118 protein-coding genes and 1 riboswitch (2 of these 119 running past the window's edge) are annotated in these 112457 nt (G+C 44.3%); of the genes, 35 read left to right on the top strand and 83 right to left on the bottom strand.

Annotated elements, in window-relative coordinates:
- Window positions 1-26 carry the final stretch of a zinc-dependent alcohol dehydrogenase gene (locus tag ACTSEZ_RS01355; RefSeq protein ID WP_369732375.1) on the top strand. Its footprint begins 1114 nt before the window's first position, so the window shows 26 of its 1140 coding nt (coding positions 1115-1140); the start codon falls outside the window, past its left edge; the stop codon is at window positions 24-26.
- 509 nt (window positions 27-535) lie between these two features.
- Here ACTSEZ_RS01355 and ACTSEZ_RS01350 read toward each other — a convergent pair.
- The 6 genes from ACTSEZ_RS01350 to ACTSEZ_RS01325 all read right to left on the bottom strand — a co-directional run bounded on the left by ACTSEZ_RS01350 (window position 536) and on the right by ACTSEZ_RS01325 (window position 6733).
- Entirely contained in the window at window positions 536-1153 is a 618-nt protein-coding gene (locus tag ACTSEZ_RS01350) for a spore coat protein (protein WP_369732374.1), read from the bottom strand.
- Window positions 1154-1210: 57 nt separating this feature from the next.
- Window positions 1211-2281 carry a Ger(x)C family spore germination protein gene (locus ACTSEZ_RS01345; protein WP_369732373.1) on the bottom strand — a complete coding sequence of 357 codons (1071 nt, stop codon included), beginning with the start codon at window positions 2279-2281 and terminating at the stop codon, window positions 1211-1213.
- Window positions 2278-3369 (bottom strand): GerAB/ArcD/ProY family transporter, encoded by a 1092-nt coding sequence (locus ACTSEZ_RS01340; RefSeq protein ID WP_369732372.1) that lies wholly within the window; start codon window positions 3367-3369, stop codon window positions 2278-2280. Before ACTSEZ_RS01340 ends, ACTSEZ_RS01345 begins: the two co-directional genes overlap by 4 nt.
- Window positions 3370-3381: 12 nt before the next feature.
- Window positions 3382-4893, bottom strand: a complete 1512-nt coding sequence (locus ACTSEZ_RS01335; protein ID WP_369732371.1) for a spore germination protein — start codon at window positions 4891-4893, stop codon at window positions 3382-3384.
- Window positions 4894-4977: 84 nt separating this feature from the next.
- Window positions 4978-5727, bottom strand: a complete 750-nt coding sequence (locus ACTSEZ_RS01330; protein ID WP_369732369.1) for a hypothetical protein — start codon at window positions 5725-5727, stop codon at window positions 4978-4980.
- 154 nt (window positions 5728-5881) lie between these two features.
- Entirely contained in the window at window positions 5882-6733 is an 852-nt protein-coding gene (locus tag ACTSEZ_RS01325) for a DUF1206 domain-containing protein (protein WP_369732368.1), read from the bottom strand.
- Between the two features lie 166 nt (window positions 6734-6899).
- Between ACTSEZ_RS01325 and brfA the strand changes: the two genes are divergently transcribed.
- Window positions 6900-7103 (top strand): ribosome rescue factor BrfA, encoded by a 204-nt coding sequence (gene brfA, locus ACTSEZ_RS01320; RefSeq protein WP_369732367.1) that lies wholly within the window; start codon window positions 6900-6902, stop codon window positions 7101-7103.
- Here the strand turns inward: brfA and ACTSEZ_RS01315 are convergent.
- From ACTSEZ_RS01315 to ACTSEZ_RS01300, 4 genes are all read right to left on the bottom strand, one after another.
- The gene (locus ACTSEZ_RS01315) at window positions 7088-7672 is read right to left on the bottom strand and encodes a YdcF family protein (RefSeq protein WP_369732366.1); all 585 of its coding nucleotides are present in this window, start codon (window positions 7670-7672) and stop codon (window positions 7088-7090) included. The two genes, brfA and ACTSEZ_RS01315, sit on opposite strands and share 16 nt — an antisense overlap.
- A 123-nt stretch (window positions 7673-7795) precedes the next feature.
- A complete protein-coding gene (locus ACTSEZ_RS01310) occupies window positions 7796-8569 on the bottom strand; it encodes a TerC family protein (protein ID WP_369732365.1) in 774 nt (257 codons plus the stop codon).
- A 3-nt stretch (window positions 8570-8572) separates the two neighbouring features.
- Window positions 8573-8968 (bottom strand): sporulation protein, encoded by a 396-nt coding sequence (locus tag ACTSEZ_RS01305; protein ID WP_369732363.1) that lies wholly within the window; start codon window positions 8966-8968, stop codon window positions 8573-8575.
- A gap of 11 nt (window positions 8969-8979) precedes the next feature.
- The gene (locus ACTSEZ_RS01300; RefSeq protein WP_369732362.1) at window positions 8980-9114 is read right to left on the bottom strand and encodes an FbpB family small basic protein; all 135 of its coding nucleotides are present in this window, start codon (window positions 9112-9114) and stop codon (window positions 8980-8982) included.
- Window positions 9115-9466: 352 nt separating this feature from the next.
- Between ACTSEZ_RS01300 and ACTSEZ_RS01295 the strand changes: the two genes are divergently transcribed.
- Entirely contained in the window at window positions 9467-9859 is a 393-nt protein-coding gene (locus ACTSEZ_RS01295; protein ID WP_369732361.1) for a DUF948 domain-containing protein, read from the top strand.
- Window positions 9860-9979: 120 nt separating this feature from the next.
- A complete protein-coding gene (locus tag ACTSEZ_RS01290) occupies window positions 9980-10246 on the top strand; it encodes a YiaA/YiaB family inner membrane protein (protein ID WP_369732360.1) in 267 nt (88 codons plus the stop codon).
- Between the two features lie 293 nt (window positions 10247-10539).
- Here the strand turns inward: ACTSEZ_RS01290 and ACTSEZ_RS01285 are convergent, their stop codons facing one another.
- From ACTSEZ_RS01285 to ACTSEZ_RS01270, 4 genes are all read right to left on the bottom strand, one after another.
- A complete protein-coding gene (locus ACTSEZ_RS01285; protein WP_369732358.1) occupies window positions 10540-12006 on the bottom strand; it encodes a phospholipase D family protein in 1467 nt (488 codons plus the stop codon).
- 156 nt (window positions 12007-12162) lie between these two features.
- On the bottom strand, window positions 12163-13140 hold the full coding sequence (locus tag ACTSEZ_RS01280; RefSeq protein ID WP_369732357.1) for a class F sortase: 978 nt from the start codon (window positions 13138-13140) through the stop codon (window positions 12163-12165).
- Window positions 13141-13278: 138 nt separating this feature from the next.
- Window positions 13279-14625, bottom strand: a complete 1347-nt coding sequence (locus ACTSEZ_RS01275; protein ID WP_369732356.1) for a copper amine oxidase — start codon at window positions 14623-14625, stop codon at window positions 13279-13281.
- A gap of 143 nt (window positions 14626-14768) precedes the next feature.
- Complete coding sequence (locus tag ACTSEZ_RS01270; RefSeq protein WP_369732355.1) at window positions 14769-15485, bottom strand: YebC/PmpR family DNA-binding transcriptional regulator; 717 nt, start codon at window positions 15483-15485, stop codon at window positions 14769-14771.
- Between the two features lie 168 nt (window positions 15486-15653).
- Between ACTSEZ_RS01270 and ACTSEZ_RS01265 the strand changes: the two genes are divergently transcribed.
- Window positions 15654-15995 carry a YflT domain-containing protein gene (locus tag ACTSEZ_RS01265; RefSeq protein ID WP_369732353.1) on the top strand — a complete coding sequence of 114 codons (342 nt, stop codon included), beginning with the start codon at window positions 15654-15656 and terminating at the stop codon, window positions 15993-15995.
- Window positions 15996-16051: 56 nt separating this feature from the next.
- Here the strand turns inward: ACTSEZ_RS01265 and ACTSEZ_RS01260 are convergent, their stop codons facing one another.
- The 5 genes from ACTSEZ_RS01260 to ACTSEZ_RS01240 form a co-directional block, all read right to left on the bottom strand.
- Window positions 16052-19207 carry an MMPL family transporter gene (locus ACTSEZ_RS01260; protein ID WP_369732352.1) on the bottom strand — a complete coding sequence of 1052 codons (3156 nt, stop codon included), beginning with the start codon at window positions 19205-19207 and terminating at the stop codon, window positions 16052-16054.
- A complete protein-coding gene (locus ACTSEZ_RS01255) occupies window positions 19204-19671 on the bottom strand; it encodes a MarR family winged helix-turn-helix transcriptional regulator (RefSeq protein WP_369732351.1) in 468 nt (155 codons plus the stop codon). The genes ACTSEZ_RS01260 and ACTSEZ_RS01255 overlap by 4 nt, the downstream gene beginning before the upstream one ends.
- Window positions 19672-19815: 144 nt before the next feature.
- Entirely contained in the window at window positions 19816-20358 is a 543-nt protein-coding gene (locus tag ACTSEZ_RS01250; protein WP_369732349.1) for a GNAT family N-acetyltransferase, read from the bottom strand.
- Window positions 20359-20368: 10 nt separating this feature from the next.
- Complete coding sequence (locus ACTSEZ_RS01245; protein ID WP_203289803.1) at window positions 20369-20878, bottom strand: acyl-CoA thioesterase; 510 nt, start codon at window positions 20876-20878, stop codon at window positions 20369-20371.
- Window positions 20879-20881: 3 nt separating this feature from the next.
- Complete coding sequence (locus ACTSEZ_RS01240; protein WP_369732347.1) at window positions 20882-21232, bottom strand: VOC family protein; 351 nt, start codon at window positions 21230-21232, stop codon at window positions 20882-20884.
- Window positions 21233-21436: 204 nt separating this feature from the next.
- On the opposite strand from ACTSEZ_RS01240, the gene ACTSEZ_RS01235 reads away from it, so the two are divergent.
- Window positions 21437-22204: a SurA N-terminal domain-containing protein gene (locus tag ACTSEZ_RS01235; RefSeq protein WP_369732346.1), complete on the top strand. Its 768-nt coding sequence runs from the start codon at window positions 21437-21439 to the stop codon at window positions 22202-22204.
- Window positions 22205-22306: 102 nt separating this feature from the next.
- On the opposite strand, the gene ACTSEZ_RS01230 is transcribed toward ACTSEZ_RS01235, so the two are convergent.
- From ACTSEZ_RS01230 to ACTSEZ_RS01210, 5 genes are all read right to left on the bottom strand, one after another.
- Window positions 22307-22870, bottom strand: a complete 564-nt coding sequence (locus ACTSEZ_RS01230) for a cysteine hydrolase family protein (protein WP_369732345.1) — start codon at window positions 22868-22870, stop codon at window positions 22307-22309.
- A gap of 908 nt (window positions 22871-23778) precedes the next feature.
- Window positions 23779-24606, bottom strand: a complete 828-nt coding sequence (locus ACTSEZ_RS01225) for an ABC transporter permease subunit (RefSeq protein ID WP_369732344.1) — start codon at window positions 24604-24606, stop codon at window positions 23779-23781.
- Window positions 24575-25498: an ABC transporter ATP-binding protein gene (locus ACTSEZ_RS01220; protein ID WP_369732342.1), complete on the bottom strand. Its 924-nt coding sequence runs from the start codon at window positions 25496-25498 to the stop codon at window positions 24575-24577. The genes ACTSEZ_RS01225 and ACTSEZ_RS01220 overlap by 32 nt, the downstream gene beginning before the upstream one ends.
- 24 nt (window positions 25499-25522) lie before the next feature.
- The gene (locus ACTSEZ_RS01215) at window positions 25523-26302 is read right to left on the bottom strand and encodes a CPBP family glutamic-type intramembrane protease (protein ID WP_369732341.1); all 780 of its coding nucleotides are present in this window, start codon (window positions 26300-26302) and stop codon (window positions 25523-25525) included.
- 21 nt (window positions 26303-26323) lie between these two features.
- Window positions 26324-26845, bottom strand: a complete 522-nt coding sequence (locus ACTSEZ_RS01210) for a helix-turn-helix domain-containing protein (RefSeq protein WP_369732340.1) — start codon at window positions 26843-26845, stop codon at window positions 26324-26326.
- A gap of 134 nt (window positions 26846-26979) precedes the next feature.
- Between ACTSEZ_RS01210 and ACTSEZ_RS01205 the strand changes: the two genes are divergently transcribed.
- Window positions 26980-27726, top strand: coding sequence for a YwaF family protein (locus ACTSEZ_RS01205; RefSeq protein WP_369732339.1), 747 nt, complete (start codon window positions 26980-26982; stop codon window positions 27724-27726).
- A gap of 200 nt (window positions 27727-27926) precedes the next feature.
- Here the strand turns inward: ACTSEZ_RS01205 and ACTSEZ_RS01200 are convergent, their stop codons facing one another.
- Window positions 27927-28475, bottom strand: a complete 549-nt coding sequence (locus ACTSEZ_RS01200) for a hypothetical protein (RefSeq protein ID WP_369732338.1) — start codon at window positions 28473-28475, stop codon at window positions 27927-27929.
- A 66-nt stretch (window positions 28476-28541) separates the two neighbouring features.
- Window positions 28542-29774, bottom strand: a complete 1233-nt coding sequence (locus ACTSEZ_RS01195) for an MDR family MFS transporter (protein ID WP_369732337.1) — start codon at window positions 29772-29774, stop codon at window positions 28542-28544.
- 158 nt (window positions 29775-29932) lie between these two features.
- Between ACTSEZ_RS01195 and ACTSEZ_RS01190 the strand changes: the two genes are divergently transcribed.
- From ACTSEZ_RS01190 to ACTSEZ_RS01180, 3 genes are all read left to right on the top strand, one after another.
- Complete coding sequence (locus tag ACTSEZ_RS01190) at window positions 29933-30688, top strand: alpha/beta hydrolase (protein WP_369732336.1); 756 nt, start codon at window positions 29933-29935, stop codon at window positions 30686-30688.
- Window positions 30689-31272: 584 nt separating this feature from the next.
- A complete protein-coding gene (locus tag ACTSEZ_RS01185; RefSeq protein WP_369732335.1) occupies window positions 31273-31491 on the top strand; it encodes a hypothetical protein in 219 nt (72 codons plus the stop codon).
- A gap of 36 nt (window positions 31492-31527) precedes the next feature.
- The gene (locus ACTSEZ_RS01180) at window positions 31528-31788 is read left to right on the top strand and encodes a hypothetical protein (RefSeq protein ID WP_369732333.1); all 261 of its coding nucleotides are present in this window, start codon (window positions 31528-31530) and stop codon (window positions 31786-31788) included.
- A gap of 16 nt (window positions 31789-31804) precedes the next feature.
- On the opposite strand, the gene ACTSEZ_RS01175 is transcribed toward ACTSEZ_RS01180, so the two are convergent.
- From ACTSEZ_RS01175 to ACTSEZ_RS01130, 10 genes are all read right to left on the bottom strand, one after another.
- On the bottom strand, window positions 31805-32311 hold the full coding sequence (locus tag ACTSEZ_RS01175) for a GNAT family N-acetyltransferase (protein WP_369732332.1): 507 nt from the start codon (window positions 32309-32311) through the stop codon (window positions 31805-31807).
- Between the two features lie 143 nt (window positions 32312-32454).
- Window positions 32455-35457 carry a glycoside hydrolase family 2 TIM barrel-domain containing protein gene (locus ACTSEZ_RS01170; protein ID WP_369732330.1) on the bottom strand — a complete coding sequence of 1001 codons (3003 nt, stop codon included), beginning with the start codon at window positions 35455-35457 and terminating at the stop codon, window positions 32455-32457.
- A 112-nt stretch (window positions 35458-35569) separates the two neighbouring features.
- Window positions 35570-36670 (bottom strand): Gfo/Idh/MocA family protein, encoded by a 1101-nt coding sequence (locus ACTSEZ_RS01165; RefSeq protein ID WP_369732329.1) that lies wholly within the window; start codon window positions 36668-36670, stop codon window positions 35570-35572.
- A gap of 37 nt (window positions 36671-36707) precedes the next feature.
- Window positions 36708-38027, bottom strand: coding sequence for a carbohydrate ABC transporter permease (locus ACTSEZ_RS01160; RefSeq protein ID WP_369732328.1), 1320 nt, complete (start codon window positions 38025-38027; stop codon window positions 36708-36710).
- 12 nt (window positions 38028-38039) lie between these two features.
- A complete protein-coding gene (locus tag ACTSEZ_RS01155) occupies window positions 38040-39038 on the bottom strand; it encodes a carbohydrate ABC transporter permease (protein ID WP_369732327.1) in 999 nt (332 codons plus the stop codon).
- A 177-nt stretch (window positions 39039-39215) separates the two neighbouring features.
- Window positions 39216-40568 carry an extracellular solute-binding protein gene (locus ACTSEZ_RS01150; RefSeq protein ID WP_369732326.1) on the bottom strand — a complete coding sequence of 451 codons (1353 nt, stop codon included), beginning with the start codon at window positions 40566-40568 and terminating at the stop codon, window positions 39216-39218.
- A gap of 120 nt (window positions 40569-40688) precedes the next feature.
- Window positions 40689-42230, bottom strand: coding sequence for a response regulator (locus tag ACTSEZ_RS01145; protein WP_369732325.1), 1542 nt, complete (start codon window positions 42228-42230; stop codon window positions 40689-40691).
- A 16-nt stretch (window positions 42231-42246) separates the two neighbouring features.
- Complete coding sequence (locus ACTSEZ_RS01140; RefSeq protein WP_369732324.1) at window positions 42247-44106, bottom strand: sensor histidine kinase; 1860 nt, start codon at window positions 44104-44106, stop codon at window positions 42247-42249.
- A 98-nt stretch (window positions 44107-44204) separates the two neighbouring features.
- Complete coding sequence (locus ACTSEZ_RS01135) at window positions 44205-44744, bottom strand: DinB family protein (RefSeq protein ID WP_369732322.1); 540 nt, start codon at window positions 44742-44744, stop codon at window positions 44205-44207.
- Between the two features lie 21 nt (window positions 44745-44765).
- On the bottom strand, window positions 44766-45578 hold the full coding sequence (locus ACTSEZ_RS01130; protein WP_369732321.1) for a GNAT family N-acetyltransferase: 813 nt from the start codon (window positions 45576-45578) through the stop codon (window positions 44766-44768).
- 127 nt (window positions 45579-45705) lie between these two features.
- Here ACTSEZ_RS01130 and ACTSEZ_RS01125 point away from each other — a divergent pair, with 127 nt between their 5' ends.
- On the top strand, window positions 45706-46191 hold the full coding sequence (locus ACTSEZ_RS01125) for a DinB family protein (protein WP_369732320.1): 486 nt from the start codon (window positions 45706-45708) through the stop codon (window positions 46189-46191).
- A gap of 346 nt (window positions 46192-46537) precedes the next feature.
- Here the strand turns inward: ACTSEZ_RS01125 and ACTSEZ_RS01120 are convergent, their stop codons facing one another.
- The 3 genes from ACTSEZ_RS01120 to desA form a co-directional block, all read right to left on the bottom strand.
- Window positions 46538-47137 (bottom strand): response regulator transcription factor, encoded by a 600-nt coding sequence (locus ACTSEZ_RS01120; RefSeq protein WP_203289788.1) that lies wholly within the window; start codon window positions 47135-47137, stop codon window positions 46538-46540.
- Window positions 47134-48258, bottom strand: coding sequence for a sensor histidine kinase (locus ACTSEZ_RS01115; protein WP_369732319.1), 1125 nt, complete (start codon window positions 48256-48258; stop codon window positions 47134-47136). The genes ACTSEZ_RS01120 and ACTSEZ_RS01115 overlap by 4 nt, the downstream gene beginning before the upstream one ends.
- 119 nt (window positions 48259-48377) lie before the next feature.
- Window positions 48378-49397, bottom strand: a complete 1020-nt coding sequence (gene desA / locus ACTSEZ_RS01110) for a Delta(5) desaturase DesA (protein WP_369732318.1) — start codon at window positions 49395-49397, stop codon at window positions 48378-48380.
- Window positions 49398-49624: 227 nt separating this feature from the next.
- On the opposite strand from desA, the gene ACTSEZ_RS01105 reads away from it, so the two are divergent.
- On the top strand, window positions 49625-50113 hold the full coding sequence (locus ACTSEZ_RS01105) for a DinB family protein (RefSeq protein WP_369732317.1): 489 nt from the start codon (window positions 49625-49627) through the stop codon (window positions 50111-50113).
- A 406-nt stretch (window positions 50114-50519) separates the two neighbouring features.
- Here the strand turns inward: ACTSEZ_RS01105 and ACTSEZ_RS01100 are convergent, their stop codons facing one another.
- From ACTSEZ_RS01100 to ACTSEZ_RS01060, 9 genes are all read right to left on the bottom strand, one after another.
- Window positions 50520-51020, bottom strand: a complete 501-nt coding sequence (locus ACTSEZ_RS01100) for a DoxX family protein (RefSeq protein WP_369732316.1) — start codon at window positions 51018-51020, stop codon at window positions 50520-50522.
- Window positions 51021-51289: 269 nt separating this feature from the next.
- Entirely contained in the window at window positions 51290-52138 is an 849-nt protein-coding gene (locus ACTSEZ_RS01095; protein WP_369732315.1) for a VOC family protein, read from the bottom strand.
- 226 nt (window positions 52139-52364) lie between these two features.
- Entirely contained in the window at window positions 52365-53015 is a 651-nt protein-coding gene (sigH, locus tag ACTSEZ_RS01090) for an RNA polymerase sporulation sigma factor SigH (protein ID WP_029282458.1), read from the bottom strand.
- Between the two features lie 256 nt (window positions 53016-53271).
- Complete coding sequence (locus ACTSEZ_RS01085) at window positions 53272-53667, bottom strand: hypothetical protein (protein ID WP_369732314.1); 396 nt, start codon at window positions 53665-53667, stop codon at window positions 53272-53274.
- A 20-nt stretch (window positions 53668-53687) separates the two neighbouring features.
- The gene (locus tag ACTSEZ_RS01080; RefSeq protein WP_369732313.1) at window positions 53688-54842 is read right to left on the bottom strand and encodes an FtsW/RodA/SpoVE family cell cycle protein; all 1155 of its coding nucleotides are present in this window, start codon (window positions 54840-54842) and stop codon (window positions 53688-53690) included.
- A 41-nt stretch (window positions 54843-54883) separates the two neighbouring features.
- Complete coding sequence (locus ACTSEZ_RS01075; RefSeq protein WP_369732312.1) at window positions 54884-55084, bottom strand: hypothetical protein; 201 nt, start codon at window positions 55082-55084, stop codon at window positions 54884-54886.
- Window positions 55085-55133: 49 nt separating this feature from the next.
- The gene (locus ACTSEZ_RS01070) at window positions 55134-55766 is read right to left on the bottom strand and encodes an NUDIX hydrolase (RefSeq protein WP_369732311.1); all 633 of its coding nucleotides are present in this window, start codon (window positions 55764-55766) and stop codon (window positions 55134-55136) included.
- Window positions 55766-56515, bottom strand: coding sequence for a hypothetical protein (locus ACTSEZ_RS01065; RefSeq protein WP_369732310.1), 750 nt, complete (start codon window positions 56513-56515; stop codon window positions 55766-55768). Before ACTSEZ_RS01065 ends, ACTSEZ_RS01070 begins: the two co-directional genes overlap by 1 nt.
- Window positions 56516-56561: 46 nt before the next feature.
- On the bottom strand, window positions 56562-58151 hold the full coding sequence (locus ACTSEZ_RS01060) for a long-chain-fatty-acid--CoA ligase (RefSeq protein WP_369732309.1): 1590 nt from the start codon (window positions 58149-58151) through the stop codon (window positions 56562-56564).
- Between the two features lie 295 nt (window positions 58152-58446).
- Here ACTSEZ_RS01060 and ftsW point away from each other — a divergent pair, with 295 nt between their 5' ends.
- On the top strand, window positions 58447-59619 hold the full coding sequence (ftsW, locus tag ACTSEZ_RS01055; RefSeq protein ID WP_369732308.1) for a putative lipid II flippase FtsW: 1173 nt from the start codon (window positions 58447-58449) through the stop codon (window positions 59617-59619).
- A gap of 71 nt (window positions 59620-59690) precedes the next feature.
- On the opposite strand, the gene ACTSEZ_RS01050 is transcribed toward ftsW, so the two are convergent.
- The 4 genes from ACTSEZ_RS01050 to ACTSEZ_RS01035 all read right to left on the bottom strand — a co-directional run bounded on the left by ACTSEZ_RS01050 (window position 59691) and on the right by ACTSEZ_RS01035 (window position 62963).
- The gene (locus tag ACTSEZ_RS01050) at window positions 59691-60308 is read right to left on the bottom strand and encodes a DedA family protein (protein ID WP_369732307.1); all 618 of its coding nucleotides are present in this window, start codon (window positions 60306-60308) and stop codon (window positions 59691-59693) included.
- Window positions 60309-60414: 106 nt separating this feature from the next.
- Complete coding sequence (locus ACTSEZ_RS01045) at window positions 60415-61263, bottom strand: STAS domain-containing protein (protein ID WP_369732306.1); 849 nt, start codon at window positions 61261-61263, stop codon at window positions 60415-60417.
- A 194-nt stretch (window positions 61264-61457) separates the two neighbouring features.
- On the bottom strand, window positions 61458-62315 hold the full coding sequence (locus ACTSEZ_RS01040) for an AraC family transcriptional regulator (protein ID WP_369732305.1): 858 nt from the start codon (window positions 62313-62315) through the stop codon (window positions 61458-61460).
- Window positions 62316-62390: 75 nt separating this feature from the next.
- Complete coding sequence (locus ACTSEZ_RS01035) at window positions 62391-62963, bottom strand: histidine phosphatase family protein (RefSeq protein ID WP_369732304.1); 573 nt, start codon at window positions 62961-62963, stop codon at window positions 62391-62393.
- A 95-nt stretch (window positions 62964-63058) separates the two neighbouring features.
- On the opposite strand from ACTSEZ_RS01035, the gene ACTSEZ_RS01030 reads away from it, so the two are divergent.
- From ACTSEZ_RS01030 to ACTSEZ_RS01020, 3 genes are read left to right on the top strand one after another with little or no spacing between them, the layout of a single operon-like run.
- Window positions 63059-63964 carry a DoxX-like family protein gene (locus tag ACTSEZ_RS01030; RefSeq protein WP_369732302.1) on the top strand — a complete coding sequence of 302 codons (906 nt, stop codon included), beginning with the start codon at window positions 63059-63061 and terminating at the stop codon, window positions 63962-63964.
- Window positions 63965-63974: 10 nt separating this feature from the next.
- The gene (locus ACTSEZ_RS01025) at window positions 63975-64577 is read left to right on the top strand and encodes a DUF4166 domain-containing protein (RefSeq protein ID WP_369732301.1); all 603 of its coding nucleotides are present in this window, start codon (window positions 63975-63977) and stop codon (window positions 64575-64577) included.
- Window positions 64564-66177, top strand: a complete 1614-nt coding sequence (locus tag ACTSEZ_RS01020) for a YndJ family protein (protein ID WP_369732299.1) — start codon at window positions 64564-64566, stop codon at window positions 66175-66177. The genes ACTSEZ_RS01025 and ACTSEZ_RS01020 overlap by 14 nt, the downstream gene beginning before the upstream one ends.
- A gap of 16 nt (window positions 66178-66193) precedes the next feature.
- Here the strand turns inward: ACTSEZ_RS01020 and ACTSEZ_RS01015 are convergent, their stop codons facing one another.
- The 3 genes from ACTSEZ_RS01015 to ACTSEZ_RS01005 all read right to left on the bottom strand — a co-directional run bounded on the left by ACTSEZ_RS01015 (window position 66194) and on the right by ACTSEZ_RS01005 (window position 69714).
- Window positions 66194-67585 (bottom strand): M28 family peptidase, encoded by a 1392-nt coding sequence (locus ACTSEZ_RS01015; RefSeq protein ID WP_369732298.1) that lies wholly within the window; start codon window positions 67583-67585, stop codon window positions 66194-66196.
- 198 nt (window positions 67586-67783) lie between these two features.
- Window positions 67784-69352: a sodium/solute symporter gene (locus ACTSEZ_RS01010; protein WP_369733055.1), complete on the bottom strand. Its 1569-nt coding sequence runs from the start codon at window positions 69350-69352 to the stop codon at window positions 67784-67786.
- Window positions 69349-69714, bottom strand: coding sequence for a DUF485 domain-containing protein (locus ACTSEZ_RS01005; RefSeq protein WP_369732297.1), 366 nt, complete (start codon window positions 69712-69714; stop codon window positions 69349-69351). The genes ACTSEZ_RS01010 and ACTSEZ_RS01005 overlap by 4 nt, the downstream gene beginning before the upstream one ends.
- 168 nt (window positions 69715-69882) lie before the next feature.
- Between ACTSEZ_RS01005 and ACTSEZ_RS01000 the strand changes: the two genes are divergently transcribed.
- Window positions 69883-71112: a helix-turn-helix transcriptional regulator gene (locus tag ACTSEZ_RS01000; protein WP_369732296.1), complete on the top strand. Its 1230-nt coding sequence runs from the start codon at window positions 69883-69885 to the stop codon at window positions 71110-71112.
- Between the two features lie 437 nt (window positions 71113-71549).
- On the opposite strand, the gene ACTSEZ_RS00995 is transcribed toward ACTSEZ_RS01000, so the two are convergent.
- From ACTSEZ_RS00995 to ACTSEZ_RS00980, 4 genes are all read right to left on the bottom strand, one after another.
- Entirely contained in the window at window positions 71550-72812 is a 1263-nt protein-coding gene (locus tag ACTSEZ_RS00995) for an MFS transporter (protein WP_369732295.1), read from the bottom strand.
- Window positions 72813-72815: 3 nt separating this feature from the next.
- Complete coding sequence (locus tag ACTSEZ_RS00990) at window positions 72816-73460, bottom strand: TetR/AcrR family transcriptional regulator (protein WP_369732294.1); 645 nt, start codon at window positions 73458-73460, stop codon at window positions 72816-72818.
- Window positions 73461-73480: 20 nt separating this feature from the next.
- Window positions 73481-74746: a glycosyltransferase gene (locus ACTSEZ_RS00985; RefSeq protein WP_369732292.1), complete on the bottom strand. Its 1266-nt coding sequence runs from the start codon at window positions 74744-74746 to the stop codon at window positions 73481-73483.
- A gap of 283 nt (window positions 74747-75029) precedes the next feature.
- Window positions 75030-75551 carry a dihydrofolate reductase family protein gene (locus ACTSEZ_RS00980; protein ID WP_369732291.1) on the bottom strand — a complete coding sequence of 174 codons (522 nt, stop codon included), beginning with the start codon at window positions 75549-75551 and terminating at the stop codon, window positions 75030-75032.
- 88 nt (window positions 75552-75639) lie between these two features.
- Between ACTSEZ_RS00980 and ACTSEZ_RS00975 the strand changes: the two genes are divergently transcribed.
- Complete coding sequence (locus ACTSEZ_RS00975) at window positions 75640-76581, top strand: helix-turn-helix transcriptional regulator (protein WP_369732290.1); 942 nt, start codon at window positions 75640-75642, stop codon at window positions 76579-76581.
- Window positions 76582-76691: 110 nt separating this feature from the next.
- Here ACTSEZ_RS00975 and ACTSEZ_RS00970 read toward each other — a convergent pair whose 3' ends face one another.
- The gene (locus ACTSEZ_RS00970; protein WP_369732289.1) at window positions 76692-77111 is read right to left on the bottom strand and encodes an Lrp/AsnC family transcriptional regulator; all 420 of its coding nucleotides are present in this window, start codon (window positions 77109-77111) and stop codon (window positions 76692-76694) included.
- A 146-nt stretch (window positions 77112-77257) separates the two neighbouring features.
- On the opposite strand from ACTSEZ_RS00970, the gene ACTSEZ_RS00965 reads away from it, so the two are divergent.
- From ACTSEZ_RS00965 to ACTSEZ_RS00955, 3 genes are all read left to right on the top strand, one after another.
- A complete protein-coding gene (locus ACTSEZ_RS00965; protein WP_369732288.1) occupies window positions 77258-77461 on the top strand; it encodes a DUF1272 domain-containing protein in 204 nt (67 codons plus the stop codon).
- 67 nt (window positions 77462-77528) lie between these two features.
- Complete coding sequence (locus ACTSEZ_RS00960; RefSeq protein WP_369732287.1) at window positions 77529-78491, top strand: helix-turn-helix transcriptional regulator; 963 nt, start codon at window positions 77529-77531, stop codon at window positions 78489-78491.
- A gap of 74 nt (window positions 78492-78565) precedes the next feature.
- On the top strand, window positions 78566-79198 hold the full coding sequence (locus ACTSEZ_RS00955; RefSeq protein WP_369732285.1) for a type 1 glutamine amidotransferase family protein: 633 nt from the start codon (window positions 78566-78568) through the stop codon (window positions 79196-79198).
- A gap of 189 nt (window positions 79199-79387) precedes the next feature.
- Here ACTSEZ_RS00955 and ACTSEZ_RS00950 read toward each other — a convergent pair whose 3' ends face one another.
- From ACTSEZ_RS00950 to ACTSEZ_RS00900, 11 genes are all read right to left on the bottom strand, one after another.
- Window positions 79388-80050 carry a Type 1 glutamine amidotransferase-like domain-containing protein gene (locus tag ACTSEZ_RS00950; protein WP_369732284.1) on the bottom strand — a complete coding sequence of 221 codons (663 nt, stop codon included), beginning with the start codon at window positions 80048-80050 and terminating at the stop codon, window positions 79388-79390.
- Window positions 80051-80242: 192 nt separating this feature from the next.
- Complete coding sequence (locus ACTSEZ_RS00945; RefSeq protein WP_369732283.1) at window positions 80243-80617, bottom strand: DUF948 domain-containing protein; 375 nt, start codon at window positions 80615-80617, stop codon at window positions 80243-80245.
- An 80-nt stretch (window positions 80618-80697) separates the two neighbouring features.
- On the bottom strand, window positions 80698-81912 hold the full coding sequence (locus tag ACTSEZ_RS00940; protein ID WP_369732282.1) for a threonine synthase: 1215 nt from the start codon (window positions 81910-81912) through the stop codon (window positions 80698-80700).
- A gap of 92 nt (window positions 81913-82004) precedes the next feature.
- Entirely contained in the window at window positions 82005-82283 is a 279-nt protein-coding gene (locus ACTSEZ_RS00935) for a hypothetical protein (protein ID WP_369732280.1), read from the bottom strand.
- Between the two features lie 198 nt (window positions 82284-82481).
- Window positions 82482-83669, bottom strand: a complete 1188-nt coding sequence (gene metC / locus ACTSEZ_RS00930) for a cystathionine beta-lyase (protein ID WP_369732279.1) — start codon at window positions 83667-83669, stop codon at window positions 82482-82484.
- Window positions 83656-84780 carry a methionine biosynthesis PLP-dependent protein gene (locus tag ACTSEZ_RS00925; protein ID WP_369732278.1) on the bottom strand — a complete coding sequence of 375 codons (1125 nt, stop codon included), beginning with the start codon at window positions 84778-84780 and terminating at the stop codon, window positions 83656-83658. The genes metC and ACTSEZ_RS00925 overlap by 14 nt, the downstream gene beginning before the upstream one ends.
- 131 nt (window positions 84781-84911) lie before the next feature.
- A riboswitch (SAM riboswitch) is annotated at window positions 84912-85035 on the bottom strand.
- 79 nt (window positions 85036-85114) lie between these two features.
- Window positions 85115-85924, bottom strand: coding sequence for a carbohydrate ABC transporter permease (locus tag ACTSEZ_RS00920; RefSeq protein ID WP_369732277.1), 810 nt, complete (start codon window positions 85922-85924; stop codon window positions 85115-85117).
- Window positions 85925-85941: 17 nt separating this feature from the next.
- Window positions 85942-86817, bottom strand: coding sequence for a carbohydrate ABC transporter permease (locus tag ACTSEZ_RS00915; RefSeq protein WP_029282502.1), 876 nt, complete (start codon window positions 86815-86817; stop codon window positions 85942-85944).
- Window positions 86818-86876: 59 nt separating this feature from the next.
- The gene (locus ACTSEZ_RS00910; RefSeq protein ID WP_369732276.1) at window positions 86877-88130 is read right to left on the bottom strand and encodes an ABC transporter substrate-binding protein; all 1254 of its coding nucleotides are present in this window, start codon (window positions 88128-88130) and stop codon (window positions 86877-86879) included.
- 1 nt (window position 88131) lies between these two features.
- Window positions 88132-89208, bottom strand: coding sequence for an FMNH2-dependent alkanesulfonate monooxygenase (gene ssuD, locus ACTSEZ_RS00905; RefSeq protein WP_369732275.1), 1077 nt, complete (start codon window positions 89206-89208; stop codon window positions 88132-88134).
- A gap of 295 nt (window positions 89209-89503) precedes the next feature.
- Entirely contained in the window at window positions 89504-90394 is an 891-nt protein-coding gene (locus ACTSEZ_RS00900) for a DMT family transporter (protein ID WP_369732274.1), read from the bottom strand.
- Between the two features lie 156 nt (window positions 90395-90550).
- On the opposite strand from ACTSEZ_RS00900, the gene ACTSEZ_RS00895 reads away from it, so the two are divergent.
- From ACTSEZ_RS00895 to ACTSEZ_RS00875, 5 genes are all read left to right on the top strand, one after another.
- The gene (locus ACTSEZ_RS00895) at window positions 90551-91606 is read left to right on the top strand and encodes a hypothetical protein (RefSeq protein ID WP_369732273.1); all 1056 of its coding nucleotides are present in this window, start codon (window positions 90551-90553) and stop codon (window positions 91604-91606) included.
- Between the two features lie 99 nt (window positions 91607-91705).
- The gene (locus ACTSEZ_RS00890; RefSeq protein ID WP_369732272.1) at window positions 91706-92428 is read left to right on the top strand and encodes an alpha/beta hydrolase; all 723 of its coding nucleotides are present in this window, start codon (window positions 91706-91708) and stop codon (window positions 92426-92428) included.
- A 72-nt stretch (window positions 92429-92500) separates the two neighbouring features.
- Complete coding sequence (locus ACTSEZ_RS00885) at window positions 92501-93022, top strand: YjcG family protein (RefSeq protein WP_029282509.1); 522 nt, start codon at window positions 92501-92503, stop codon at window positions 93020-93022.
- On the top strand, window positions 93023-93451 hold the full coding sequence (locus tag ACTSEZ_RS00880) for a GNAT family N-acetyltransferase (protein ID WP_369732271.1): 429 nt from the start codon (window positions 93023-93025) through the stop codon (window positions 93449-93451). It abuts the gene before it with no gap.
- 755 nt (window positions 93452-94206) lie between these two features.
- Complete coding sequence (locus tag ACTSEZ_RS00875) at window positions 94207-94893, top strand: DUF421 domain-containing protein (protein ID WP_369733054.1); 687 nt, start codon at window positions 94207-94209, stop codon at window positions 94891-94893.
- On the opposite strand, the gene ACTSEZ_RS00870 is transcribed toward ACTSEZ_RS00875, so the two are convergent.
- The gene (locus ACTSEZ_RS00870; protein ID WP_369733053.1) at window positions 94890-95783 is read right to left on the bottom strand and encodes an MBL fold metallo-hydrolase; all 894 of its coding nucleotides are present in this window, start codon (window positions 95781-95783) and stop codon (window positions 94890-94892) included. The two genes, ACTSEZ_RS00875 and ACTSEZ_RS00870, sit on opposite strands and share 4 nt — an antisense overlap.
- A gap of 24 nt (window positions 95784-95807) precedes the next feature.
- Window positions 95808-96035, bottom strand: coding sequence for a hypothetical protein (locus tag ACTSEZ_RS00865; protein ID WP_369732270.1), 228 nt, complete (start codon window positions 96033-96035; stop codon window positions 95808-95810).
- Window positions 96036-96189: 154 nt separating this feature from the next.
- On the opposite strand from ACTSEZ_RS00865, the gene ACTSEZ_RS00860 reads away from it, so the two are divergent.
- The gene (locus tag ACTSEZ_RS00860) at window positions 96190-98448 is read left to right on the top strand and encodes an ATP-dependent helicase (RefSeq protein ID WP_369732269.1); all 2259 of its coding nucleotides are present in this window, start codon (window positions 96190-96192) and stop codon (window positions 98446-98448) included.
- A 117-nt stretch (window positions 98449-98565) separates the two neighbouring features.
- Here ACTSEZ_RS00860 and spoVIF read toward each other — a convergent pair whose 3' ends face one another.
- The 5 genes from spoVIF to ACTSEZ_RS00835 form a co-directional block, all read right to left on the bottom strand.
- Window positions 98566-98820, bottom strand: a complete 255-nt coding sequence (gene spoVIF, locus ACTSEZ_RS00855; RefSeq protein WP_029282521.1) for a sporulation-specific transcription regulator SpoVIF — start codon at window positions 98818-98820, stop codon at window positions 98566-98568.
- 141 nt (window positions 98821-98961) lie between these two features.
- Window positions 98962-99096 carry a YjcZ family sporulation protein gene (locus ACTSEZ_RS00850; RefSeq protein WP_081414023.1) on the bottom strand — a complete coding sequence of 45 codons (135 nt, stop codon included), beginning with the start codon at window positions 99094-99096 and terminating at the stop codon, window positions 98962-98964.
- Window positions 99097-99188: 92 nt separating this feature from the next.
- Window positions 99189-99464 carry a protein YjzK gene (gene yjzK, locus ACTSEZ_RS00845; RefSeq protein ID WP_503129011.1) on the bottom strand — a complete coding sequence of 92 codons (276 nt, stop codon included), beginning with the start codon at window positions 99462-99464 and terminating at the stop codon, window positions 99189-99191.
- A 51-nt stretch (window positions 99465-99515) separates the two neighbouring features.
- Window positions 99516-99659 (bottom strand): hypothetical protein, encoded by a 144-nt coding sequence (locus tag ACTSEZ_RS00840; protein ID WP_158001587.1) that lies wholly within the window; start codon window positions 99657-99659, stop codon window positions 99516-99518.
- 88 nt (window positions 99660-99747) lie between these two features.
- Complete coding sequence (locus ACTSEZ_RS00835) at window positions 99748-100071, bottom strand: MreC domain-containing protein (protein ID WP_369732267.1); 324 nt, start codon at window positions 100069-100071, stop codon at window positions 99748-99750.
- 212 nt (window positions 100072-100283) lie between these two features.
- Between ACTSEZ_RS00835 and ACTSEZ_RS00830 the strand changes: the two genes are divergently transcribed.
- The gene (locus ACTSEZ_RS00830) at window positions 100284-100997 is read left to right on the top strand and encodes a BMQ_0737 family morphogenetic spore coat protein (RefSeq protein WP_369732266.1); all 714 of its coding nucleotides are present in this window, start codon (window positions 100284-100286) and stop codon (window positions 100995-100997) included.
- Window positions 100998-101102: 105 nt separating this feature from the next.
- On the top strand, window positions 101103-101900 hold the full coding sequence (locus tag ACTSEZ_RS00825; protein WP_369732265.1) for a hypothetical protein: 798 nt from the start codon (window positions 101103-101105) through the stop codon (window positions 101898-101900).
- Window positions 101901-101992: 92 nt separating this feature from the next.
- On the opposite strand, the gene ACTSEZ_RS00820 is transcribed toward ACTSEZ_RS00825, so the two are convergent.
- Window positions 101993-102343 (bottom strand): DUF1360 domain-containing protein, encoded by a 351-nt coding sequence (locus tag ACTSEZ_RS00820; RefSeq protein ID WP_369732264.1) that lies wholly within the window; start codon window positions 102341-102343, stop codon window positions 101993-101995.
- Window positions 102344-102495: 152 nt separating this feature from the next.
- Here ACTSEZ_RS00820 and ACTSEZ_RS00815 point away from each other — a divergent pair, with 152 nt between their 5' ends.
- Window positions 102496-102771, top strand: a complete 276-nt coding sequence (locus ACTSEZ_RS00815) for a hypothetical protein (protein WP_369732263.1) — start codon at window positions 102496-102498, stop codon at window positions 102769-102771.
- A 20-nt stretch (window positions 102772-102791) separates the two neighbouring features.
- On the top strand, window positions 102792-103568 hold the full coding sequence (locus ACTSEZ_RS00810) for a HipA family kinase (RefSeq protein WP_369732262.1): 777 nt from the start codon (window positions 102792-102794) through the stop codon (window positions 103566-103568).
- A 42-nt stretch (window positions 103569-103610) separates the two neighbouring features.
- Here ACTSEZ_RS00810 and ACTSEZ_RS00805 read toward each other — a convergent pair whose 3' ends face one another.
- Window positions 103611-104693, bottom strand: a complete 1083-nt coding sequence (locus tag ACTSEZ_RS00805) for a glycosyltransferase (RefSeq protein WP_369732261.1) — start codon at window positions 104691-104693, stop codon at window positions 103611-103613.
- A gap of 205 nt (window positions 104694-104898) precedes the next feature.
- Between ACTSEZ_RS00805 and ACTSEZ_RS00800 the strand changes: the two genes are divergently transcribed.
- From ACTSEZ_RS00800 to ACTSEZ_RS00790, 3 genes are read left to right on the top strand one after another with little or no spacing between them, the layout of a single operon-like run.
- Window positions 104899-106185, top strand: coding sequence for a UDP-glucose dehydrogenase family protein (locus tag ACTSEZ_RS00800; protein ID WP_503129010.1), 1287 nt, complete (start codon window positions 104899-104901; stop codon window positions 106183-106185).
- A complete protein-coding gene (locus ACTSEZ_RS00795) occupies window positions 106182-107138 on the top strand; it encodes an NAD-dependent epimerase/dehydratase family protein (protein WP_369732260.1) in 957 nt (318 codons plus the stop codon). Before ACTSEZ_RS00800 ends, ACTSEZ_RS00795 begins: the two co-directional genes overlap by 4 nt.
- Window positions 107135-108277: a glycosyltransferase family 4 protein gene (locus ACTSEZ_RS00790; RefSeq protein ID WP_369732259.1), complete on the top strand. Its 1143-nt coding sequence runs from the start codon at window positions 107135-107137 to the stop codon at window positions 108275-108277. The genes ACTSEZ_RS00795 and ACTSEZ_RS00790 overlap by 4 nt, the downstream gene beginning before the upstream one ends.
- A 106-nt stretch (window positions 108278-108383) precedes the next feature.
- On the opposite strand, the gene ACTSEZ_RS00785 is transcribed toward ACTSEZ_RS00790, so the two are convergent.
- The 3 genes from ACTSEZ_RS00785 to ACTSEZ_RS00775 are packed head-to-tail and all read right to left on the bottom strand — an operon-like array spanning window position 108384 to window position 111354.
- Window positions 108384-109091 carry a hypothetical protein gene (locus ACTSEZ_RS00785; RefSeq protein ID WP_369732258.1) on the bottom strand — a complete coding sequence of 236 codons (708 nt, stop codon included), beginning with the start codon at window positions 109089-109091 and terminating at the stop codon, window positions 108384-108386.
- A 4-nt stretch (window positions 109092-109095) separates the two neighbouring features.
- Window positions 109096-110172, bottom strand: coding sequence for a CotS family spore coat protein (locus ACTSEZ_RS00780; RefSeq protein ID WP_369733052.1), 1077 nt, complete (start codon window positions 110170-110172; stop codon window positions 109096-109098).
- Between the two features lie 48 nt (window positions 110173-110220).
- Window positions 110221-111354, bottom strand: coding sequence for a glycosyltransferase family 4 protein (locus ACTSEZ_RS00775; RefSeq protein WP_369732257.1), 1134 nt, complete (start codon window positions 111352-111354; stop codon window positions 110221-110223).
- A gap of 631 nt (window positions 111355-111985) precedes the next feature.
- On the opposite strand from ACTSEZ_RS00775, the gene cotI reads away from it, so the two are divergent.
- On the top strand, window positions 111986-112457 hold the start of the coding sequence (gene cotI, locus ACTSEZ_RS00770) for a spore coat kinase CotI (protein ID WP_369733051.1). Its footprint extends 599 nt past the window's final position; only the first 472 of its 1071 coding nucleotides appear in the window; its start codon is at window positions 111986-111988; its stop codon lies beyond the right edge, outside the window.

Here is a 112457-nt window from a genome sequence, read left to right as displayed (position 1 = left end):
GTGTGAAGGTTGTATTGAAGCCTTAATCATATAGTAAAAAGGGTGAATTTGAGTACGGTCAAATTCACCCTTTTTTATCGTAGATTCAGCTCCTGATGGATAAGTGCCTTCAAGCAGGCTTCTCCCTCTCTTGATGATTCTATTCAAGCAGACAAGTTCCCTCAAGCAGGCTCCCACTGTCCCTTGATGGTTCTAATCAAGCCTATAAGTTCCCTCAAGCTAGCTGTTCCTGACTCTTGATGGTTCTAATCAAGCGGATAAGTGCCTTCAAGCAGGCTTTTCCGTTCCTTGATGGTTCTAATCAAGCGGATAAGTTCCTTCAAGCAGGCTTTTCCGTTCCTTGGTGGTTCTAATCAAGCGGATAAGTTCCCTCAAGCTAGCTGCTCCTGCCCCTTGACGGTTCTAATCAAGCCTATAAGTATCTTCAAACAGGCTCCCACTGTCCCTTGATGGTTCTAATCAATCCTATAAGTTCCCTCAAGCTAGCTGCTCCTGCCCCTTGATGGTTCTAAACAATGTTTACATACATCTGTTTTTAATGCTGCTTCTTTTGAACAGGAGAATACGCATTTACCATCTGCTGCATGTCCCCTTCGGGAAGCTGCGGCACCTGATAATAGTGATGCTTGTTCTGATAAATCGAGATCTCATAGGCCATCTCAATACAGTTTGGAATGGTATCTGCCAGCACACGCCTGACTGTCGGGTTGGTGACCTCCGTAGTCGCCATTCCTTTAAGGGATGCATTAGATTTCACCATGTTCAGCATCAGGCTTGAAATAACCTGATCCGTTATCTCACCCGGCATCCCGATTGGCTTCACTGGCGGAGTTTGTTTCAGGCCGTATACAAAATCATTTTTCTGTTTCATGTTGTAGACTTCTGTAGAGACAGAGGGTTTTACTCCTGTCTGAAAGCATTCTACAATCGTGTTGTATTCCGTCATCATAAATTGCTCCTGCCTGTTCATTAAATCAAGCAGTTCAGGGTCTTTAACATGCGGTTTTAAAAGGACATAAAGATTTAAAGCATTGACCGCTCCCGACAAAATTTCTGATACATCGAACATTTCATGCCCGCCGTGGTTTTGCTGCGGCGGAACCATGCCTGTCTGCATATTTTCGTTTGCGTCTCCATTGATTTGCTGAGTCATGTTTCATCCTCCTTTTTTTACCTTTTTATTTTCTATCAGGAAACCAATTCTATTCGCTCATTCCATGATTCCGGCCTGGATCAGACGTACATCTGCGTGCACGTTAAATTGCACTTTTTGACCAAGCTTTTTCCAGTCCTTGTATCCCTCCTGACGGAACTGTTCTTTTATTCCAAGAGGGTCAACATCAAGCTCCTGAAGTTTTTTGAGCAGAGAAAGCATTTCCTCCTCGAGCATTTTTTCTGTTTTCTTTTCAAGTTTTTTTATGTTTGTCTGTTTTGTTAAATCAAGCCCTCCGGCTTCCATCACCCGCCCGTCCATTTTGACTGAGACTGACATCGTGTATCCAGTCATCTCTTTTCGCGGACGGAACCAAGCTTTTGAGGAGAGATTTTGAATGCTGACCGGGTTCTTTTTTTTCGAATCCACTTCGATAATGCCTTTATTTGTTTTTTCATAAAGGACTTTCATCATGTAGCTTTCCTGCAGATCCAGCTTGCCCGCAAGCTTATCCCCCTTTAATAGGGCAACACCCAGAACCTCGACTGCCTGATTTTTATTTTCAATTAATGGAAGGAACGGATCGAAGCCATCTCCCCTGTATTGAAAAAGGAAATGATGCAGGTTCATGCTTGGAATTGTGCGGTCCATATTCTGCGAGACAATATCTGTCACATACCGAGACACAGATTCTTCCTGCTTAATATCTGAAGAAAGAATCTCAAAGGCCTTTCCTTCAGAAACACAAAGGCTGATGTCTCTCCCGATATTCGGATCCCGCTGGAGGTTATCGACAATTGGCCCGATACCGTATTTCGCTATTTCCTGATCAAAAATAATGATGCCCACCCGTCCGACTTCTACCGGCCTTGTGGACTGTGCCTGGATTTTCTGCCTGATGCTTTTGCTTGTTTTACCAACGGCGGTAAGCACAACATTTTCCGGCTCTGACTGAACTCCCGGCGGTGTATAGGTTGCGCCGTCTGTTACCTGGAATTCATCTTCTCCGATATAATCGTATCCGACCGCCTGAATAAGCTGCACGTCTTCGAGAACTTTTGAAGTAGGCACGCATCCCCCCGTAATCAGCATGAGAGAAACAAGTACGGCCGCTTTAAATGCATTCAAATTTGCTTCCTCACTTTCATAATGATCATCTGCAGGATAAAAAGGAGCGGTATGTATCCGTATATCGTATAAAATCCAATCTCGGACATTTTATTATTCAGCCAGTCGATCTGGCCCCTGTCTTTTAGAAAATAGCAGGAAACAAACACCGCCGCACTAATTATAATCAGGGCCGTCCTTTGTTTTACAGGCATTATTCGGTTCACCCCTCTGCTCGCGCTCCATAGTCCGATGCAGATATTCGGAAGAACAATAAAGAACCAAATGGAAATTCCAACGTATTCAAAACGTTCAATAACAGTCAGATCGACAATTTTCCAAAGGGTTAATGTAGCCCAAATCGTCGTTTTAAGCTGGTCCTGGTCAAAATAGGCGAACGAAACAAGTGCAGTGATTAAATAAATAAAAATGCTGAACAGTACACCATAATGTGCCCACTTCTGAGACTTTGGAGGATCTTTTAAAAAGGGATAGAACATAAACAGGACTTCAAATCCAAGGTAATTGAGTGTCATTGTTTTCGTGGCGCTCAAGAGTTCCTTAAACGATAAATCAATGACCGGCAGCAGGCTGCCCCAATAAGCTTCCCGAATAGGAAAATATTTTATAAACAGCAATGGAATTCCGTAAATGACACCGAGAAAGGCAATGCCTGTAACGATTCGAAATCCTCCTGTCACGTAAGAGTAGGCTATTAAAATGATAATTCCCGCAAATACCCAGTGATAGACGTCCGGAAATACCCAGACTTGAATGACTTCGACATAAGTACGGATGAGCACAATGACAAACATCGTATAATAGGCAACAAAATAGAGGCTGAACAGCCCGCCGATCCATTTACCGAAGAGGTCATGATGGATGGCGGTTATATCATTTTTCCCCCTGTTCAAAATCTGATAGGAAATCCAGATCAGTGCGAGAATTGTCACACCCGACAAGATAATAGCAAGCCAGGAGCTGTGACCCGCTGACTTCGCAATATACCGTTCAAAGCCTAATATTCCAACTCCCACCTGCATCGCATGAATCAAGTAAAACACAAAATAGTTTGAGACCTTTTTATCCTCTTTTGGCAGCGGAAACATCACAGCACCTCCTTATTCTTCAATGTCCGGCTTTCTTTCCTTATGTTTTTTCGTTTCAAACCGAACAGGTGAAGCAGTTCTCATCTGCAGCGGCCTTGTATTCTGCATATAAATCGGCAGCCGGAAGAGAGAATCTTTCAGATCCTTCATTCTGAGCGGATAAACAGGTGCAAGATAAGGACGTCCGAGGGAAGAAAGCTTTAATAGATGACCAAGAAAATAGGCAAAGCAAAACGCGATTCCCATCAGACCGAACAGCTGTGCAGAAAAGATGAAAGGAAAACGGATCAAACGGATGACGTTGCCCATTTGATAAACGGGAGTGGTAAAGGAGGCAAGCGCTGCAAGGGCAACGATAATAAGCAGTACATTGCTCGTAAGACCTGCCTGTACAGCAGCCGTACCAATTACAATCCCGCCTACGATACCGATGGTCTGGCCGATTTTTGTCGGCAGTCTTGCTCCCGCTTCTCTCAGGAGTTCAATGGTCAGTTCCAGAATAATTGCTTCCCATATAGGGGGAAACGGCACACCGCTTCTTGAAGCAACAAGAGGATTCAGCAGATTCTGCGGAATCATTTCATAGTGATACGTCAGTACGCCTACATACATGGCTGTTGAAATGACTGAGAAAAAGACGGCAAACAGCCGCACAAGCCTGAAGGCAGAAGCTATCGGATAGGATAGGAAGTAATCTTCAAATGCCGAGAAAAACTCAATCAGCGTAGTCGGCCCGGTCAATGCATGCGGGGATCCGTCAACCAAAATCGTAATTTTCCCTTCAGTAAGAACACCGGCCACCCGGTCAGGCCTTTCAGTATCGATCAGCTGCGGAAAGACGGAGTGATGGTTATCTGCAATAATCTGGGCAATGACCGAGCTGTCGAGGACATTGTCATAGTCGATATCACTGATTCTCTGGACAATCGTCTGAACATTTGCATCATCCGCAATATCTTTTATGTAAAGAACAGCCACTCTCGTTTTTGAAAGTCTGCCTACCTTTATTTCCTCAGAAATAAGCTCAGGGACTGGAAGCCGTTTTCGTATCAAATTTAAATTCGCATCCAGCGATTCTACAAACGCTTCTTTCGGACCGACAACACTGTACTCCACTTCAGGCAGACTGACCGCCCTTTTCTCCAGTGTAATCGCAGGTATCAAAAGCAGTTCATTCCTGTTTGATGTACACTGAATGCCGATGTTTCCCGCTAAAAGCTTCCCCTGTGCTTCTTCAGCATTTGAAATGATCTCAGAGTCATCTATTGGAACCGTTTTTTGAAGATCAAACAGCGTTGCCCCTTTTTCTCCGCCGATAATATGAGGCAGCACATGATCATGCAGGACTTTTCCATCCACCAGCGTCTTATAATAATGAATATAATAAGGACATTCCTCTGAATAACGGTACGAGGTGAAATCTGAAGAAAGCTTGCATTTCTTCAGCAGGCCTTCCATGCTGCTGTCCTGCTTTTGGTCATCAGACGGTCTTTGCGGCGGTTTCTTTTTGGAAAAAGTGAACATGTGATGGCCTCCTCCCGATCTTTTCAGGAAACATAAAAAAACAAGACATTCTTAAGGTGCCTTGTTTTAGGAAAAATATGATGGTTAATCCTTCATAAGAAGTTTGACGGTGAGGGAAGAATTCATATAACGGATGTCAGGGAACTCATATCCTGTGTCCGGTGTATTAGTGAAGATTGTTCGAACAGAAATTTCATCCCCTTTTTCAAGTTCAAGCTGTACAACTTTTCCTACCGTTGTCTGCAGCAGATCACCTGATTTAACCGAAAATTTAGCTTCATTGATAAGAGTATTATTTCTGAAGATCCCAAAATCCGCTTCTCCATTTAAAGTCATGACATCGGTTAAGAAAATGATTTCATAAACGCCGTCTTTTTTAATTCTAATCGTATCATCTGAAACACTGGATCTCGTTTTATATTCCGGTCCCTCAGAGGTGAAATTCAGTTTTACCCCCGGAACAGCAAAACCCCCAATATCAGCATTGTACAGCGAACCGAAAGCAATAGGCGGCTTTACTTTCTTTACCACTTTTTTGATAATCGGACGCATTTTTGGTGTTTGTTCACTTGTTTCTGCAACTGCTTCTTCCACTTCTTCAATCGTATCTGCAACTGTTTCTGCGATTGCTTCGATCGTATCTGCAACTGCTTCCGACACTTCTTCAAGTGCATCTGCGACTGTTTCCGACACTTCTTCAAGTGTCTCAGCAACTGCTTCTGCTGCCGCTTTTCCAGCTTCCAAGACGCTTTCCAATCCGGATCCAGCCTCGATCTCATTCAAAAAGACAACCTTTACTCTGTCCCTCAATTTCCGATTTGATTTTTTAGACACCTGCATCACTCCCTTATCATAACCTATGCAGGCTGAGGCAGGAGTGACTGTGCGTTTATCCTAAGCGGACATTACAGTGAATTCCAGAAAAAAAAACCACCCGCCCATGCAGATGGTTTCCATTTCATGTATTGTGTTCAAAAAAAGAGCAGGTTTATTTTCCGCCAAAGCTCATATGTTCATAGCGGCCGCGGATCATTTCATAAATGCCGTAAAGCATAAGGCCGGCAGCTGCAAGACCGAGCATCCAGCCTCCGTAAGGTTTAGAGGCGAGCTCAGCCAGAGCCCCGTCAATTCCTTTTGATTGTTCAGGGTTAGCTGTAATAGCTGTTTGAATAAAGAAATAGCCAATCATGGCAAGTACAATTCCTCTTGCAATCAAGCCCGATTTTCCTGACTTTCTCGCAATCTTTCGCTCATGTTCATTCATTTCGCTGACTCTGAACTTATTCATAAATCGTTCCGTATAGCCGTTATAGAGTTCATACAGGCCATATCCGACAATGATGGCCCCGATCAGTCCAATGATCCACTGGCCAAAAGGCTGCTGGAGCAGCTTCGCTGAAATCGTTTTTTCAGATCCGCCTCCTCCTGAGCTTGCGTTCATAGCGATCGATATGGCTTTGTACGCGATGGCTCCATAGATGACTGCACTGACGGCATAGCCTGTTCTCACCAGTATGCCTTTTGTCTTTTTTCCTTTCCTCTCAGGATCAAGAAAAGCTTTTATGAGTTCCCATAAGACATAACCAATCAGGCCGATGCCGATTACCCACAGTAAAATTTCTCCGAATGGCTTTCCAGCCACGGTTTCAAACATGCCGCTCGTTCCGGTCATTTTTCCTCCCAGTCCAAGAGCCGCAAGCAGCGCAAGAACGCCGATTAAAAAATAGACAAGTCCTTTTGCCATATAGCCAAAACGCCCGAACCGCCTGATCCAGGGCTTTGTTTCTTCTCCTGCATCATTCGCCTTTGCCTTGGCTTCCGCCTTTGCAGAATACTCCATATTTATCTCTCCCTCACGTCAGTCATTGTTATCTGACTATACATTTCCCATTGGCAGGCGAAAAGAAACCTGCTGGAAAAAGATACATAACAGCGTTCACTCCATCTGTACAAAATGTCTTGTTTCCGCGTATACTGATAGAAATAATAGCAGGAGTGTGAATGCCATGAGTTTATCTAAAGCAAAAAAACAGCGCCTGAAAATGACGCGCGAAGGAAAACGTAATCCCGAAAGCAGCAGAAGTCCATTTGCTCTGCAGGATTTGAGCACGAAACGGACGAAAACGAAAAAAGAACAGCTTTATAGAGAAAAACATAAGAACCATTCCCGGGACGGCGGACAAGATGGTTCTTTTTATTTTGCCTCATAGCGTCCTCTTACGTAGTAATTTGTTATCGCTAAGTACTCTCTTGAAAAAGATTTCAAAACGGCGACACGGGGAGTTTTTGCCGGCAGCCCCCCCACATTAAGGCCAAGCTGTTCTGCCGCAAGCAATGAGCGGTAAATATGAAAGTCATTTGTGGCAATCAGTCCCTGTTTGGCGTTTTTTGGCAGTACTTTCTTTGAATATGAGAGGTTCTCAATTGTACTTGTTGATGCCGATTCCTTTAAAATTCTCTTTTCATCAATCCCATGCCCAAGCAAGATCCTGCTGATTGCCTCAGCTTCCGTGATCTCTTCACCCGGCCCCTGTCCGCCAGATGCGACGGCAATTGTCTCCGGATTTCTCTTCATATACTCTGCTGCTGCATCAGCCCGGTACTGCAGTGCGAGAGAAGGCACCGTTCCATTGACTTTTGCACCCAGAATAATGATGTAATCCGCTCCATCTTCCGGCTGCCCGGAAGCTGCTGTATGAATGCTGTAATGAAGAAATCCTGTGTAGATGAAGCCTAAAAGAAGCAAGCCGCCCAAACTGTATTTGATTAATTTTTTCATCACGACCATCCGTTTCTCTTGTGTAATCTACCTCTACTATACATGATAAATTTTGGAAAAAGGTAAAGATTTTCTAAAGAAAACGCAAAAAAGCATCCATGATGAAATGGATGCTCTTCAAAACTATTGACTGACTTCTGCCGATTCTTCTTTTTTCTCTTTTGACAAGAACCATCCCGCTGCTGCAATTCCAACGAGTACAACATAGAATGTGATTTTCCACTCGGGGGATTTTGCAAATCCTTCAGGCAGCACAGCGAGTTCAGGATGGGACAGGGTGTAGATGGAAAGCTTTACTCCAACCCATCCGACAATTCCGAATGCTGCAATTTCAAGGCCCGGACGTTTATGAAGCAAGTCGACAAAGAAGTTTGCGGCAAATCTCATAATCACAAGCCCGATAATGCCCCCTGCGAAAATGACAAGGAATTTTCCGCCGTCAAGACCGCCGATTGGCGGCAGGCTGGTATTTGGAAGCGTGACGGCGAGAGCCACAGCAGCCAAAATGGAATCTACAGCAAATGCGATATCTGCAAGCTCGATCTTCAGTACAGTTGCCCAGAATCCTGATTTTTTCTTATCCGGCTTCTCTTCTTCTTCCTTCTTTTTAAACACAAGTTTTCTTAAGATATGGTTCGCTGCAATAAACAGCAAGTAGAGAGCCCCGATCGCCTGAACCTGCCAGACATCCACCAGGAAGGAGATTGCAAACAAGGAGCCAAACCTGAAAACAAAGGCACCTGCAAGACCATAAAATAAAGCTTTCTTCCGCTGATCCTCCGGCAGGTGTTTGACCATAATGGCAAGCACAAGCGCGTTATCTGCGGCAAGCAGTCCTTCAATCGCAATCAAAAGCAGCAATACCCATCCATATTCCATCAGCATTGATAATTCCATCTGTTAGTCCCCCTTTACAACTGTGATAAAGTCCTGATCTTTGCTGATAACCCCTTCATCGAACACTAGCCTCGTGTTAAAGAAATACGACCTCTCATCGTTTGATTCCGTAAGGTTTTGAGGAAGCCTGAATACGAAATCAATCCGGTTTTGTTCCTCAGCAGCAATTTGTTTTGAGGTTAAAATATTAGACGTTTCAAGCACATTCTCACTCCCGGCAGACAGATCGGCCGCAACCAAATCACAGTCAATCCGCTTCAGCTGCTGCTCAATCACACCGCCTTTTATTAAAAAGTAACCTTTCACACACTCACCGGGACTGAACTCTTCCTTATTCAGGATTAAATCAATTTGAGCAGAACCAATACCTAGAATAGACATATATTTTCTTAGAATCATCTTCATTCCTCCTATTTAAATCCTATTTTTTTCGTGTACTTGTCATCAATGCGCTGTTCAATTTTTTCAAGCTGCGTTTTATCCTTCAGCAGCTCCTCTTTGTTTTCACGAATTAATTTTTCAATGGACCATCGGATTTTTTTCATATACTCTCACACCTCATTTAGGAAATTTCGAATAAAAAAACCTTTGCCTGCATTCGGCAAAGGTTTTTTGTTCTGAAAAACAATAAAGACCTTTACCGGTAATAGGTAAAGGTCTTGCTAACAACGCAATGGTTGCCAATAGAGCCGGAAGCAATTGCTTCGAAGTGACGACGCTATTGTAAAAGCTACTCCCCTTTAGGAGGTTCATTTATTCGATTTGTATACTGCTATTCTATAAGAAACCGGCAATGATGTCAACAACTAATCTAAATTTTATAATAATTAGGCGGTTGTCCTTTGAGGCATTTCCGCAAAAAAGAAAACATAGATTGATATAAAAAGGAGGGAAAACATGTTAATCAAATTAAGTGTTGCAGGCGCTTCGGGTGCGTTCATCTGTCTTGCTGTCCATTTGATCGGAACATTAAAAAAAGGGATGGTTACGCTGGATGAAACCAACAAGACGCTTGCAGAAGTCAGAAATGCCGTAAACGGGCTTTCAGAAGAAGCCGAGCAGCTGATTCATACAGCCAATCAGCTAACATCAGATGTCAAAGGCAAAATCCGCACTGTCGATCCTCTCCTTGAATCTGCCCATGACGTCGGTGAAATGCTCCACAATGTCACATCCTCCATCAAGCAGGTCGGAGCTGTCTTCGGAGCTAAACGCCAGCAGCGGACAGAGATTTCGGTCAATGAACCTCCCGTGCGGATCAAAGGACCTCTCAATATAAATGTAAAATAGGTGCACCTCCTCACAATGAAACTGTAAATATGACAAATAACACGTTTCACTTTAGGGAAATTATGGTATGATATCAGAGTCATTACTGCCATATTACCTATTAAAAGGGAGCGATCTGCTATGCAAAAATACCGAAGAAGAAATACACCGGCCTTTACATTCCTCGCTTACTTTACGTTCTTTGCCGGAGTCGCGCTGTTTTGTATCGGACTGTACAATGCCGATAACCTTCAGCTGAATGAAAAAGGCTACTACATCGCTGTCATGATGCTTGTTGCCGTTGGAGCAATTCTAACGCAGAAAGTTACACGCGACAATGCCGAAGACGATGAAATGATTGCTGAGCAGGAGCGCAAACAAAGTCTTGGAAAATCAATGGATTCATAGAATGAAAACCGGACTAGTGCTATAGCTCGTCCGGTTTTTTTATGTTAAAGTGCTAAAAATGAATCCCAACTTGCTGGCGCCATTCGGCTTAGTGCTGCCACTTTTACCAGAATTGGATACTCGTTTGTGGCGCCATTCGGCTTAGTGCCGCCACTTTTACCCGAATTGGATGCTCGTTTGTGGCGTCATTTTCCGGATTTTTATTGAACCCCGATTTATTGTAATAACATGTTTTGTTGAAGCTTCTTTTATAGGTGCAAATAAAAAACGGCAGCAACAAGCTGCCGTCCCCCTCAAAAACTTGAAATCCCGCTCCACTCCTGAAAGCGGTACATGAATGTCAAAAAGAGCGAATCATCTGCAAATACTTCATAATCCTCTGTGTATGTTCCTGACTGATTTGACCAGAGCTCATCAAAATAGGCTTCCATTTCCTCCATCATCCCTGTATTGGAAGGGCCGGTAATTTTCAGATCTGTCTCAAGGTTAAAATCTCCGAGATTGCGCTTCGTAAAATTGGCTGATCCGCCAATGACCGTATCCTCTTCCTCACCCTCGAAAAACATCAGCTTCGTATGATACTGTTCGCCGTTTGTTTTATACCACCGCACCTGGATGTTTCCATCAGATTTTGAAACAAGTTCATGAGCAGCAGGCCTGTTTGGAACACCGTTCTTCTCCCGTCCAAAGGCATCTTTGTTTGCATCAAGTATCAGTCTGACCTCTGCTCCTCTTTCTGAAGCTGCCAGCAGCTCCTTAATGATATCGCGGTCAGATAAATAAAATGCCCCAATTTTAATCTTTTCACCTTTTCCGGTCTGCTTCAATTCGTTTACTAAGTGTTTCTTGATTTTCCCTTCGGTTAAAAGCTGAACATCATAATCGCCGGATTCCGCCTGTGCAAATACAACAGCGCTCTCATCCATTTCCACATCCGTTCCTGACAAGGAAGCGACCGCTTTTTCCGTTTCAACAAGTTCCCTCAGGATTTCTCCTTTTACAGCAAACGCAATATTAGAGTGGAGCGAACTGCCGTCGTGGGGATTGGCGGACGTCACGATTCCTTCTTTTTCAGATACAATGACTTTCCTGTGATTTGCTTTAAAATTTAATAAGTCCAGATAGGACCTGAGTGTGACATCAGGAGAATCAGAACTGAACGCATTCGGTATCCAGCCGCTTCCTCCGGTTCCAAACCACTGCAGAAACGTCCTGTGGCCCCCGGAGAAAAAGGGATTCGAATCCCTGAGAGGCTTTAAATCCGTAAAGACAACTTCAATGCCGTTTTCTTTCAGCTCTTTTGCAATCCGTGACGGGTATGATCCATAAAAGGTATTAATGCGGTCTGTAATCACCGTTATCTGGATTTCTTTATCCTTCTGTTTCTTTTCAATTAAAGCGTCTTTAAGACGATTGGACAGGGCTGGATAGCTTGCAGACCGGTCGTATTCGTCGTTAAACAAGAACATATCCATCATGATAAACTGGTCAGCCTCTTCAATGGTATCTTCAATCCTGTCAAAAATGACCTGATTATGTGTCACTTCTTCCCCATTTTCAAACGTCAGATCGTAGAGAAATTCCACCTGCCCGGCATGAATATCACCTTCGTGGGAGATGCCTGCCGGAAGAGGTTTTGTATAATGATAGACGGCTGTTCCCGCAGAAAGCAGAAAGAAAAACAAAATCGCACCAAAAAAAACATTTCTCTTCTGTTTCCTTTTCAAACCGGTTTTTTCATTTATGACTGTATTGGCCATAATCAAACGCTCCTTAAATAAGTCGATTGGAATTGCAGAATAGTAAATAAACAGACCTATTATATCTAACGTTTTATTAGGTGAAAAGTTTCATTTTTTCAAAAAATACACATTTAAAAACCAGTCTGATCAAATGACAGACTGGTTTTCTGAAGTTTAATTGACCGCGGCTATTTCAGAAGGCTCTGATTCTTGCCCAAAGGCATCGACAGTTGTTACATAATAAGTATGCTCTGCAGCTTTTTCATCCATAAAACTCTTTCTTTCAAGAGCTGATATGCTCGCAATTTGCTCGAAGTTCTCGCCATTTTTGTCTCCTCTGTATACTCTGTAGCCTGCAACCGTATCTTCGCGGACAGCATGCCACGTTACAAATGTTCCATTCACTTCTACAGTATCAGGGGGAGGGGGAGGAACATCCTTTGCCGGTTTCTTTTCCTTTTTTAATTCTGCAAATACGACAAGTCTTTCCTCATGCGTTCCTGCAGACCGGTCAAACGTTCCTGTACAAGTAATCAGGTTTAAATACTGACCTTCTGACGTCTGGAAGATTTCATCGATCGGAGCTGATGAACGTTCATAGCTTTCCTGCTTTTTTACGATAAACGTAAGAGCTGTTCCGTTTTGATCCTTTACGATGATTTCGTCGCCCTCTTTTACTTTTTTCAGATCAAAGAAGATGGCAGGACCCGTTTTGCTGTCAACATGTCCTGCAAGAACCGCGCTTCCCCTGCTTCCGGGCTTCACTCCAGGTTCAAACCAGCCGACATTGTTAATGTCCTCTGGGACCCCCATCTGACCGTTGTCAAGAATCCCTACCTGTTCAATTGAGGCATTCACATTTATCGATGGGATTTCAACGGTTGCAGGGATGATGCCTTTCATTTGGGCAGTCTCTCTTTTTTGGGCTTCAATCAGCTTTTTCACTTCTGCTTTTAATAAGGTAAATTCATTCAGCGGACGTTCAGACCCATCTGCCCCGGCGGCAGCATTTTCCGTCTGCACAGTCGTTTGCTCTGCTTTTTTGGGGGAGGTATCGGTAGAGGATAATTGAGTTGGGAAAAGCCCGTAACTGTAGCCCGCGAGGATAAAACAGATAACGCTGCTTATGCCGAGTAAGATGATTTTTTTCATTTTCCAATGCACCCCGTTTATAAATCACATAGTTTTGTTCTAATAAGGAAAAAAGAGGGAAAGGATCAGTGCGCTTGCAGCTGATCCGATCTCATGTGTTCTAAAACAGAGCATCCCTCTCATCTCTCTTTTCAGCAATTACTTCTGTTGAGCCGTTTTTCTTCTGAAAAGAACAAGAGCTGCTGCAGCTAAGAGCGAGCCTAGGCCTGCAAATACAGCTGCTGATGCCGGAAGTGCTTCACTTGTTCCGCCGAGTCCTGTTTTTGGCATGTCTTCAGGCATTGCTGAAGCTTCAAATTTATCAGGCATTTGCGTCACAATCGCATTTCCCAATGTCTGGCCGACACCATACATGAACTTGTACCCTTCCCGGAATGACTGGTAAGCTGCATCGTAGTCGCCGGCAACATATTGGTCAAACGTTTGTGTGACAAGTGCTTCGTGCTGCTTAATGGCAGCTTGTGCGTCTTTGGCAGGAAGCTTTTCACCCGTTGCCGCACCAAGGAATGCACCGAAGTCCATTGCAAATTGATCAAGCTTTGCTTTAGATTCTGTGATTTTCGCATCATCGCCTTCAAGCGTAGCTGCTACAATTTCAGCTTGTGCATTGATGTGGTTGCCCTGCCAAACTTTTTCAAATTGTGCCGCACCCTCTTCTCCATATACAGAGCCGATTGCTGCTTTAAAGTCTGCTGTGTTGGCATCTTCTGACCAGCTGACAAAGTCATAATCTTCTTTCTGGTCAAATCCTTTTTGCATGCCTGTTGCTGCCAGTGCAAAGTGTTCGGCTGCCAGGCTGTTCAATGCAGAACGAAGATCCGCAGCAGGTGTATCGGATTTAGTATTTTCGAATTTTTCAGGCATTTGAGTCGTGATAGCTCCTGCTAATGCATCACTGATCACATACATATGTTTATATCCTTCTCGGAATGTTTCATTTGCTTCCTTGTAGTCGCCTTCTACGTAGTTATCAAAAACTTCAAGCACCTGAGCTTCATGAACTTTTACTGCTTCTTCAGCTGCCTCTTTTGGAAGCTTTCCTTCTGTTGCAGTACCAAGGAAGGTTGAAAATTCTTCAACGAATGCCGCAACTTCTTTTTCGGCTTCTGCACGGGCATTTTCGTCATTTCCTTTTGCCGCATTTACAAGATCGGCCGTGTAATCATTATGTTCACGGAAGATTCGCTCGAATTCCGCTGCGCCTTCTTCCCCGTATACTGAAGCAATGGCAGGAGTCATGTCAGCTGCATTTTGATCTAAAGCTTTGTTTGCTGCCTCTGCATCTTTTGCTCCATCATAGGACTTTGTCATGGCTGTTATCGCTAAAACAAAATGCTCTGACAATAGGTAGTCAAGGTCTGCTCTGAGCTGCGCTGCAGGTGTGTTGACTGTCGGCTTCATTTCCTCTGCCTGGACGGCCGTTCCGAAAGTTGGTACAAGTAAGGATAATCCAAGTGCAGGTGCTAACAATTTTTTGATTTTCATGATTACACGCTCCCTGTCGTTTTTTAAGTTCGTTTTGAACTTCTTGTACAGGAAACGACAGGATTTTTTAAATGGATCACTTTTTTATTAATTTTTTATCTGGGTATAAAAAAACAGACGGATTTTCCGCCTGTTTTCATCTATTATCCCAGGTCCACGTTGTGGTATACCTGCTGAACATCCTCTAAATCTTCCAACGCATCAATCATTTTTTCAAATTGTGCCTGTGCATCTTCAGGGAGCTCAACATCATTTTGCGCAAGCATCGTAAGCTCTGCCACGGTAAATTCAGTAATGCCCGCCTGTTTGAATGCTTCCTGAACAGCATGAAATTGGTCTGGTTCAGCATAGACAATCACAGAATCTTCCTCTTCAAGGATATCCCGCACATCAAGATCTGCTTCCATTAAAAGCTCCAGCACATCCTCTTCATTCTTTCCTTCTACGCCTATAACGGCAGTTGCATCAAACATGTACGCAACCGAACCGTTAACCCCCATGTTGCCGCCATTTTTTCCAAACGCAGCCCGGACATCCGATGCTGTGCGGTTCACGTTGTTTGTCAGTGCATCCACGATGACCATTGAACCATTCGGCCCGAAGCCTTCATAACGAAGTTCGTCGTAGCTTTCCTCTGAACCGCCTTTTGCTTTTTCAATCGCACGGTCAACGATGTTTTTTGGGACGCTGTATGTTTTTGCACGTTCAAGAACCATGCGGAGTGCCTGGTTTGATTCAGGATTCGGCTCACCCTGCTTGGCAGCTACATAAATCTCCCGGCCGAATTTTGCGTAAATCCGGCTTGTATTTGCATCTTTAGACGCCTTTTTCTCTTTAATATTGTTCCATTTACGGCCCATAATTTTTTCACTCTCTTTCCATTCTTATAAAAATGCCTGTTTAAACAAGCACGTGTATGATTGACATTCAATCTATTATAGCAAATTCCTCCCGTTTTTTTCGAGTACTTGTTTCCTTGTTTCAATCTTTCATAGAGCGGGTACCTTTTTACCATGGAGGCGATAAAGATGAAACCGAAATTCAAAGTTTTTCACGATGATGAACAGCTGAAGGAATCGATTGACAGATTGCGCCATGACGGCATCAGGGACGAGGATATTTACATACTCTCACACGATAATGATCACGTCAGACGCGACCGTAAAGAGACAGATGCCAATAAAATCGGTGTTGGCGTAACAGGTGTCGGAACGGCCATCAAAAACGTATTCAGAAGCAAGGATGACAAGCTCGTTGTTAAAATGGAAGAAATCGGATTCGACACTGAAATGGCCGAAAAGCTTGAGGAAGAACTTGATAAAGGTAAAACACTTCTCATTGTAAGAAACCAGGATGAAGTTACTTTCTGACATCCAGATATGATAAAAGCTCCGGGATAACTCCCGGAGCTTTTTTGTGTCAATTGTTATTCATTTGATACTCTCTTAAACGGCCACCAATTTGCTGATCCGAATGTTTTTACCATAACCGGTATAAACAGCGGCAGGATCACAAGTGCGTATAAGAACAATCCGATTAAAATAATGGAGGCAATCTGCAGCAGAGAAAGCATTCCGGAAGGCATCATTGCTGCAAAAGTTCCTCCAAGGATAACGGCTGCTGAAATAATAACTGTCCCCATCTTTTTCATAGACATCAGCATAGCTTCGCCTACTGACAGATCGCGGTATTCATTGAAACGGTCCATCAGGAAAATACTGTAGTCGACGCCAAGCGCGACAAGAATAACAAATCCAAAAAACGGAACAGCCCAGCTTATGCCAGTGTACTGAAGAATATCTACAAAAATCACTTCATTGATCGCCATGGATGTAAAGTAGGCCAGTACGAGTGAACCGATAATATAGATTGGCATAATCAGAGAGCGGAACATAAAGATGAGAATAATAGAGATTCCCACAAGCATTAAAATAACTGTACGCGAGTAATCCTGTGCAGAAACAGTACTCAAATCTGCGTTTGTGCTTGTAATGCCGCCTACGGCCACATCTGCATTTTCAAGCTTTGTATCCTTTACAGCGCGGCTTACTGCTTCTTTAATCTCCGGCACTTGTTCCATCGCTTCATTGGAATACGGGCTTGCTTCAAACACCACATCAAGCGTCATCGTTTTCCGGTCCTCTGACATGTAGGCATCAAGCGCCTGAGCAAATTCCTTGCTGTCAAGAACCTCCTCAGGCAGATAGAATCCATTTTGGTCTGAAGACTTGGAAAGACCTGTCAAGTAATCCTGAGCAGAACCAATTCCATCTGATACTTGGTTAAGCCCATCGGCACTCTGATTTAAGCCGTCCGTCAGCTGACCAAGCTGGCCGCCAAGATCACCAAATCCGTCAAGCAGCTGCTTTTGGCCGGAATTGACTTCTCCAAGCCCGTTTGAAAATTTCGGCATATTTCCGGCAATCTGCCCTTGGCCGTCAGCTAGCTGATTAAGTCCCGCAAGCTGCTGATCAATGCCTTTAATAAGAGCGTCGATGCCGCCAGGGAATTGTGCAAGACCATTGTTTGCCTGGGTCAAGCCTGTGTTTGCCTGGGTCATGCCGGCTGAGACCGCGGATAGCTTTCCGTTCAGCTCACTAAGACCGGGAGACAGTAAGTTGAGAGATTCTTTTGCTGTCGCAACTGTTCCTACAAGCGTTTGGTATCTAGTGTCGCTTTCCAAACTTTTCTTGGAATTACCTTCTTGCTTTGTATACTCCTGACCCAATGCAGCAAAATCATTACTATTAAGCTTGTTGAAGGCTTGATTCAATGATGAAAGACCAGCTTCCAATTCTTTATAACCTGCAGTAAGTTCTCCGAGTCCAGTTCCTAATAACTTATAATTAGCCTCAAGCTCTTCATACCCGGCTGAAAGCTCCTCAAGCTTTGCCTTTGTATTCAAAAGCCCCTCTTTAATTTTCGCCGAGCCGGTGCTGCCCTGACGAATGCCGTCTTCAATCTTGACAAGATTTGACTGGACCTCATTAATGCCCGCCTGGAGTTCAGACGTTCCAGAGATCAGCCCGTTAATTCCTTTTGTTGCATCATTCAGCTGCGGCTGCGATTTTGACAGCTCGCTGCCCGCTTCGTTCAATCCTTTGCTGATCTCGTCAATTCCTTCTTTTCCGTCACCAAGTCCATCACTTAGGTTTTCCGCCTGTTTGGCAACGAAGAAGTCTTCAATCGGCTCTCCCGCTGGACGGGTAACGGACCGGATATTATCAACAAGGTCGACTTTTTCGACCTCTTGGCTGATTTTTTCGGCCAATGCTGCATATTCTGCAGAGTCCATTTCTTCATCATTTTGCATTACAATCTGTGTGGGCATGGATTCACCCGGTCCAAAGCTGTCGGCAATGGCATTAAATGCCTTGATCGAGGAAACATCCCCGCTGATTTCTTCAAGAGAATCGAATGACAGTTCGCCGTCATAAACGGCCAGAAACGGCACGCAAATGGCTGCAACAATCAGCAGGGAGAGCAGCGGGCGGGCAAGCGAGAATCTGCCGAGGATGCTCCAAAGTCTGCTTTCCCCGTGTTCTGCTTTGCTTTTGGACGGCCAGAAAATCTTCCCGCCAAGCACGGCCATGAAAAACGGCACAATCGTAAATAATGCGACAAGCAGCACAGCCACACCGACTGCAACCGCTGAGGCAGACTGGTAGAGTTTGAACTGCGAAAATCCAATCGCAGCAAATCCGATCATGACGGCAACGCCGCTGAAAAAGACTGTCCGGCCCGCGTTTTTATACGTTGCCACGATGGCATCAGTCACCGTTTCACTTACGGCCAATTCTTCTTTAAACCGGCTCAGAATCAAAATACAGTAGTCCGTTCCAATTCCAAATAGAACGGCTACAAGGAAAATCTGAGTGTAGTTTGAGATAGGAAAATCCAATGAATCTACTAAAAACGAAACGATAGACTGTGAAGCAAGATACGTGAAGCCCACCGCAAGAAGCGGGATAATAGGCGCCACGATGGATCTAAAAACGAGAAGAAGCACTGCGAGTATAAAAATAACCGTGATGCCCTCTGTCTTTTTCAATCCTTCTTCAGAGCTCTTTATCAAGTCTTCATTGATCATCCAGTTGCCTGTGTAGTCATATTCAACGTCAGCATCGCTGATTGCTTCATAGAGGGCATCTCTCACTTCTTCCGGTTCGCGGTCGTTCCATGCGACATTGACAGATGCAAGAATCGCTTTGCCGTCTTTTGAGACAAGCTGTTCTTTAAGGCTTTCTTCGTTAAAATGGGTGAGAATTTCGGTTATACCGAGTTTATCTTCTTCTTTTTCAAGCGTGCGGATTGCCTTTTCCGCTTCGGAAATCTCTGATTTCGTCAGCTTTTCATCACTGTAAAAGACAAGAGCAACCGAACTTGAATCTTCCCCGCCTTCTTCTTTTTGCACCTCATCAAGAATTTCAGATGCGTAGGAAGAGGAATAGCCCTCCGGAACATCAATCTGCCCCTTCTCCCTGACCAGGTCCGCCATGTTCGGAGCTGTAAACAGCAATCCGGCAACAACAGCAATCCATAGAATCAGGACAAGCCATTTTTGTTTAATAATCGTATTCACTCAGATTCCCCCGTATGCGTTTCTTTGTTTTCAATCAGAAGTCTGTTCAGCTTTTCATAGGTTTCAATAAACCGCGTGATCTCTTCGGGATCAAATTTATTGATAAATGATTCTACGAGCGTATGTATGCGGTTTTCCGCTTTTTCAAACAGCTCATGTCCCTTATCAGACAGCGTTAAGTAAACAACGCGGCGGTCATTTTCATCGCGGTCGCGTTCAATCAGTCCCTTTTCATGCAGACGTGTAATGATGGCCGTAATGGCACTTTTTTTTACATTAAAAGCAGCTGCCAGTTCAGTCGATGTGCAGGTCTTTGCCTGACTCATATATCTCAGCATATAGTGCTGATCATTCGTCAGATCACTGCCGATCTGTTCTTTCACAAGTGTTTCCGCGATATTCGTCACAGAATAGGAAACCGCTATGTATCGGTCGACGAGCTCGGTAATTTTGCTGCATGACATGCCCAATCCCTCCTTAAGTGTCAGGTTCTGCATCTATCAAAATTATTAGTTCAACAATTTAACTTTTAACGTATTTAACTATATGGCCCAGTGGTGAAAAAGTCAATGTAGATTCTGTTAAGAATGTAAACAAAAAAAAGATCCTTAAAAAGGATCAAGCGACACTTCAAGCTGAAGATCCAGCGGCTCGCGGCTGTATATCTCCCCATTGATTTCTTTAGCAGGGACGCAGCCTGCTTTCCGGTAAAAATGCTGCGTTTCCGCGGAAGGATGTGCGCCAATATACATTTTTTCAGCACCCATTTGTTTGGCATATATACAGGCAAGTTTAAAAAGCTCTAGACCTGTCCCTCTGCCCCGCGCTTCATGTGAGACATGGATATAGGACAGTTCAAGATAGTGCCGGCGTCTGCCGAATTTCTTTCCTTCAACCGCTGCAAAACCAATCATTCGCTCTGCCAGGAAGGCGCCAATGACAGTTCCTCCAGCCTGCACGCATTGCTTCAGGGATTGAATGACTTCTTTCTTTTTTTCGAGGTCCCAATCATCGGTAAAAGAATCTTCCTTTACCCTGAATTGTCCATTTTCCTCGTACCATACCCGGTCGGTTTTCTGATACCGGACAAATTGATCGAGCAGGCCTGGTTTAATCTCTTCTTCAATAAAGCTTCTGTACAGGATGGACATGAATGATTCCTCAATATTGTTTAATTTGTTCAGAGAAGGCAATGCTTGCTTTTCTTCTTGATTTTCTGATCTGCGAGCGCTCATCACCGGAGGCGAACAAGTATTTTTCCTCATCAGATTCCGGGAAGACAGCCGGGACTTCTTTTGGCCGGCCATTTTCGTCAAGTGAGACGAACGTGATAAAGCTTGTCGCTGCGACCTTTGACTTCCCGCTTTTTAAATCTTCTGCCGTTACTTTTACAAACACTTCCATCGATGATCTTCCAGTAAACGTCACAAATGATTCAAGATGCACCGCATCTGCCGGACGGATCGGGTGCAGAAAATCAACCGAATCCATGGAGGCCGTGACGCATTCTGTTCTGCAGTGCTTGGATGCTGAAATGGATGCTACAACATCGATATAGGCCATCAGCTTTCCTCCAAACAAGGTCTGATGATTGTTTGTATCCGGAGGCAGCACGCGGTTTGTCTGAAAAACGCGTGACTCTGAACATGGTTTTGGAGGCAGTTTAGCCATTGATTAATCTCCTTTATGTAAAGAATTCTTTCTTTCTACTAGACCGAACCCGATGCCTGCAGGGTCTGTTGCATACGCAAGATAAAAGTCATCAAATTCCATCTTTTCTCTGACGATTACAGCACCATTCCTTTTAGCAGCGGCAAGTGTCTGATCAATTGAATCTACTTCTATCTGAATTCTTGTTCCATGAGGAAAATCCTCCGGTCCTTTGCTGATTGAACCCCGTTCTGTCTTTACCTGTCTGTAATCCCAGACTGGCTCGCCAACATCCCATCCGAACACCGACTCGTAAAATGCTGCCGCTTTTTCCGGATGTTTGCTGCTTAATTCAAAACCGACCACACTTCCCATATGATTAATTCCCCCTTTTCCAACACCCATATTCTAACATATCTTAAGGCGTTTTTTAGCTCGTAAAAAAGGTTTCAATCGTATTACATCTCGTTACAACTGCCCCATAAGGTTTCTTTTTCAATTCATTTCCTTTATAATGCGCACTAGATGATTTTTTTTTAGAAAAAATTATACTTCTAGCTTAAAGGAAGGAGATCGATGATGAAAAAATTAATGTTTTCACTCATAACAGGTCTGATGGCCGTTGTTTTAGCCGCATGCGGAGGCAACGAAGAAAGCAAAGAGGCTAAAACGGAAGATAAAGCAAAAACAGCCGAAACCGATCAGCAGAAGGAACAGCAAAAGCAAATGGAAGAAATGCAGAAAAAATTAGAAAAACAGCAAGTGGATGAAAAGAAGACGGTCGCTCTCGTTAACGACGAAAAGATTCTTGGAAAAGACTACAACAGCGTTCTTCAGGCAACTCAAGGACAAATGCAGCAAATGGGACAGGATCCAACGTCCAAAGAAGCTGCCGAACAAGTAAAAAAGCAGACGCTTGACAGCTTAGTCGGACAAACCCTTCTTATGCAGGAAGCCGACAAAAAAGGCTACAAAGCATCTGATGAAGACGTAAAAAAACAGCTTGATGAAACGAAAAAACAATTCAAAACAGAAAAAGAATTTGAAGCAGCACTCAAAAAATCAGGCATGGACATGAAAACCCTTGAGTCTCAGATTGCTGATGACATCAAATTCAGACAGTATATCGAAAAAGAAGTGCCTGCCGGCGAAATCTCTGATGAAGAGATCCAAAAAACGTACGACCAGTACGCAGAGCAAGGAAAAGCAGCTAAGCAGGAAGTACCTAAGCTTGAAGAAGTAAAACCTCAAATCGAGCAATCTCTCAAACAGCAAAAACAACAGGAACTTCTGGCTCAAAAAGTAGAAGAACTGAAGAAAAACGCTAAAATTGATCTTAAGATTTAATGAAGAGACCCCCGCTGATATGTAAGCGGGGGTTGTTTTGTGATTAGACAGTCTGAGGACCAGTTAGCCCGGTACGATTTGATTGACGGAAACTTTAAAGCACTATCCCAAGTTTTCCATGAAGGAATTCTGGAATAACTGAGAGGATTCAACGATCGCAACCCCTTTTGAACACATGTACTTTAAAGACTTCTCTTTCCTTGCATCACTCATGCTTGCTATTGCATCTTTTACAACTGCTGCAGTGAATTGCCTGTGGATGGAATCGAGTGCAGTTGCAGCTACACATGCTTCTGCAAACAAACCAACAATCACTAAGTGTTTAATTCTGTTAGCCGTTAAATAGGCAACAAGCTCCGGATTGCTTAACGCACTTGATTTGCTTTTCGAAAAATAACAATCCTTCACCCTCAGAAGCCTCTCATCCAGCTCAGCACCCTCGCTCCCTTTTAATGCTGATTTTTTCGTTAAAAAATTGGCCATGAATTGTTTTGGTTCATATTCATTGCCAATATACACTACAGGTATTTTTTTATGATCAGCTTTCTCCACAATGTCATTTACATTCTCCAACATCGGTTCTATTTGATGTGCTGCTGCGGGCATTCGAGCTTTTTGGCCGATAAAGCCCTTTTGAATATCAAGTACTAGAATAGCTGTATTCATTCATTCGCTCTCCCTTGTTTGATTAGTGGCATTAGCTTTGAGATTTCTCTGCTTGGGGGTTCCCTTCTGGTGAATAAGTGCCATCAACTCTGAGATCTCTCTGCTTGAGGGTTCTACTCTTCTGGATAAGTGTCATCAACTCTGTGATTTCTCCGCTTGAGGGTTCCTTTCTGCTGGATAAGTACCATCAACTCTAAGATTTCTCTGCTTGGGGGTTCCCTTCTGGTGAATAAGTGCCATCAACTCTGAGATCTCTCTGCTTGAGGGTTCTACTCTTCTGGATAAGTGTCATCAACTCTGTGATTTCTCCGCTTGAGGGTTCCATTCTCCCGGATAAGTGCCATCAACTCTGTGATTGCACTGCTTGAGGGTTCCATTCTCCCGGATAAGTGCCATCAACTCTGTGATTGCAATGCTTGAGGGTTCCATTCTCCCGGGTAAGTGCCATCAACTCTGTGATTGCTCTGCTTGAGGGTTCTATTCTCCCGGATAAGTGCCATCAACTCTGAGATCTCTCCGCCTGATGGCACTACTCTTCCTGATTTGTGACCTTCACGCCATGGAATACTTCACGAAGGACACAATCATTCCTGTTCTGTGACCTTCACGCCTTGGAACACTTCACCAAGGGCACAATCCTTCCTGATTTGTGACCTTCACGCCTTGGAACACTTCACCAAGGGCACATTCCTTCCTGATTTGTGACCTTCACGCCTTGCTACACTTCACGAAGGGCACAATCCTTCCTGTTCTGTGACCTTCACGCCAAGGAATACTTCACGAAGGGCACAATCCGGCCGTTTTTTTGACCTTCACGCCCTGAAACACTTCACGAAGGACACAATTCTACCGGACAAGTGCCATCAACTCTCAAGTCAGAAAGTGCTCCGTTTAAAATTTCAGCAACATCAATGAATCTGCTTTTCAAACAGCATATACCGGTCGCTGAACTTTGCCATTCTGCTTATCAGCAGCAAATTCACAAGGAGCAGGCCTAGTCCGATTAAAAACGTGACTCCAGACCCTACTAAAAAGAGCCCGCTTGCCTGACCGGCCATCATTGCGACTACAGGCAGGACAATGATCCCGCCGATGTTCTGCGCTTCCTGATACGTCTTCACCCGTGAAGAGATTAGCACGTTCAGCAGGACTGTCAGCAGGGAAACCATCGGAGACAGCCAGAAAATAAGAACGAGCCAGTTGGCGGACGGGAAAATCATTTGTCTGTACAGCTGATAGCCGAGACTGTTGATAATGATCCCGCTTAGAACAAAACTTGCAAACGATACAAGCAGCGAAGGCAAGAATGATCCAATGATCTTGCTCACAAACAGCGTTTTGACAGACACTGGCGAAAACAGGAGACTTTCAAGTGTTCTGCGCTCTTTCTCTCCAACAAAACTGTTCGCTGCGACAACGCTTGCTGTGATAATTGGAACGAGAAGAAAAAGAGACGGCAGCATGTAATTTAAAAATAAAAAGACAAACTGCTGTTCAACTGTTTCAAAAGCAATGCTTTCCCGGTTCAGCTGGGTCATGAAGCTCGTAATCATCCTCTCCGCGTCACTGCCGGCAAGTTCCTCAAGATCTAAAAAGAGAGCGGCAGAGAGAATGGCTGCAGGGATGACGCTTGAGAAAAGAACAGGGATAATGATCAGTACGGCAAACAGGTTCTTGCTGCGGATAATGTCTCTCAGGTCTTTTTTAATGATGGCCTTCATGATTGTGCTGTTCATTGTGCATCTCCCTTACTTTAAAATAGATGGCCTCAAGTCCGCTGTTTACCATCTCAGCTGAATAAATGGAATGCTTTTTTAAAAGTTCCCTCAGCAGCCCTGAAATGTGTTCTTTAGAAGGAAGAGTGAATACCGCTTCTCCCGGTTTCAGCTGGTCAAAAGGAAAACTTGCTGCATCCCTTTGAATCATGACCGGCTCCGTTACCACTTTTACTTTGATCTCATTCAGGTATTTACCTGCTAGCTCTAATGCCGTGCCCTGTTCAACAATCGTCCGGTTTTCAAGGAACGCAAAAGAGTCGCAGACAGGTTCAAGCTGATGAAGAACATGGGAACAGATGATGATGGTTGTTCCTGTTTCTTTGTTGTACTTTTTCAAATAGGAAAGGACCATTTTGATGCCGTCCGGATCCAAACCATTTGTTGGTTCATCTAAATAAAGAAGCTTTGGTTTATGCAGGAGTGCTTTCGCCAGCGCCAGACGTTTTTTCATGCCTGTGCTGTAGGTACCTGCCGGTTTGTCTTTATGTTCTGCAAGATCAAAAAGCTCAAGCAGCTCTCCTGTTCTTGCTTTTTCTTTTACACCGTATAAGTCAGCAAAGAACGAGAGATTCTCCTGTCCGCTTAGCTGGTGATAAAGGCCGGCACTTTCTGTCACAACACCTGACAGCTTCCTGATTTCATCTCCGCTTGAGGCAGGATCATGGCCAAAAATGGAGATTTCACCGCTGTCAGGCTTGATGACTCCATTCAGTATCCGGATAAACGTCGTCTTTCCCGCTCCGTTAGGACCGAGCAGTCCGATAATCCGTCCTTCTTCCGCTTTAAAATTCACACCATTCAGCACTGAGTGACTGCCAAATGATTTTGATACATCCGTGACCTTAATCATATCTGTCAATCTCCTTTTCTTCCCTTAGTAGAACAGCGGAATGAACAGCAGCTGCATGGAAATATGGGCAAACATATGAGAAATAATTGCGTATTCGAATCCATTTTTCCAATACAGATAGCCGAAAAAAATTCCCCCGATGCCATTAAGCAAAAAGCTTCTGAACACGATTAACCCTGTAAGCTCGCCGAACAGAACGAATGTAAAGGGCAAATGCAGCGCAGCAAATCCCAAAGCAGCAATGAGGATCGCTGCCCAGTATACGGTCTTACCTGATGTTCTGAAAATCTTGCCGAATCCCCATACAAGAAAGGAGACAAAAAACAGGCGGAGAAGAGTTTCTTCAAAAACGCCTCCCCCTGCTATACCCGCAGCCAAACCGAGCCATGAAAATTCAGGACTGAACTCATTTAATTGCAGAATGCGATTTTCAAAATAAAAACGATCCGAAGCAACAATAAGAAACCCTGTTATTCCACCAAAGATGACAGCAAGCACAAAAGGTTTACCCGCAAACGATTTCTTTTGCCCTTTTTCAAAAAAAGACTGCAGAATGTCAAACGAAAAACCCGTTTTGCGCGCAAGGTTAAACCCGGCCCAGGCTAACAGGAAACTCATTAAAAACAGCTGCGCGGAAAAAGCCAGAGACATAATCCCCACCTGCATATCCGCTGTCATTTTTTCAAATTCGCTTTGCGGCAGCGCTGATTTTAAGGACTCTAATTGGTACGGCAGCAGTAAAAAACCTGCTCCAAAACATATGACTCCGATAAACAATGCTAGCTTTACGTCCAATTTTCTCATGTGATCCCCCCCCAATGGCTGCTATTCAGGTATGACAATTGTCGCGATGTTTCTGCTTTTTCGTTCAGGTGAAGGCTCGTTTTTCATTGCCTTCAAAACGATCTTCCCGATTTCCTGGGCTGTTTCCATAAACTCCTCGTCGGAGAGGTGAACATTTGCCACCCTGTAGGTCACACCATCCTTTACTAAATCAGGGTTTTCCTTCTCCAAATAAGCTTCATACATCCCCATTAAATGAGTGGTAAAATGCATAAACATTTCAAGATGCTCCTCTTTTGTCAGATTAAGCAAATCCTCATGGGACTGAATAGCAGGTTCATTCAGTGCATACACTTTCTCAACTGTTCCTCTAATCTGATTTTCCTGGACCACTGAAAGAATGTTTGCTTCGAGAAGCTTCTTCAGATGTCTGTATAACGTAGCCTGCGGAACATCTTCCACCCTCTCAGCGAGCTGCTGTACCGTCATTGTCTTTCCATTCAAAAGGGACTGAACAATTTTTAACCGGACAGGATGAAGGATCAGGTCCATTTTTTTCTTCATTTTTATAACCCTCCAACTTTTATTATCACTTTTAATAATAATATACATAATGATAATAATCAACTGATGTTTCTTCCATTTTTATCTTTTTAATCAATAATGAAACCATTATAATGATAGAAAAATGAAGAGAGTTGAATCCTTTGATTTCATTTTTCAGCACATCCTATGAACAAAATCCCTTCACTTTATTTTCTCCCGCTCATCTAGGAGGACTCTGTTTTCTGCTCTTCCTGCTTGCTTGCATGTATGGTATACGGAAAACCTTTCTTCATAAGGGATGGAACTTAGGATTTAGACTTTTGCTTGCAGGAACCGGAGTGCTGTTTGAAGCAGCCTACCACATCTGGCTCCTATGGAATGGAAGGTGGAACGCCGCCTATACCCTGCCGCTTGAACTGTGCAGCATGAGTCTGTTTTTGTGCATCATCCTGCTGATCACCAAAAACAGAAGTATTTTTGAAATCGTTTACTTTATCGGAATTGCAGGCGCAGGACTTGCCCTCCTGACTCCTGAACTCAATTACAGTTTCCCTCATCTGCGTTATTTTCATTTTTTCCTGACCCACTCGGTTATCATGATGACCTGTTTCTTTTTTGTATGGACGGAGGGATATCGGGTCACGTTTACGTCCGTTTTCAAAACGATGGGCTTTCTGAATTTGGCCGCTGTCTGTATCTTTTTCATCAATCGCGCACTTGGCGGAAATTATATGTTCCTTTCGCAAAAGCCGGTGAATCCTACTTTGATTGATTTCCTTGGTCCGTATCCGTGGTATATTCTGTCGCTGGAGGCTGTTGCGTTTTGCCTGTTTATGCTTCTTGCCCTCCCGTTTTACACTGCCAAAATGAAAGACAGCAAGGCAGAAAGATCTATATAAGAACAAAAGCGCAAGCGCCTTGGTCAGATCCGATAGGCAGATAAGAATCTGTCAGAAAAGTCCGGGTTTGACTTTTTTGACAGATTTGTTCTGACAGAGGATCTTGGCGGTTACGCTTGCCGATGATAACTTTGTTATATGATCCACAACCCTCTACTCTTTATAATTTCCTTAATGATAAAAAAGAGAAGTGACCGAAATCACTTCTCTTCTGTATGCTTAAGCACATCCTCTATTACATCAAGCGCATCCTCTTCTGAAAAATCACTGCTCAGTAAAAATTCAAAACTGTAGGATCCTCCCTCTGCATTGAAGGATACTAAAAGAAATTTATCTTCAAGTTTGTTGTATTGAACGTTTTCACCATCCACAACCCTGCTCTCATCTTCATCTATATCAAGCTTATAAGAGCTGTAGGTAAGTCTGAATTTTGGTTCACCGCTGTAAGGACCGTAAAAAAGCTTGGAATCTGCCGAATCAGGCGACTTTTTCTCCTCTTTTTCCAGCTCCCCAATCTCAGATGCATAGGTCAGTTCCAGATCCTTCTTTCCGTTCTTTATTTCCGCCGGCGGGTAAAAAACTTCGGCATATACCACCGGATACTCATCAAATTCCGGGACATAAATGTCTCTTCCGAATTCTTTTTGAATATCACTCTTTACGTCTTTCGGCACGGCATTTGCCTCAAGCGAACATCCTCCCGAAAGCAGTGCAGCGGCAACAACAAACAATGCGCTAAGTTTTTTCATGTTTCGTCCCCCTTTTTTAAGTAATACGATCAGTGGATCCATAAGTTTCAATTTTTTAACATTTATTTACAAGGATGCCTGTTGGTTAAGAACACTCGCTTCGACTTTTCTTTCCATTTCTTTTTTCACCAGAAAAAGAACCGGAATTCCTGATAGGGTCACAAGCATGAGACAGCTGAAGACGGCCGCAGGGCTGCTCAACCCGTACGCATCAAGCAGGATTCCGCCGATCCAGGGGCCGATGACATTTCCAAGCTGGGTAAAGCCCATAGCTCCAAAATACGTTCCCTTCATCTCAGGGTTTGACAGTTCATCGATGAGGACGTCCATCATGGAGAAGAGAAGAACCTCTCCTACAGTAAACAAGATGACTACAAGTGCAATCAGCCAGATGCTGTGGGCGAATGCAAAACTGAAAAGACTGATGCCGACCAGCATATTCCCAAGAATAATAGAAAAAATGGGAGGATGTTTTTTTGCAACTCTTACAATCGGATACTGGATCACCAGCACTGTCACGGCATTTAGCGACAGCAGGATTGAAAATGTTTTAGCCCCGTCTTTAATGTCAGGCGACATGGCAAAGAATTGAGGCAGTGTCGAGGTCAGCTGTGAAAATCCGGTGATGCACAGGATGATGCCGACCAGGGATAAAAGCAGCAAGTTATCCTTTCTAGTCACCTGCACAGCTTCTTTAAATGAGATCCGCACAGCTTTCTTCGTTTCCGTTTTATGTGATGTTTTCATGAACGTAATCAGAAGGGATAATCCGTATAGGGCATAAATAATGGCGGCTATAAAAAAAGGCGACGTTGTTTTTGACGAACCCAAATAAATACCGAGCAGCGGTCCGAAGACGACCCCCACATTGATTGCGGCGTATCTTAAATTAAAAATAAGAAGCCTGTTTTTCTGTTCTGTCAGATCGGATAAAAGGGCTCTTGAGGTTGGTTCAAATACGGAACGGCATACTCCGTTCAGCGCATTCATGATGAAAAAAGCAAGAACTGTGTCCGCAGCGCCAAAGCCGATAAAAACGAAGACCCAGCCGAAAATAGATGTGATCAGCACTTTTTTCCTGCCCAGTTTGTCTGACAAATATCCGCCATAGAAGCTTGATAAAATACCTGCCAGCGAGCTTACGGCAATAATGGTTCCGGTCATAGCGGCCGATACGCCCTTCACCTGCGTTAAATAGATTGCTAAAAATGGAAGACTCATAGATGTTGCCATGCGCCCGAAAATGGTTCCGATCAGGATGTTCCAGCCAAGCGGATGGACGTGTTTAAGCTGATTCATTTTGGTTCCTCCGTCCTGTAATAAGAGAAAGTTTACCACAATTTCACAGTTTTTGAATCCTTAAATGGAACGAAGATTCTCATTCTTAAGTAGGAGATTGTATGTCCGGTATCGAATCGTTCTGAGAAAGGGTTTTCATTTTTAAAGGAGGAATGAGGATGTCAGAACGTTATCCCGTATTAGAAGGCGCAGAACCATTTTACTTTGAAGGAAATTCAATAGGTATTCTCGTATCACACGGATTTACCGGCTCCACCCAAAGCATGCGTCCGCTCGGCGAGGCTTATGCAAAAGCAGGATACACGGTTTGCGGTCCGAGGCTGAAAGGCCATGGCACGCACTATGAGGAAATGGAAGGAACCACTTATGAGGATTGGACTGCTTCTGTAGAAGAAGGCTACCAGTGGCTTAAAGACCGCTGCAACACTATTTTCGTCACCGGCCTGTCCATGGGCGGCACCCTGACACTCTATCTTGCCCAAAAACATCCGGAAATTAAAGCGATTATCCCGATCAATGCAGCAGTTGACATCCCGACAATGGCAGGCGCCCAGCAGATTCAGGCCCGTTTTCTTGATGCCATCGGATCGGATATCAAAAATCCTGCTGTTACCGAGCTTGCGTACGATAAAACACCGGTTCAATCAATAAAAGAAATTAATAAGCTTATGGCGCTGGTAAGACAAAACTTACATGAAATCAAATGCCCGGCACTCGTTTTTGTATCAACAGAGGACCATGTTGTTCCGCCGGATAACTCCAGACTCATCATGGATGAAATCTTGTCCGAGCATAAAAAAATGATTGTACTTGAAAACAGCTACCATGTGGCAACACTTGACCATGATCAGCAGATCATTATTGATCAGACGCTTGAGTTTATCGAGCATGTACTGAATCAGACGGCTGTATAATCTGGCCGGCTTTGCCGGCAGAAGTTGGCATCTTGTTTTTTTATGCCCCTTCGCTTCGCTCCGGCTGCGCTGAAGGGTTATTTCCTGCTGCATTATAGCCCTTCAGTTCACTTCGGTTTAGCTGAAGGGCTATTTGTCGCTGTCTTATTGACCTTCGGTTCACTTCGGTTTAGCTGAAGGGCTATTTCCTGCTGTTTTATTGCCCTTCCCATCTCTCCCGCTCGGCTGAAAGGACATTTCCTGCTGTCTTATTGCCCTTCCCATCTCTCCGGCCGGGCTGAAGGGTTATTTCCTGCTGCCTTATTGCCCTTCAGTTCACTCCGGTTTGGCTGAAGGGCTATTTGTTGCTGTCTTATTGACCTTCAGTTCACTTCGGTTTAGCTGAAGGGCTATTTCCTGCTGTTTTATTGCCCTTCCCATCTCTCCCGCTCGGCTGAAAGGACATTTCCTGCTGTCTTATTGCCCTTCCCATCTCTCCGGCCGGGCTGAAGGGACATTTCCTCCAGATCCATTTCAGATACGCATTTTCATTTCCGTTTTCAGGAAGCCGGAGGTACAATATCTTTAGAAGGAGTGATACAAACATGGAAATCATTATAGGTATTATCTGTTTTCTCATTTATCTCAAGATCGGCAGTCTGATTCCATTTGAAGGGGAATTGCCGCTGTTGACCAAAATCCTTTTATTGATTTTCTGGCTTCCGCTTTTTATCTACATGACGATCGGCATCAACGTCAAAAAAGACTTTAAAGGAATTCAGTTTGATCAAAAGGGGCGGATACGATTTTTTCAGAAGAAATAAAGATTCATAACAAAACAGAAATAGAGGTTTTAATCTATGGAATGGCTGTACAATTTTCTTTTTAGTGCTGTTTTTGCGGTTTACTTATTCATAAAAGCTCCGAAATACAATAAAAACAGGTGGCTGTGGGCGGTACTTGGTTATTTCTTAACCATTTTCGCTCTATGTATTTTCTTTATCCAGACCGGCAGAAAAAGTCTTGGATGGATTCTCTTCAGCATCATTGCGCTGCTGCTGATTGTTGGAGCACTTCTTGTCTTTGGGATCCTGTATTTTTTCGGATCACTTAAAGGGTAAAAACCAGCAAGCTCAATCATACCTGAGCTTGCCGGATCCTCTTAAACCCACGCTCTTCCAGCACCATAACTTTGAACGTGACCCCCTCTTTCTCAAACCTTACCGCTTCTTTAAATCCCGCTTTCTCATAAATGCGCGAAGCACGCTCATTAAAGCAGGCCACCGTCAGCCGGAGCGGGGTATTAGGAAAGCCTGCTCTTGCCTGATTGAGAATAAAGGCAAAAAATGCAGATCCCTGCCCTTTTCCGGTTAAGCGGGGATTCATGCCAAGGCCGATATCGATCATGTTTGCTGAATAGATTTGAGACATGTATCTGCTTGGAACCTGAGCCGTGATGCCGAAACAGAAAAAGCCTGCTGTCTCCCCCGCTCTGTTCTTCATTGCATAGTAGGGATGTGTCAGCATTCCATGAATGTTCTCTTCGCTTACTTCCATGTTATAAAAGTCGTACGGTGCCTCATAGCGCCACCCCAGAATGTCAACAGCCGTTTGGCGGTCCACTTTTTCAATTAAAACATCCATATTACGCTTCCCCCGTCCGAACTCTTGGTTTTAATGAAGTTCTTATACCATCAGTCTATTTTACTGCTTTACAGAGAATGACGGACTCTGTATAAAAAGCGAAAAGACCAGCCGTCTTCCCGGTTGGTCTTTTCGCCTCACCCTCAATACTCTTTAAATATCGGCTCCATTTCAAATGAAAAGCTGATTTCCTTCTCGTTCACCTGATAGTTTTCAGCAAGCGCCGGTCCGCATGCTCCTGAGCCGACACCGCTCATTTTGTAATCAATATAAACCCATGTTCTGCTGTCGTCCAGCTTCAATTTATGATCATGTGACGCCTTGGTCAAATTATCAAGAGCATAGCCGGAGACATTAAAGGAAAAGCTCTTGTTTGAAGAAAACTTCAGACCCATTCCGAGTTCATTGGACACAATTGCCCAGTCTGTCCCGTACCGTGAGCCGTTCTCCTGCGGATAAATGTAATGCTCGTGCATGCTTTGAACGGTTGTGAGATACCTGCCTTTTCGTACGGATGACTTCATATCGATATAGCTTTCGTGAGGACCGTATCCAAAATACTCTACTTCATCGTTTTCTTTTGGCATCGGGATTTCAAGGCCAAATCTCGGAAGATAAGGACTATCCCCGTTTACATCAGCCTCACAGGTAACGGCAATGGCTCCGCTGCTGTGCACCTTCCAGGTTGCTGTTCCTTTTACTACCGGAAAACGGCTGAATGCGCTTAATGAAAAATGGACCTGGAGTTCAATCAATCTTTCATCTTTCTGCACAATTTCCGCCTTGTAGATGTGCGTAGTCAGCTTGTCAAAGCCATGCTTCTTCCACTCTTCTATAATAGGTGCGTCATTATCAATCGGCGCCCTCCAAACCGTAAAGGACGGAATTCCCGCAAGGCATTCATAGTCATTGAGCGACAACTTTTCAAATTGTCCCGATTCCAGGTTGAAGACATAGGTAAAATCAAGACCTGTAATTACAAGTTTATTGCCGTTTCTTTCAGTTTTTAGAGGATGCTTTCTTTTTCGTTTTTCCGAAACCTGCCTGATGACCGGCAGCTGAAACTGTTCAAACCCAAGTTCATGGCCTTTTCCAGCCCAAAGGGTCGTCTTTTTCTGAAGGAGGGAAACGGTCAGGTAATAGCTGCTGACTGATGTTTCCGGAATGTCGTAAGGAATCTGAATGACTTTTGACGCTTTCGGGTCAAGGTCCAGATCATAAATGACATCCTGCTGAACCACTTCACCGTCCCGTTCCACCATCCATTGAATTTCATAGTCTGAGAGATTAGTAAAGTCGAACAGGTTCGTTACTTCAACCAATCCCTCTTCGGCGCTCTTCATTGTAAAACGGACCGGTTTATACACGGCCTTTATTTCCTTCAGGCCGGTTGAAGGGGTTCTGTCCGGCTTAACGAGTCCATCTATGCAGAAATTTCCATCGTGAATACTCTCGCCGAAATCCCCGCCATAGGCATATGACACATTTCCTCTGGCGTCTGTCCTGCTGATTCCATGGTCATTCCATTCCCAGATGCATCCTCCCATGAGCTTTGGATACTTGTAAATCAGCTCCCAATAGTCCGCCGCATCTCCAGGACCGTTTCCCATGGCATGCGAGTATTCGCATAGGAACATCGGCTTTGTCTTGCTTTCATTTTTGGCATATTCCTCTACATACTGAAGTGTCGGGTACATTCTGCTTTCCATATCAAGAGCTTCTGTATTTTCATGCCCTTGGTATCCTTCTGCCGCACTTTCGTAATGTGTGAGCCTTGTTGTATCTCTTTTCTTTGCCCATTCCGCCATTTTAATATGATTGATTCCGTATCCTGCCTCATTTCCGAGTGACCAAATGATGACAGAAGGATTGTTTTTGTCTCTCTCGACAAGCCTTTCCATGCGGTCCAAAAAGGCAGCCTGCCAGTTCTCCTGTTTACTGAGCCAGTGAATATCACCCGCTTCTCCTGCACCGTGGCATTCAAGATCAGCTTCATCAATGACATAAAAACCAAGCTGATCGCAAAGGGTCAAAAATCTTGGATCATTCGGATAGTGCGAAGCCCTGACGGTGTTCATATTATGTTTTTTCATGAGCAGCAAATCTTTTTTCATATGATTCAGAGGGATTGTATGGCCTAGTTTCGGATGAGAATCATGGCGGTTCACACCCTTTAATTTGACTGCTTCATTATTAATCTTAAAGACTCCGTCTTCGATTGTGATCCGCCTGAACCCGACGTGAAAGTGAAGGACTTCCTCCCCGCTTTTTACATACAGATCATACAGTTCAGGGTTTTCGGCATTCCAGAGAACCGGACTGTCCACAGTCATGCTTAATGATTCAGTTCCATTTATTTCCCTGGCTATATGACAGACCGTTTCTCCTCTTTCATCTTTCAGCAGAACCTCTGCATGGCAGCGTCCCTTCGCCGTTAGATCGATTTGAAGCTCTCCCTGAGTGAGGTCTTCTAACAAGACAGCCCTGCTGAACACATCCTGTATGCGGGATACATCCCGGCTGAGCAAGTATACGTCTCTGAAGATTCCGGTATATCTCCACATGTCCTGGTCTTCAAGGTAACTTCCGTCGCACCACTTCAGGACCACGGCTGTCAGTCTGTTTTTTCCATCTTTCAGATAAGGGGTGATGTTGAATTCGGCAGGCATTCTGCTTCCCTGGCTGTATCCGGCAAATGTCCCGTTTACATATAAATAAAAGCAAGAGCTGACTCCTTCAAAAACGATGAACTGTTCCTTGCTTTCCCTGAGTTCCGATATCTGAATATCCTTTACATAAACCCCCGCCGGATTCTCATTCGGAACGTGCGGCGGATCAAATGGAAAGGGGTATCTGACGTTCACATACTGCATCTGATCATAGCCGTTTGTCTGACAGCATGATGGAACCAGGAGGCGGTCCCAGTCCGAAACATCTGTATCACTGGAAACATGCTCATCCTTAATGCCGTTAACATTGGAAAAAAGCCTGAATTTCCATTCCCCATTTAAAAGGCGGAAGTGATTTGAAAGCTGGCGATTTCTTCTTTTCGCGCGCTCATCATGGTAGGGTATGTAATATGCTCTAGGCTTTTCACGGTTTATCTGAAGAATTTGAGGGTTTTCCCATACTTTTTCAAGGGTCATATCAGATACCTCTTTCTGCTAAAATTTGATTGACTGAAAAGAGCTATCCCCGTTATCAGCAGCGGATAGCTCTTTTCCTATTTCTTTAGAACGTGCCGGTTTCCTTTTTTCTTCAGGCAAATGCTTCTTCTTTTTTTAAATAAACAGGTTTTCCCGTTTTAGCTGATTCGTAAATGGCTTCAAGAATTTCACTCACACGGAGAGCTTCTTCCGGTTTTACAAGAGGCTCCCGGTCTTCCAAAATGGCCTCAATCCATATTCTTGCTTCTCTGTCCTGAGGTTCTTCTGTCTCCCCTTCAAAGAAAGCGACCGATCCGTCATTCAGCTCAGGTTTTTTCATGAAGAACTTTCCGAATTCTTCTCCGTTGATTCTGAGGCCGTCCTTCATATCGGCACCGCCCTCTGTCCCGCAAAGCGTTGTCTGTCCTTCGCCAATATCAAGTGTGTTTAAAGCCCAGCTTGATTCAAGTACTATGGTTGCGCCGTTTTCCATCGTGATAAAACCGAAGGCCGAGTCTTCCACTTCATACTCTTCCTGTTTCCAGGCTCCGAATATATTCGCTTCACTTGTTCGGCCGTCCCACGCTTTGTATGTATTGCCGACCACATATTTCACGTCGTAATTATTCAGCAGCCATAGAGTCAGGTCCAGTGCATGTGTACCGATATCAATGAGAGGCCCGCCGCCTTGTTCTTCTTTGTTCAAAAAGATTCCCCAGGTCGGCACTGCCCGCCTTCTGACCGCATGTGCTTTTGCGTAATAAACGTTTCCAAGCTGGCCCGATTCGCAGATTTTCTTTAAATGCATGCTGTCATCCCGGTATCTGTTCTGATAGCCGACCGTCAGTTTTTTTCCGGTTCTTTTTGCTGCCTCTACCATCGCTCTTGCCTCATCAGCCGTTTTTGCCATTGGCTTTTCGCACATCACATGTTTACCGGACTCAAGGGCATCAATCGTGATATAAGAATGCGATTTATTTGGCGTGCAGACATGCACAACATCCAGCTCTTCTTTTAAAAGCTCTTGATAATCCGTAAACACTTTCGCCCCGGCTGTTCCGAACGTTTCAGCAGCGTCTTGCGCACGGCTTTCAACCAGATCGCAAAAAGCAGTGAGTTCCACATTTTTTTGTTTTGAAAGAGCAGGGAGGTGCTTTTGAGTTCCAATCCCCCCGCATCCAATGATTCCAACCTTAAGAATTTTGTTTGACATCGTTTTTTCCTCCAGTTCAATTATGATTCCAGCGTTTTCAGCCTTTTACAGAAGAGCCAAGCGCTCCCTCTTTCAGCTGCCTTGCAAAAATAAAGGTGAAGATAATAATCGGAATAACGGAAGCGATCGAAATGCCCATCAGGAAATTCTGTTTGATTGCCTGGGATTCGCTCATGTTGAAGATCGCCACATTCAAGGTCCAGAGTGAAGCCTGCTTTGTTGAAATAAAATACCAGAAGAAATCGGACCAGCCTGCAATAAACGCCTGAATGGCAATAAGCGAAATGATTGGTTTTGAGATCGGCATGCAGATTTTTGTAAAGATATAGAATTCTCCTGCACCGTCCATTCTTGCCGCCTCAAACAGGCTGTGCGGGATTCTCTGGAAAAAGGCCTTGTACAGGAGAATATAAAACGGTGACGGCACGAGCCATGGAACGAGCATCGCCCAATAGTTGTCATACATTCCCGCATTCTTCATGAGAATGAGCTGGGGCACCATAATACTGACGAACGGAATCATCATCGTGATCAGGAAAAACATCGTCACGGCGTCTGATGTTCTTTTCTTCAGAAGTCTCGCAAGCGGGTAGGCTGTCAGGGCCGGCAGGAATACCTGGCACAAAATCGCCCATACCGTTGTCAGAAACGTATTGAAGGCGAAGGCGAACAGTCCGTATTTCGCGACGGCTTCTGAATCACTGAACATGTATTTAGGCAGAGCAAAGTAGTAGGCATATTTTTCAATGACCTGCACCCACGAATACGTCACCCCTACATTCGCAAGCTCGCCTTTCAGGGGATATTTCTCTTTAAAATTTTCACTCACCGCCTTGACCAGAGCGGAGTCGTTTTGACTTTTCTCTATGTTTTTCCCCTGTATGCCTCCAGGGTCAAATTCATAGCCTATATTTTTCATAAACTGCTTGTAGCGGTCTTTTCCAAGGAGAACTTTTGGCGTCGGGTTTGTTCGTTTGTAAACTCCATAATCATTTTCAAGTGCTAACTTAGACGTATGGGCCTCGGAAAGGAAGATGACTTTACCATCCATTTTCCCGATAAAATCAATCTCTGTAATTCCTTCTTTTCTCTGTTCGATAAAGGTTGAGAAAATTGCCAGAGTCGCATCCTGAAGAATGGCATCTTCTAAATTGCTTTCATTTTTAAGGGACGCAAGGTCCACTTCCAGCACTACATTTTTCCCCTTCTCAGGTAGGAACTGCGGCTTTGGTTTATAGATTGAAAATTCATCCTGCAGTGAAATGCTGAGCGCATAAAACAATGGAAAAAGAAGAGCCGCTATCATGATGACCGTTGCACTTACCGTTGCATAGTGTGTCCATTTTCGCTTTTTCATTTGGCCCTCCTTTTAGTCCGCATCCGTTTTGCTGACTTTCAGCTGAATGAGTGTAATGATGGCAATGATGAGAAGCAAGACAGTTGATAATGCGCTGCCCTGTCCGTACTGGAATTGTTCATTGAACAGCTTGTAGATGTTCAGACCCAGTGAGTTCGATGCCCCTGCAGGGCCGCCGTTTGTAAACTGGAAAATGACATCCATAATCTGAAATGTTCCGATGACAGTCATGATCAGCTGAACAAGTATGATAAATTTGATATTTGGCAGAATGATATATCTGACTTTTTTCCATCCTGAACAGCCGTCAAGCTCCGCTGCTTCATAAATATCTTTCGGGACTCCAAGAATAGCCGCATAATACAGAAGCACGGATAACCCTCCGCCAAGTATTCCCGGAATCACGATGCACAGTTTGACAAGTTCAGGGTCGCTGAGCCACGCCTGGTTTTCAAGCCCGAACAAGCCGAATATGTAGTTTGCCACGCCATATTCCGGATTCCAGATCCATCTCCAGATGACAATAATGACTGTACCCGGAATAACCGCCGGAAGGATATACAATGTTGAAAACCAGTTTTTCAGTTTTTTGCTTCTGATCTCATTTAAGATGACTGCCTGAATGATTGGAACCGGGAAACATAACAGCAGGGTGAGTCCGAGATAGACTAGTGTATTTCCGAACGTTATGCCGAAATCCGGAGCCGTAAAGAGATTGATATAGTTCTGCAGGCCAACAAATTCCCCCGGCATGTCCTGCACAGTGACATTAAAGAAAGACCATGTGACGCTCGTGCCGATCGTGACGTATTTAAGCAACAGAGTTGCTAAAATACCAGGCAGCAGAAAGAGCCATGGAACCAGCCGCTTATTTGTGATGAATTCTCTTTTGTTTCGCTTCTTTGCCGCTAGCAGATTCTTGTTCAGTTGAAGCGGCTGCTCAGGTGCAGTTGGCACCATTTCTGTATTGGACAAAGCGTGCAAATTTCCACCGTCTCTTGTTTTTGACAAGCCCCCACCCCGTTTCTTTAGTTCAGCTGCTGTGAGTTAATTCTTTGATAACTCTAGTATAGGAGTAAAAGAAAACGCTTACAATGACGCCGTTTTAAGATTTGGTGCTCATTTTAAAGGTATACAAAACAGCGAAAAAAAACGAAACAGCCGGACCTGTTTGGCCCGGCTGTGCTTTTACTTAATGGTTTTGTTGTACTCTGGTATTGCCTGTTTATTGGCTTCTTTTTCAGCTTCTGCAAACACTTTTTCGATGTCGAGATCTGTGTCTACAAACATTTTCTGCACGGCCTGGTCAATAAACTGCGATACAACCGATGACCCGTAGCATGATAACTTTCCGTTTGCTGACGAGTTTTCCATCGCCTGCAGAATATCCGGAGCTGTATCTGCAAAATACTTATCTGTATCAATATCTGTACGAGGAAGGGTATTCGTTAAGCTGAAGCCCTGATCCTGGAAGTATTCAATCTTTCCTTCATAGAACTTTTTGCTTGAAGCAAGTTCATAATACTTTGTCAAAGCGTCAATTTTTTCCTCAGGTACTTTTGAATGAATAACATAAGCTGAGCCGCCTACCTGTGTAGGGTTTACTCCCGCCGGTCCTTCCGGAATAGGAAGAACGCCAAAATCATCAGGGTTCATGCCAAGCTGTACAAACTTCTTCACATCATCAATGCCGTGATAAATGATCGATGCTTTGCCGGAAGCAAAGTCCTGCTGAAGCTGATCAAGCTTGCTTGACATATCAGTCTGAATGGATTTGCTTTCTTTCAGATCACGGTAAAACTGTGCTGCTTTGATAACTGCAGGATCTGTAAACGTTGGAATCAGTTCCCCGTCAGGACCTGCTTTCGTCAAATCCCCGCCGGCTCCCCATACAAACATATTAAACCACCAGTCAGCCCATTGGCCCCAGTTTAAAGCAAACCCGTACTGCCCGTCTTCAGGCTTTGTCAATTTTTCAGACGTTTTCATCAAATCTTCCCATGTCCAGGATTCAGGAGGAGTGATGCCTGCAGCTTCAAAGTTTTTCTTATTGTAGAAAAAGCCCATCGCATATTCTCCTGCAGGAAGGGCATAACGGCTGCCGTTCAACTTGAATTTCTCCACCATGTCCTTGTTGATGTTTTTGTAGTCATCCCAGCCGTCAAAAAACTCATCCATCGGACGAAGCGCACCTGCATAAGCAAACTTTTCAATCTCTCCGTATGCAAGAATCAATACGTCTGGAGCCGTTCCTGACATCATGGCCGCCATCAGCTCGCCGCCTTCGCCCTCAGGCATTGTGACCAGTTTAATCGGATGCTCCGGATAAAGCTCATTGTACTCATCGACAACGGACTGCTCGTACTCGTCAAGACCATCTGGACCTACCCAGTATGTAAGCTCAAATCCTCCGTTTTTACCGCTGCTTTTTTTGCTGTCTGCTGATCCCGAAGTTCCATTAGAACAGCCGGCGAGGCCAGCTGCAAGCAATAGTACAGCAGCCAAAATCATGATGATCCCCTTTTTCTTCAATACGTTCATCCCCCATTCCACCCCTTATAAACGTTGATACTCCAATTATAAGAAGGTGAGAAAGCGCTTACAATGGCACAAATTTAAGATTTAGTCCTCATTTTTAACGTTGTTGATCTGCGGATATTTTCAGGAAAGGCTGTTCCTGTATTCCTTGGGTGTCATTCCTGTGAACAGTTTAAACACCTTTGAAAAGTGCTTTGAACTTTCATAGCCTACTAAACTGCTGACATCGTATATCCTGAGCGACAAATCTTTTAAGAGAATTTTCGCCTTTTCCATTCTTACTTTAGAGATGTAGTGCAGGATGTTTTCACCTGTTTTATCTTTAAACAAAGCACTTAAATACGCAGGATGAACATAGACAACCTCTGCGAGCCTCTGCAGGCTGAGTTCATCCCCGAAATGGTCATGAATGTATTTTTTCACATGATGAATGATGGCATGAGACGAATCATTTTGTGAGCGCTGCAGAGACTGATGAAGCTTTTTGATAAAGGACTCAAGGTACTCCATCACCTCTCCTGCCGTCTGTTTCTTTAAAACGGTGTACATAAATTCCCGTTCCATTTCACCGGTAATTGAATCAATGTGAGACCTGCTTTCAAGAAACTCTCTGACAAGTCTTAAAAGCTCCATGCTGATATCGTAAAAAATACTCCTGTCTTCGCTGTTAATTCGTGCATTTTCTTCAATCATGCCCCTGACATACTCCTGAAGATCACTGAATTCCCCGTGATTTAAAAAGGCAATGATCTTTTCCTTTGCTTCTTCAGGCATATAGATATTCATCTTTTGCTTCTCCATTGCCTCATAATCTATGAATTTTTCATCTTCAAGATAGTACCTGTAGGTGATGGCTTCCCCTGCCTCTCTGTATGATTGAGCAATTTTTTCAAGAGAGTCATAGCTGTTTCCTATTCCGGCGGAGACTTTCACGCCGAAGTTCTTATCAAGCTCCTCCAAATGACCGGCAAGCTTTTGAATAATGCGGTCTTTGGAATCTGAAGAGGCGAATATGGCAAGTTCAGACAGTCTGTTATTGAAAAGATAACAATAAGGGTGCGCTGAAATCATTTTCTGCAGAGAAGCTTCTATTTCTTCTTTGGAAAGAGAAATGGAATGCAGGTTAGTGATGTAGAGCCTGATGACTGTAAATGACTTCCCTCCGAATAACATGGACATTTCATCCAGTTTTGAATACGTCAGATCATAATGATTGGAAACAAGCTGATTCAGCAGCTGGCTGATCCGTGCGTTCCGGTAAAGCTTATGATTAATCATGTTCATCTTTTCTTTCGTGACAACATCTCTTAGTTTTTCGAAGGTTTCCTGCAATTCATCAAATTGAACCGGTTTTGTCAGATAATCAAAAACTCCAAGTTTAAACGCTTCTTTCGCATAATTAAATTCTCCGTGTCCGCTCAGCAGCACAAATTTCAGCTGTTCATTCTGTTTTGCCGATTCCCGGACAAGATCAATTCCGTTTTTTTCATCCATGACGATGTCAGTCAGCACCACATCTGCTTCATTTGATTCAAGAAAATGAAGCGCATCTTCAGCAGAAGCAAGCGTCTGAACCGCTTCAAACCCCATGCTTTTCCAGTCAACGAATTCTCTTAAGCCATCCCTCACAATTTTGTCATCATCGACAATGACTACTTTCAGCATGCGTCTTCCTCCTCTTTCAGTTGTTCTTAATAATGGGCAGCATGATTGAAACTTTTAGTTTTTCGTCATTTGATAAGCTTACTTTAATGCCGTATTCCTCTCCGAAAAGCAGACGTATTCGGTCATGAATGTTTACAAGGCCGATGCTCCCTTTTTCATGTTCCGGTTTCATGAGCTTATTTTGAATGTGCTCTGCTCTTTCTCTTGTGATTGATTTGCCGTTGTTACTGAACTCAATATAGAGAGCACCCTTTTCTTCTCTCATTATCAAATTGATTATTCCATTCTCGGATTGATGGATTTTCCCATGAATGATAGCGTTCTCAACTATCGGCTGAAAAATAAATTTCGGGATGTGCCAGTGAGCAATTTCCTCCGGCTCCATTTTTTTCTGTAGCGAGATTTCAGTATCATGCAGCAGAGAAAGAATGCCGATATACTGTTCTATGTGCGCAAGCTCCTCATGAACCTTTACCAAGCCTTCATCTATTGAAATGTTATACCTGAGAAGCTTGGCAAATCCGCCGATTGTACTGCTGACAGGTCCTGCTCCATTTTCCAGGCGCATGGTTTTCCATCTGATAATATCAAGTGTGTTGTAGATAAAATGAGGATTGATCTGCATCTGCAGTGCTTTAAGCTCTGCTTCCTTTCTTTTCAATTTTTCGCTGTGATGCAGTTTTTCGATTTCAAGTTCTTTTTGTACAGCCCTGTTCACTTGCTTGACCATTGTGAGAAATTGTCTTCCCGCACTTCCAATCTCATCCTGATACGGATCATCGTACACCGTCACCACATTGTGCTCCCCAAAGCTTTTCATGGATTGCACAAGTTTTTTCAGCGGATTGTAAATGGTGGAGGTAACAAAAATACAAATGCCGGCTGACAGGATCAGGGCTATCGTAGTAAGCAGGAGAATGCGGTTTCTGATTGTATGGGCATCCGCCATTAAATCGTCAACATTCAACAAACTGATTACCTTCCAGTCCCTTACACCGAGCTGGTCATATACAGCAATCCTGTTTCCTTTCTCAAGGGAAAATTCAGCGACCCCTGCATCTTCTGAATAAATGCGTTCCCAAATCTCTTCCGGATAATAGAGGAATGAATAATGATTGCTTAACGATGAAATAATGCCTTTTTGATCCGCAATGTACAAATCCTGATTAAACTGCTTTTTAAAATCCATCGATCCTGTTAAAAATGAGATGTCCACATTTAAAATCAGCAGACCAAGATATTCTTTTGAATCGGAAAGAACAGGGGTGGTTATGGTGAGATAGTTTCCAAGAGATATGTTTTTGCCCGTATAATAAACACCGGTTTCCCTTATCGTATTGTGAAAGGCCGGCTGATAGGGGATGGACGTTCCCCTTTTGTATACTTGTGATTCTCCAAATTTTGCAGCATCAGCAATACGGGCACCTCTTTCCTCTCCCTCTATCGAGCGCTGAACATATTCATTCTCCCCCGTAACAATTTGCGCATTTTTCACATAAGGATTGGAAAAAAAAGAATACAGTTTATCATTGATTTCAGCTTCCTTTTCCCGAAATTCTTCCGATTCCGGCTCCAGTGCTTCAGCTGCCTTTAAGGCGGCAGAAGTCTCCTGAGCAAACTCGGCTGCATCTGACATGTATGAATCAAGTTCTTTATTGATCAGCCTTTTAACGGCTTCAACATTCTGCGAAACATAATTGATATTTGTTTCATAGATCCTGTCTTCGACAACATCATAAACAACCGTAATAATCACCGTGCTGAAAATGATAATGACCAGGAAAAAAGCAAGTAAAAGCCTGTGAAAAATAGAAAGGCTGCGAACCTTTCCTGTTAGTGTGTTTGTCCGATTTTGAGGATTTTTGATAGTCTTCATAATTTAATAGTACCAATTTTCCTGAAGAATGACAGATGAATTGAGCCTATTTTCTGAAAAAAACCGCGCCTGTCAGGCACGGTTTTTTAAAAATATTATTAAAGAGATTTAGGAACACTCTGGCCAATCAAGTACCTGTCAGCAAGAATCCTCCTGTGATGAAGCTCATGACCTGCGATGATATAGGCGATGGCTCTTACAGAAACATTCTGTCCGCTGGCAATGCCGGTTCGTTTCCAGTCTGAATCACCGAGTGTCTTAAACAGGAGAAGAGTGGCTTCTCTTACAACAAAAAGATTCTGCAGCAGATCATCCATGCTTACCTTGTTAAAATCAGCTTTTGCAACATACTCATTTTCATCAAATCCCGGAAGCTCTGCAGCCTCCCCCCTTGCGATAGACAGCAGGCGGTAAGCCATGATCCTTTCAGTATCCGTTATATGGCCGATGACTTCCTTTATGCTCCATTTTCCCGGGGCATACTTGAAGGTTCCTTCTTCTTCGGATAAATCATTCAGCTGCTTTAACGTCTCTGAAATTTGGTGTTTCAGGTTATATTCAATATCACCTTCCGGAACAAGTTCGATATAGTCTGTATAGTAGACCGGAAATTCATTTTGCTCTGGGCGAGTGTTCATCATCTTCATCCTTTTCTTTTTCTAAAATTGCACCTGATAATAATCCTGCACATGAAATGCTTTGAATCCGCATGATTCATAGAGTCTCAGAGCATGTTCATTTTTAGCTTCCACTTCCAGAAAAACAGGATAGCCTGCCCCTGTTTCTTTTAAGACAATTTTCTTCAGTGTGTCTCTCCCAATCCCCTTTCCCTGGTAGTCCGGAAGAACGGCAAAGCCATAAATCCATGCTTCACCGGAAGAGTGGGAGACGCGAAGTTTTCCAACCGATTTGCCTTTATATTCAATGATGATAAAATCCTGATTTGCTTCTCTTTTAAGAGAACGATTATAGGGTCCTGCTTCGTGTTCAAGGAATCCAAAACAGAGAACATCAAGCTGTGTCTCAAGGTTTAAATCTGCCGGCTCAGAAGGCCTCAGATTGACGAGATTATCTTCTTCAAGCGGCGTTTCTGCCCATTTCATCTGGTATTCAGATATCGAATATGTGCAAGGCATTTTTTTCAGTATTTCCTTTGCAGCCCGGGATTCAGCCGGAGCGTTTAAGAGAATCTCTCTATATGTATCTTTGCATTGAGCGAGCGCCTGATTCAGCATGTGAGTAAAAATGCCTCTTCTGCGATATGAAGGCTTCACCATCCCGCACAGCTCTGCTTTGCTGCCGAAGCCATAAATTCCAAGGAAGGCGGCAAGCATGCCATTTTCATAGTGAAGAAGATGCTCATTCTCTCCGGTTTGCAGCATATCCCAGTTTAGCTTTAACTGAATGCCATCAAGCTCCTCGCATTCTGACTGCAGCTCTTTTATTTCTTTTAATTGTTTCTCTGCAAGCATGTAAATCCTCCGGTGTATAATTATTTTCACTAAAAGTATTCTGTATCACCCCCGGAAATTCCTTTTTCATGAACAGGAAGGAAATAGTGGATAAACCTAGAATTGAAGAACGTGAGGAGGGATTAGGGTGGATCAGATTATGATGAAACATATGGAAACGGTAAGGGATATTACGCTGAATACCCTTGGAAAAATAAAAGAAGAGCGTGCAGATGTCATTCCGCAAGGTTTTAGCAACAATATCCGCTGGAATCTCGGGCACATTGCCTTTGTTCAGGAAAAAATCGTCTTCGACATTTCGGGCGGAAAACCTGAGCTTCCCGCCGAATACAAGGATTTGTTCAGTGCAGGAACATCTCCTGCCGACTGGGGAGAGCACGTTCCACCCTTGAGTGAAATCAGGGCGGTTCTGCAGGACCAGACAAACCGCATTAAAGCATTTATCCCGGAGCACTATCATGAAGATCTAAAACAACCGTTCACGAACAGTGCAGGCATTACGTTCTATACAGTAGGAGAAACCTTTTTGTTCAGCTTCTTCCACGAAGCCATGCACCTTGAAACGATTAAACAAATCCATAAAGCGATTAAAAGAGAAGAAGCAGCCGTTTGAACGGCTGCTTTTTTTGGCGGACTTTTATGACACTTGGGGGATTCCCGCTTAGGATAAATATTTTAACTCAGGCCTGTGACACTTTCGAGCTTCCTGCTCATGGGGAAAGTGGTCTTAACCTGCGTTTGTGACATTTTCGGGATGCCTGGTCAGAGGGAAAGTGTTCTTAACATGCGTTTGCGACATTTTCAGGATGCCTGTTCACGGGGAAAGTGTTCTTACTCGGGTTAACAACACTTTCAGGTTTACGGCTCACCGGAAAAGTGTGCTTATCTGCAACACTTTTCCGCTGCCAAAACAAAAAACCTCAAGCCCCTAAATTCCCGGTTCTCGAGGTTTTTCACGTTTATTTAAACCATCCCTTTTCCTTCGACTGAGAAATGGCCTCGATCCTGTTTTTGACTTCGAGTTTTTCAAAGATGGTGGAAATGTAGTTTCTGACGGTGCCGGCTTTGATGCTGAGCTCTTCTGCAATTTCTTTCGTATTCATTCCGTCAGCAACTAGTTCCAGTACCTCTTTTTCCCGCTCTGTCAGCGGATTTTCTTCACTGTAGACGTCATCCATCAGTTCCGGGGCATAAATTCTTCTGCCTTCCATGACACTGCGGATGGAGTTTGCCAGTTCTTCGCTCGGGCTGTCCTTCAGGAGGTATGCACTGACGCCGGCCTTAATCGCCCGCTGAAAATACCCGGTTCGTGAAAAGGTCGTCAGAATAATGACTTTGCATGCATCTTCTTTAAGCGCCTCAGCAGCCTCTAGACCGTTCATTCCGGGCATTTCGATGTCTGTGATGCATACATCCGGCTTAAGTTTTCTTACTAATGAGACTGCATCTTCCCCGTTATTTGCTTTTCCAACGACCTCCATATCATCTTCAAGGTTCAAAAGCGATCCTAGAGCACCGAGCAGCATTTGCTGGTCTTCTGCAATTACAATCCGGATCATATGAGATCCTCCTTCTCCTTTTGTTTCACATCATTCGGCACTTTTATAATAAGAACAGTCCCATGTTCAGACTGAATATCAAGACTTCCGTTTACAAACTCAAGCCGCTCTTTCATGCCGTTCAGACCGTTGCCCTTTGTAAAATCACCTTCAGTGATGGCGCCTTTTCCGTCGTCTCTGACGGTCATGATAATCCCGTCCCACGTTTGCTCCACTTTGAAATAGCACGTTTTTGCCCCGCTGTGCCTGACGACATTGTTTACAGCTTCTTTCAGACACATGCTCAATATATTTTCAGTGAGAAGCGTCACATTGGAAAGTGCCGCATTCTGTTCAATCTTAAACTCGATCTCGGCAGCCATTAAAATTTGCTTAACCCGGACCATTTCTTCTTTCAGCCGGATGCCCCTCATTTGGGAAACCATTTTTCTGACTTCATTAAGAGCGGTTCTGGCAGTCGCCTGTACGTCTTTCAGCTCTTCTCTCGCTTTTTCAGGATCCTTGTACACAAGTTTTCTGGCAAGGTCGCTTTTCAAGCCGATCAGCGAGAGCTTCTGGCCAAGCGTATCATGCAGGTCGCGCGCAATCCGCTGACGTTCTTCAAGCTTTACAAGCTCCGAAATTTTCTTGTTCGCATCTTCAAGTTTTTCCTCAAGCTGGCCTCTTTCCTTTTTATTATAAATATTAAATGGAAGAAGAATGACGCTGATGCATGTAATGATAATAAACGGAAGCTGCTGCAGGAAGGAGAATTCTTTTAAAATCAGGCTGAAATTTATGGCTGCAGTTGTCACGACAAGATGAACGACATAAAGCGTGATAAAAGCAACCCTGTCTCTTATATTTCCAATTTGATAGGCGATATAAAAAGAAAAATAAATATAGGTAAACAGGTACATCGATGTGAAGGAGATGGCCATTAAGAGGCAGCTCCAAAGATAGACAGGCCACCCTTTTGAAATAAAGGCGAGGCGGAAAATAATAAAAAACAAGATGGTCAGCGATATACCCACTGCAATTTCAGCTGTCGATGAAGACTGCAGGATAAAATAAAACGGCAATATGCTTAGGACGGCCCAGATATAAGGAGATATTCCGTTGTTTATGTATTTCTTCAGCATGATGGAAACTCCTTTTTTTACCTATTTTATCACAAGAAAAGCGGAAGCTCCCGCAATATATTTGTTATCTGACTTCATAAGAAAATACATGCAGCCTACTGGCTGCATGCCATTTTCATTTATACAGTCTGACTTCTTCTCACTTTTGCGTAAGCGCGGATTTCTTTGTAGCCGACAAACTTCTTCCCCTGCTCATCCCATAAACGGAACTTCAGAGACTGAAGGCTTGTTTTAAGGGTGATGGTCGGGATGTTTTGAAGCGGCTCTGTGTTTACATGCGCTTTTTCCAGGTTGTAGTTAGGGACTCTCGGGCTTAAATGGTGAACATGGTGGTAGCCGATGTTTCCTGTCAGCCACTGAAGCGGCTTTGGAAGCTTATAAAATGAGCTTCCCTCAACTGCTGCCTTCACATAATCCCAATTTTCGTCTTCTTCAAAATAAGAATCTTCAAATGTATGCTGCACGTAGAACAGCCATACTCCAAGGGAACCTGAGATCAAAAACAGCGGCGCCTGGACAAGCAAAAATGCTTCCCAGCCGATTGTCAGACACAGCACAGCAACTGCTGCGGCAATCAGAACATTTGTAAGATAGGTATTTAAACGCTCGCTGCGTCTTGCGCCTTTTTTATTAAAACGATTTTTCAAAAGAAATACATAGGTAGGTCCGAGTCCGAACATAACGAGAGGATTGCGGTATAAACGGTAGGCAATTCTGCGCCACACCGGCTCAGCAAGATACTCATCCACTGTTAAAACCCAAATATCACCGGTTCCGCGCTTGTCTAGATTCCCGCTTGTTCCGTGATGGATGGAATGGTCGTGCTGCCACTGGCTGTAAGGAAATAGAGTTAAAACGCCAGTTATGGTTCCAACAAATTTGTTTGCTTTTCTGCTTTTAAAAAACGAGTGATGGCAGCAGTCATGGAAAATGATGAAAATCCGCGTCAGAAAAAAGGCGGCTGCTGTCGTAAAGGCAAGCGTCAGGACATAAGAAATCTGCAGGCTCTGATAAGCCAGAATCCATAGAATAAAAAAGGGTCCGAGTGTGTTGATCATCTGTATGATGCTTGCTTTCGTATTGGCTTTTTCATATGGAGCTACTTGTTTACGTAAGTTTTTCTGTAATTCTTTGCTCATAGTTTATTGATTCCCTTCTCAAATAAGGTACTTCAAATTATAAAGGGGTTTCAAACGTCTGTGCAGACATATGTGTCATAGACCATACATGATAAATGTCATATAGGTTTTTCTGCATTTTTATATTTTTTATATTTTTTAGGAGGAAAAGAAAGATTCTGCAGAGAATTAGTTTACGAAACAGCACATACGTTCTGAAAAATACTAATTGAAACGGAGAGATGATAATGTTTGTTACCGTAGAAAATTTTCTCGCAGATTACAAAAATGAGGCGGTCTTGACTAAAAAATTGCTTGATGCCCTGACAGATGATTCTTTAAAACAGGAAACGGCTCCCGGTTACCGGACACTCGGGGAACTCGCAAGGCACCTTGTGCCAAACGATTCCATGTTCAAACCGATGGGGCTGAGCATTAAAAATCCAGAAAGCAGCGAGGTGCCTGCAAGCGCTTCTGACATCGCAGAACAGTACCGGATCGGTGCAGATTCAGTCATTGAAGCTGTCAGCAAATGGGACGACGAAAAACTTCAGGAAACAAATGAAGTTTTTGGCTACGAGTGGCAGAACGGACTGACACTGTCCCTTTTCCTCAAGCATGAAATTCACCACCGCGGACAGCTGACCGTGCTGATGCGTCAGGCTGGACTCCCTGTTTACGGCGCGTACGGACCATCAAAGGAAGAATGGGCTGAAATGAATATCCCGTCCCTTTAAACACGTACATTGGATAGTTTAACCAAAAAAATCCGAACTGCATTCCTTATAAAATGAGGAATTTGTTCGGATTTTTTCTATTAATGCTGTATGAATGCAAGATTTGTGGCGCTACTCCCCATAGTGACGCCACTTTTCTCTGTTTCCGGCCACCATTTCTGGCGCAACTCCCCTTAGTGCTGCCACTTTTCTCTGTTTCCGGCCACCATTCCTGGTGCAACTCCCCTTAGTGACGCCACTTTTCTCTGTTTCCGGCCACCATTTCTGGCCACACTCCCCTCAGTGCTGCCACTTTTCTCTGTTTCCGGCCACCATTTCTGGCCACACTCCCCTTAGTGCTGCCACTTTTCTCTGTCCCGATCACTATTTCTGGCGCCACTTCCAAATACCTTCCCAGCCTTCATCTTCAATGAACAGCTGCATGTTTTCTAATCCATTTTTTATGTTTAAACTCTTTTTTAACGTAAGGCCATACCAGTCTGTCTAATCCGTAAAACCAGGCGGCTGCACCAGCCGCAATCAGGAGAAAGGCTGCGGTGTAGAGGACCGGATTGGTGCTTGTCGTGCCCGCCAGCATGAAGTTAAGATTCATAAATGCTCCAGCAAGCAATGCCGGAAGTGTTGCAAGTCCGATGATCAAGCCTATTCCGACCAGTAATTCTCCCCAAGGAATAAGAATGTTGATAAGGTCTGCATTGGGGAGCGCAATATGCTTCAGAAATGCAGCGTACCATCCTTGAACAGCCGGGTGCTCGCCGCCCGCTTTTGCAATAGCACCTTGCAGATAGCCCGTGGCATCAAAGCCTCCTGCTATTTTCGCTATCCCTGCTTCCAACCATTGAACGCCTAGCCATATGCGAAGAACGCTCCAAACAATCGCCATTTTCGGTCCTCTTAACCAAGCCATCATTTCCATCTCCTCTTTGTGAAAAGATTCACATAAGTAATTAAAAATATATGAGCCCTGCCAGCTGGTTTTACTCCGAAAAGTTTGTGAAATACTTCACTAACTTTCCTTACTCTTACTATACTCCTGCACCATCAACTATACAACCGCTTTCACAAAGTGTTCAAAATGTTTTTTATTTAGACAGCTCAGACCATTCAAGTCTCCCAGTCAGATACTCCATCCCCCAGAAAAAAAACCTCAACAGCCCAGCCGTCAAGGTTATCACATCAATATGTTAATCTGATCCGGTTTCCTGAAGGATCAGCAGTCATCACAAAGCCATCTTCAATAAACGTTTTCGCACCCATATTCTTTAACCGTGCAACAGCCTGTTCAAGTGCATCAGCATCAGGATAGATGAGTGTAAACCACTCCAGGCCGGCACTTTCAGGATTTGGTGCAGGTGCTCCTTCGCCTGCCCAAGTATTCAGGCCGAGGTGGTGATGGTAGCCGCCTGTGGACATAAACATGGCCTGTCTTCCGTACCTGGCAACGGTCTTAAATCCAAGTCCCTGATCATAAAACGCTTCCGTTTCTTTTAAGGAGGAAACATGCAGATGAACGTGTCCCATCACTGTATTTTCAGGCAAAGAAAGCCATGGTTCACCCTTCGCTTCTGCGAGCACATCTTGCGCATCAAGTGTTTCTGTTGTCATTGCCACCTGGCTGCCTTGCCAAATCCATTTGGAAGCATCCCGGTCTGAATAGATTTCAATGCCGTTTCCGTCGGGATCATTTAAGTACAGGGCCTCGCTTACATGATGATCTGAAGCACCAAGCGGAATATTCAAGTTTACCAGGTGCTGCAGCACTTTTCCAAGGTCTGAACGTTCAGGAAGCAGCAGGGCAAAATGATATAGGCCAGTGGTTCCTTGCTGTTTCGGAGCAATGTTCGGAGGCTGCTCGATTGAAAGAAGCACGTTTTTCCCGTCAGCTGTAAGTTCTGCTGTTTGTTCTGTTTCATTCAGCACTTTAAACCCGATGACTTCTTTGTAAAATGCTAAAGAACGCTTTACGTCCTTTACTTTTATTCTTACTTCTCCTGTATACGTATTTGGCGCATTATGAAAGCCCATGTTAAACCTCCTCAATTTAACTTACTTTATGTAAGTAATTATATTTAAGTAAGTATTTAAAGTCAATTACTTATTCCATTTAAAAAGATCTGCGCTATACGCAGATCTCTATCTTTCCATTGGTTATTCTCCTTTTTCCTGTATGGATGTGAGATTTTATCTACAAAAAATAAAAGCATCACCGGTTAAAGTCATGCCCTCAGAATTACTTGCTATTTTAGCTGTCCTATACAAGGCTGTAATCACGCATTTCCATGTATCTTTCAAGCTTTCTTTTCACCCGCTGCAGAGCATTGTCAATGGATTTGACATGCTTGTTCAACTCTTCTGAAATTTCAACATATGATTGGCCGTCCATATAGAGGGCGAGCACTTTTCGTTCAAGATCACTTAGCATTTCAGCCATTTTCATTTCGATATCCAGCGCTTTTTCCTGATTGATGATTAGGGCAGCCGGATCCATTGTCTTTGTTCCGGGAATCACATCGAGCAGCGTATGGTTATCATCTTCAAACAGGGGCTTGTACAAAGAGACATAGGAATTTAGAGGGGTGTGCTTCTGACGCGTCGCTGTTTTGATCGCTGTAATGATTTGTCTTGTAATGCACAATTCTGCAAAAGCCTTGAATGATGCCTGCTTGTCCACTTTAAAATCACGGATTGCTTTATAGAGGCCGATCATGCCTTCCTGCACAATATCCTCTCTTTCACCGCCGATTAAAAAGTAGCGGCTCGCTTTTGCACGGACGAAATTGCGGTATTTGCTGATTAAAAAGTCGGTCGATTCTGAATCTCCTTTTTGAACGAGCTCAAGCAATACTTCATCTGGCAAGTCAGCATAATTCTCAATTTTCCTCGCTTCTAATGTAACACTCATACAGATCCCTCCGCAGACTTCGTGATGATGATGGTGGTCCCTATCCAAAAACTAGCAACAATGAGTATGATTATAATAACCCAGATAGAACCTTAAAGATATTCAAAGTTATCGACTCTTGTTTACAGCGGGAGCCATAAAAATAGAAAACAAGGCAAGAATTGATAAAAAAGCTGTCGAATGGTGCTGAACAAAAGGAGGAAATGTCGCTATTTTGTATACGAAAGAGGTTTAGAGAGTGTATTTTGTGAAATTTTCACTTGAATGAACGATTTTTTCTTTTGTTTCTGTAAGGCATTGACTGACTCATTCTCCGTTTAGAAGGCTGTGGCTTCCGGCCGGGAAAGAGCAGCCAGTACATGTTTTTTCCGGCTGCATTTATTCCGTGATACACAAGTCCGCCAAGTAGAACAAAAAGAATAAAAGCAATGGAAGCCCAAATATCCCAAATGCCTAAACCGTCATCAAAGGTTGATTTCTCCATCAGCATGCCGAGAAAATACATGCAGCATATGGCGATTATGGAGAAAAACACACTTCCAAAGTGATCTCCAAGGGAAACTGATTCATACGCCATAAAGCCTGAAAACAGCAGCATACCGAAAAGAACCATGAAAATAAAGATCTTCATGATACCCAGGATGATTTTCATAACGAACCTCTTTTCTACATCTACGAATCAAAAAAATATTTCTTATTGCGGAAGCTGATGCTGAACACAAGTCCGATTGCGAGCATGTTGCTGATCATCGAGCTTCCGCCGTAACTGATGAACGGCAGCGGTATCCCTGTGATCGGCAAAAGCCCGATTGTCATTCCCGCATTCTGAAAAACGTGAAACGCAATCATGGAAATGACTCCTGTACAAACGTAGGAGGAAAACGGATCTTTGACATCCAGCGATAAACTGACAATCCTGTAGATCAGCAGAAAATAGAGGCTGATCACAAAGCTTGCGCCGGCAAAGCCGTATTTTTCCCCGATGACACTGAAAATAAAATCAGTATGTCCTTCAGGCAGATGCACATTGCCTAGTCCCGCTTCTTTGCCCGTAATCAATCCTGATCCAATGGCAAGCATGGATTGATACAGATGATAGCCTTCTCCGTCCCTGAATGTCTCAGGATCAAGCCAGGCATAAATTCTGCCCAACTGATACTGCCTGACACCGATGATGCTGAGCATGTCCGGCTGAAAGACGATGAGATAGATGATCAAACTTCCGGCTGAGAGCATGAACAGAAAGATGGGGACAATCAGTTTCCATGTGATGCCCGAAACGAGCATCATTCCGCTGAAAATAGCCAGCAGGACAAGCGATGTTCCCAAATCAGGCTGCTGCATGATGATGGCAATAAGGGCAAACGTTGAAAGCAGCATTTTTGCAAACAGCTGCAGATCGCTCTTCCAGTCGCTGAATACAACTTTTTCATGATGGGATGAAATGAGATGGCTGAGGGTCAGTATTAAAGCAATTTTCGAAAGTTCAGAGGGCTGGAGGGAACCGATACCAGGAATCTGAAACCAGCTTTTGGCCCCGTTGACCGGTCTTGCAATGGATTCCGGCGCCACAATAAGAAAAATCAGAAGAATCATGGCAAATCCGTAGGCAAACCATTGTATCCTCTGTATTTGCTCCATATCAAAATACATAACGGTTAAAATGATGATGCATCCGACTATATACCACGCAATCTGTTTTACAAGGAAATTTTCGTTATACTGCCCAAATTCCTGCGCCGTGCTGATTGAGAGAAAGCTGATAATGGAAAACAGGAAAATGATAAAGACAAGACTAAAATCAAAAGGGTGTTCATTTTTCTCCATACTTCGCAAATCCTTTCGCATGCAGAGCTGTTTCCATGCTGTCAGTACGCTGTACCGCACTTGCCGCAGTCTCTTCTACCGGGTGCATTTATAAAATTCCCAGTCTGAGCAATGGCCGTTCCGCAGCCCGGGCATATAACCGGCTTCACATCATAGAGCTGGTCCATTACTTTTCTGCCAAAATAAAACACCGGAATGGCCGGAACTACTACACTTAATAGGACAGCCCACATTGGAATCATTTTCATACACCTCCCTATCATTACATACGAACATTCAAGATAAAAAGTTTCAAAGAACATCAGCCATTTTTTGCTCAATTAGCGTTAAAACGCTCTTATAATATGAATCTTCATGAGGAACAAATCGTTCCATCCCTGCTGTCAGCTGTTTATCGTTCCTGCTCTCATCCGGAATTTCTTCAAACCCCTCCATGACAATTTCTTTTCTGACTCCTTCAATCAGCTCGTTAAACGCGGCCAGTTCTGTTCTGTAAATCCCTGATACTTCTTCTTTCTGCAGAACAAAGTCAGAGCTTGTTCCATGAAACGGATACAGAAAGACATGGGCAATTTCGTTGTCGTGGAGTTCACCGTTTGTAACAGAGTAATCAATGATATCCAGTAACTTCAGCTCTGAAAACATCAGACTGACACCGATCTCTTCCTCGACCTCTCTAATGCCGTCCTTTACAGATTCATCTGCCAGCAAATGTCCGGCGGCTGTAATATCGAGCATGTCAGGATAGTCTTTTTTATTTGCACTTCGAAGCTGAAAATAAAGAAAGATTTTCCCTTTCTCTTTACCAGCAAACCAGCAGTGAAAGGTTTCATGCCAATAGCCTTTTCTATGTATTTCTTCCCGCGGTGCCGTACCCATGGGCTCTCTTTTCTCATTGAATATGCGAAGCAGTTCCTGTTCCATCATTTTTCTCCTGTCATTTTTTCATAGATTGAGAGGGCCTCTATCACGAATGCCTCATCATACCCGGTTTTTGCGCAAATTCTGTCTGCCCATTCTTCCAGCGAATCTGCATCCCTGTCATGCACCAGACCGGAGTTTGTGCTTAAGAAGCTCCTCCAGTCATAAAATTCCCAGTGTGCGGTTTCTTCAGAAAGCTGCACGCGTGTCTCGACGAGCGGTTTAGGGTGAATGGTATTTTGGGAATGCTCGGCTGCAGCAAAAAACTCATTCCGATTTAGCGGTGCAGTCTGATAGACCTGGGATGAGTATTTTCCGTTCGGGCGATGGTAGGTGACCTTAACCCCTTCACCCGCAGGCTCCGCTGAGATTTCTGCACCCGGAAAATACTCTTTCAATCGTGCATTTGTGAACTGTTCGTCATCCGTGTCTATTAAAATCGGCATGAGCCACTGATCCCCGAGATCACACAGGAAGCGTCTTCCATTTTGATCGCGTGCTATAACCGCACCGTGGTCAAGGCCAATCGGATACGCTTCAATTCCTGCCCTGTCGAATTCATCAAGAAGCCAGATGGACAAATCAAAGCAATTGCCTGAGATGCCGTACTGCTCCCTGTGCTCTTTCATCTCTGAAAGAGATCGCTGTTTTTTCCGGCCTGCTCTCCTGTGGTGCCAGACCTTGGTGAGTGTTTCCATCGGAAAATCGTCAAATTTTCTCCATACTTGTAGGATTTCGTTCGGTGCTTTCATTTATTTCCTCCTGAAAAAGAACCAGGCTGCCCTGGTTCTTGGATTCTCAATTGACAAATTTCTCTTTTTCTCTCCAAAATTCCTTCCTCAAATGCACTTTTTGAATTTTTCCTGAGGCGGTTTTAGGCAGCTCGTCTGCAAATATGATTCTTGTAGGAGCCTTGAAGTGAGCCAGTTTGCTGCGTGAGAAGGCGATCAGTTCTTCTTCACTTGTGAGAAGCCCTTCTTTAATGACGACGATGGCAAGCGGCGTTTCTCCCCACTTTTCGTGAGGCACAGAGATAACGGCAGCTTCCTGCACGGCAGGATGATCATATAAGACTCCTTCAACTTCAATAGACGAAATGTTCTCGCCTCCGCTTATGATAATATCTTTTTTCCTGTCGGCAATTTCAATATTGCCTTCTTCATCAACCACTGCCATATCCCCTGTAAAATACCAGCCGTCCCGGATGACTTCCGCCGTTCCTTCCGGGTTGTTCCAGTACCCTTCCATGACGCCGTTTCCGCGGACTGCCACTTCCCCAATCACGCGGCCATTGTGCTGCACTTCTTCACCGGTTTCGGTGAAAACACGCACGTCACTGCCTATAAACGCATAGCCTGCTTTCGCTTTTAAACGGTATTTTGCTTCAGGCTCCAAGTGCTTTTGAGTATCCCGGATGATGGACGTCGTAATAAGAGGGGAAGCCTCAGTCATGCCATACACCTGGATAAATTCCCACTTCAGCTCTTCTTCCACTCTTTTGACAAAAGCAGGAGGAGGGGCAGAGCCTGCGACAACAATTCTCATTTCCTGCGGCGGTTTTTCATAGCCATGGGCATCTGCATATTGCAAAAGGCTGTTTAAGACCGTCGGTGCCATATGCATGACCGTTACACCATAGGCATTGATCTTTTTAAAGATGTCTGCCGGCTGCACTTTCCTCAGGCAAACCTGTACTGCCCCATTTGCCGTGTAGTAAAAAGGAGATCCCCACCCGTTTACATGAAACATCGGGAGCACGTGCAGCAGCACATCTCTGTCAGATACTCTGAGATGATGCATAGAGGTCAGTGCATGCAGGTAATTACTGCGGTGAGTCAGCATGACACCTTTAGGTTTGCCGGTCGTTCCGCTTGTATATAAAAGAGTGGCAAGGTCCTCTTCATCCATTTCCGGACGGCCGATATCGCTGCTTTCGTAGTAACTGAGCCATTCCTCATAAGCAAATGTATCGTCATTCCCCGTTTCAAGTCCGTGGACAAGAATGGATTTAACGGTTTTCAATTGGTTCCGGACCGGCTCAATTTGAGCATATAATTCATGGTCAACGAACAATACTTTTGTTTCACTGTGATTTAAAATATACACATAATCATCGGGAATCAGCCGTGTATTCAGAGGCACCATCACAGCTCCAAGCTGCAGGACACCATAAAAACCCTCATACATCTCAGATGAATTCGGCGCAAGATACGCCACACGGTCCCCTTTTTGCACCCTTAAATCTGCAAGTCCCCGTGAAAGCCGGTTCACCCTCTCTCCAACCTGTGCATATGTAAACTCTTTCCCATCATCAATAATGGCTGTCTTCTCCCCGTAAAGCTTTACAGCCCGATCCAAAAAATCTGTCAGCAGCAAAGGCACCTTCATTATCCCGCATCCCCTTTGTCTAAATATTCACTATTTTACACTGCTAGTATACCACAAGTACTCAAATGTGTTATATAACAAGGATTCAACCCTAAACAAAATCGAAAGAAAATCCATTTTCCTGACTAACATCACAAAAATTCCTATCAAATTGATATCACTCCACACAATTTCCTAAAATGCCGTCCCCCCATGCCGATACAAAAGAAGGATAAGTTTTTTTATAAACATGTTATTTAAGAGACGTTTATGGGTATACAATCTTGGTCATTATGAAACCTTAAGGAGCTGCACCATGTTCATCAGAATTTTAAAATCCTACGATTATTCCCTGATTGCCGCTGTATTTGCTCTGAGTGTTTTCGGTCTTGTCATGGTATACAGCTCAAGTATGATTACATCCATCCTGCGGTATGAAGTCACAAGCAGCTATTTCTTTCAAAAGCAGAGTCTGTCCCTTTTGATCGGAATGGCGGCGTTTATTGTCATTGCACTCTTGCCTTATAAGCTGTTTCTTCAGAAAAGGATCATCAAACTTTTATTTTATGGGACCATCGGGTCTTTGCTCGTTGTTTTTGTTTTCGGGCATACGGCCGGCAATGCCCAGAGCTGGATAAAGCTTGGAGGAATGGCCATTCAGCCTGCTGAATTTGCCAAGATGTGGGTCATCATTTACCTGTCAGCCCTGCTTGCTAAAAAACAGCGGTACATGGATGATTTCGGTCATGCCATTCTGCCTCCCGTCATTTTTGTCGTAATTGTATTTGTACTTATCCTGATTCAGCCTGATTTCGGGACGGCCCTGATCCTTCTGCTGAACGCATTCATTGTTCTTCTGTGCTCGGGAATGACACTTAGGAGTTTTATGAGACTTTTCGTATTTTCTATTGCGGCTGCAGGTCTCGGCCTTTTGCTTTTGTTTGTGTCGGATAAACTGGCAGACGTGTTTTCACCCGAGAGGATCTCAAGGTTTACTGGGTTTATGGATCCTTTTGAAAATATGGCCGATTCCGGCTATCAGCTTGTCAGCTCCTATTTTGCCATCAGCAGCGGAGGTGTTGCGGGCCTTGGTCTAGGAAACAGCATTCAAAAATACGGGTATCTCCCAGAAAGCCATACTGACTTCATCATGGCGGTCATCAGTGAAGAGTTAGGGATAACAGGGGTGCTGATCGTTATTGGACTTCTTGCTTTTATTGTTTTAAAAGGATTTTCCATAAGCAGATCGTGCAAAGATCCATTCGGTTCGCTGCTTGCCATCGGCATTTCTTCCATGATCGGCATTCAGTCTGTCATTAACCTCGGTGCCGTTGCAGGGCTTCTGCCGATAACCGGCGTGACTCTGCCTTTTGTCAGCTATGGGGGGTCATCCCTTATTCTGCTTTGCATAGCTGCCGGAATGCTTGTGAATATTTCCATGATGAATACATTTAAGGAGACGTACGTTGAGGAAAGAACGGCTGCCTGACCTGAAATGCGGAACCGCCCTTTTACACACGCTGAAAAAAGCCAGATCCTCAATGGATCTGGCTTTTCCTGTTAACCCGTCCGATTTGTCATTCTCTTGCGCACAAACCAAATGATTACCGCAACAGCTGCGACTCCGAGCACTGCGTAGATCACGGATGAATAAACACCTACGTATTCATTAATCTTCGGCCATGCTTCGCCTAGCGAAGCTCCAAGCAGCACAAGGGCTATGTTCCAAATCAGGGTTCCGGCAGTCGTAAAGATCAGGAACTTTACAAAATTCATATTGGACATCCCGGCCGGAATAGAGATCAGGCTGCGGAGCAGCGGAACCATCCGGCAGAAAAAGACGGTCCAGATTCCGTACTTGTCAAACCAGGCATCTGCCCGGTGCACATCTTTTTTCTTTACCCGGAGGATATGTCCCCACTTGTCGATGATTTTTTCAAGGCGCTCAACGTCAAGCTGAAGGCCGATCCAGAACAGGATGACCGCGCCGACGACAGACCCTGCTGTGGCAGCAAGAATGACACCCGGAATCGTCAAATCCGAATTGGTTGTCATAAATCCTCCAAAAGGCAAAACAACCTCAGAAGGAATGGGAGGGAAAATATTTTCAAGAGCAATCATCAAAAAAATGCCAAAATATCCGTATTGCTCCATAAAATCTGTAATCCAGTTTTCCAAAGCGGCTGCTCCTCTCGTGAAGCTTTTTTGGTAAAATTCTTCCCTTTGCATCACCTTTTAAAACGTCATTAGAAAAATGGCACCTCTATAAAGAGATGCCGTTTTTTCAGTCCACCTGCTCAAACCCAATTGATTTCAGTGCAAGATGGAGGCTTGAATACGATTCTGTTCCTTTAAAATCAAGTCCCAGGCTTGTCATTGTCTGGGCAATCTCAGGGCGGATCCCGCTGAGTTTTGTATCGACTCCAAGAAGTGAGAGAGCATCAAGAACTTTGAAGATTTGATTGGCAACCATTGTATCGATAACCGGAACACCTGATAAATCAATGATCAAATATTCATAGCCGCACTCAGCGCTCTTCGTTAAAGCAACGTCCATTAACACCTGGGCACGCTGTGTATCAAGATCCCCTATCAGCGGAAGAACGCCTGTTTTTTCAGAAACATTCACAATCGGCACAGATAATTCATCCACCGCACTTTTGGCCGAATCAATGTTGGCTGAATAGCTCTTCATGTAAAAAACGCTGATTAAATGAATGGCGTGGTCAACCACATAATCAAATGCTGACAGCAGCAAATAAAATTCATCTAAAGATAGATTGTCTGAAGAAGCCTGATCCTTGATCATTTCTCCGATAAGATCTCTGTAGAATCTGATTTCCTCAACAGCAAGATCAAGGGGAAACTGAATCGTAACCAGAAGATTAGCTGTCTCTCTTCCCCAATTATTAATCAGACCTACCGCATTCTCTTTTGGAAGTGTTAACGCTTCTGCATAAACATCAATCAGCTTGTTTCTCCACTCCGCCAGTTCAGCAGTATTCGATTGAATGCTGTTTGGGTATTGGATTGTTCTTTCTTTTTTAATGGCATTTATTAAGGTTTGTTTTTCATCTATCACTTTTTCATTTATTTTTTTTAGGGTCTCTTGTAAATTGTTTTTCGTTTGCATGGTTCTCCTTTCCAAAACAATGTTCTTTTAATAAGGATAGTACGTTTCAGTAAGAATCTCAAACCATTTATGCCAATTGGCTTTAAAAAATATTACCATCTAAGCATGTATAAGTATTCATTTTTTTATTTTTAATTTCCTGCGTATTTGTGTAACGCAAAAAACACTCGATCACGAGTGTTTTTTGTCATGTCTTATTTTTTAACCGGTATCCAAATTTCCGAATAATAGTCGCTGCTGTATGCATCACCTTCGGTATAAACTTCAAGATCCGGGGTTCCTGCATGTTCATACCCGCTAGCCGGAAACCACTCTGAATAGATTTTTTTCCACGCCTCCTGCATCGCACCTGGCATCGCGCCTCTTACTTCAAAAATCACCCATTTTGAAGCAGGGACGGCCGCTGAAGCGAGTCCTTCCGGCGTTTTGCCGCTGTAGCTGCACGCCGCCCAATACGTCATCATACTGTCAGGACCTGGTTCACATATTCCCATGATTCCTTTAACACCGCCGTTATTCAGCGCAAGCAGCATGTCATTCGTTCCGTTCTCATGAATGTCTTTCCACAATTGCGGAATCCCGATCAGATTCTCCCCATTTACACAGGAAAAGCTTCTCTTTACTCCAATCACAGGAAAACTCTCTCTTTCTTCCACTCTGTACTTCATCGGATCTGCTCCTTTCAAACTCACCTGAATCACCAGGCGGCTGTAGCTTGTAAAACGGCATGAGGCTTTTTTAGCTTCACTCGGAGAAATTCCGTGCTGTCTTCTGAAAGCCTTCGCAAACGATTCAGGAGTGTCATAGCCATATTTCAAAGCAAGATCAATGACTTTTGCGCTGCCATGCGCAAGGTCATGCGCTGCGAGAGTCAGCCTTCTCCTCCGAATATACTCGCCGACTGTTGAATCTGTCAAAATGGCAAACGTCCGCTGAAAATGAAAGACTGACGCATTGGCGGCAGCCGCAATATCTTCAATGGCAAGCTCTTCAAGCATATGGTCTTCCATGTAATTAATCGCGTTTTGAATCGACTCTGTCCATGATGGCATATGACTCACCTCCTGACTTTATTTTACAAGCGTCCCGCTGCAGCTTCCTGTCTTTTTCTGCTTTCAGGTGACAGGTTAAAGGTGCTTCGTGCAGTTGTACAGCTCACAGGACCAGCCCTGTTCCCCTTTAATCAGGGTAGAAACAGAGGTATTATTCAGAGCTTCCTTCATCTCAAACTGAGGGACGAGCTGTTTAAGAAAGTGGGCTATGAAGAGGCCGTGACTGACGATCAGAATGTTCTTATCAGGGTGTTCATTCAGCAGGTCTTCCAAAAACTCTTTGCCTCTTTTTATGACAGCATCGGTCTTTTCAATGCCAAGATCGAGACCGCGCCATCCCTCTCCCCACTTTTCCAGACGTTCTGCTTCGGTCGTTCCTTCAATGAGTCCCCCATTTACTTCAACTAAACGATCATCAAACATAATCGGCAGATTCCCAAGCTTTACAGAGACACATTCTGCTGTCTGCCTTGCTCTTTTCAGCGGGCTTGCATAGATCAGATCCCATTCTTCCTCACCGAGCCTGTCTGCAAGCTTCTGCGCTTCTTCCATGCCATTTTCATCAAGCGGAATATCCGAGCTGCCCTGAGCCCTTCTTTCAACATTCCATGCTGTTCTCCCGTGGCGTATAATTCCTATTTGTGTCATTTACGTCCAGCCCCTTTGTAAAAATGTGGACAAAATCTCTAAATCTCTCATTTATCCGTCTATGAATATGATACTCTAAAAAAGAGGTGAATACGATGAAAAACAAGCCGGTCTATGTGGAAATTCCTATAGAAGCGGATATGGATAAACTATGGGACGCCACGCAATCTCCCGACTTGCATGCACGATGGGATCTCCGGTTTTCCTCTATTACATATCTTCCTAAAAAAGAAGAAAGCGAGCCCCAGCATTTCAAGTACAAAACCAATATTGGTTTTGGCATGAGCATAGAAGGATTCGGAAAAAGTGCCGGGGAATTTCACGCCGGAGACGGGTCAAGAACCTCCTCCCTGCATTTTGGAACGGATCAGAAACGCTCTTTGATCAGGGAAGGAAGAGGTTATTGGAAATACATTCCGGTTTATGACGAAGTGACATTTTTAACCCAATATGATTATGATGTCAGATTTGGCAAAGCCGGAACTTTTTTTGACAGAATTTTGTTCAGACCGATGATCGGCTGGGCAACCGCATTAAGCTTTGATGTGTTAAGAAGGTGGCTTGTAAAAGGGGAGACTCCTGAGAGCCAGTACCTCCGTTTTTTCAGTGTCTGGGTGATTTCGTTCCTTTTCTTCTTTGTCTGGACATACCACGGGGCTGTCCCAAAGCTGTTCTTCCAGCACCCTGAAGAAATCGGAATGGCTGAAAAGCTGCTGGAGATGCCATTTAAGGAAGCAGCCCGGTTAACTGCAGGTATTGGAATCGCTGAAATCTTATTTGGATGCCTGTGGCTGTTCCCGCTTAAAAAGAAATGGCTGTTCGGGATCCAGCTTCTTGCTTTCCCGATGCTTGCTCTGTCTGCCGCTCTAGCAGACCCGGGTGTCCTTACTCATCCTTTTACACCAATTACATTTAATGCAGCGCTTTTTGTCCTGTCGGGAATCGGCTTTTTTCAAAGCAGAGATGTGCCTTCAGCAAAGAGCTGCAGGCGAAAAAGATAAGGAGAAACAGATGGCTATTTATCAGCAAGTATTAGGAGAAGACTATCACCGTCTGCACCCTGCTCTAAAACAAAGATATCAGTTTCCGTTCAGGGGGAGCGGGATGATGCATCAGATAACAGGGGGCCCGAAATGGCTGTATCCGCTCTTCTTAGGCGGAGTCGCATACAAGCTTCTTTTTCCTGAAAAAGGAGAGAACATTCCGTTTACGATTGTGAATTCTGTGAGAACCGGCACGGGCGGTGAACAGCAGGTTCATTGGGAGAGAGTGTTTTATTTCCCAGGCAAAAAGAGGTGGTTTAACGCTTTGATGAGCCTGGACCGTGAACGGAACGTCATCAAAGATTACTTGGGCGAACCGGGCCTGTTTTACTCTGATTTAACGTTTCATGTTACGGACTGCGGAAACCTCAGGATTGAGTCCGGAAATCAAAGGCTTGTCATCGGAAAGCTTGAGATACCCCTGCCTGAGATCCTGCAGGGTCTGGCATCTGTTACGGAATCGTTCGATGAAACGAAAGGGATCTTTACCATCCGGGTAGAAGTGACAAATCCGCTGATCGGTCCTGTATTTTCCTATGAAGGAGAGTTTGTTTCTGATGAACGTTTATAAATCTGTCTTATTATGCGGATTGATGTTTTTGCTGGCAGCCGTTTTTCACGAAGGACCCTGGTATTATCTGCTTCTTACTGCAGCCCAGCTTGTCTACGTCCCCCTCGTGCTCCAGCTTGTCATGCAAAAAGAGGACTGGTTTTACAACCTTTACAAATGGATCGCACCTTTCGGGTATGGCTCCGTTCTGCTCCTGCACATTCTGGGGCCGTCGCCGGCTGACCCAATTCTTGCCGGTGTATATCTGCTATTTACAGTCTTTGTCGCAAGTTACGGCATCACGCGTTTTCTAAAAAGGGGATTTGTCCGGTTTGAGGAGTTTTCCATCGACATGGGCCTGATTTCATTAATGATCGGGGGCGGATGGTTTTTTGCCCATATTGTTGGAATTGAAACGGGATTCTCTCCAATCATCACATGGCTGACGGGCATTCATTTTCACTACTCTTCCTTTTTGCTTCCGATTTTTGCAGGATTTCTCGGAAGAATTTTAAAAGGGACAGTTTACCGGGCTGCAGTCAGTATCCTGATCATTTCACCTGGCATCGTGGCTGCAGGCATTGCTTTTTCAGTATGGCTGGAGCTTTTTTCAGTGATTCTTTACATCACAGGGATTTATGCACTTATCTGGCTTTCTTTTAAAGCCGACATTCCCAGGGCAAAGTGGCTCATTCGTCTCTCCTTCCTGTCTCTTGGAATCACCATCCTGTTTTCTCTTGCGTATGCATCAGGAAATGCTTTCGGCGAATATGCCGTTTCCATAGACTTCATGCTGAAGTTTCATGGCGTGTTAAACGGCGGGGGCTTTGCATTGGCTGGAGTGATCGGTTGGCATGTATTTAAGCCTGCACCTGCAGCATTGCCTTCCTTCCCTGTAAGCAAAATACGCGGAAGACAGCATATGGCGGATCTCGCTGCTGAAGCTCAGATTCATCAGGGGCTTGTTGATGATATGAAAATCTACGGGACTGGCCCTATTTCTGAAACCATAGTTGACTTTTATGAGCATACGAAAGAATACACCTTGTTTGCTGAAGTTCACTGGCATACCTGGTTTAAAACTTTTGCATTTGTCTATCATCTAATCAGCAGCCGCACAGAACAAATTCATTTGCCGCTTTCCTCTGACCAAAAAGAAATGACCGGCGGTATTTATACGGTAAAAGAGGGCCTTGACGGAAGAAAATCTGTTAGAGCATGGCACAGACAAATTGACGGAAAAACGGTTTTTCTTGCCCTTTATTCCTATCATCAGAAAGACGGCGAGACCTATATGAATATTGCGCTCCCTCTGCCCGGATGCTCTATGATCGGTATACTCGAACTCCATAAAGCTTTAGATGCACTGCTTCTGACAAGCAGAAAACAGAACCCTTCCTCTGATGCAGGCATCTATCTCGCCTGGAAAGATCACTTGTTCAAGCTTCCCTTAGATGAGGTTTTCAGAGTCGAAGAGACTGACAAGGGAAAGCTTGCAGCTATACATCAGATGAAAATAGCCCGCCTTCCTTTTTTAACAATCCGCTACAAGATCTCTAAAAATGAGGCTTCTTTTAGCAAAGACAGCTTTCCAAGACAAAAACAGCCTTCATGCATGTGAAGGCTGTTTTTTCTGTTTACTTGATATTCTCTTCTGTTTTGAGCTCATCCGGTGCTTTAACCTTTGGAGCTTTTTTCGGTTTTGGTCCGATCTGATCCAATCTGGCACGGTCATAAATGGCTGTTCCGACAATTTCCGCTGTATCCTGAAGCTTTTCTTTGCTGATTTTGTCTATAGAATCTTCAGGCGTGTGATACCATGGCTCAGAGGGACTGTGAATAAACAGCGCAGCAGGAATTCCCGCTTCTGCAAAAGGAACATGATCACTGCGTCCTCCCTGTCCGAATGGCGTCGGTTCGCCATTTAGTTTCTGGCTTGATTTTTGGGCAAGTTCTGTAACAAGGTTCGGCTTGCCGTCCAGTGTCAGCATAACAAGATCGCCGGCATCTCTGCTTCCAACCATATCTAGGTTAAAATTTGCAACTGTGCGGCTGGTTTCATCTTCTGATAACGTGCTTACATAGTGTTCTGATCCAAGAAGTCCCACCTCTTCTGCACCGAATGTCACAAAGCGTATTTCTGTATCTGCCGGTACATTCTTCAGAACGCGAGCAAGCTCAAGAGTCATTGCAGTTCCTGAAGCATCATCATTTGCTCCCGGGGCACCCGCAACAGAGTCATGATGTGCACCGAGAACGATAATATCGTTCGCTTCAGACTTTTTGCCTGTCGGTTTTTTCACGGCTATTACATTATGGGATGTTTTTTCGCCCGTTTCCGCTCCAACTACGGAAAGAGAAACCGTTTTCCCGGCGTGTGACAGCAGCGCTTCACCTTCTGCTTTTGATAATGCAGCTGAAGGAACGAATTTGTCGTTGTGTTCTCCAAGGGTTCCGCTTAGTGCTCCCTCAGAATTGTTGTATATAATGACCCCTGCAGCTCCTTTTTCCGCTGCATTGAGCACTTTTTCTGCAAAACTGATTTCCCCGCGTTTAATAAGGGCAATTTTTCCGTCCAAATTAAGAGAAGAAAGCTCGTCCTTTTTTCCAAGGCCAGCTATAGCGAGCTCTCCTGATACATTTCCGCTCACAGAATAAGTAAATGCCTGAGGCTTCAATTCTCCGCCGTAGCCATCTACTGAAAGGGAGATGCTGCTTGGCGGAGTATAACCGTAAAATGTGAACGGCTGAACATCGGCTTTATATCCGTATGATTCAAATTCCTCTTTTATAAACTGAACAGCTTTAGCCTCAGACTCCGTTCCAGCCACACGCGGAACTTTTGATAGGTAATCAATATTTTCATAGATGTTTTCTGCGCTGATTGCCTTTAGGATTTTCTTTTCAAAAGGGTCCTGGAAGTGCTGAGCCGCTTTTGCCGCAGGCTCCTGCTTTACAGCAGCCTGTACGCTGACAGCTCCAATTGCGAGAGATGCTGCCAGAGTAAGAGATAGAATTGGTTTTTTCATAGCATAGCCTCCTGATAGTTAGTAATCGATTCTTACTGTGTATCTTACTTTATTTCGTCAGACGAAATAAGTGCCAAGAAGACTATCTAATTCTATCCATTTTTTCTAATAGATAGGTTATAATTCCTAGTAAACTTATTGGTTAAATGACTTTGTGACAGATTAAAAAGAGGACCTTTATAAGGTCCTCTCCTCAAATCAAGCAATCTCTGATTCTTTCGAATGCACTTTTCTCATAAAGTCATTCACATCGGCAGGCACTTTCCGGTCGAGTTTAGACACGATATAGACGGATAAGAAGCCGATCGGCACAGTGATCAGGCCAGGCACCCTGAACTGCAGGAATTCAGGAAGAGTTGCCGGCAGGAAGATCATGTACATGGAAGAAAGAAGTCCGAGCACAAGACCTGCGATCGCCCCTTTTTCCGTCATGCCTCTCCACCAGATGCCGAGAATGAAGATCGGGGTAAAGGTACTTGCTGCTACTGTAAAGGCCAGTGCAACCAAGTGGCCGATCGAGGCTTCTTTTACAAGAAGACCAAGTGCCCCGTAAAGAATACCGAGGATGATAATCGAAACTTTCCCTGCGATAACGCGCTCTTTCTGAGAGATGTTTTTCCGCAGGAATGTAGCATACAAATCATGAGCCAACGCACCGGAGCTTGCGATGAAAAGGCCTGAAAGATTTGAGAAAACGGCCGCAAACGCGCCGGCAATAACAAGACCGAGCAGCCACTCTCCCCCTAGAGCCTGTGCTGTGGACGGAATAACCATGTTGTTACCGCCTGCAACAAGATCCTTCATTACTTGAGGATCAGCAGAACCGCTCAGGAAGATCGATCTGCCGACAGCTCCAAGATAGACAGCGAACAAAAAGAAAACGCTTGCAATTAAAATCGCCATAAGAGCGGATTTCCGGGCAGCCTTTGCACTCGGGTTCGTGTAAAAGCGCAGAAGGATATGCGGAAGTCCAATTGTTCCAAGTGCAAGACCAATTGTCATGGAAATGGTCTGCCAGAAGGAAGGAAAATAGTTTCCTGTTCCAATCCATGTCTGACCGTCATGAGCGACATCTTTGCCGTCAGGAGCAAATTCAGCTGTTCCGGCGATGCTTCCTGTGAATTCAGTGACAGATGCCAGAATGCGCTCGTAATATAAACCTCCGTAAATGGCAGCAACGACCATCAGGATGAACGCGCCAAGGCGGATCCACAGCTCCAGCGCCTGATTCAGCGTGGTGCCTTTCATTCCTCCGACTCCAACGTAGAAAATCATGACACTGCACGTAAAAATTATGCCAAATTCATAGCTTGTTCCAAAGAACATGCTTAAAATCTGGGCGGCACCGAGCAGCTGAGGGGCTGCGTAAAAACCAGAAATGGCAAGAACGACTGCTACTGCCGCAAGTCTTGCACGCTTGCTGTGAAAGCGGTAGCCGAGGAAATCAGCTACTGTATAGGCACCGAATCTTCTAAGAGGACCCGCTACAAATATTGCCAGAAGAGTAAGACCGATCGAGAAACAGAACGCATAGTACGCTCCGTCATACCCAAGTTGAAACGTCAGTCCCGCAATTCCCAGAAACGTTGCAGCACTAAGGTAGTCCCCTCCAATGGCCGATCCGTTGGTAAACCACCCGAAGCTTCTGCCTCCTACGAAAAATTCAGATGCCGTTGCGTTTCTTTTTGTAAGATACGTAATATACACGATTGTACCCATCAGGAAAATCGTCAAAAGCATTTTCGGTTCAAGTAACGCAGCCATCAGTTGACACTCCTTCCGTCAGAAGATTGAACAGAGCTTGCCGGAGTCCGACTCTTCTTCAGTCGCTTCTCATACAGCGAAGTATGGATAAATGCAATTAAAAAGGCCATGCCCATCGCAAAGATTCCGGTGAAAAACCAGGCGTACGTCATGCCTCCGTAAAAAGATGAGAACATGAAATCCGGAGCGAACCAGTTTAAGACTGGGATAATCAAAATAAATGCAAAATAAAACAGTGTAAGCTTTGACCCGATGCTGAACTCGCTTTTCATCAAATGGCGCGTCTCCTCATCAAGAGGCGTGAGCTCCCGGACATCTACCGTCCCTGCCTCTACATACTCATAATCTTTATAATCTGCTGCCACGATCCTTTCCCCCTTTTATCTGGTAATCTGCTGCTTGATTGTATTGTACATGACCAAAACCTGCGTTACCTTACAATAAATTATCAGAAATGTATAAATATTTAATATATTCCTTCTTTCATGTATACTAGTGCTAGAGTCATAATGATAGAAACGGGGAATATAAGCGTGTATACCGTAACATTCGAAGTTAAGGAACCTGCCGAAAAAGAGAAAATGGCCTCGTGGATCCAGGAAGAGCTTAAAGGGGAGTTATCTGTTTCAGGCCATAGACGCAATGCGCTTACGATAAAAGTAGTCGAAATCACGAAACTTTTCGACTGGGTAAAAATTCACCGGCTCAAAAAACACCATCAGAACTGCATCATCTTCCCGCTTATCGAGCCATCCATGCTGAAAACATCGCCCCTTGCACTTGAGATGAAGCTTCAAACCATGCTCGTTAAGCCTGTCAAAAAACACACCTTCATTAAAAGCATAAAAAAAGTGCTGACTTCAGCCGGAAATGAAAGCGCAATCATAACAAACTACGGCGATATGACCAAAACATACAAGCAAGGTAACAGCGAACTTCTTCCCTTTCAGGAAGCCTTTCTCAGAAGACTTCTAAGAGCAGAAGTCAAATCTGAGGAGGAACTGTTTGCTGCACGTCCCTATTTTCCTGATCACAGCGTCCCAAACACGGTCTGTTTTATCCAGGGATTCATTCACAATCAGCCGCGGGAAACAGCAGTAAATGCGCCCATGCTGATTCAGGATTCTTTTAAAGACGCTTTTTCAGCTATAGGTGTACTCCCTTCTTTTCTGGCCTATAAAAAACATCTGCTCATGCTCATTCAGGTTCCGCACGGCTATACATCCCTTCAGCATTTTCAGGAAGGCGAAGAGACTTTCCTAAGAGCAGCTGATGAGCTGAAGGAAAAACACGGCATCCACCTTTTTACCGGCGTCGGATCGATCTGCAGAGAGCCCCTTATGCTCTCCCAGTCATACAGGGAAGCTCGAAAAGCGAGACGAACGCCTCACTTTAACAGGCTGTCGCTCCGTTATTACGAGGAAATAACGAAGAACCCGCTGATCACGTCATGCACCCATTACATCGCTGAAAACTGCCAGAATGATTTAACCACCAAACAAGTAGCCAAACAAATAAATATCAGTGTCCCCTACTTCTGCAGACTTTTCAAAAAAGAAACAGGCCGCAGCTTTGTTGAATATGTCACCTTCGTCCGCCTGCAGCGTGCCGTATGGATGCTGCGGCACACAGACAAAACCATTGAACAGATCGCAGAAGAACTTGGCTTCAACACACCGAACTACTTCAGCTCAACCTTTAAAAAATATGTCGGCATTACACCCAGCGAATACCGGATGACGGATGAGATTTTGTTTGTTTGAGCCCGCAGACGGTAACGGTTTGTTTACTTAAATATCGCGGAAAGAACCTGCAGCAGAATGCCTTGGATAATAAAATAGAAAAAGGTGAATTTGAGCAAGCTCAAATTCACCTTTTTCATTATTCGAAGCTAGTTTACCCAAGCCTCTCCGGTATTTCACAAAGCAAAAAATTAGATAAAAGTTCCTTTAACCTCTTGACGCTTTTAACTTTTTAATCCCTTTCAGCAGCAATGGGATGATGAAAAGAAGCATCAAATAGGTAAAGTACGGCTGAATTGCCTCATTGAAATGAGCTGAATTTTTTAGAGATGCATCAAGGGAGGACCCATTAAGCAAAGAAAATAGAATATATCCTCCACCGATTAATAGCCCGATTCCAATGGGGATGATCAAAATTGTCCCTAAGAAGAAGAAGATTTTTTTAACAGCTTTTAAGATCATGTTTCATTTACATCCATTCGTATTGATTTTTTAACTGATTTAACTTTGTATACTTGCTTCACCATTAAGCTGATAAGAAGTGATACCACCCCAATGATCACGATTAAAAGATAGATTTGGCTTGAGAACACATCTACTAAAAAGCCAAATATGATCTGTCCTATAGGAATGGCTGTTGTAGCCGCAGCTGCTTGTATCGACATAACTTTACCCAGCATATTTCCCGGTGTTTTCTCCTGTATAATTGTATTCAGATAAATATTTACGACTGTCAAGGCAAACATAACGAGCATGGAGCTGACACTGACGATCAAATATTTCGCAAATGAACTTTCAATCAATTGACTGGTCCCAAATGCCATTCCGAAATACACAGCTGCACACCCTGCAATCCATAAATAGAGATTATCACTCCGAATTTTGCTTTTCAGCAGCCCAATGGTCATGGCTGAGAACACGATACTTAATGAAATACCTGATTGGGCAAACCCAAAATAAGTATCCGGCATATTAAAAAGCACTTTGATCATGTAGGGCAGTCCTACAAAAAACATGGGGGCAATAAACAGACTGACAGTGAATGCTATTGCAATGCTTTTCAGAATGAATCGATTTTCGTGAAGGATATAGGAAATACCCTCTTTGATATCACTTGTGACCATTTGAGCAAAGGGCTCTGGCGCTCGTTTTTCAAATGGGATTTTCATGAAGAGTTCTATTATGGCTGCTGCAAAAAAGAACAGAGCGCTGACAATAACTATCACTTTAATGCTCGTAAAGCTGTACAGCACACTCCCTGCAATAGGACCGACAAAGTTAGCAATGGATACGACTCCAGATACGATGCCATTGCTCTTCAAGAGCAGCTCCTTCGGGACAAGGACAGGAATACTTGCTTGAACAGCCGGCTGATACATCGAGCTGATTAAGGTCAGGGCCATTAAAAGGATAGCGATGGTTATGACCGTTCCATATCCGCTCAAGAGCAGAATGGCAAATAGTGCAATTAGAAGACTGCTGCACATGTCTAAAATGACCATGATCTTTTTCTTATCAAATCGGTCTGCAATCGCTCCCCCGATTGGCGAAATAACAATCGCAGGCACGATGGAAAGACCCATGATCGTCCCAAAAATAGTGGCTGAATTCGTTAGATCAAGCACATATAATGACAACGCAAACCGCAGAACAGACGCACCGAATATGGATATGATCTGACCAAACACCAGTATTTTAAAATTATGGTTAAACCTTCTCATCCGTTACTTCACCAACAGGCGATTCAGAGTCACGAACAAAATCCACAATTTTTTCTGTATTTCATTTGAAAGCTCTTGTTTTGGTTTATTCCCGATGCTTACCTGATTTAAAATGCCTGACATATAGGTTTCAATCAACATGATGATATCCTCCTTTGGGATTGCAGGCACGAATGTTCCATGCTTGATCTGCTCTTCTAAAAAAGAGCAGAACTTTTCATGAAGATATTGGAGATTAGAAACATCCTTGACAATGCTCTGCACCTTTTCATAACGCTCTGGGTCTCTGGAGTATAGAGCCATTATGCTGTAATAAACAGGCCCCCGGTCCAGTAAGGATTTCTGCATATAATCACCAATGTACACCAAAATTTTTTCAAGTTTCTGCAAAGGCTCATCCTTGCCTGCAAATATATCATTAACTTCTTCTTTCACTTCGCCGTTTATATTTTCTTCGTTCAGTAAAGCTCCAAACACTTCATCAATATTAGAGAAATATTTGTATACGCCTCCCTGGCTCATTCCGGTTTCGATCACAATATCTCTCATTGATACATCAAAAATCGGTTTTTGCATGCAGACTCTTCTGGCCGCTTCCAAAATTTCCTTCCGTTTCAATTGAGCATGATTTTCACTGACTTTTGGCATAACCAAATTCAATTCCTTTCTTATCTGTAATAGTTTTCAATTGTTTTATGAATAAGCTCTGCACTCTTTTGTGCACCGTTTTCCGTTCTAACCTTGACACCTAATTCTTTCGCTTTAGTGATGACATCAATGGATTGGGTCGCAGCAATGGCGTCAGACAGTTTCTCGGCAGTCAATTCCTTGCGCGGAATCGACCCTCCGCTTACACCAAGCTCAACCATTCTCTTCCCCCATGCAAACTGGTCGTTTCCAAACGGAATCACCACTTGGGGCACACCTGAACGAAGTGCTGCAGCCGTCGTCCCTGCCCCCCCGTGATGGACAACCGCAGACAGCTGTGGAAAAAGCCACTCGTGAGGGACACTTTTAACGTACAGGATATCTTTTGTGTTTTCTCTTTCCTCCATGCCTCCGCCAGCATTGATGATTCCGCGCTTTCCGTTCTTCTCAAGCGCCTTTACGACCATATCTGTCGATTCAGAAGCATTTGCCTTATCCCCTACACTTCCAAATCCAACATATACAGGTGGCTCTCCATTTTTCAGGAACTCCTGCATCTCTTCTGACGGTTTGTAAGATGATTGATCTTCAATGAACCAGTATCCAAAAGAGTGTACATGCTCCGGCCAGTCACCCGGAACAGGGAATACGCTCGGACTCAATGATGTGATTGTAGGATGACTTGCCGTACGCTGTTTTGGATAAGGATTGGAAAAATCTTTCGGGAGCTGTCCATACTTCTTAACCCAGTATTTCTTCACGCCCGTATTGGCCATCTTCCAAAAACCTTTTTCAAAGATGTGATGAGTTAGTTTGTTCACGTTCCTGCCAAGCCGCAGACGGTCATAAAAAATGATGGCAGGATATTCTTTTGTAGGAGTCATTGGAAAAGGTGTGGCCAGAATGCTTGGAATGTCCATTTCCTTTGCAGCAAAATATCCGAGTGCAGCTCCTGGATGGTACACGATGGCATCTGCACCTTCACAGGCTTGGTGCATGTCTTCTTGACCGCCGATCATCAGCTCTGTCAAATCGTCATTTTTAAAGTTTAAGCTTGTAAAAAATTTCAGTGGATTATCTGCATCCTTTACAACTCCGCTTTCTAAGATTTTGGCAACATCACCGCGCATGGGTGCATATTCAAATCCATACCCCTCGACAAGCTGCCGGTAGGATTCTGATGCAGCAATGCGTACTCGGTACCCTTTCTTTTTCAGTTCTGTTCCGAGCGCAATAAACGGCTGGGTATCTCCTCTTGTTCCAGTTGAGAGCATTGTGATTAACATATATAAAACCTCCTGGGGTTAAATAAAAATAAACGACATTGTTGTCGTTTTTATTGTATAACACCACTTCGAGAAACACAACAACAAAATGACAACAGTGTCGTTTTTATTCCAGGAAGGTTTGCAAGTCCTTAAAAATGTCTCTTTAAACTGCAAACAGAAAAGTTGTACTCTTTCTTAAAGAATGAACCGCAGCATGCGTACGATTCCTGTCAGATGAATCCAGTGTTTTGAGGTCTCTCGATTAAAAACAGGCACCTTCCTAAAGGAAGATGCCTGTTTTTTATGAACGGGTATAATGGGACTGAACATAGTCCCCATAGCGGACAGATCGTTTATACGCAAGTTTTGTTTCGGGATTACCCGGTCTGAATAAAGGAATGCCCTCTCCAAGAATGACTGGAACGGTCGTGATGATGTATTCATCAATCAGATTCTTTTTCATGAAATCATCGAGAAGATCCGCGCCGCCGACCATCCAGATGTCATTGCCATTTTCTTCTTTGAGATGTTTGATCAGTGATTCCGGTTCTTCCTTAGTAAAAATCAGGTCACCTTCTGTCCGGGATTCGCTTCTTGTATAGATGAAGCTTTTCATTCCTTCATACGGATACTTATGATTTGTCAGCTCCAAAACGTGATCATATGTTTTTTTGCCCATGATGACCGTGTCTATTGTTTCCAAAAACTCACTGTAGCCATTGTCTCCTTCTCCCTGTGCTTCTTCCAGCCAGTCAATGCTTCCGTCCCTGCGTGCAATATACCCGTCAAGGCTGACTCCTATATATAAAACCACTTTTCTCATATCTCCAGCTCCTTCTAAAAATTGACTTCCTTATCATCCTAGCAGATAATGACGACAGATTCTGTCGTGAATAGCGGAGGAAATTGACATGTCCAAAACACAAAGATTATTAAACATTCTCTTTTACATCAACAGGCAGAGAAAAGTGACGGCCGGCGAACTCTCTGCGGAATTCGGCATCAGCGTCAGGACGGTTCAGCGCGATCTCGCCGAACTGGAAGAATGGGGGGTTCCTTTATATAGTGAACCGGGGCCGGGCGGAGGATACACGGTTCTCAAAAACAATATCCTGCCGCCGTCTTTTTTTACAGAGGATGAGGGAATTGCGCTCTATTTCTCCTATCAGCACCTCCTGCTGCTGCACGCCCTGCCGTTTCAATCCGAAATCAAGGCTGCATCTGACAAACTTTATGCTTCTTTTCCTGCTGCTGTTAAGGAGAAAATTGATCAGTTAAAAGAACGGGTCGTTTTTTGGGCTCCGCCTTCCAAAGCGGATGTGCCTTTTTTAAACGAGCTTCTGGACGCTGCCGTTCAGCAGATTGAAATCCGCATTGCCTATGAAAGCAGAAATGGTCAATCTAATCGTGTCATCGTGCCATACGGTATATACACATCCGGAGGGCTTTGGTACTGTCCTGCTTATGACCGCAAATCCGGCGGGGACCGGCTGTTTCGGGCAGACAGAATTCTTTCTGTTGAAAAATTGGCTCCTGCCCGGAACGGTTCTTTAACCTTAAGTCAATGGATGGAAAAAGAAGAAACGCGTACACAGGCGCCGCTTAAAGTCCGGCTCTCAAAAAACGGGGTCAGAGAGTGCAAAACGCTGCCTTTTCTATCAGATCATCTGAAGGTAAATGAGGACGGAACCGGGTTTATCGACACTTTTGCACCGCTTGAGGAAGTTCCGTTCATGGCGAAGCAGTTCATCCTGCTCGGAGAGGATGTATATGTAGAAGAACCGGCTGAGCTGATTGGGGAAATGGTTGAGCGTGCTGAGAATGTGCTGAGAATATATAAAACAGATGGGTAGTTGAGAATCTGCTTTTTGAGTGAATGACCTGTCCCGTTATTCACTCAGCAGCATGACTCACCATACCTTTAACGGTTCACAGGTTTGAACCGCTTCTTACTTCAATCCGGCTATAAAACTTTATCAGGAACAGGAGAAGACAGGTTCATCATCGTGAGCGGTTCGCCGTACTCCATGGATGAATCAATAAACCCTTCTAATAACTCATTCGACTCAGTCACAACTTTAACAAGATAACTGTACTCTCCAGTTAATCGATGACATTCAATAACCAAAGGATTTTCTTTGCAAAATTCTCTAAACGCGCTGCATCGGTGCGTTTTCATTAAAATGAATGCCTGAACCGGTTTATCAATCTTCACATTGTCAATTTCAGCCTTATACCCTTTAATAATACCCTGATCCTCCATCTTCCTGACTCTTTCTGTGACCGCAGGAACGGATAAAGAAACTTTCTTTCCAAGTTCAGTCATTGAAACTCTGCCATCTTCCTGCAAAATAGTAAGTATTTGACGATTAATCGGGTCCATTTGCTTCCACCTTTATTATTTTATCTCAATCTACTAAAATTCATTATTTTCTTAAGTATAACTGGCTGAATTCCATAAGAAAAGTATGTTTCAAGGGGCATTGATAAACTAAAATAAGAAGTATTCAAACACTGGAGGTTTTTTATATGGGATTACAAATGAAGACAATATGTGAAAAATGTGATGGTGAATTAAAAGGAAATGCATACATCTGTGTGCATGAATGTACTTTTTGCGAAGACTGCACGAATGGAATGTCAAACGTTTGTCCAAATTGTTCCGGAGAACTTGTCAGAAGGCCTGAGAGAGCTGGTTTTTGTCCTATTAATACACTACCTGTCAGCGGGTGACATTTATAAGACCTAAAAAATCCGAAATATTTAATAGTAAATAAATTTCATGAAGAGGTAGAATTATATGCCTAAAATTGACAATATGTTAGCCATTCTATGGATGCTTCGTTCAGGGGAAAAAATGACTGCAAAACAAATTTCAGAAAAGTTAGAGATGAATATAAGGACTGTGTATCGTTATATTGATACCATTTCAACAAGTGGCGTTCCTATCATTTCAGAACCGGGACATAACGGTGGATACACTTTACTGAACAATTTTATTGAAGCTCCTCTTTTTTTTGATTATGAGGAGCAAACTTCACTATATCACGCTGCTGTTTTTGCAGAAGAAGCGGGATATTATGGCGGTGAAGCACTAAATAGGGCCATTTCAAAACTAAGTAAATACTCAAATCAAGAGCAGGAAACAAAGATAAACCAACATAAAACTAGTCTTGAAGTAATAAGTCGATTACGTTCACTCTCTATAGAACCTTCTTTGAAGGAGTTGGAGCACGCGGTAGCTGACGGGTACTCAGTAAAAATTCTTTACCATAAGAGTGGCGAAAAGCAATTAAATGACAGATTGGTCGATCCGTACAGAATTATCTATTGGAATAATAAATGGTATGTGATTGGATTTTGTCATCTTAGAAATGATATCCGCAGTTTTAGAGTCGATCGAATTGAAAGTTTAATGCTGACAGAAAATAAGTTTAACCTGCCAGAAAATTTTTCAGCACGTGACTTTTTTACAAATAGCCTTCTTCCAGCTATCGAAGATAAGGAAGGGATTATTTCATTGGTTATCAATGGGGATAAAAATGTATTGGCTGATATTTGCCAACATTGGTTTTTAGGACATTACTTACAAGAGCGGACTTCAAATCAAGCAGTTTTTCTTCTTGAAAAAGATGTAATACATACCTATGTACCTTATTTCCTTTTACCTTACAATAAATCGATTAAAGTTATTGAGCCAATAAGCCTTAAGGAGAGACTTATTGAAGTTCTGTCGGAATTAATAGATTTTCATCAAGTATGATAACTTCCCTGACGCTACCTGTCAGGGAAGTTATTTTATAATTGCTCTATCAATTGTGATTGGAGTGTTATTGGATGCAAACAAAAAAAGCTTTTCTATATGTATTTAATACAATGTCGGACTGGGAATATGGATATTTAATGGCTGAACTAAACTCAGGAAGATATTTCAAAAAAGATTTAGCACCTTTAAAAGTAATGACAGTAGGAGCTAATAAAGAAATGATTACTACTATGGGAGGCCTGAGCATAAAACCAGATATTTCCCTTGTTGAATGTACTCTTGAGAGTAAAGATCTTTTAATTTTACCAGGAGGGACTACTTGGAGTGAAGAAATTCATCAGCCTATCTTGGAAAGAATTGGCCAGGCTTTAAAGCTTGGCACGATTGTTGCTGCAATTTGTGGAGCAACTGATGCCCTTGCGAATATGGGATACTTAGATACTAGAAAGCATACAAGTAATAACTTAGACTATACTAAAATGACATGTCCTAACTATAAAGGAGAAAAGTTATATGAGTTGGGATCTGCGGCATCTGATGCGAATTTAGTTACTGCATCAGGAATAGCTCCTCTGGAATTTGCAATGGAAGTACTGAAAAAAATAGATGTATTTACACCAGATGCATTACATTCATGGTATAGCCTAAATAAGACTCATAAACCTGAATACTTCTTCCAGTTAATGAATTCAATAAATAAATGAAGGAACTGAAAAGCTCAATTTCTCTATTTTTCTTTTTTCACCGTATCAGGGTGACTAATGGCAGTATAAAATAACCCCACAATTAGCAGGACTTTGTTAGCAGCAAAGTCCTGCTAATTCATATGCGATATAAGATTTTCAAGCCTTTGATGACTGGAAGTTAATTTCAAGAACTTTCTTCCCCACCTACTAGAACTGCTTCCAATTCCCTTCAGAAATAACTTCTGCTTTTCCGTCAATCACTTTAATAGCGGTCTGATCGTCAATTGCATATGCCGGCCCCTTGATTCCTGCTGCCCATTTTTCTGCAGCAGCCATGGTGTTGCCCGGCAGCATCTCGTGGTCCAGATGGGGAAACATGGCGAAATCAGCCAGGCCCAGCGTTTCATCGCTTCCAGAGGGCGGAGTCCAGCCCACGAAATACTCTCCGATCTCAGGTGCCATCACCATGCTCCCGGCGCTCATTCCCACATAAACGCCGTTAAGCGACGGCAAGAGGTCTGCAAGCCCGGATTGCCGCATCCAATGGCACAGGTAGAGCGCGTCGCCTCCGGACACTAGCAGGACATCCGTCTCCTGAACGAGCGGCACCCAGCGGTCTTTATCAATGCTCGGCAGCGAGGTGAGCTCCAGCACTCCTACAGATTTCCAGCCCAAATTAACCATAGGATTTCCCGGTTTCCCTGTAATAAATTCCCAGACTTTGACGCCGGGCCCGACCCAGGGGTGTCCGTACATAGCTGTAGGAATGCACAGGGCAGTGGAATCTGCGATCGGCTTGTCCAGCATGTCAACAAGGGCATTGTGTATACTCTTGTTCGTTACACCTCCAGATGTAAGCAGAAATTTCATACCTTCACTCCTTATCTTTTTGCATACTATTAAAGACTTCTATCCTTCAGATTTGAATTTTATGAATTATCTGTTTTTTATAATAATATCATATAAAACAAAAACAGCAGGCACTATTCTGCTAAGAATGTGCCTGCTGTTTTATGTGTCATTCCATTTCTCCCGCAGCCAAAAAGAAAGCTGAGGAAACGTTCATTTAAGCCTGATTTTCATCTCTCGGTTTGGCGGATCATCATTTTTCACAGGAGGAAGTCCGTATCCGTAGCCTGATGCCGCCTGTTTTACGGTATGGGTCACACTGTTCAGAACTTCTCCCATGTCCTGTGCGGATTCAAACAGCGGTTCCACTGTCTTCATCTTGCTTTTCACATCAACTGTAATCTGATTGGCAGACTGGATGAGTTCTTCTGCTTCCCCCGACAGATCATGGACCGCTTTTCTCACTTCCGCAAGCGTTTCGTTTGTCTCTTCAAGAGTCGTCATGCCCTTGCGGAGAGTCTGAATCAAATAGCCTACTAGAAAAATAAAGGCCAGCGCGGCTCCTGCAGCACTTACTTCAAAAATCATCTTGCACCTCCAAAACGGATTATGCACAAGACTGCCTGTACATTGCTACAGTATATGAACCTGTCTGATGGAGTAGAAGTTTAGAGTGAGAGCTTTTCGCCTATTTTCAGAACCGGCGCCTCTGCGCGTACCGTCTCCGGATATTTGATGCCCTGACCGGTGTTCAGGCAGACCACTTTCTTGTCTTCCTTGATCCATCCGCTCTCCTTCAATCTGCGGGCAGCTGCAAATGTTGCCGCACCTTCAGGGCAGATAAAGCATCCTTCAAGCTGTGCAGTCAGGGCTTGTTCTGCTTTAATTTGCTCTTCTGATACAGCTATGGCACTCCCGTTTGTTTCATAAATTCCCTTAAGAACGAGGAAATCACCGATTGCCTTCGGAACGTTAATGCCGAACGCATTCGTCTGCGAATTTTCCCAAAACTCAGATTCAGTTTTTCCTTCTTCAAAAGCTTTGACAATCGGCGCGCATCCCTCTGCCTGAACTGCAACAAGGCGAGGCATTTTATTTTTGCTGATCCAGCCCAGATCCTGCAGCTCCCGCATTGCTTTATAGATGCCAATGATGCCCACTCCCCCTCCTGTCGGATAAAGAATGACATCCGGCACCTCCCAGCCAAGCTGTTCGGCAATTTCATATCCCATTGTCTTTTTCCCTTCAATCCGGTACGGTTCCTTCAAAGTAGAGGCATCATAAAATCCCTGATCTTTCACAAGTTCCGCCACAACTTTTCCGGCATCGCTGATCAGTCCGTCAATTAGATGCAGATTCGCCCCTGAAATGGCGGTTTCTTTCCGTGTGATCATCGGCGCATCAAGCGGCATGATGACATATGGCTCCATACCCGCTCTGGCAGCATAAAGCGACCAGGCTGCACCTGCATTTCCGTTTGTCGGCATGGCAAAGGTCTTTACGCCAAGCTCCTTCGCTTTTGAAATTCCTACAGCCGCTCCCCTCGCCTTAAAGGAACCGGTCGGTATCAGCCCTTCATCCTTCATCAGCAGCTGAGTTAGACCGTACTCTGAACCAAGCCTGTCCATTTTCAAAAGAGGAGTCATTCCCTCGCCCATTGAAACCACATGTTTTGGATCCTCAACCGGCAGCAGTTCATGATATCTCCACAAACTGTTTTCCCGTCTGCTGATTTCTTCTTTTGTTAACATACTCTTCACTTGATCTAAATGGTAGCGCACCAAAAGAGGAGATCCGCATGTGCAAAGCTGCTGCACATCCTTAACTGAATACTCGGTCCCGCACTTCGGGCATTCCAAGTGTGAAACATAGCTGTAACTCATTCTGCATTCCCTCCAACTACTAGTAAAGACCCTCAACATCGAGTCAAGGGTCTTCCGTTTTTTTCGGTCTGCTTTATGTAAAAAAAGCAAGCTTACACCGGCGGAACGCGGTCAGCACTTGCCTTTTTTCTTCTGAAAACAAACCGGTTCATGAATTTGTAATTCAGTAAATTGAACCAGATCAGTGCATCCAGAATGAAGCTGCCGGTCGTATCCATCTCATCATTCCGCATTTTCACGTCGATAAACCAGCCGGTAAAATAGCTGCCGGCAAGCCAGAAGGCGTAATACGTGATAAATTTGCTGAATGTACCGTCAAAAGGAAGTGTTACAAATTCAACGAATGCAGTTAATCCTGTAAAGAAAACCAAGAATGAAGCTCCCAGCAGAAAGAAAATCCTGAACAAAAACCCTAAACAGCCCACACATTTTCCCACCTTTCCCTAAAACTATATCATTCTTTCAAAGATGGAAAAATGTGTTTTCTCTGTTTTTTCAGATGTTTTTCTTTCATTCGAGGCCATATAATCTTCTCTGAAAACCGTCTGCTGCAAGCGTCATGTTTTCTATTAAGCTCTTAATTTATTCTCCACAGCACTCGCCGGCAGTTTTGCAAGCGCCTGTTCAAAATCTTTGATCAGGTCATCCGCATTTTCCAGCCCGACGCTGATGCGGAGAAGTCCGTCCGTTATTCCGCGGCGCTCACGTTCTTCTTTTGGCATCGCTGCGTGGGACATTCTGGCCGGATAGGACAGAATGGACTCGACCGCTCCAAGGCTTACCGCAAATACCGGGAGCTCAACATTTTTAACGAGCGTGCGGACGGCATCCTCGTTTGCCAGTGTGAAAGACAGGACAGCCCCGGGACCATCTGCCTGATACCGCTGAATCGAGTGCCCCGGATGAAAGGTGAGTCCCGGGTAGTAGACGTTCCGGATCGCTTTATGACGGGATAAATAGGCTGCAAGTTTTCGTGCAGACTCGCTGGACTGCTGCAGCCTTACGTTCAATGTTTTCATGCCCCTGAGGACGAGCCAGCAGTCCTGGACACCGAGTACGGCCCCAAATGCGTTCTGCAGCTTTTGAACCCTCTCCGCAAGCTCTTCTCCTTTTACAACGGCAAGGCCTGCAAGGACGTCGCTGTGTCCGGCAAGGAATTTCGTTGCGCTGTGAAGGACGATGTCGACGCCGAGTTCAATCGGCCGCTGCAGGGCTGGAGTCAAAAACGTATTATCTAAAAACGTCAGGCATCCGTTTGCCTTTGCAAGCTTTGTAATTCCGCGGATATCCGTAATTTTCAACAAAGGATTGGACGGTGTTTCAACGTAAATGACTTTTGTATTCGGCCTGATATGAGAGGCCACTTCATGCAGATCGGTCATGTCAACAAAGCTGTACTCGATGCCGAATCTGCTGAGCACGTCTGTGATGATCCGGTACGTTCCGCCGTACACATCCTCTGTAATCAGGACGTGGTCGCCTTTTGACAGGAGCAAAAAACAGGTGGAGATTGCTGCCATCCCGGATGCAAAAGCAAAGCCTCTCGTTCCGCCTTCAAGTTCAGTGATGGCCTGCTCGAGTGTTTCCCGGGTCGGATTGCCTGAACGCCCGTAGTCGAATTTGCCGTAATCGTCAAAATCAAACTGGTGAAACGTTGATGAATGATGGATGGGAACGCTGACCGCCCCTGTGTCTTTCTGCGCCTTATGACTGTTGTGAAGCAGTTTCGTCTCGAATGTCCACTTACCGCTGCTCAACTTTATCTGCCTCCTTCATAAGTTCAAATGCCTGAACCAGATCCCGCTCCAGATCACCTGCGTGTTCAATTCCGACTGAAAAGCGCAGGAGGCGGTTGCATACGCCATTTGCTGCTCTGATCTCTTCAGGAATATCCATATGTGTCTGTGTGGCCGGATATGTGATAAAGCTCTCCACGCCTCCGAGGCTCTCTGCGAATGTTATCGTCTTCAGAGCTTTTAAAAACGGGTTGACCCACTCTTCCTTTTGAAGCCTGAACGAAAGCATTCCGCCTTTACCCGGATACAAAACATCTGTTACTTCGGATTGGCTCTCCAAAAATGCCGCAAGCTGTCCTGCATTTTTTTCATGCTGATTCATCCTTAAAGCAAGTGTCTTCATCCCGCGGATCAAAAGCCATGAATCAAACGGGGAGAGCACTCCGCCTATTGCATTATGATGCTGTGCGAGCTCTTCGCACAGCTCTTTGCCTTTTGCGACGACAAGGCCTGCAAGTACATCGTTATGTCCGCCCAAATATTTGGTTGCACTGTGAATGACAATATCGGCTCCGTCTAAAATCGGCTTCTGCAGAATCGGCGTGTAGAACGTATTATCAACTATCAGCAGCAAATTGTGTTCCCGTGCAATTTCGGCTATGTCGCTGACCTCTGTTTCCTGCATCAAAGGATTTGTCGGAGTCTCCAGAAAAATCGCCTTTGTGCGTTCATTGATCAGCTGCTGCGTACAGTCCCCGTCTTTAAAATCTGCGTAATGGAAAACGAGGCCGTATTTGCGCCATTCCCGTTCAAACAAGCGGTATGTTCCGCCGTACAAATCGGAGGAGACAATCAGTTCATCCCCGCTTTTAAACAGGGCCATCAGCGTCTGAATGGCCGCCATTCCCGAACTGAACGCATATCCCTGATCGCCGTGCTCAAGATCTGCGATTGCTTGTTCTAAAATCGTTCTCGTCGGATTCCCCGTCCTGATGTAATCAAACCCTGTTGATTCACCGATTCCGTTATGTCTGTATGCTGTTGAAAAGTAGACGGGGGGATTTACCGTTCCCGTTATGTTTTCACTGCGATTCCCGATTTGCGCCAAAGTTGTTTCAATGCGTTCCGACATGTTTAAACACCATCCTGTTTGTCATTTCTTCTTTTTACACGCCCTGAACCGGGCTGTCTCGTATACATTGGAAAAATAAAAAGCGCCTTCCTCATATAAGAAGAAGACGCTGGTTCGGCAAAACTGGCTTCCTCTTATCTCCCAAGCATTCAAGCTTGCTGGAATTAGCACCTTGGTTCGATCAGGCATCCGCCTGATCTTTTCCGGTTGCTGAGGTTTCACAGGGCCAGAACCCTCCACCTCTCTGGATAAGAATAAATAGTATGAATTTTTTAAATGTTTTTATTACCTTACCTCACTTTTTTCATAAATGCAAGGGTTTGGGGCAAAAAACTCAGCCCTTCACTGAGCCTGCTGTCATTCCCGCAATAAAATATTTCTGAAGGAAGATGTAGGCGATAATCAGCGGCGCAGAGGCAATCATCACGCCGGTGAACAGCATCGGATAGTTTGTCATGTACTCCCCCTGGAATTCAAGCAGAGCAAGCGGCAAGGTTTTGTATTCATCTTTCGTGATAAAGAGGAGCGGATAAAGCAGGTCGTTCCAGTGCATCACGAACAGAAAAATGGCTGTTGCAGACAGCGATGGAAGCGAGAGCGGCAAGGCAATTTTGCGGTACATCAGCCAGTTCCCGGCGCCGTCAATGGATCCGGCTTCAAATAACGATTTCGGCAGAGTTTTCATGAATCCTGTGAGGATAAAAACAGCAACGGGCAAGGTAGCCGCAATGTTGACGATCATAAGCCCCACAAGACTGTTCGTCAGCTTCAGCTGAAAAATCAGCTGATAAAGCGGAATCATGTTCACCTGCGCAGGAATCATCATGCCAAGTGTAAAGAAACCGAACACAGCAGCGCTGAACACACCGCCGATTCGCGTGATGGCATAGGCGATCAGGCTTGCAAAAAACAGCGTCAGAAAGACGGATACAAGCGTGACAATCGAGCTGTTCTGAAAATAAAGGCCCATCGACTGCTCTTGAAAAATAGATATGTAATTTGACACCGAAAATCGTTCAGGCAGTCCGAGCACATTTTCATACATTTCAGCAATCGTTTTAAACGTTGTTAAAAAGATGGCGAAAATCGGAATGATGATAATGGCTGCGTATATTAATATGAGTCCGTACTTTGTTCCTTTCAACGTTCGTCACCCTTTCCTCAGTAGTCGACCCTGTTTGCGCGCAGTGCTTTAAACTGCACAAACGTAATCAGGGCAATGACGGCCATAAAAATAACGGATTCTGCCGATGCATAGCCGAATTTAAAGCTCCTGAATGCCGTTGTGTAAATCAGGGTTGCGATAATCTCCGTTGAATAGTTCGGACCTCCGCGCGTCATGGCAAAGATCAGATCGAACGCTTTAAAAGATTGGATTGTAGTGTAGGCCACAACGATGGTTGCTGCGGGAGCAACAAGCGGCCATGTTACTTTTTTGAACGTCTGCCATCTGCTTGCCCCTTCTATTTTAGCCACTTCGTAAAGATCGGCAGGAATACTTTGAAGACCGGCAACAAAAATGATAATCATCTGTCCAGTATGAAACCATACTTGCACGACAGCTATTGAAAAAATGGCGATTTTCTCATCACCCAGCCAGTTCTGTGCAAGGAAATCAAGCTGCAGCCCTGTAAGAATGGTTTTAAGGAGCCCAAGGTTTGGATCGTAAATAAACGACCAGATAAAGGCGACTGAAACAGAGGATAGAATCGTAGGAAAAAAGAACAGCGCCCTGAAAAAAACATTGGTCCTTGTGTTTTTAATCAGGAACAGGGCAAAGACAAGGGAAAACAGCGTTTGAAAGACAACGACAAACAGCATGAATTTTACGTTGTTTCCAAGTGCTTTTGCAAAAATAGAATCATTTGTCGCCAAATTAATGTAATTGGTCACTCCGACGAAATCAAAATCAGGGGATATGCCGTCCCAGTTGGTAAACGAGTAAAAGAAGGCGCTCAGTGTCGGGTAGATAAAAAAGATGCTGTACACAAGAATGCCGGGAGCCAGAAAGAACAGCAGTGATTTGTTATGTTTCAGCAATGAAAAGGCCTCCTTTCATGATGAGAAGAAGAGGGGCTTTCCCCCTCTTCTCCGGTTTACTTGCTTAAGTTCTGCTCAACGATTTTTTGTGCTTCTGCAGCTGCTTTTTCAGGATCTGTTCCTCCGATGACAGACTGTATGGACGCGATCACCGCTTTTTCAACATCTGCATTCGGAATCAGAAAGCGCGGTTGGAATCGGGTGTTCTTTTCCATCCAGACAGCTGTATCTTTCAGTTCTTCAGACTCATACGTGACATCTTTAAGTGTTACGTGCTGGCCGGTTTTATTCGCATATTCGCCTGCGTTTTCGGTTTCAGAAAGGAAGCTCACGAATTTTTTTGCAGCATCCTGCTTTTCTGACTTGCTGTTGACTGCAAGCATGAACGTGGTTGTGTGAACACCCTCGTATTTTGCTTCATTTTCAGCAACTGTGATTGGCGCAAGAAGCTGGAGCTTGATGTCCGGATTTTGCTGCTTGATGCCGGCCATAGCGTAAGATCCGCTTGCAAGCATTCCTGCTTTTTCCTGGGCCATCAGCGCAATGGCGCCGTCATGCTTTGTGCCGAGGGCTTCTTTAGCAATGTAGCCATTGTCAGTAAGCTCTTTAAATTGAGAAAGCGTCTTGACCCACCACTCATCTGTCAATTTTGCATCGCCGGCCATAAGCTTTGCAAAAATCTCTTCGTCCGGGGCATTGTTCATCATCATGCTGTTCATCAGCTGTCCGGGACCAATGTCAGCTCCAGGGAAGGCGATAGGGGTATAGCCGTTTTCTTTAAGAGTTTCGCAAAGAGCCAAAAACCCTTCCCAGTCTTTAGGAGGCTCAAGACCCAGCTCTTCGAAAATACCTGCATTATAGACAGGCTGGTTGTAGACAAGCTGCAGCGGAACGGCAAGCTGTTTGCCGTCTGCCTTTCCTGATTCTATAAGGTTTTCATTGTAATTTTGAACAAATTCCTCATTGGAAAGGTCAGCGAAAAAGCCTGCTTTTTTAATAATTTCAAATTGAGATCCCGGGAATGAAGTAAACACATCTCCCGTTGAACCGTCTCTGAGCAGCGTCTGTGCAGTAGACTGATATTCCTCAGATGGATAGACTGTCATGTTCACTTTGATTTTCGGATTCTCTTTTTCGAATTTGCTGATCAGTTCTTTGAAAACTTCAGCATCCTCCCCGCGCCAGTGAATAAAGCTGATTTCTGTCACTCCGTCTTTCCCGCTCCCTCCTGTTTCATTTGAGGAGCATCCGGCTAAAGCAAGGACCATTACGAAAATTGCCGCTAAGAAGCTGCTGAGCTTTTTGTTCATCTTATACCTCCTGTTTGATGGTTTTATGTTTCAGGGGCAGCTTTGGAAACAGCAGTTCCGCTGTGCGGTATGCTTCTTCCAGATGCGGATACCCCGACATAATGAATGTGTCTACGCCTGCTTCAGCGTATTTTTTCATATTTTCCGCCACGCTGTCCGGATCCCCGACAAGCGCAGTTCCCGCACCTTCCCTCGCAAGGCCGATTCCTGCCCAGAGTCCCGGTGCGATTTCAAGCGCATTTTTGTTGTCCAGCGACAAATCCGTCATCCGGCGCTGGGCGACAGAGTCAAAGCGGGCAAATTTTTGTCTTTGCGCTTCCACTACGCTTTCATCAACATACTGAATGAGTTCGTCTGCCGCTTTCCATGCTTCTTCAGCTGTTTCTCTGACGATGACATGAAGTCTGATGCCGAATTTCACTTCGCGTCCTTTTTTGGCGGCAAGCTCCCTGACTTTGTCAATTCGCTCTTTTACAATCTCAACCGGCTCTCCCCACGTTAAATAATAATCAACGTGTTCAGCTGCAACTTCATGAGCTGCAGGAGAGGTTCCCCCTAGATAAAGGGGAGGATAAGGCTTTTGCACCGGAGGATGGTGGATGCCGCCGCCGGCGATGTCAAAGTACTCTCCCTTAAAATCAACCGATTCTTCTTCAAAAAGCCTTCTCCACACCGTTAAAAATTCATTTGTCTGCTCATAACGCTTGTCATGGCTCAAATGAAGACCATCTCCTGCCAGTTCAACAGGGTCCCCTCCCTGTACGATATTCAAAAGAAGTCTTCCCCCTGAAATCCGGTCAAGAGTAGAAGCCATCCGGGCTGCAATTGTTGGAGGCGTAAAGCCCGGTCTCAGAGCAATGAGAAATTTCATCCGTTCTGTTACAGGAATAAGACTCGATGCGACGACCCAGGAATCCTCGCATGCTTTTCCAGTCGGCAGGAGGGCTCCGCTGAACCCAAGCGTATCAACCGCTTTTGCCACCTGCTGCAAGTATTCAATGGTGACCTCCCTCTTGCCTTTATCTGTACCTAAATATCTGCTGTCGCCTGCTGTCGGTAAAAACCAGAATATCTCCATTTATATCCTCCTAAGTAAATTGCCTGTGCTCCAATGCACTGCTGTATTTTAAGCTGCCTGAATAAAAAGAAAACGATCTATCAGATGGATCCGCTACCTTTTTTAAAAGGCTCCCAGCCCAAATAGACATGGGGCGGGAGCCTTTGGTTTTCCAATCAGCTCAATCCATATAAGATTAGTCAGAATTAGTTTTTATAATAGTAAGAGTTTACAAGATTGTCAAATTATTTTGCATAAATTGGCGAAAAAAGTCTTTCCCTGTTACCATACATTCTTCAAAAAATGACAAACTCCTTTAACCTTTTTTCTTAAAATTCACAAGCATCACACCTGCAATGATCAGCATGCCCCCGGCGCCGCTTGCAATCAGGACAGGTTCATTCAGCAGAAGGACTGCGGCAATGACGGTTGCAAGCGGCTCAAAGTAAAGAAAGGATGATACTTTTGTTGCTTCCATGACTTCCAGCGCTTTCCCCCAGAACCAGTAGGCCACGGCTGATACAAAAATCCCGAGAAACAATAGATGTGTCCAGTTTTCACCTGTCAGAGCGGACATCTGCGTCCAGCCTTCTCCCCTGATGAAAAATGGGAGCGTCATCAAAAAGCCGAAAAAGCTTGTGTAAAAGGTGACCGTCAAAGCCGAATACGGTATCGCCAGTTTTTTGATCAAAATCGAATAAACCGCCCAGTTTAACGTGCTTAAAATCATCAGGATATAACCGAAGTTTACGTGAAACACGATGGATCCGCCCTGCCTGTAAGACGTAATCAGCAGCACCCCGAGAATGGCAATCGTCATGCCGGCCGCTTTAAACAGCGTAAACCGTTCTTTTAAAAAGAAGGCAGCAAGGATAGCTGTAAAAATCGGCGAAAAAGAAATGATCCAGCCTGCTTCAGAAGCCCCGATCGACTGAAGGGCAGATGCCTGAATAACCTGATGCACAAAAATCCCAAGCACGGCAAGAATGAAAACGGCGGGCATTTGGGACAGGCTCATCTTAAGCGGATGTCTTAGAAGAACCAGCAGAAAAAACAAAAAGACCGCAGCAATTCCAAAGCGGACAACAAGGAGCGTGAACGGCTCAAGCTGGCTGAGAACAGCTTTTGTAGACACAAAGGAGATGCCCCAAAAAGAAATCGAAACGGCTGCATAGATACTTGCAATAAACTGGAACGGTTTTTTCACCTTCAGCACTCCCGGAGCTTGTCTTCTTTTAAGAAGTATGAGCTGCTCCCCGGAAATATGACACGTTGAAATCTGTCATATTTCATCCACATACACTTCCAATTTATTACACTATTATATGGTATATTTATCCTATACAGAAAGGCGGCGATGGATATGAACCAAACACTGACTAAGCCTAAATGGGGATTGTATCTGTTTCTTGTGGTCCTGATTCTTGCTTCAAATGCGGCTCTATACCGGCTTCCAATAGTGCATCCTGTTCCTGATGGTGCGCTGATCGGATCCCTTCTTGATCTGCTTGTTGTCATTCCCCTTTTAACTTACTTTTTCATTTTAAGAAAACGCTATTCCCTGACTTATATCGGACCTGTTGTTTTAGCCGGCTATTTATTTGCCCATTTTGTGCTGCCTGAAGAACAGCTTGCAGCGCAGCCCCTTCTCCCTGCAGCCGTTCTGGCTTTTGAATCGATTTTTATCGCAGCAGAGCTGTTCCTTCTTGTGCTTGTGTTAAGAAAAATCCCTCTTATTAGAAGAGATTTTCAGTTAGCATCCGGCCTTCCCTATTTTCACCTGAAAGCAGAATCTGCTGCCTACAATCATATTTCCCGGAACAAATTGACTGACGTCCTTTTAACAGAAGCTTCCCTGTTCTATTACGCGCTTCTTTCATGGAAGAAAAAAGCGCCCGTTCAGAGCGGAACGTTCTTTTCTGCCCACCATAAAACGAGCACGGTTGCTTTGTCGATCATGCTGATTCATGCAATTGTGCTGGAAACGGCTGCGATACATTTTTTTCTCCACTCGTTTAGCCCTGTCCTATCGTGGGTATTGCTTATTCTAAATCTATATGGAGTGCTTTTTCTTCTCGCAGACATGCAGGCCGTACGATTGTGTCCTTATTACCTATCAGACGACACACTGTATCTGCAGGCAGGCATCTCAAGAAAAATCAGCATTCCGCTTGCGCTCATAAGTGATGCAGGACTGAATGATCTTCTTGAAAAACGGCCGAAGGAACAAGAGCAGCAGATTCTTGATTTAAGCCTCCAGGATCTCGTGAAAGAGAAACCCGCTGTTAAAATCAGTTTAAAAGAACCTGTTCCAGCGGATTTGCTGTATGGTTTTAAGAAAGAAGTCACGATTGTTTTGCTTAATGCTGATGAGGCGGAGTCATTTATCCGTGAAATCAGGAGACGAACCGTATGCTAATGACTCAAGATGCAGGTATTTTCCCGCTGTTCATGTTAAAATGATGGAAGCGTTTTAATCATTCGGATGTTAGTCCGTCATCTTTTGGGGGTATCACACATGACAGTCAAATCAGGTATTGTACAGGAGACGCTGCTGTATTCGCAGGAATTAAAAGAAGAAATGACCTTGCTCATTTACTTGCCCAAAAATTATTCACCTCTATATAAATACAGCCTCCTGATCGCTCAGGACGGTCAGGATTATTTTAGACTGGGGCGCATTTCGAGACAGGCTGAGGAATTGCTGGCAGACAGCAAAATGGAAAATGTCATTATAGTCGGCATTCCCTATCGTGATGTACATGACCGCAGGGAAAAATATCATCCTGACGGCAGATGGCAGGCGGCCTACATCCGCTTTCTGGCACATGAGCTCGTCCCATTTTTAGACCGGGAATTTCCAACTTATCAAATGGGTGCGGGACGTGCGCTCATTGGTGATTCTCTTGCAGGCACAGTATCTTTTATGACGGCTTTGACCTATCCGCACACATTCGGAAAAGTCATCATGCAGTCACCATACTCGGATGATTCGGTACTCAAAATGGTGAAGGAATGCTCCTCGCCTGAATTGCTGTCAGTGTATCACCAGATTGGTGTGAACGAGACAGAGGTGAAGACCACAGACGGCGCTGTACAGAATTTCCTTGAGCCGAACAGAGCTCTGCATCAGGCCATGACAGACAGAGGCATTCCGGTTCAGTATGAAGAATTCGAAGGCGATCACAAATGGACTTACTGGCAGCCGGCCATAAAAAAAATACTGCAGTCCATGTTTTAGCTGCTTTAATAGGCTTTGGCCGCTGATTTTGATATACTTTACTTACATATTCATACATGGGAGGGAACTAAAATGAAATACGGCATAGCCATTTTTCCATCAAAAAAACTGCAGGATGCAGCCAATTCGTACAGAAAGCGCTACGATCCGAATTACGCACTGATTCCGCCGCATTTGACGCTGAAGCAGCCATTTGAAGCAACAGACGAGCGAATCCGCGATATTTCTAGAGAACTGCGCCAGATTGCGCAGAACCATCAGCCCGTAACTCTGTCAATCCGAAAGTTCAGTTCCTTTTCTCCAGTAAACAACGTTATTTATTTAAAAGTAGAACCGACAGAGCAGATTTTAAGCCTGTATGACGCGCTTCATGATGAGTATTTTTCTGATGTTGAGCCGGAATATGCATTTGTTCCTCACATCACAATCGGGCAGAAGCTCTCGGATGATGAACATTCGGACGTGCTTGGCAGCCTGAAGATGACTGATTTTCAGCACGAAGAAACAGTTGACCGTTTCCACCTTCTCTATCAGCTGGAAAATGGATCATGGACGGTTTTTGAAACATTTCTCCTTGGAAAGGAAGGCCTCTAAGTGAACGTACGCATTGTAAAATCGGATGAAGAGCTTCAGGATGCATATGACGTCCGGACAAAAGTATTTGTAGAAGAGCAGCAAGTCCCTGAAGAAGAAGAAATTGACCAGTTTGAACGGGAAGCTTCCCACGTTGTCCTATACGACGGTGATCAGCCCGTCGGAGCAGGCCGTTTCAGAATATTAAACGGCGTCGGCAAAATGGAGCGGATCTGCGTGCTCCCTGAATACCGTTCAAAAGGCGCCGGCAAAATGATTATGGAAAAGCTTGAGGAAATTGCCGCTGCAAAGGACATGCAGACATTAAAACTAAACGCCCAGACACATGCAGAGGCGTTTTACGAAAGACTCGGGTACCGTACAATTTCCAAGGAAACCTTCCTGGATGCGGGAATTCCTCACGTGACGATGATGAAGGAAATAAAATGATCAGATAAAAAAGCAGCTATCCGCTGCTTTTTTATTTTTGTGCGGTTTTTTTCGATTGCAGGCTGTACGTTGAGCTGCTAACTCCGTTTTGGCGCACTTTCCTTTCTTCCCGAACTGGACTTTATGCTGCTAACTCCGTTTTGGCGCACTTTCCTCTATTCCCGAACTGGACTTTATGCTGCTAACTCCGTTTTGGCGCACTTTCCTCTATTCCCGAACTGGACTTTATGCTGCTAACTCCGTTTTGGCGCACTTTCCTCTATTCCCGAACTGGACTTTATGCTGCTAACTCCGTTTTGGCGCACTTTCCTCTATTCCCGAACTGGACTTTATGCTGCTAACTCCGTTTTGGCGCACTTTCCTCTATTCCCGAACTGGACTTTATGCTGCTAGCTCCGTTCTACCGCACTTTCCTGTATTCCTGAACTGGACTTTGTGCTGCTAACTCTGTTCTACCGCACTTTCCTCTATTCCCGAACTGGACTTTATGCTGCTAACTCCGTTCTACCGCACTTTCCTCTAGTCCTTCACAGCACTTTTTGCTGTTAACTCCTGGCGCATTTTTCACTCGGGATTACCCACCTTACTTTTTTCCCGCGATGCACGTCATTATCCCCTTCCTTTCACCAATATTCACACCGCACCCGCCGCCCGTTCACCCAAAACAAAATCATGAATATCCCCAAAAATGCGCATGCTAATGGCATCTACTATTGAAATCAGGTGAAGTCGTGGATCTGTTGCATTTTAATCCTATGGAATTTGTACATACTGGCATGGATCTGGTTATTGGGTTTTTTGGTCTGTTTTTTTTGACCCGAATGCTTGGGAAGACGCAGATCACGCAAATTACAACGTTTGATTTTATCTCCGCCTTAGTGCTTGGAGAGCTTGTGGGAAATGCGGTTTTTGATGATGACACTGGCATCCTGAAAATTCTGTTTGCCATTGGGGTTTGGGGAATTCTTATCTATCTGCTTGAGATCATCACGCAAAAGTGGAAAAAAACGAGGGCGTTTCTTGAAGGAAGGCCTACTATTGTTATTCACAAGGGTGAAATTAACCGTGAAGCCCTGAAGAAAAGCAAGCTTGATATTAACCAGCTTCAGCATTTGCTTCGTGCAAAAGGTGCGTTTTCAATAAGAGAAGTGGCTTACGCAGTGCTGGAAACGGACGGGACGATCAATCTTTTGAAAAAGCAGCAGTTTGAATCCCCTACAAAGAGTGATTTTAACCTGCCTGTAGAACGCGCAGTTCTCCCCTTCACGATGATCATTGACGGTGAGGTGCTGCTTGATAATGTCCATGAAGCCGGCTTTTCAGAGGAATGGCTGAAAAAAGAACTTGCAGCCCGCAGCATTACCGCATACAGGGAAGTTCTGTATGCCGAGTGGCTGGAAGGCGACGGCATGTTTCTCCAGAAATTCAAGCCGACCTCCTAATTTTTGCTTCTCACAAATAGCTTTGCATCCCTGATTTCGAGTTCTGCTTTCTCTTCTTTCATCAGTTTTGTCAAATACGCTGTAATGGCCGTGCGGTATAAAAGCCACGAAGACAGTTTTTCAGCAGCCACATCATATTTTTCGCACATGCTTTGAATGACCTCATCAAAAGGTATACCTGATGGGGTCAATTTTTTTACAAGTGATTCAAGAACATTTAAATGATAGGAAATATTCACTTTTACCGTATCTTGAAACGATTCCTCAAAGGTTCCATGCCCCGGAACAGCACCTGCAGCATCCAGTTCCAAAAGCCTGTGCAGGGAATGGAGTGTATCCTCCGCATCAATGATGTACGGAATTTTGTGCTTTTTGAGCTGTTCTGCTCCAAAATAGGAGTCTGCAGCATAAAGAATGCCATCCGAAAGAACGCCCATCTGCATGAGGCTGTGTCCAGGAAGAGCGATGCATTCAAATGACCGGTCCCCAAACCGGAAATTCCCTTCTGTCACCTCTTCATCGACGACAATAGGCGGGCCTTCAAGAAATTTATTCCGCAGCTCAGGCAGCGGCATCGCGCCATGGAATAAATAAATCGGTTTTAAAACGGGATTCCGCAGGATCGCCGCTTCCTCTTTTGATGCAAACGTATGAACAGTCAATTGTTCCTGTATGTATGAGGCTCCCCCGTAATGATCGGCGTGGGCATGTGTAATAAAGAGATGCGTCAGCGGCAGCGCATTTTTTTTAAGGTGGCTGATCACCTTTTTTGCAGCTTGCCGGTCTAGGCCGGCATCAATCAGCATACCGCTCTCCCCGCTTTTTATATACCCGATATTTACCGGCGATTCAAAGTAGTAGCATGTTTCGCTGAGCTGCATGAATTTCATCGCGTTCAACTTCTTTCCTTCTCTTTAAATGGATTCGCTGAAAAGCAGTCCCTTTCCGGTCAACTTGCTTACAGCCTTTTGGTCCGTCCGTTTTTCCTCCGGCCGGGCTTTTTCTTTTAACGCTTCTCTTGAATACAGGGAAAGACTGATGCGTGCTGCACCCGGTACTTTTGCATAATCCTGCTGATGTTTAACCATGCGGTTTGCATACTGCACATACTGCTCAGGGACTGGCGGTACTGCAAAACTCATCATCATCACCCCTTTTAAGAGACTATTCCCATACATTCGTCCTTTAAAACGAATTCTCCTGCCCCTTTTTTGTTTTCTCTCCTTTTGATAAGATAAGGTTTGTGACTTTAAAATGAGAATAGATGTTTACATAAATGAATCGGGGGGACTTTCATTGATTTGCGGAAAATATAAAGATGAATACATTCAGCTCCCTTACCTTGCAAGAGAACGCTATCAGCAAATATATGAAGCAAGCCTGCACGGAAAACTTCATTGTGCATGCTGCGGCCAGCCGCTGAAAATGCAGATGAGCATTAAACAGGATCCCGCTTTTATTCACGCGGATCATTCCGTTCACGAACAGTGCGAGCAGTACAGTCAGGCGGTTCAGGAGTCAGCAGCATCCAAAGAGACTGTCTATAAGGAAATGAACGGCTTCAGACTGCCTGCTGGAAGGTCCATTTCAGAGAACAGTGATAAAAAAGAAACCGGCTGGAAATCTTATCAGCTTGCAAAGATGGACAGACCGCTTCAGATCAAAGAAAAATCAGCGGCAAACAGCATCCTTGAAATACGCCTGGACGATACCCAGCTTGAAGCTGTCACAACAATAGAAGGACCGCTTCTTGTCCTTGCGGGGGCAGGCAGCGGCAAAACAAGAGTTCTGACAACACGGGCTTTATACATGATGGAAAAGCAGGGCATTGACCCTGGCTCCATCATGCTCGTCACATTCACGTCCAAAGCTGCGCAGGAAATGAAGCACCGGCTGAGCGAACATGCCGTAAATGGTGCCGGAAGACTTGTTTGCGGAACGTTTCACAGCATTTTTTACAAGATTCTGATGCACAGCGATCCAGAAAGATGGAATGGGCAGCATCTGATTAAATGGGACTGGCAGAAAGAACAGTACATTAAAACGGCCGGCAGAGATTTAGGGCTGCAGGAGAAGGAGTTCCCTTATGACCAGGCGCTCCAGCAGATCAGCTACTGGAAAAACACCTACCTGACAGCAGGCGAAATCAAGCCCGCTGACGAATTTGAAGAACAGGTGCTGACCCTTTATAAAAACTACGAAGAAATGAAAAGTGCCCAGGGACAATTCGATTTTGACGACATGCTTATCAAATGCTATGAGCTACTGTCTGAAAATCCGGAGATCCTTAAGGCATACCAGGCAAGGTTTGAGTATTTTCTCGTCGATGAGTTTCAGGATATTAACCCTGTGCAGTATGAGCTTTTAAAAATGCTCTCTTCCCATACGAATCAGCTTTGTGTCGTCGGGGATGATGATCAGTCGATCTATGCGTTCAGAGGAAGCGATCCCTCCTTCATTCTGAATTTTAAGCATGATTTTCCCGGGGCAAAAATCGTGACACTGGCTGAGAATTATCGTTCAAGCCACGAGATTGTCGCTAGCGCGAATTCCGTTATTTCCAAAAATAAGCAGCGGCATCAAAAAGCGATGAACGCGCAATATCAAAACGACACACCTCCCCTGTTTTTCTTTCCATTTGATGAAGAAGAAGAGGCAACGCTTGTTGTGAATGATATGAAGGAAAAGCTTGAGAGCGGGGCAAAGCCCGGCGAGTTTGCCGTTCTTTACCGGACCCACACGTCGGGACGGGCCATTTTCGAACGGCTTGCGCAGTCAAGCATCCCGTTTACGATCGAACAGGAGGGATTGTCTTTTTATGAAAGAAGAATGGTCAAATCTCTCCTTGCCTATTTGCGGCTTGGACTGAATCCCGACGATTCGGCAGCGATCGTTCACGTCATGAGTGCGCTGTTTATTAAACAAAGCGCGTTAAATGACATAAAAGCATTTTCCATTACACATGACTGCACCTTTGTAGAAGCCCTCGCCAAGCTCCAGTCCCTGCAGCCGTTTCAAAAAGCAAAAATCAAGAAAATCGTTCCGCTGTTTAAAAAGCTCCGTCTAATGCGGCCGGCAGCTGCCATTGATGTCATTGAAAAGGAAATGGGCTTTTCTGATTTCCTGAAAAAACGCGGAAATGAAGGCAATGCCATTGAAAAGGGCTCTGATGACCTGAAGGATGTCCGAGTGCTAGCCGGGAAATTTGAGACGATTGCAGAGCTTCTTGAACATGCCGATCATATGACCGCAAAGTCAAAAGAGTGGCGGCAAAAACGGGATCCCCATGCGGTTCAGCTTATGACCGTTCACCGTGCAAAGGGGCTTGAGTATGAGCATGTCTATATTTTAGGCGCCGTTGACGGCGGACTGCCTCATGACTTTGCCCTTGATGCCTTCCGAAAAGGGGATGAAAAGCCGATTGAAGAAGAACGCAGGCTCATGTATGTAGCGATGACACGAGCGAGGACGTCTCTTGCCGTTTCCGTGCCCCAGTACAGAAGAGGGCGCAGAGCGATACCTTCAAGGTTTATCAGAGGGCTGATTACTCCTTGAATGAACAAAAGCGCTTGCGCTTGCCGAGGATAACTTTGTTACGTTATCCACAGCCTTTTACTCTTTATCATTTCCTTAACAAACGCAAAAAGACCTCTCACGCGAGAGGTCTTTTCGTTATTTCTTATTGATCATTTTTGAGATTGTGCCGAAATCAAGTTTTTCTTTGCCGTTTACGATGCTGTTTACAATTTTGTCTTCCATTTCTTTATTAACCGGCTTGTTGGCAATTTGGGATACACGTCGGATGACGCCGCGGACCGTATTTTCATCTTTGAAGTTGGCGTTTTGAAGGGAATTGGCAAGATCAAGAACTTCCTTCATGTTTACACCTGTTTTCTTTTCAAGGTTTTTAAAGAAGTGATTATCCATTTTTGCTGCCTCCTTTATGATGATATATCCTATGAAACTGATTCTTGTGTGTGCCTATCTTTTTTGATAATCGTTTTAATCAGTAAAAAGAGGAAAGTACGGACTCGCGCCCGTACCTTCTGCTCAGTTAAAGCTGTTCAATTAGTTGTAGAAAGAAGCACCTACGATGATCAATAGGATGAACAATACTACGATCAGTACAAACGTTGAACCGTAGTAGCCGCCACCGCCGTAACCGCCGCCGTAACCACAGCCGCCATAATATCCGTAACCCATATCTTAGCCACCTCCCTCTGCCTTTCGTCTATACATCATATGTCAGACAGCTTTGAATGGCTGGACATATTCATCAGGCAATATGCGGAAATTTACTTTTTAGGGCGTTTTTCCTGATCTGACATCCATCTTTCTGCATCGATTGCCATCTGTTCCATCCGCCTCTCAAATGAATCAGCCGTTCGCTCGAGGGAACCAAGATCCTTTTCCTTTTGTCCCATCCATTGTGAGTGTTTTTTCTGGATGTCATCATGACGGCCGTACAGATTATCCATAAACTTTTCAAATTCACCGCTCAGCTTGCTCATGTCCTTCACCTCTGCTTCCAGCCTATTCCCGCCGACTATACTCTGTTCGCAGGAGATCATAGACAAAATAAAAGCCCCCTGAGAGCATCAGGGGACGTTTATTTGTTTCCATTAATCTTTTACAACAATTTTTTTCTTGCCGCAGCCGCAGCCTGCTTTTTTGCCGCCGCTTAATTGCTGCTGACTGTATTGGGAAGAGCCATGGTACACGGCACTGTTTACTTTTGGCGCTTTTGAGCTTTTTTTATAAATCATGCTGATCCTCCCTTTGCTGTTCCTATTTCTACATTATGTCAGAAGAAAGGGCTTTGACTTCAGCGAAAGTACCAATCTTGCTTGAAGCCTATTCTTCTGTCTTTTTATTGTCTATTGCCGCCTGGTTTTTCAGATTGCTGATAAACCAGGAATCATAATATATATCCGCATGGACTGCATCATATTCTTCTTCAGAGTTCTTGTTTTTCTTTAGAAGTTCAAATAGAACAAGGTTTTCTCCTTCAAGCAGAGATATCTTTTCCTTCAATTCTTTATTTTCTTTAAGAAGCTCATGATAAGAACCGTCATCTTCATAGTCAAGCAGCTGTGCCCTTGTATGGGAAAGCTCTCTCTGCAAATAAGTAATTCTTGCTTTAAGGGCTTTGATGTTTTCCGTCTGCTGATTTGTCACATTCCTCTCCCCCATCCATATATTGAATTATTCCCTTACTAATATGAAATTCAGCCAGCAGGCGAATTATGCAGGAAACTGACATTCACCTAAATTTCCGCTCTTATCACGGCACACAAATTGGGAAAAAACATACTATACATTAGTCCCGACACCTAATGTATCTGTTCATTAAAATGGACGGGAGAAATTAAGATAGGAGGAAAACAACAGTGAGTCATTCCAGAAAAGAAAAAGAAAAAGTATGCATCAAAACACGCAAAGTGTATGACTGGGTAACACGTCCAGTGGACCTGCCGCTAATCAGTGTAAATGACTGCGATCTAGATAATTTGTTTGACTGCGATGGCAAGACAGACGACATCTGTAAATTTCTTAAGAAAAAGGGACGTTCTAAGGACGTTACAGTGAACTGCTTCCTAAGCGATAAAGACGGACACCGCATCGACACAGGCGACGACAGCAAATCATTCCTTTGCATGGAAATTTCACCATATGACAAACGCACAGATGTAACAGTAAACCTTCCGAATGGTGACGAAGTAACCCTGCAAAAAGTGAAAGTTCTTGTAAAAGGGTTTGTAACAGTTGAGCTTCTTGACTCAAATGACGATGTCATCTGTGAATCAAAAGCGATTCCGTTTGCAACTGCTCAAACATTCATCCTTTGCGCTCCAGAAGGAACTGAGCTTGAATGTCACGTAAACTACTTCGAATGTGACGCAACATTAGTCTGCACAGACGTATTCTCTCAGCTTGATGTATCAATTACATTCTGCTTGGACGTACAAATGGAAGCTGATGTGAAACTTGAAGTAGAAGCTAAAATCTGCAAGCCTCGCGAAGAGCTGACAGAAGCAATCAATGTATGTGACATGAAAGACAAATTCCCGCCGCAATGCCCTGATATTTTCCCAGTGCACTAAAAACATAAGATGGCTGTTCTTATACAGCCTCTTATTTTTTTTGGTTTGATTTGCTCCTTTTCTTCATACATATGCAGTAGGAAGTTCAGAAAGGAGTTTCACGCCATGAAAAAGCAGGATAGCCAAAATGCAGGTGAACGCACGCTGCAGCTGCAGCAGCAAATCCTCCACTACCGTTCTGAACTGAGCCGTATGCAGCAGCTTGTGAACGAGGCAGACAATCAAGTAAAAAAAGAGCTGATCCGCAACCAGTATCTTCAGGAAAAGCTGAATGAAGCTCTTCACACTCATACTGATCAGTTTGAAAAAGAAGTGTTCAGGCTGGAAAAAAAAGTTCTGACGCTTGAGGTTACGCTTGAGGAAGAAAAAAAACGGGCAGCTGATCTCCGGAAAAAACTGCTCATGCAGGAAGAACAGGCAAAACCCGCTGTCATTGAGCCGGTCATCGGGGCATCCGCCCACTTTCAGGCTTCCGTTCTCCTGCCAAAAGATGACAATGAGCCATTGACTGTTTTCGGGGATTTTGTGATAAAAAACACCGGAAATCAGCCCCTTCAGCAGCCGGTCATCTGCTTGCAGATTACGCCTGTCTCCTACGGTTCACTAAGCGGAAAAATCATTCTTCAGCGTAAGATGGATGACACGAACCTATTTGATGACGCACCCGGACCTCTCTGGAGGCATGTTCATGAAAATTGGCGGGAGCGCGTGCGGACAGACGGCCAATACTGGCTGAAACCCCTAAAAGAAAATCTGGTTGAGCCCGGCCAGACGCTCGTCTTTTCAAGTTTTGAGATTTCCTTCCCTTTCCCTCCTGAACGCGCGGCAGCGGTAAGCGGATTTGTTTATGCAAAAGAGCTCCCAAATGGAATTCCTTCACTGAATAAAATAAGCGTACAATAGCCGGCCGGGAATCCGCCGGCATTTTTTATACGGAAATGGCATACAACAAAACAAAAAAGAGCCTTCTTAAAAAGACTCCTTCCGAGATTCTATTAAAAAATCAGTTTTTCAATAATGGATTCAACAATCGCTGCACACCCGGCAATTGCAAGAATCAAAATGAGCGGTGAGGCAAGATCAGGCATGTAAACATAGATTCCGTACAGGAAGGCCGATGTCCATATGCCGGTGCACCAGTAGCAGCTGAGCAATTCGCCGATCCACTTCTGAAGGCCCGTTCCCTTTATTTCAATATAGGTAATCGTACTGCCATCGGGAAGCGTTTCTTCTGCTTCCCTGTGAAAAGGACGTCTGATGAAGGCCGTTATTTTATCGTATACAAGCAATCTTGTAAGCCTGAAGCTCGCAAGAAACAATAATAGAAAATCGATCCATGCTATCATAGATGTCTCCTTTTCTTCAAGCGAATGATGTTACATTTTATGAGCTGCTTTAGTGTTTATGCCGAAGTTATCTGTTTACTGGTCAAATATCCATACTTTCCGGTGCTTACCTACATATACTGTTTAGTAAATGGACGTTTGAGGAGGATATTATGAGAAAAGTATTATTTTTCAACAATGAAAGTCAGGATGATATTTCTATGAAGCTTGCAAAACTTGCACCAGGCGACGAAGTGAATGTCCACGCCGGAGAAAAAGTCTATTATGAGGCAGCCTTTGAATCTTTTGATGAACAATCCGGCACAGCCTCTTTCTTAATTGACCGCTTTTATAAAAATGGAGGAGAAAGCGTTTCTTTTGATCTGGATGAAATCACCGGCATTGAAATGCCTCTCGGAGATGAAACGGTCGGAAGCGAAGACGAGTAATCGCTTAAGGGGGATGGGATATGTCTCACCAGGGGGTTCAGCCTGTCAAATACGTAAAGACACTTGAAGGAAATTATGCTCATCTGTTTCAGTTCACTGATGATGGTATGTATGTTGTGAAATTTTACAAAGTGCGGGAATATCGGAAGCGGGAAGTTGTGAATGAGTGGCTTGCGGCAAAGCTCGGGGAGATCCTCGGGCTTCCCGTCTTGCCCGTTGCTGCAGTAGATATGCCCCGAAAATTACTTCAGGAAATCCCCGAAAGCAGCCGGGGAACGTACCGGGCGGGAACACATCTCGCCATTCCTTATTTAAATCGGGCGAAATCCTATCTGGATCTTCATCAGCCCCAAGCGTCCTTAAATGTGCTAAACGCAAATGACCTTGCCGGCATGCTTATTTTTGATCAGTGGCTGAATAACAATGACAGAAGCCGCACGAATATTCTTTTTGAAGAAAAGAAGGATGATAGCGTTTTCTTTTGGATGATTGATCATGGCAGGTGTTTTCCCGGCATGTACAGCTGGGATGTGCAGACTCTGCAGGATCCGCCTGTCTACCGGGTTGATATGCCTGTTTACAAATGGGCCAGTTCTCTGCTCCCTGATGCCGATCCGCTGTATGAATTTGCAGAAAAAATTATGCAGATAAACAAACAGAAAATAGCGGAAATCATTCACGCTATACCTGAAAATTGGGAAGTGACAGAACGGGAAAAAGAATTGCTGACGGATTTTTTAACACGCAGGGATATCTCTGACCTTCCAGATTTAGTGATTGGGGCAAACCGGAGCTGATTAAACTAAAACGCAAATAAACGCAGCCCCCGGTCTGCGTTTTCATTTGCTCATCTTCAAAAACCGCTCATACATTTCGTGCTGTCTGATCAGCTGCTTCCTTAAATCGAATTTCTCCTCAATGACCGCTCTTGCTGCATGTGTATACTCTGCCCATGCATCACTTGACCGCAGAAAGGAAAGCATTCCGTCTGCAAGCTGCTGCACATTTCTTTCTTCGATTAGATACCCCGTCTTCAGATGCGCAATCAGTTCGGGTATTCCTGCATGTCTGGTAGAAATGACCGGGAGCCCGATTGCCATTGCCTCTTTAAGAGCATTAGGTATTCCTTCAACGTCACCGTTTGGAGCCACTTCGCTCGGCAGACAAAAGAGATGGGCTTTTTTCAACTCTTCCGCAATGTCATACAGGCTCATTTTCCCGGGAAGCGTAACCGCCTCTTCCAGATTCAATTCTCTTATCAGCGCTTCAAGGTTGAGCCGTTCTTTCCCGCCGCCAATAATTTTTAGCTTTATCTTTGGAAATAGGTCATGGGCTTTTTTAAAAGCACGAATCAGTGTTTCATGACCCTTTTTTTGGACGAGCCTTCCGACCGATATCATGACAAATTCGCCGTCCTCAGGCGGAATCCGTTTTTGAAACGGGAACACATCCAAATCGATTCCTCCGTAAAGCACATTCATCTTACCCTTTGGCACCCCAAGCTTCAGAAGCTCGTTTCCAAGGTATTCGCATACAGGAACAAACAGGCTGCTGTAAGCAACCATCGTCCGGTAACGAGAAAAGTTCTTATTATATAAAACCTCACTTTGAGAAGATCCGTCTGATCCCCGAATGCTGATAATAAAAGGAAGCTGCTGCTGCATGGCAAGCGGAAACACATCCACTGCATGCTTTCCGTGATGTGCGTGGATGGCGGCTACTTCCTGTTCCTTGAAAAAAGACGCCAAATCTGAAATTTCATTCAAATTATAGAAATGGTCCATTGGAAACTCGGTATCTTCCTTTCTCTGAAAAGGCCCGATGACAATTGACCGGTATTTTCCCTGATAGACCATCTGATTGTAGATAAACCGCTGATTGACCTTCACATCTTCCATAAGATAGTGCGCGATCGTTTCCATCTGGAAAGTTTCACTCCTCCTCTTAAGTGCACAGCTGTGCCTCTTCACTCATCTTTTATGCTGTCAGCCTATTCATCTATGGACTTTGGTGCATATTGTCCAGAGAAAAAGCACCCATTCATAAGTTTTTATCCTGATTCAGTAACGTTTTATGCATGTTTCATAATAGGTTATGGGAGAAGGTTTTTAGAAAGGGGTTTCTACTATGAATGTGTGCGTGATTGGTGCAGGCTATGTGGGCCTGACAACGGCAGCCGTTCTTTCAAGTCTTGGCCACCGGGTATCATGCATCGACCAGGATAAAAAGAAAGTCACCATGCTGCAGGCCGGAAGGATACCCATTTATGAACCTGGACTTCAGGATCTGATTGAAGAAAATCAAAACAGGCTCCGTTTTTCTGATGATCTCGCTTCAGGTATAAACCAGGCCGAAATAATCGTTCTGGCAGTCGGAACACCTTCCCTTCCAGATGGCAGCTCAAATTTGAGCTTTCTTTATAAAGCGCTGGCAGATGCTGCTGCAAACATTGCAGCCTATAAATTAATCCTCATTAAAAGTACGGTTCCACCGGGAACGAACCGGGCTGTTCTGAACTCACTCAGAGAAAAAGGCTACGGCCCTGATCTTCTTGACATTGTTTCTAATCCCGAATTTTTAAGAGAAGGATCTGCCCTGAAGGATATGCTTTTCCCCGACAGAATGGTCTATGGACTATTTGAGGAAAATGAGCGGGTCCTGCAGCTGCTGAAACAGCTCTACGCAGGTATTGATGCTCCTGATGTGGTCACGAACTATGAAGGGGCTGAACTGATCAAATACGCATCCAATGCCTTTCTTGCCGCAAAAATCAGCTTTATCAATGAAATCTCAAGAGTATGCGAAAAATATGGAGCGGATATTACGCATGTGGCGAGGGGAATCGGCCTTGACAACCGGATTGGACCTGCTTTTTTGCAGGCTGGAATCGGCTACGGAGGTTCGTGTTTTCCGAAAGATCTTCAGTCATTAAGCTACACAGCTAAAAGCAGCGGCCTGGAACCGCTTATTCTTGATGCTGTTCAATCAGTAAATGCAAGCCAGCTGACAATATATATTGAAAAACTGAAATCACTTGTTCCGGCATTCCCTGCTGTGAAGACCGCGGTTTTAGGTATTGCCTTTAAACCTGAAACAGACGATATCCGCGAATCTCCCGCTGCAGCACTGATTCATGCCCTGAATAAAGCGGGCTGTGAAGTATCTGCTTATGATCCGAAAGCAGCTCTTCCTGAACACTTGAGCGGCGTGAAACAAACCAGTGATCCGTACGATGCGGTTACAGGAGCAGACATCGTGATTCTTGCAACGGACTGGCAGGAGATCAAGAATCTTGACTGGCAGCGGGTTAAACAGCTCATGAAAGGCGAGACGCTTCTGGATGCGAGAAATTGCCTTGTGCCGGAAGTGATACGCGCAGCAGGACTTACCTACGAAGGAGTTGGGCGCCTATGAACATTCTTGTAACCGGCTGTGCAGGCTTTATCGGATCTCATTTATGCGAAAAACTGCTGGAAAATGAGGCAAATACCGTTACCGGCATTGATTGCATGATCGGACCTGTGCCGGAACCTTTAAAACACATAAATCTGCACAACCTTTTAACCAATCCCCGGTTTCAGCTCATTAGAAAATCAATCATGGAAATTGACTGCAAGGAGCTAATAGAAAAAGCGGATGTAGTCTATCATCTGGCTGGAATCCCCGGGGTTCGTTCAAGCTGGGGAAAAGATTTTAATCCTTATGCAGAAAATAATATTCTGGCAACGCAAAAACTGCTGGAAGCGGCAAAAGGCACATCACTTAAAAAATTCATCTACGCCTCTACCTCTTCCATTTACGGATACAAACATGGAAAGGTCTCTGAGGACGCAATGCCTGATCCGCTTTCCCCCTATGGCGTCACAAAGCTTGCGGGTGAGCACCTGTGCTCTGTCTACAAAAACAATTTTGGAGTGCCTGCTGTGATTCTCAGGTATTTTACCGTCTACGGTCCGCGGCAAAGACCTGATATGGCCTTTCACCGCTTTTTTAAGCAAATCATGACAGATCAGCCGCTTACTCTGTTTGGGGACGGTTCTCAAACGAGGGATTTCACTTATATAGATGATTGTGTAAAAGGAACGGCTGCTGTGATGCATGCTGATCATACAATTGGCAGGATCTTTAATATCGGGGGAAAAGAAAGGGCATCTGTTATTGACCTGATCAGAGAGATAGAGCTGATTACAGGCCGGAAAGCAGATATTCATTTCCTGGATGCGGCAATCGGCGAACCGAAACACACCCATGCAGATATTGCTCTTGCAAAAAATGTGCTCGGCTATTCCCCGGATGTGCCACTGAAAGAGGGGCTGCGAAAAGAATATGACTATATGAAACGCATCCTGCATGGGGATCCGCTATGAAGATCGCCTTTATCTGCACAGAAAAACTGCCGTCCCCTGCTGTAAAAGGGGGTGCCATCCAGCTTATGCTCGATGGCATTCTCCCTTATTTCAGCAGGAATCACGACGTTACGGTCTACTCCATTACAGATCCTCTGCTGCCTGATTCAAATGAACATAACGGAATACAGTATATCCGGTTTCCAAGACCAGCCTTTCACGAACAAACAGCCAACGATATCGAAGGCAAATTCTTTTCTCATATTCACGTCTTCAATCGGCCGGGCGAACTGTGGCGATACAAACACGCTTCTCCGAAAAGCAAGCTGTTTGTCAGCCTTCACAACGACATGTTTTCCACAAGAAAATTGAAGCGGGAGCAGGCGCTTGAGGCATTGAGCATGTGCGACGCCATTACAACAGTCAGCGAATATATCAAGAGGACGGTCACTTTCCGCTATCCGGATGCAGAGGCCAAATCACACGTGGTTTATTCAGGCGTTGATTTCTCTTCCTTTTTGCCAAGGGAATCAGCGGAAGGAGAACAAAAACGAGCTCTCTGGCGCGAGAAATACGGACTGAACGGAAAAAAAGCCATTCTCTTCATTGGCAGGCTGAGCAGAACGAAAGGCCCTCACCTGCTGATCAGAGCGATGAAGCAAGTGATTCGGGAACACCCCGATTCCGTTCTTGTCATCGTTGGAGGCAAGTGGTTCAGCGAAGACGGCATCAACGACTATGTTCAGTTCCTGTACGATGAAGCAGCTAAATTAGGCAATCATGTACTGTTTACAAAATACATTCCATCCGAAGACATTCCAAACATCCTGCTCATGGGTGACCTTCTCGTCTGCAGCTCCCAGTGGCATGAACCTCTTGCCCGGATTCATTACGAAGCCATGGCAGCAGGCCTTCCGATCATTACAACCGACCGCGGAGGCAATGCGGAAGTGATCAATCATCATGTGAACGGCCTCATCATCCAAGAATACGACCAGACAAATGCCTTTGCTGAAGCCATCTCGCAGCTGCTTGCTGACAGCACCGGCGCCGTTTCTTTAGGGAAAAACGGAAGGCAGTATGCTGAGAAGAACTTTACGTTTCAGCATACTGCGGCAAAACTTGAAACCATCTATGTGAACGCGCAGAAATTCGGCTGAGAGCCGTTTTTTTTGCATCCATTTTCAACTGCTTTTCCACCAGGACATCAACACAACTAAGAAAAAAGCACACCATGATGATGTGCTTTTTTTGAAATCGTTCTTCTTACATAAATAACACTCTATTTTTTCTCGTTGAGCTGCGGTGTTTTGATTTTCTCTTCGATCTGAACCGTGACTCCTGCTTATCATCTGATTCACTTTCGCTGCTGAAATGCTCCTTCTTATTGAGCGCGCTGAACATCTCAATTAGACTCATGGAGGTATTGATTGTGTTCTGAACTTTTTCCATTTGATCTTGTAAAACAGTATCTGACATTGAAATGATGTCTGCTGCTGCTTCCTGTGTTTCTTTCTGAATAGCTGCTATAGGAACGGCTGCTTCTGCTTCCGGCGTTTCTTTCTGAATAGCTGCTATAGGAACGGCTGTTTCTGCTTCCGGCGTTTCTTTCTGAATAGCTGCTATAGGAACGGCTGTTTCTGCTTCCGGTGTTTCTTTCTGCATAGCTGCTATAGGAACGGCTGCTTCTGCTTCCGGTGTTTCTTCCTGAACGGCTGCTGCGGCCAGGTCCGTTTCTGAACGTGCCAAGACGTATGCTTCCTGCGGCTTTCGCGTCTTTATGGGAAGTTCGATCAATTCAACGTCTCCCGTTGGCGGCTCTGCTTTGCGGTACTTATTCTGCGAAAGAAACGTTTCCGGATCTTCGAGCATCGTTTCATACTCTGCAGCACTCCATCCCATCGGCCCGGGAGGAGAAAAAGAGAAGTTTACAAGCTCAACTTTAGGAATCTCCTGAAATTCATTTGTACTCATTGTATCACCCTCCCTGCGCCTTTATCTTAGAATAGAATTCTTCAAAGTTAGATAGAAATTCCTGTTTGGACTGTTCAACAGAAACGATGTTCTGCAGGGCCCAGATATATTTTTCATCCGACCATGAAGTCTTTTGTCCAAGAAAATATTTATGAACAATAGAACAATAGAGATGAGGGAACTTCAAATCGGTCCACAGCACTTTGTACTGATCTTTCGTCAGAGGATGAATGCTGTCATAAGTTCTCAAAAGTTCAATGACAAGTTCTGAATCCCAGACTGACATCTTTTTCATCATTTTATTTAAGATGACTCTCAGATCTCTTGACGGCAGATCAGATGTGATCGAGTGCAGTTCTTTCATCGAAAGGCCGTCTTCTGTTTCAATGAACCTGGCAAGCGTAAAATCCTGCTGGCAGAACATTCTTGATTCAATGCATTCAAGCGTCCATTGATCGTACTGGCCTGCATCAAGTTCCTGGAGTGCCTGTTTTCCCCGCAGAATCATGTCATCAATTGTCTCAATAACCATTTTTGAAAATGGATCCTGCAGCCATGTCTGTTCTGCATCCGGATCAATTACAGCAGGCGCCGGCAGATTATTTTCCTGGTCGGATTTAAGAGCCAGCATTTTATTGCCTTCAAGCTCCTGAAGCTTCCATCTGAAAAGCTTATGCCATTTGCCTAGTCTGCTTCTCTTTTTGCTCATCTCATCCGGCATATATCCTTGTGACGTATGGTGGAACGTTCCAATAAACTCCATAATGTTAAGCATCTGCGCTTTATCATAGTAAAGTACTTCTTTCCCCTGCTGCAGGTCATAAAGAACATAGGCGGATTTTCCGGCGCCAACACAAATGGCACCCGCTCTGGTCCGGTGAATGCGGGCGATCGGCAATCCTTTTTCCTGCAGATGTTCATGTGCTTCTGCAATAAGCAGCATTCTTGCAGGCTTCATCACAACGCGTTTTAAAATTTTCACACCCTGTGCGGTTTCAACCTTCCACGTTGTTCTTCCGCTTTTATTTGTCAGCAGGGTGATCGACTCCACCTCAAACGGGTATAAATTCATAATGTTCATTTGCAGTTCATGCTGATTGACTTCTGTATCCAAAATGCTTCCCCCTCTCTATCTTCTATTCTCATATACACTGAGCAAATTGCCTGATACATTGCTCCAGCTGAAATCCCGCTCCACTTTTGAACGGCCGTATTTCCCCATGTCATTCCGCTTGCCCTGACTGTCCAGAAGAGAAATAATGGCTTGTGCGTAAGCATCGGGATTTTCAAAATCCTTAATAACATTGCCGTTTCTGCCCTCATCGATCACTTCAGGATTTCCTCCGCGGTTGCTCGTAATAATCGGCAAACCACATGCCATTGCTTCATAGTGGACACGTGCAAGCGGCTCCTGCCACTGCGAAGAGCAGACAAAAATATCGGACATGGCGTAAAGAGTCGGAATGTTTTTCGGCTGCACAAACTGGATAAACTGAACATTTTCAGGATACATGGCGCCAAGCGTATACAAATGCCTTACATAGTTATTTACTTCATTATCCCCGAACCATTTTGATCCGATAAAGACCATCACTGTGTCCGGATGCTTCTTTAAGATTTCAGGCATGGCCTGCAGAAGAATATGAGGGCCTTTTACCTTGCTCAGCCTTCCTACAAACAAGATCACTTTCTGGTTTTTCAAATTCAGCTCAGAGCGGACTTTTTCTTTCAGCCTGCGCCCTTCAGTCGTCCAGTCCGGAAAATAAGTCTTTAAATCCACTCCGGAGTAAACGGTTTTCACCTTGCCTTTTGCCTGTGGAAAACGGTCTGTAATCGTTCGTCCGATATAGTCGCTTACTGTCACAATCTGCGACACAGCTGCAATACAAGCTTTTCCTTCTTCATCAGACATTTTTTCAACAGCGAACATTTCGTTGTGTACGCTTAAGATCCAGCGGGCGTTTGGTGCTGCTGCCTGCAATACAGGTACCCAAGCCGGCCTGTTGCATAAGTGAATCACATCATACTTCACATTTTTCAAGTGCGCGCCAAGCGAAGATAAATACTCGCTTTCAGCAAATCGGATGTATTGGACCCCGTTCCGTGTTTCCTGATCAGGAAGATCCTGATGAGTAATGGAAAGTATAGTCACGTCATGCCTTTGAGCAATAAGAGGAGCAATGGCATCCAGATAAATCTGTATCGCTCCCCCTTTTATCGCGGGAACAGGAAGTTTTTCTGTTGCGATTAATGCAATCTTCATACGTTACCTCCATTCATCTAGTAAGCCCTTATCCTAAAATACGGAAACACAGGAGGCTATGTGCCTTTCTCTGCGGAACTATTTTAAAAAAGGCGGAATCACTATTAAGCTGAATCATTTTTAAAAAAGGACAGCTCATCAATAAAACGCCGGCATTTACCCCATGACAAAAACCGGCTTTGTTTCATAGTCTATGAAATAAAAGGATGGGATGGTGACCATATTGGAGGAAAACAAAAACACAAGATTCTCGAAGTCTTCAGAGGAAACGGTCAATGTTTTTTCACTCATTGACCGTAAAAACACTCCGCAGCGGACGGTAACTCCAGAAGAAAAGGCGGAACCTGGTGTTGAGAAAGAGCAGCTGATGACCGAGAGAAAAAGAAAAGGACAGAAAAACAAAGGAAAAAGCAAATCCAGAAAGAACGCCATGCTGCAGTTTTCTCCAGAGTCAGAAGAAGATGTACCAAAGGATGAAGTTCAGAAGGAATCTGTGCAAAAGAGCAGCATGACTGCAGAGAACGTCTCCCCTGCAGCAGAGGAAAAACCAAAGCAAAAAAAAGAAAAAAAGAAAAAAAACGCTCTTCCGCTTGAGGCGGCTAAAAGTAAAACCGTAATAGAACCCAAGATAATGAAAACGGAGAACAAGGAAGAAAAAGAAGAAGAAGACGTGTATGTAATGTCTCCAGAAGAGGAAGCAAAGCTTGTTAAACTCGCTGAATATATTATCACAAGCTGGGACGTGTCTGTCGACCGGATAGAAGTTATTCAAGGCGGCCAAATGGCCCTCGTATGGAAAATTCATACTCCAAATGGACCTGTCTGTCTTAAGAGAATTCACCGCCCGGAGAAAAAAGCTCTTTTTTCCATCAATGCTCAAAACTACTTAGCAGAAAAAGGCGGAAGGGTTCCCGGCATTATCCGAAACAAAAACGATGTGCTTTTTACTAAACAGGGTCCGTTTTTATTTGTTTTGTATGACTGGATTGAAGGCGGAGTATTTGATTTAGCCATTGATCCGGACCTTGAAGTGGTCATGAAAGGTCTTGCTGAATTTCATCTTTGGTCAGAAGGCTACCATCCGCCTGAAGGGATCCCTGTCT

It is taken from the genome of Metabacillus mesotrionivorans (assembly GCF_052171315.1).
Lineage (GTDB): Bacteria > Bacillota > Bacilli > Bacillales > Bacillaceae > Bacillus_P.
The sequence above is the reverse complement of the archived record's forward strand: the minus strand, read 5'-3'. Positions and strand labels throughout refer to the sequence as shown.

Excerpts from the sequence above, each read along its gene's own strand:
- ACTSEZ_RS01280 (WP_369732357.1), bottom strand. The coding sequence starts at position 13,140 with ATGAAAAAAATCATCTTACTCGGCATAAGCAGCGTTATCTGTTTTATC.
- ACTSEZ_RS00825 (WP_369732265.1), top strand. The coding sequence starts at position 101,103 with ATGAAAAAGCAGGATAGCCAAAATGCAGGTGAACGCACGCTGCAGCTG.
- ACTSEZ_RS00785 (WP_369732258.1), bottom strand. The coding sequence starts at position 109,091 with ATGAGTACAAATGAATTTCAGGAGATTCCTAAAGTTGAGCTTGTAAAC.
- ACTSEZ_RS01210 (WP_369732340.1), bottom strand. The coding sequence starts at position 26,845 with ATGAAGAAAAAAATGGACCTGATCCTTCATCCTGTCCGGTTAAAAATT.
- ACTSEZ_RS01200 (WP_369732338.1), bottom strand. The coding sequence starts at position 28,475 with ATGAAAAAACTTAGCGCATTGTTTGTTGTTGCCGCTGCACTGCTTTCG.
- ACTSEZ_RS00910 (WP_369732276.1), bottom strand. The coding sequence starts at position 88,130 with ATGAACAAAAAGCTCAGCAGCTTCTTAGCGGCAATTTTCGTAATGGTC.
- ACTSEZ_RS01190 (WP_369732336.1), top strand. The coding sequence starts at position 29,933 with ATGTCAGAACGTTATCCCGTATTAGAAGGCGCAGAACCATTTTACTTT.
- ACTSEZ_RS01115 (WP_369732319.1), bottom strand. The coding sequence starts at position 48,258 with ATGCTGAAGAAATACATAAACAACGGAATATCTCCTTATATCTGGGCC.
- ACTSEZ_RS00890 (WP_369732272.1), top strand. The coding sequence starts at position 91,706 with ATGACAGTCAAATCAGGTATTGTACAGGAGACGCTGCTGTATTCGCAG.
- ACTSEZ_RS01295 (WP_369732361.1), top strand. The coding sequence starts at position 9,467 with ATGTTAATCAAATTAAGTGTTGCAGGCGCTTCGGGTGCGTTCATCTGT.
- ACTSEZ_RS01310 (WP_369732365.1), bottom strand. The coding sequence starts at position 8,569 with ATGGAATTATCAATGCTGATGGAATATGGATGGGTATTGCTGCTTTTG.
- ACTSEZ_RS00990 (WP_369732294.1), bottom strand. The coding sequence starts at position 73,460 with ATGCCAAAAGTCAGTGAAAATCATGCTCAATTGAAACGGAAGGAAATT.
- ACTSEZ_RS01215 (WP_369732341.1), bottom strand. The coding sequence starts at position 26,302 with ATGAGAAAATTGGACGTAAAGCTAGCATTGTTTATCGGAGTCATATGT.
- ACTSEZ_RS01045 (WP_369732306.1), bottom strand. The coding sequence starts at position 61,263 with ATGCAAACGAAAAACAATTTACAAGAGACCCTAAAAAAAATAAATGAA.
- ACTSEZ_RS00870 (WP_369733053.1), bottom strand. The coding sequence starts at position 95,783 with ATGAAATTCATGCAGCTCAGCGAAACATGCTACTACTTTGAATCGCCG.
- ACTSEZ_RS01145 (WP_369732325.1), bottom strand. The coding sequence starts at position 42,230 with ATGCTGAAAGTAGTCATTGTCGATGATGACAAAATTGTGAGGGATGGC.
- ACTSEZ_RS00780 (WP_369733052.1), bottom strand. The coding sequence starts at position 110,172 with ATGAACATTATGAATTTATACCCGTTTGAGGTGGAGTCGATCACCCTG.
- ACTSEZ_RS01130 (WP_369732321.1), bottom strand. The coding sequence starts at position 45,578 with ATGCTTGCAGAGAAACAATTAAAAGAAATAAAAGAGCTGCAGTCAGAA.
- ACTSEZ_RS00980 (WP_369732291.1), bottom strand. The coding sequence starts at position 75,551 with ATGAGAAAAGTGGTTTTATATATAGGAGTCAGCCTTGACGGGTATATT.
- ACTSEZ_RS00840 (WP_158001587.1), bottom strand. The coding sequence starts at position 99,659 with ATGATTTATAAAAAAAGCTCAAAAGCGCCAAAAGTAAACAGTGCCGTG.
- ACTSEZ_RS01350 (WP_369732374.1), bottom strand. The coding sequence starts at position 1,153 with ATGACTCAGCAAATCAATGGAGACGCAAACGAAAATATGCAGACAGGC.
- ssuD (WP_369732275.1), bottom strand. The coding sequence starts at position 89,208 with ATGGAGATATTCTGGTTTTTACCGACAGCAGGCGACAGCAGATATTTA.
- ACTSEZ_RS00850 (WP_081414023.1), bottom strand. The coding sequence starts at position 99,096 with ATGGGTTACGGATATTATGGCGGCTGTGGTTACGGCGGCGGTTACGGC.
- ACTSEZ_RS01160 (WP_369732328.1), bottom strand. The coding sequence starts at position 38,027 with ATGAAAAAGCGAAAATGGACACACTATGCAACGGTAAGTGCAACGGTC.
- ACTSEZ_RS01250 (WP_369732349.1), bottom strand. The coding sequence starts at position 20,358 with ATGTCCATCCTGTACAGAAGCTTTATTGAAGAAGAGATTAAACCAGGC.
- ACTSEZ_RS01025 (WP_369732301.1), top strand. The coding sequence starts at position 63,975 with ATGGCTATTTATCAGCAAGTATTAGGAGAAGACTATCACCGTCTGCAC.
- ACTSEZ_RS00815 (WP_369732263.1), top strand. The coding sequence starts at position 102,496 with ATGAGAAAAGTATTATTTTTCAACAATGAAAGTCAGGATGATATTTCT.
- ACTSEZ_RS01170 (WP_369732330.1), bottom strand. The coding sequence starts at position 35,457 with ATGACCCTTGAAAAAGTATGGGAAAACCCTCAAATTCTTCAGATAAAC.
- ACTSEZ_RS01305 (WP_369732363.1), bottom strand. The coding sequence starts at position 8,968 with ATGATTCTAAGAAAATATATGTCTATTCTAGGTATTGGTTCTGCTCAA.
- ACTSEZ_RS01245 (WP_203289803.1), bottom strand. The coding sequence starts at position 20,878 with ATGGCTAAACTGCCTCCAAAACCATGTTCAGAGTCACGCGTTTTTCAG.
- ACTSEZ_RS01185 (WP_369732335.1), top strand. The coding sequence starts at position 31,273 with ATGGAAATCATTATAGGTATTATCTGTTTTCTCATTTATCTCAAGATC.
- ACTSEZ_RS00925 (WP_369732278.1), bottom strand. The coding sequence starts at position 84,780 with ATGTCGGAACGCATTGAAACAACTTTGGCGCAAATCGGGAATCGCAGT.
- ACTSEZ_RS01225 (WP_369732344.1), bottom strand. The coding sequence starts at position 24,606 with ATGAACAGCACAATCATGAAGGCCATCATTAAAAAAGACCTGAGAGAC.
- ACTSEZ_RS00795 (WP_369732260.1), top strand. The coding sequence starts at position 106,182 with ATGAACATTCTTGTAACCGGCTGTGCAGGCTTTATCGGATCTCATTTA.
- ACTSEZ_RS01285 (WP_369732358.1), bottom strand. The coding sequence starts at position 12,006 with ATGGCCAATACAGTCATAAATGAAAAAACCGGTTTGAAAAGGAAACAG.
- ACTSEZ_RS01030 (WP_369732302.1), top strand. The coding sequence starts at position 63,059 with ATGAAAAACAAGCCGGTCTATGTGGAAATTCCTATAGAAGCGGATATG.
- ACTSEZ_RS00810 (WP_369732262.1), top strand. The coding sequence starts at position 102,792 with ATGTCTCACCAGGGGGTTCAGCCTGTCAAATACGTAAAGACACTTGAA.
- ACTSEZ_RS00950 (WP_369732284.1), bottom strand. The coding sequence starts at position 80,050 with ATGAAATTTCTGCTTACATCTGGAGGTGTAACGAACAAGAGTATACAC.
- ACTSEZ_RS01070 (WP_369732311.1), bottom strand. The coding sequence starts at position 55,766 with ATGGAACAGGAACTGCTTCGCATATTCAATGAGAAAAGAGAGCCCATG.
- ACTSEZ_RS01235 (WP_369732346.1), top strand. The coding sequence starts at position 21,437 with ATGAAAAAATTAATGTTTTCACTCATAACAGGTCTGATGGCCGTTGTT.
- sigH (WP_029282458.1), bottom strand. The coding sequence starts at position 53,015 with ATGAGTGTTACATTAGAAGCGAGGAAAATTGAGAATTATGCTGACTTG.
- ACTSEZ_RS01300 (WP_369732362.1), bottom strand. The coding sequence starts at position 9,114 with ATGAAAAAAATCCGATGGTCCATTGAAAAATTAATTCGTGAAAACAAA.
- ACTSEZ_RS00885 (WP_029282509.1), top strand. The coding sequence starts at position 92,501 with ATGAAATACGGCATAGCCATTTTTCCATCAAAAAAACTGCAGGATGCA.
- ACTSEZ_RS01340 (WP_369732372.1), bottom strand. The coding sequence starts at position 3,369 with ATGTTTCCGCTGCCAAAAGAGGATAAAAAGGTCTCAAACTATTTTGTG.
- desA (WP_369732318.1), bottom strand. The coding sequence starts at position 49,397 with ATGAGCAAAGAATTACAGAAAAACTTACGTAAACAAGTAGCTCCATAT.
- ACTSEZ_RS01175 (WP_369732332.1), bottom strand. The coding sequence starts at position 32,311 with ATGGATGTTTTAATTGAAAAAGTGGACCGCCAAACGGCTGTTGACATT.
- ACTSEZ_RS01140 (WP_369732324.1), bottom strand. The coding sequence starts at position 44,106 with ATGAAGACTATCAAAAATCCTCAAAATCGGACAAACACACTAACAGGA.
- ACTSEZ_RS01120 (WP_203289788.1), bottom strand. The coding sequence starts at position 47,137 with ATGATCCGGATTGTAATTGCAGAAGACCAGCAAATGCTGCTCGGTGCT.
- ACTSEZ_RS01230 (WP_369732345.1), bottom strand. The coding sequence starts at position 22,870 with ATGAATACAGCTATTCTAGTACTTGATATTCAAAAGGGCTTTATCGGC.
- ACTSEZ_RS00945 (WP_369732283.1), bottom strand. The coding sequence starts at position 80,617 with ATGATTTTTGAAGTAAGTGCTGCAGGAGCCGCGCTGGCCTTTATTTTT.
- ACTSEZ_RS01085 (WP_369732314.1), bottom strand. The coding sequence starts at position 53,667 with ATGAAAATCATCCTGGGTATCATGAAGATCTTTATTTTCATGGTTCTT.
- ACTSEZ_RS00865 (WP_369732270.1), bottom strand. The coding sequence starts at position 96,035 with ATGAGTTTTGCAGTACCGCCAGTCCCTGAGCAGTATGTGCAGTATGCA.
- ACTSEZ_RS00805 (WP_369732261.1), bottom strand. The coding sequence starts at position 104,693 with ATGGAAACGATCGCGCACTATCTTATGGAAGATGTGAAGGTCAATCAG.
- ACTSEZ_RS01015 (WP_369732298.1), bottom strand. The coding sequence starts at position 67,585 with ATGAAAAAACCAATTCTATCTCTTACTCTGGCAGCATCTCTCGCAATT.
- ACTSEZ_RS00985 (WP_369732292.1), bottom strand. The coding sequence starts at position 74,746 with ATGTTAATCACAATGCTCTCAACTGGAACAAGAGGAGATACCCAGCCG.
- ACTSEZ_RS01020 (WP_369732299.1), top strand. The coding sequence starts at position 64,564 with ATGAACGTTTATAAATCTGTCTTATTATGCGGATTGATGTTTTTGCTG.
- ACTSEZ_RS01095 (WP_369732315.1), bottom strand. The coding sequence starts at position 52,138 with ATGGGCTTTCATAATGCGCCAAATACGTATACAGGAGAAGTAAGAATA.
- ACTSEZ_RS00875 (WP_369733054.1), top strand. The coding sequence starts at position 94,207 with ATGGAATTTGTACATACTGGCATGGATCTGGTTATTGGGTTTTTTGGT.
- ACTSEZ_RS01180 (WP_369732333.1), top strand. The coding sequence starts at position 31,528 with ATGGAATGGCTGTACAATTTTCTTTTTAGTGCTGTTTTTGCGGTTTAC.
- ACTSEZ_RS00820 (WP_369732264.1), bottom strand. The coding sequence starts at position 102,343 with ATGATAGCATGGATCGATTTTCTATTATTGTTTCTTGCGAGCTTCAGG.
- ACTSEZ_RS00940 (WP_369732282.1), bottom strand. The coding sequence starts at position 81,912 with ATGAGTTACAGCTATGTTTCACACTTGGAATGCCCGAAGTGCGGGACC.
- ACTSEZ_RS00960 (WP_369732287.1), top strand. The coding sequence starts at position 77,529 with ATGCCTAAAATTGACAATATGTTAGCCATTCTATGGATGCTTCGTTCA.
- ACTSEZ_RS01270 (WP_369732355.1), bottom strand. The coding sequence starts at position 15,485 with ATGGGCCGTAAATGGAACAATATTAAAGAGAAAAAGGCGTCTAAAGAT.
- ACTSEZ_RS00800 (WP_503129010.1), top strand. The coding sequence starts at position 104,899 with ATGAATGTGTGCGTGATTGGTGCAGGCTATGTGGGCCTGACAACGGCA.
- ACTSEZ_RS00970 (WP_369732289.1), bottom strand. The coding sequence starts at position 77,111 with ATGGACCCGATTAATCGTCAAATACTTACTATTTTGCAGGAAGATGGC.
- ACTSEZ_RS01290 (WP_369732360.1), top strand. The coding sequence starts at position 9,980 with ATGCAAAAATACCGAAGAAGAAATACACCGGCCTTTACATTCCTCGCT.
- ACTSEZ_RS01080 (WP_369732313.1), bottom strand. The coding sequence starts at position 54,842 with ATGGAGAAAAATGAACACCCTTTTGATTTTAGTCTTGTCTTTATCATT.
- ACTSEZ_RS00955 (WP_369732285.1), top strand. The coding sequence starts at position 78,566 with ATGCAAACAAAAAAAGCTTTTCTATATGTATTTAATACAATGTCGGAC.
- brfA (WP_369732367.1), top strand. The coding sequence starts at position 6,900 with ATGAGTTTATCTAAAGCAAAAAAACAGCGCCTGAAAATGACGCGCGAA.
- ACTSEZ_RS01150 (WP_369732326.1), bottom strand. The coding sequence starts at position 40,568 with ATGAACGTATTGAAGAAAAAGGGGATCATCATGATTTTGGCTGCTGTA.
- ACTSEZ_RS01040 (WP_369732305.1), bottom strand. The coding sequence starts at position 62,315 with ATGCCATCATGGACAGAGTCGATTCAAAACGCGATTAATTACATGGAA.
- ACTSEZ_RS01255 (WP_369732351.1), bottom strand. The coding sequence starts at position 19,671 with ATGTCATGCAGCAAAATTACCGAGCTCGTCGACCGATACATAGCGGTT.
- ACTSEZ_RS01195 (WP_369732337.1), bottom strand. The coding sequence starts at position 29,774 with ATGAATCAGCTTAAACACGTCCATCCGCTTGGCTGGAACATCCTGATC.
- ACTSEZ_RS01335 (WP_369732371.1), bottom strand. The coding sequence starts at position 4,893 with ATGTTCACTTTTTCCAAAAAGAAACCGCCGCAAAGACCGTCTGATGAC.
- ACTSEZ_RS01275 (WP_369732356.1), bottom strand. The coding sequence starts at position 14,625 with ATGAAAATCAAAAAATTGTTAGCACCTGCACTTGGATTATCCTTACTT.
- ACTSEZ_RS00790 (WP_369732259.1), top strand. The coding sequence starts at position 107,135 with ATGAAGATCGCCTTTATCTGCACAGAAAAACTGCCGTCCCCTGCTGTA.
- ACTSEZ_RS00965 (WP_369732288.1), top strand. The coding sequence starts at position 77,258 with ATGGGATTACAAATGAAGACAATATGTGAAAAATGTGATGGTGAATTA.
- ACTSEZ_RS00995 (WP_369732295.1), bottom strand. The coding sequence starts at position 72,812 with ATGAGAAGGTTTAACCATAATTTTAAAATACTGGTGTTTGGTCAGATC.
- ACTSEZ_RS01315 (WP_369732366.1), bottom strand. The coding sequence starts at position 7,672 with ATGAAAAAATTAATCAAATACAGTTTGGGCGGCTTGCTTCTTTTAGGC.
- ACTSEZ_RS00975 (WP_369732290.1), top strand. The coding sequence starts at position 75,640 with ATGTCCAAAACACAAAGATTATTAAACATTCTCTTTTACATCAACAGG.
- ACTSEZ_RS01105 (WP_369732317.1), top strand. The coding sequence starts at position 49,625 with ATGTTTGTTACCGTAGAAAATTTTCTCGCAGATTACAAAAATGAGGCG.
- ACTSEZ_RS01240 (WP_369732347.1), bottom strand. The coding sequence starts at position 21,232 with ATGGGAAGTGTGGTCGGTTTTGAATTAAGCAGCAAACATCCGGAAAAA.
- ACTSEZ_RS01060 (WP_369732309.1), bottom strand. The coding sequence starts at position 58,151 with ATGAAGGTGCCTTTGCTGCTGACAGATTTTTTGGATCGGGCTGTAAAG.
- yjzK (WP_503129011.1), bottom strand. The coding sequence starts at position 99,464 with ATGATCTCCTGCGAACAGAGTATAGTCGGCGGGAATAGGCTGGAAGCA.
- ACTSEZ_RS00895 (WP_369732273.1), top strand. The coding sequence starts at position 90,551 with ATGAACCAAACACTGACTAAGCCTAAATGGGGATTGTATCTGTTTCTT.
- ACTSEZ_RS01035 (WP_369732304.1), bottom strand. The coding sequence starts at position 62,963 with ATGACACAAATAGGAATTATACGCCACGGGAGAACAGCATGGAATGTT.
- ACTSEZ_RS01265 (WP_369732353.1), top strand. The coding sequence starts at position 15,654 with ATGAAACCGAAATTCAAAGTTTTTCACGATGATGAACAGCTGAAGGAA.
- ACTSEZ_RS01220 (WP_369732342.1), bottom strand. The coding sequence starts at position 25,498 with ATGATTAAGGTCACGGATGTATCAAAATCATTTGGCAGTCACTCAGTG.
- ACTSEZ_RS01135 (WP_369732322.1), bottom strand. The coding sequence starts at position 44,744 with ATGAACACTCGCCCAGAGCAAAATGAATTTCCGGTCTACTATACAGAC.
- ACTSEZ_RS01100 (WP_369732316.1), bottom strand. The coding sequence starts at position 51,020 with ATGGCTTGGTTAAGAGGACCGAAAATGGCGATTGTTTGGAGCGTTCTT.
- ACTSEZ_RS01165 (WP_369732329.1), bottom strand. The coding sequence starts at position 36,670 with ATGTCAAACAAAATTCTTAAGGTTGGAATCATTGGATGCGGGGGGATT.
- ACTSEZ_RS00775 (WP_369732257.1), bottom strand. The coding sequence starts at position 111,354 with ATGAAGATTGCATTAATCGCAACAGAAAAACTTCCTGTTCCCGCGATA.
- ACTSEZ_RS01075 (WP_369732312.1), bottom strand. The coding sequence starts at position 55,084 with ATGATTCCAATGTGGGCTGTCCTATTAAGTGTAGTAGTTCCGGCCATT.
- spoVIF (WP_029282521.1), bottom strand. The coding sequence starts at position 98,820 with ATGGATAATCACTTCTTTAAAAACCTTGAAAAGAAAACAGGTGTAAAC.
- ftsW (WP_369732308.1), top strand. The coding sequence starts at position 58,447 with ATGTTCATCAGAATTTTAAAATCCTACGATTATTCCCTGATTGCCGCT.
- ACTSEZ_RS01065 (WP_369732310.1), bottom strand. The coding sequence starts at position 56,515 with ATGAAAGCACCGAACGAAATCCTACAAGTATGGAGAAAATTTGACGAT.
- ACTSEZ_RS01325 (WP_369732368.1), bottom strand. The coding sequence starts at position 6,733 with ATGGAGTATTCTGCAAAGGCGGAAGCCAAGGCAAAGGCGAATGATGCA.